We start from the raw sequence: 114,982 nt of genomic DNA on the forward strand, positions 1-114,982 counted from the left end.
CTGATCGTGAGAGGTCGCAAAAGGGGCTGGTCTGGCCCATCTGGGGGGGATACGACTCCCGCGGGATTTGAATGAAGGGAGCCTGCGATCATGGCGAAAATCACCTATATCGAGCATAACGGTACCGAGCATGTGGTCGATGTGGCCAACGGGCTGACCGTCATGGAAGGTGCGCGGGACAATAACATTCCGGGTATCGAGGCGGATTGTGGCGGTGCCTGCGCCTGCTCGACATGTCATGTCTACGTTGTGCCCGACTGGGTGGAGAAACTGCCCGCCAAGGACGACATGGAAGAGGACATGCTCGACTTTGCTTTTGAGCCGGATCCAGAGCGGTCGCGCCTGACCTGCCAGTTGAAGGTGACGGATGCGCTGGACGGTCTGATCGTGCAGATGCCTGAAAAGCAAATCTGAGATGCGGCTGGGGCGATATATCATCGCCCTTTTGCTGTTGTGCGTCCCCCCGATGGCCGCTCAGGAATTCGGTGTCGGCCAAGAGGTGCTCTGGGCCGACTACGCCGATCCTACGACGCGCTATCAGCATGGGGTCCTTGGGGATGCCGAGGAATGGGGTGCGCTTGTCATTCGGGTCAATACTTGTGTCGGCTGCGCTGGTCTGAGGATCGAAAAGCGCAAGATCACGCTGCCAGATACCCGCGTGTTCGAGGATGTGACCCCGCGCGTGATCGTGTTAGGGGCGAACCAACAACGCGCCGTCATGGTCGTCGAATCAGATGTGAGCCGGGGCGCGCGACTATCGCTATATGACGGCGCTGGCCTGATTGATGCCACGCCCTATATCGGTCAGGCGTTTCGCTGGCTGGCACCAATCGGCGCTGCTGATCTGGATGGGGACGGGCAGGTGGAGATCGCCTATATTGACCGCCCGCATTTGACCAAGCGGCTGCGTCTATGGCGGTTCAGCGATGGTAAGCTGCACCATCTGGCCGATCTGGACGGGCTGACCAATCACCGTATCGGGTGGCCCGATATACCGGGCGGCGTTCGGTCCTGCGGCGGAGCGCACGAAATGATCACTGCCAATGCGGACTGGTCACAGGTGATGGCGACCACTTATACCGACAAAGGGCTGACGACGCGGGCGGTGGCACCTTACACTGGTAAAGAGAGCCTGACACGGGCGATGGTCTGCGGAGACTAAGCCGAGGGCACGGGCGGCGATGCTGCATCAGCGGCCATCATCACGGCAAATGCCTGAATCGATAGCGTGACCGCTTCGCGCCACGGGGCGTACTTGTGCGCAAAGAAACCACCCAACACGACCATGAGCCCGATGGGCACCGCCACACCGACAGCCCGGTCCATCGATACGTTGGTGACGAACATGGCAATGCACATGCCGATCCCAAAGAGTAGGGTCATCACGCCAACGACAAACATCGCAATGCGCGCGGCCCCTTGTTCGCCCAACGCGACCTGAATATCGGGACGCGCGGCATAAACTGCATCGGCAACGGCACTGTGCACCTGACGGATTGCGACGCGATCAGGATCGTCGCGCCCGACGCGAATACCAAGGTTAAGCGCGATGGATTTACGCCCCTCATTGGTCACTAGATCCAGACGCCGCATCCGGTTGCCGCCGATGGTATGCAGCACAAAGTTAAGCGATGTCAGATCACCGAAGTCTGTGCGCCAATTTTCGGTTCCGTCTTTGGCGTATTGTGCCACGTAGGTCGGAGCGATTTCGTAACTGACGCGCCGGGCCAGAAGCGCAGGTTTCAGGCTGATGCGGTCCACGGCTCTCTCTCCTTAACTCAGGTAGAATCGGTCGGCTTGCATTGGTTTTGGGACGGGTGTGCCCAGATGGGGCGCGAGGCTGATTTCGATGGTCCGGCACATTGCATCTAGGGGCAAGCCGTTGACTGTTTCGCCAAACGGATGGGCCAGTTCTTCGGTCACTTCGGCCAGCCCGAAGAAGATATAGGCCATAATCGCGACAAAGAGTGGTGTCAGCCATCCGGCGGTTTCGATCAGGCCGAAGGGAATGAGAAAGCAATAGAGATAGGTCGTGCGGAAAATCAGCAGTGAATAGACATAAGGCAGCGGCGTGGTGGCCAGCCTTTCGCATCCGGCCTGCGCGCGCGCCAGCGATCCCAGCCGTTCGGTCAGGGCGCGACGGGCGAATCCGTCGGGTGCGGCATCCGCGATCACGTCGGTGATGTGATCCAGCATGGTGCAGGGCGGGTGTGGTGTGGCGGTGTCCTCTGCCGGTAGCCATTGTGCCGGGGCCGCGCGGGCCGGTAGCTGACGCAGATTTAGTCGATGCGCATGTGCGAATCCGATGGCCAACCGCAGGATGTTGTGTCGATCTTCGGGCTTTGGCAGGAACACGCGCAGCTCACGCGCCAGTGTCCGCAGGTCTGCGATCAGCTGGCCCCACAATCGCCGTCCCTCCCACCAGCGGTCATGGGCGGCGTTGTTGCGAAACCCCAAGAACAGCGACAGGGCGATGCCGAATACTGCGAATGGCGCGGCGTTGGTGTGTGGCAGAACGATGTAATTTCTGTCCACCACGACCAGCATTGCGGCAAAGAGCGTGACACCGGTGATGCGCGGCAATATCCGGGGCAGGACTGAGCCGCGCACTGCAAAGAGCAGTTGCAGCAAACCGGGCTTGTCGCGGATGATCACAGGGCGCGCCAGCCGATATCGCGCCGGCAGAATCCCTGTGGCCAGTCGATGGTATCAACCATTGCATAAGCGCGGTCCGCCGCCTCGCGGAGCGTGGTGCCGCGCGCGGTGACATTCAGCACACGCCCGCCTGTGGCCGTTATATGCCCGTCCTTGCGCGTGGTGCCGGCGTGAAAAACCATGTTGAAGCTGTCCTCGGGACAGGTGTTCAGCCCGCGAATAACGCTGCCCTTCTTATAGTCGCCGGGATAGCCATCTGCGGCCAGAACGACCGTCAGGGCATGATCGTCGGCCCATTGCACCTGACACTCTGCCAGCCGTCCATCAGCGGTGGCGTGCAGCAGGTCCATCACTTGCGCGCCAAGGCGCATCATCAGGACCTGACATTCGGGATCCCCAAAGCGCACGTTGTATTCCACCAGACGGGGCACTCCGTTCTCGATCATCAGACCGGCGTAGAGCACACCCTGAAAGGGCATGCCGCGTTTGGCCATTTCGGCCATTGTCGGACGGATGATTTCATCCATTGCGCGGGCTTCGATTTCGGGGCTGAGCACGGGGGCAGGCGAGTAGGCGCCCATACCGCCGGTATTGGGGCCGGTATCGCCCTCGCCCACGCGTTTGTGATCCTGTGCGGTGCCGATCGACAGGATGTCGGTGCCGTCGCACAGGACAAACAGTGATGCTTCTTCGCCCTGCATGAATTCCTCGATCACCACTTCGGCACCAGCACTGCCAAAGGTTCCGCCAAACATATCGTCAATCGCGGCGTGTGCCTCGTCCACGGTTTCGGCGATGATCACCCCCTTGCCAGCGGCAAGGCCGTCGGCCTTGATCACGATGGGTGCGCCTGTGGCGTCGACATGGGCGTGGGCTGCGGCGGCGTCGGTAAAGTGACCATAGGCCGCTGTGGGCGCGTTCGCGGCATCACAGATTTCCTTGGTAAAGCTTTTGGAGGCCTCTAGCTGAGCGGCGGCCGCTGACGGTCCGAAGGTGAGAATACCCGCCTCGCGCAGCCGATCGGCCACACCTGCGGCCAGTGGTGCCTCTGGTCCGACAATCACAAGGTCGATCGATTCCTCTTCGGCGAAGCTGACGACAGCGCCGGGGGCCATGATGTCGATTGCGGCGCATTCCGCGATCTGGCTAATCCCGGCATTGCCGGGGGCGACGATCAGCCGGTCGCATTTTGGGTTTTGCAGGACAGCCCACGCGAGGCTGTGTTCACGCCCGCCGCTGCCGAGGATCAGGATGTTCATGTGCTGTGTGCCTTGCCGCATTTTCATTGTCCGGCACTGAATAGGGTGCGCGCGCTTGCGAGGCAAGGATTGCGAAGATCAGTGGAACATGCCGCGCGGCCATGCGTTGCCCCCACAGATGAAAACGAGCCCGAAAGGAGCATACCATGACTGATATTTCCAATAGTAAGGTCGCAATCCTTGCCACAAACGGCTTTGAGCAATCTGAGCTTGAGCACCCACGCGACGCGCTGCGCAACGCAGGTGCCGAGGTGCATGTGATCGCACCCGACGGTGCCGAGATACGCGGCTGGAGTGGTGATGATTGGGGCGACATGGTCAAGGTCGACCACAAGCTGGATGCAGTGGATCCTGCCGACTACGACGCGCTTGTGCTGCCCGGTGGGCAGATCAACCCCGACCTACTGCGTGTGAACAAGGACGCTGTGCGCTTTGTCCGGTCGTTCTGGGATGCGAAAAAACCGATTGGCGCAATTTGTCACGCACCGTGGCTGCTGATTGAGGCAGAGATCGTCAAAGGACAGGATGTCACCTCGTACCATTCGATCCGCAAGGACGTCGAAAATGCAGGCGGAAAATGGCATGACGAGGCCGTTGTTGTGGATCAGGGGCTGGTGAGCAGCCGCAACCCGGGTGATCTGGAGGCGTTCAGCGCCAAGTTGATCGAGGAGATCGCGGAAGGCAAACACCGCCAACGCGCGGCCTGACCTCTTTGCAATCGGTTCGGGATCGGGCATTGATGGGGCATGTCTGACCTCATTGATGACCCGGCACCGGGCCAAAATATACCGGAATATTCCGTCTCGGAGATTTCCGGCGAAGTGAAGCGCACGCTCGAAGGGACCTTTGGGCGTGTGCGTGTGCGTGGCGAAGTGGGCCGGGTGTTCAAGGCGCGTTCGGGCCACCTCTATTATGACGTCAAGGATGACCGGAACGTTCTGGCCTGCACCACATGGAAAGGCCAGGTGGCCAAGTTGTCGGTGGTCCCCGAGGAAGGCATGGAGGTCGTCGTGACGGGTCGGCTGACGGCCTTTGGTCAGCAATCCAAGTACAACATGAATGTCGAGGAAGTCGCCGTTGCGGGTGCTGGTGCGCTGATGGCGATGCTGGAAAAGCGCAAGGCGGCGTTGGGGGCTGAAGGGCTGTTCGCGCCAGAGCGCAAGCAGCGATTGCCCTACCTGCCAGAGATCATTGGCGTTGTTACATCGCCGTCGGGTGCGGTTATCCGTGATATTCTGCACCGGTTGCGCGACCGGTTCCCGCGCAAGGTTCTGATCTGGCCCGTCGCGGTTCAGGGGGCAAACTGTGCGCCGGAGGTGGCGAACGCGATTACAGGTTTCAATGCATTGACGCCCGGCGGAGCATTGCCCCGGCCCGATTTGATCATCGTCGCGCGTGGCGGTGGGTCGATCGAGGATCTGTGGGGCTTCAACGAAGAGATCGTGGTGCGGGCCGCAGCGGCGTCCGAGATTCCATTGATTTCGGCGGTGGGGCACGAAACCGACACGACATTGATCGACTATGCGTCTGATCAGCGCGCGCCGACACCGACGGCGGCGGCGGAACTGGCCGTGCCTGTGCGGCTGGAATTGATGGCGTGGCTTGATGGGATGGATGCCCGGCTTACCCGTGCGTTGACGGGGGGGTGGGGCAGCGTGGGCAACGCCTGCGTGATTTGTCGCGGGCGCTGCCGCGTGCTGACAGCCTGCTGGATGGCCCGCGACAGCGGCTGGATATCTGGGGCGAGCGCCTGCCTGCGGCATTGATGCGTGGTGTGCAGGTGCGACGGGTAAAGCTGTACGAGGCCGCAGGAAGCCTGCGCCCGGCTGTGTTGCGCCGTGCGATTCAAGCCGATATGCGTCGGTTGGATGGGCTGAGTGCGCGGCTGGGTCCGGCGCTGGGCCGGGCGGCCCAGGACGACAGGCGGCGTCTGGAAGTCGTGGCGGCGCGGCTGGAGAGAGTGCAGCCGGGCGCCGAAGTCATCCGACATAAGGAAGTGTTGGCCCGGATGTCGATCAGGCTGCGTGATGTCGGCGTGCGACAAATCAGAGGCTGGCGCGATACGCTGACAGGTCTGGACCGCCTGAGAGAGACTCTGGGATACAAGGCGACGCTGGAACGCGGGTATGCGGTGGTGCGGGGCGATGGTGCCTTGGTCACAACGTGCAAGGCGGCAGGTGACGCCAAGGCGCTGGAGATCGAGTTCGCGGATGGGCGACTGCATGTCAGTGCCGGGGAAACCGGTCCGAAGACGGCAAAGAAGACCACACCGAAGAAGCCAAAGCCGGAGCAGGGCAGCCTGTTCTGAGACGGACACAAAAGCCCGCTAAGGAAACCTCTGTTTCTGTGTTTCCAACATCTGAACGATCCGTGATGAAACCTCGATATTGTCTATAGGTCGCCTAAGTTGCGCCTAATTCTGCGGCCATATCTGCTGTCAACGAGAACGAGCAGAGGTATGTGTTAATGGATCGCCTGACTGAAATGGAAGCCTTCGCCACTGTGGTGGATCAAGGGGGGTTTACCGATGCTGCGCGCAAGATGGGGATTTCCAAATCCGCCGTGTCCAAGCATGTGTCTTCGCTGGAGGCGCGCTTGGGGGCCCGCCTGCTGAACAGGACGACACGGCGCGTCAGCCCGACCGAGATCGGTCTGGCCTATTACGACCGGGCGTTGCGTGTTCTGAATGATGCTGGCGAGGCGGATGCGCTGGTCAGCTCGATGCAGAGCGATCCTTCGGGGCTATTGCGCATCTCTGTGGCGACGGATTTCGGGGTTAATCACCTCAGCCCGGTTCTGGGCAGTTTCCTAGATGAGTTTCCGGATATCACGGTCAACATGGTGCTGAACAACCGCTATGTAGAACTGATTTCCGAAGGGTTCGACATGGCGATCCGCATTGGCGAGCTGGAAGACAGCACACTGCGGGCACGCAAACTGACCGAAACGACGAAGCGGATGATCGCATCACCGGGGTATATCCAGAAATATGGACGTCCCCAGAAGATTGATGACCTGAATGAGCATAAACTGCTGCATTATTCCAGCCAATCGGGTGGATCGGTGTGGAAGCTGACTGCGCCCTCTGGCGAGAAACGCCAAGTGCGCACAGCGGGTGGGCTATCGGTCAATGACGGTCAATCGCTGCTGAATGCGGCCATCTCGGGCCTCGGCATCGCCTATCTGCCCAGTTTCCTATACGCCGACGCGATGGAAAAGGGCCTGATCGAGGACGTGATCCCTGATCTGCCAGTCGAGACCCAAGGCATCTATGCGGTTTACCCGCCGGGACGGTTTACCCAACCCAAGGTGCGCGCGTTCATTGATTTTCTGGTTCATGCCTTTGCGGACAAGGGTCCGACAGACTGGTGATACGACACAACGACTTTCCTCCCCGCCCATAGCAGGGCCACCTGAACCCCGGTTAGCATTGCCTGCAGCCGGGGTTTTCTTTTGTGCGTATGTCCGGGTGTCAGACCTTAGCGCGTGCCGCGGACAGCCCACGCACGTGCGGCCAGCAGAATGCGACCGTCCGGGTCAGTTGGCAGCGCTTCTTCGAGGCGGATCTTCAACCGTTTGCGCGCCTCATCGTCTAGCGATGCGCAATAGCCGGGTGCGGGGGCAATCCCAGAAAGAAATGGGGTCCAATAGTCATCGAAATTCTCGAACGGTGTCGGAACGTCAATTGGTGCCGTGGAAACATCGCGTAGCCCAGAGGCGCGGAACAGATCAGCCAGCGCATCGGGTTTGCAAATCGGAAACCGAACGCCTTCGTCCTTATCGCGGGCTGAGGGGTCGAGCGCGATGGCGGCATCCCAGAAATAGCGCATGAACTGAACATGGCCGGCATAATCCCAGACATAGGCGGCGACCGTTCCGTTCGGGGTGGTAACACGCGTCAGTTCGTTCATGGCCTTTTGCACATCCGGGATGAAGTTCAGCACCAACCCGGAAACAGCACAATCCACTGCGGCGTCCGCGGCAGGGACGCTATCGCCAGCACCCTGTCGAAACTCTGCACGCGGATCAGTGACCGAATTGCGTGCCAAGGTCAGAAAGCCCTCGGACGGTTCGACGCCGATGATGGATACAGGGTCGCACGCGTCCAATATACGAGAGGTCAGTGCGCCTGTCCCGCACCCGAGATCAAGCCAGCGTTTCTGGTTTGGCACATCCAGCCAAGCGAGGAATTTTTGACCCGTCAGGCGGCTCCATCTGCCGACATACATCTCGTAGGCGTCGCCATTTGTCCATTTGTCGTGCATGGTGCTTCTCCCGCTGATGCATGGGTGATCTTAGCACATTTTCATCGGCAGCGCAGAATGCCGGGACGATAGATGCTGTCGCGTGCACAGGTTCTGTGCGCTGCTTCGACTTGTCAGCGGCGCGGATCATGCCAGATTACACAGCAACAGAAACAATTGATCTCAGAGGTATCTCAATGACCAAACCGACCCTTCTGCTGATGTCCGGCTCGCTCCGCGAGGCGTCCTATAACAAGATGCTGCTGCGAGAGGCTGCTGCGGCCTATGGCGACGCGAACGTCATCGAGGCTGATCTCGACCTGCCGCTTTATGATGGGGATGTCGAAGATAGGGGTATCCCCGAAAAGGTCACGACACTGATCAAGCAGGTTCGTGGCGCGGATGCGCTTGTCATCGGAGCACCGGAATACAACAAGGGAATTTCCGGCGTGTTGAAAAACGCGCTTGATTGGCTGAGCCGGGTCAAGCCGTGGCCGACACAGGATAAGCCCGCTGTAGTGATGTCCGCCGCCGGTGGACGCTCGGGCGGAGAGACGGCGCATTTTATGACGCTAAGCATTCTGACGCAATTGCAGGTCAATGTCGTGCATGGGCCGTTGATACTGATAGCCGCCGCACAGAACGAATTTGACGAGAATGGTGCGTTGACGAATGATTTCCTCAAGGGTCAGGTCGCCGACCGGATGGCGCGGCTGCGCGGGATGATCGGTTAGCCAAAACGGTTAGTGTCGAACGCGGACAGATCAGCGTTCATGCGTCGCCCATTGATCAGGTCGGCCACCCAACGTCCGGTTTTTGGTCCTCCGGTCAGGCCGACATGCTGGTGGCCAAAGGCGGCAAAGACGCCGCTGCCACCGATTTCGCCGATCAAAGGCAGGCTGTCGGGGGTGGAGGGACGAAAGCCCATCCACTCTTCGACACTATCGTAGGTCAGACCGGGAAACATCTTGGTCACATTGCGGCGGAGCAGGTCAAAGGGCGCGCGTGAGGGTGGCGCGGTGATGCCGCCCAATTCGACCATACCGGCGCAGCGCAGACCATGCTCCATTGGATTTACCGCGAATTTGCCGGATTGGATCATCAGAGGTGTGTGGACCTTGGCATTGGGGCCGGTAAAGTGCAGGTGATAGCCGCGCTCGGCCTCCAGCGGGGTTTTGACCCCCAGTTTGGCCATCAGGGGTTTTGACCAGATGCCCGCCGACAGAACAGCGGCATCGCAGGCCAGAGTACCGTGGTCAGTGATGATCTCGGTAACATGGCCATCGCTGAGAGTGACGTCACGCATTTCGGCCTGAAGGTAGGTTCCGCCCTCGTCCTGAAACACCTGTGCAAGATCGGCCATATAGGCGCCGGGATTAAGAATATGCCCATGTCCACGCAGCATCGCCAGACACCGCTGTGACGGGGCGAGCATCGGCTCTGCCTCTTGTACTGCGCCGCCTTCGATCAAGTCGGGCACGTAGCCTGCTTCGCGTTTCAGCGCCCAGCCATAGGCGTCTGCGTCAAATGCGGCGCGGTCACGGTAGACGTAGCCGAAATCACTGGAACTGATCCATTTCTCCGCCCGTGTGCCCTTGGTCAGCGCACGGTGCTGATCGACGCTGTCATGCAGCAAATGCACCAGACTTGCAGAGGTCGCGCGGGTGCGTGCATCGGTCGAGTTCGCGACGAATTTGGCGAGCCAAGGGATGAGGCGCGGCAGGTAGGACCATTGCAGGAATAGCGGACCGTCGCGGGACATCAGGTATTTCGCCCCGTCTCGGGTGATGCCGGGGGTATTCATCGGCACGATGGCCCATTCCGCCAGCAGCCCGGCATTGCCATAGGACGCACCAGCACCGGGATAGTCACGGTCGATCAGCGTTACGGTATGGCCTGCGCGACGCAGCCAGATGGCAGAGGATAACCCGCAGATACCTGCTCCGATGACGATGATGTTTCGGGGTGTCATGGGGCGGGTTCCTTTGACCATGGGGTTGCGCGCACCCTAGGCAGAGGTTGCGGTATACGGCAAGTGGGTCGACCGCGTTGAAGGAAAGGATGAAACACCCTAGGATCCGGCATGTCAGGGAGAAGCATGCATGACTGATAAGCCAGACCTTGCCACGATACTGGGAGAGGTGGACAGCTCGACCTTTCTGGGATTGTCGGCGCGTTCTGATCTGAATGTCAGCGACGCGTCGTCGGCCTATCTGGGGGTGCCGGGGGCAACGCCTTATGGCCAGATGGGAGCATTCGCGCGCAATGCACCGCAAGCCCTGCGCGTGGCGATGGCACCAGAGGCGAGCCTGATCGACCGGTACAATTTTGACCTCGGCGGGCCGCTATTCCCGGCCGGGTGCAAAGCTGCAGTCGACTGCGGTGATCTGCCGTTCAATACAGAGGATTTTGCCGCAAATCGGGCGGTGATCCGCGCGGCTGTGGCGGAGATTATGGCGGCGGGCGTCGTGCCGATAGTCGTGGGCGGTGACGATTCGGTGCCGATTCCGATGCTGGATGCGCTGTCTGACACTGGCGATAGCTACACTTTGTTGCAGATCGATGCGCATATCGACTGGCGCGATGTGCATATGGGCGAACGGTTCGGCCTGTCCTCCAACATGCGCCGCGCGTCAGAGATGGCACATATCAGGCAAATCATTCAGGTCGGCGCGCGTGGCACCGGGTCGGCACATTCCGACGATGTCCAAGACGCGCTGGATTGGGGGGCCGAAATCGTGCCCGCCGAAGAAGTGCATGCGCATGGCATTGCTCCGATTCTGGCGCGGATAGAGACAGGCGCCCGAATCGTTATCTGCTTTGACGTGGATGGGTTGGACCCATCCGTGGTGCCGGGGTGCCTTGCGCGCAGCCCGGGCGGGCTGAGCTATGGCCAAGGGTTGGGTCTGTTGCGCGGCGCGGCAGAGCGCGGCACGATCGCAGCCGTCGACTTTGCCGAGTTTGTGCCCGAAATGGATGTGGACGGGATCGGTGCGGTCGCCGTTTCGCGGCTGGTTACTACGGTCATGGGGCTGGCAGCGCGGCAGTAGGCGCGCGGCGCGGTGGCGATCACCAATAAAAAAACCCCGCCTCGGATCTGAGACGGGGTTCTAAATGTCCTGCCACACGCGGGGTGCGGCTGGCGCGGCTCAGCCCTGACGGGCTTTGAAGCGGCGCTGGGTCTTGTTGATCACGTAGACGCGGCCTTTGCGGCGCACGACGCGGCAATCACGGTGCCGGTTCTTGAGCGAGCGAAGCGAGTTGCGTACTTTCATCGTCGTCTCCTTTGTTGTCGCGGCGCGGGCCAGCGCCTTGCGGGTTGCGGGCGTCCCGGCACAGCCGGAACAGTGAATTCATGGTGGGCACTACAAGGTTCGAACTTGTGACCCCTTCGATGTCAACGAAGTGCTCTACCGCTGAGCTAAGCGCCCATGAATGCCGACCCTTATTCCGTGCCCCAACAAATAGGGGCGCGGAAATCCGCGCCGGTCCGCTGGTCTATAAAAGAAGCGTGAACAGGGATCAAGGGCTTTTGGTTCGCGAAAAATTCGGTCTATCATGTGACCAGAAGTCAAAGAGATTGTTTCGAGCGCGTATGTCAAAGGTCGCCTATCACCTGATCCATCCTGACAGGCGGAACACAAGCGTCGTGTTCGCTTCGCCGCATAGTGGGCGGGATTATCCTGCGTGGTTCTTGCAACGGTCGATTCTGGATGCGCAAGCGGTGCGCAGTTCGGAAGATGCGTTTGTTGATCTGCTCTTTGCTGCGGCCCCGCGCGAAGGTGCGCCGTTCTTGCAGGCGGGCGCGCCGCGGGCGCTGATTGATCTCAACCGGGCAGCAGACGAGCTTGACCCCGCGCTGATCGAGGGGGTGCGTAAGGTCGGACATAATCCACGCGTCTCCTCGGGTCTGGGCGTGGTGCCGCGCGTGGTGGCCAATGGGCAGGCGATTTATGAAGGTAAACTGAGCCGCGCAGAGGTCGATACCCGGATCGAATCCTATTGGCACCCCTATCATGCGGCATTGCGCAGTCAGATGGATCAGGCGCATGCGATGTTTGGTCAGGCGATTCTGATTGATTGTCATTCAATGCCGCATGAGGCGATGGATCAGGTCGCGCGGAAGGGCCTGCGACGACCCGAGGTGGTTCTGGGTGACCGCTTCGGCGCTTCGGCCAATGCGGGGATCGTCGAGGAAATCGAGCAGGCGTTCCGTGCGGCTGGTCTGTGCGTGGCGCGCAATACGCCCTTTGCCGGTGCCTATGTGACGCAGCATTATGGCCGCCCCTCGCGCGGACGACACGCGGTGCAGGTCGAGATTGATCGCGCGCTCTATATGGATGAGCAACGCATCGAGCCGAATGCGAATTTCGATGCGTTCCGAATGGTGCTGAACGGTGTGATCGCACAGATCGCCGATATTGGGCGTCCGGCAGACAGGGCGTTGGCGGCAGAGTAATCGCCGCAGTCAGCGCAGCGCCCGGCCCTTGCGAATCGCTTCCTTGCCGAACTTGCGCCTAATTTCATCGGTGGCCCGCTCCGCACTGCTGCGACGGCGGGCGTCAGGGTCGAGCAAATCGCCCGACAGGTCGGCACCATCTTCGTTCAGCAGGTCGGACAGTCCGATACCGATTAGGCGGAATGGGGCCCTGTCGGCCATCGGGTCCATCAGGGCGCGGGCGGTGCGGTAGATCACATCGGCCAGTTGCGTGGAATCGCGCAGCGCCAGACGGCGGGTCAGGATCGCGTGATCCGCGCGCTTCAGCTTCAGTGTGACGATCCGGCCAGCAAGCGCGCGCGCCTTGGCCCGGTCCGAGACCTGTTCAGAGAGCCGCCAGAGATGCCCGTCGAGAATGTCGAGGTCACCGGTATCTTCGAAAAAGGTGGTCTCTTTGGAGATGGACTTTATCGGTGCCCGCGCATTGACGCGGCGATGGTCCTGCCCGCGCGCCAGATGCCATAACCGTTCGCCCATGGCGCCGAACCGCGTGGCGAGGTCAGTGCGCTCCCACCTGAGCAGGTCTGAAAATGTGCGAATCCCCGCTCTTTCAAGGGATGTCTGTGCCGCCTGACCGACACCCCAGATCAGGCGAACTGATTTGTTGTGCAGAAAATCAGCGGTTTCGGTTTGTCCGATCACCGAAAAACCGCGCGGCTTATCGAGGTCGGAGGCGACCTTGGCGAGGAACTTGTTGTGGCTCAGTCCGATTGAGCCGGTAACGCCCAGTTCCGTGGACATTCGCTTAATCAGGCGGGCCAGCATGATCGCGGGCGGGGCACCATGCAGCCGCTGGGTGCCTCCGAGATCAAGAAATGCCTCGTCGAGCGAGAGCGGTTCGATGTCTGGCGTTAGTTCTTGCATTATGGTGCGGATCTGCTTGGAAACTTCGACATATACGTTCATTCGAGGCTTCACGATCACCGCATCAGGGCAAAGCTTTAGCGCCTGAAACATTGGCATGGCGGACCGCACGCCGCGAATGCGCGCGACATAGCAGGCGGTTGAAACCACGCCGCGCCGTCCACCACCGATAATCACTGGCTTTCCCTGCAGGCTGGGGTCGTCGCGCTTTTCGACACTCGCGTAGAAGGCGTCGCAATCCATATGGGCGATGCTCAGGTCAAACAGCTCGGGATGGGACAGAACGCGCGGACGCCCGCAGGCTGTACAGCGTTGCTGCGCCGGGTCTGTTTCGGTCAGGCAATCGCGACAAAAGGCGGGCATGGCGTGGGACCGGGATAAATGTGTTTTCACCTTAGATGAAACTGGGGTTGGTATTAAGAGGCTTTGCCCCTCGATCTTTCGACCTTACCTCAGGATACCTGCGGCCAGACGATGCAACATGTCGCATGGTTTTTTCCGGCGCGGAATGTTCTCGGAGAAGCCGAGGATACGCTTGGGTGTGACCTAGGCTTGGGCCAGTTCTGCGAGGATTGCGGCAGCGGCTGTGGCAGGATCATCGGCGGCCCAGACGGGGCGGCCAACCACGATGTGATCCGCGCCATTGGCGATGGCTTGGGCCGGGGTTGCAACGCGCTTTTGATCGCCAAGTGCGGCACCGGAGGGGCGTACACCCGGCGTCACAATCAGCTTACCCGCGGCCTCAGGCAGGGCGCGAATTTGTGCGGCTTCGCGCGGTGAGGCGATGACGCCATCGGCACCGGCGTCGAGTGCGCGGGTGGCTCGGTTGGTGGTGATTTCGGCCGGATCGCCCGGTTGGATCATGCCGTCGTCCAGATCGGCGCGGTCGAGGGACGTCAGGATCGTGACGGCGAGGATTTTCAAACCCGAACCTGCCGCGCCTTCGCGGGCGGCGCGGACGACGTGTGGATCGCCGTGGACAGTGAGGAAATCAAGGTCGAACTGGGCAAGCCCGCGCACGGCGCTTTCGATCGTGGCGCCAATGTCGAACAGCTTTAGATCCAGGAAAATGCGCTTGCCATGTTCTTGTTTCAGCTCTTGGGCCAGCGCCAGACCGCCGCCGGTCAGCATACCGAGGCCGATTTTGTAGAAACCGACCTGCGGCCCGATGCGCTGGGCCATCTCCAGCCCTGCGAGTGCGTTCGGCACGTCAAGCGCCACGATCAGACGGTTATCGGCTGTGGGCATATCGCGCTCCGCTTTGTCAGGGTTGCGCTCTTTTTGCGAGTTGGCGGTGCCTCGTCAAGTGATTTGAACCGTGAGTGCCGGGTAATGTGGCGGCGGGGGCGTGCCACGTTGGGGAATACCTGTCAGGCCCGCAATGTCCGCACCTCGGGTTGATGCGTTGGAGTGGGAATGGGGTTGCGAAATTCCTGTGTCATATGCTTGCACATCTCGATCTGTCGTTTTCCGCCTCGAAATTCCGGCATTTGACGGATCTGGCGCAAAGAGTCGGATATGAGTGCGCGGGATAAGCTGTCACGATTTGCCTGTTCTGGTTTCTCGGCTGTGCCGAGTAGGGACATCGTGCATATATCAGTGGTCAGGATGACGATCGCCTGATGCAGCCCCCGCGCGGGCAGGAACTGCAGATTGTCAAACTGGATTCTCTTGATCAGCATTGGGTTCACCATGAATTACGGTTGTTCCAGATAATCCTTTCAAACCGATGAATTCATGGTGAAGTGACGGGAATACTTCCCCCGTCATGCGGGTTTCAGGCAGCGCGTGCGCCAAACAGCCGGTCAAGGAGCGAATTGCTTGCTTGTACCGTGGTATCGGTCTGTGGCGTCGGCGCAGCATGCGCGAGGCGCAGCATTGGATTACCACGACGGTGCGCGCGACGCGCGGCTTCGGACAATCCGCGGGCAATGAGGCCATATTCGGCGTGCAGCGGGGCGGCTACGCGCACTGGATATGAATACCCCTGCCCGCCATCATGGACGCGGACCAGCGTTTCGAAAGCTCCGATTTCGGGGTTGTAACGGATGTCGTCGAATTGAATTTTCTCGATCTGCATAGCAACGCTCCTTCAGAATATGAGTTATCTGGCCCATCCGAGGCCTGTGGATAACTGGGCTTCTCCTGTGGATAACATGGAGATGGCCAAGAAAGTTTCATCGGGGAACTTAAAAAGTTTTTTGTCATAGGCGGAATTTGGCCCGTTTGTCTTGAACCGGAGCAGGGCGCTGCCCATTTTCTGGTCAAGGGTTCCGACAGTGCATGCCTAATACTGGGTGCGCGAGTGGAGCAACGCTTATATAAAGGAGAATAGCGATGGACTTGTCGAAGTTCACCGAGCGGTCACGCGGATTCATTCAGGCCGCGCAGACGATCGCGATGCGGGAAAGCCACCAGAAACTGGCGCCCGAACACTTGCTCAAGGCATTGATGGACGATGGCGAAGGGTTGGCGAGCAACCTGATCAAACGGGCTGGCGGTGCGCCGGAGCGGGTTGTGCAGGCGCTGGATTTGGCCATGGGAAAAATCCCGCAAGTCCGCGGCGATGCCGGGCAGACCTATATGGATCAGCAAACCGGCAAAGTTCTGGATGAAGCCGAGAAGCTGGCGAAGAAAGCCAAGGATAGTTTTGTCCCCGTGGAACGGATGCTGACCGCGTTGGCGATGGTAAAATCGCCTGCCAAGGCGGCGCTGGAGGCCGGTGGCATCAGTGCGCAGTCCCTGAATGAGGCGATCAATGATATCCGCAAAGGGCGCACGGCCGATACAGCCAGTGCCGAGGATACCTACGAGGCGCTGGAGAAATACGCGCGCGACCTGACTGCGGCCGCTGCCGAGGGCAAGATTGACCCCATTATTGGGCGCGATGACGAAATTCGCCGCTCGATGCAGATTCTCAGCCGCCGGACCAAGAACAACCCTGTGCTGATCGGTGAGCCGGGCGTGGGTAAGACCGCGATTGCCGAAGGGCTGGCGCTGCGGATTGTGAATGGTGATGTGCCCGAAAGCCTGACCAACAAGAAGCTGTTGAGCCTCGATATGGGGGCGTTGATTGCTGGCGCGAAGTATCGTGGTGAGTTCGAGGAGCGGCTGAAGGCCGTGCTGAACGAAGTCACGGCGGCGGCGGGCGAGATCATCCTGTTTATCGACGAAATGCACACGCTTGTCGGCGCTGGCAAGGGCGACGGCGCGATGGATGCGGCCAACCTGATCAAGCCTGCGCTGGCGCGGGGCGAATTGCACTGTATTGGCGCCACGACGTTGGACGAGTACCGAAAGCATGTGGAAAAGGACGCCGCCTTGGCGCGCCGATTCCAGCCACTGGTGATCGAGGAGCCGACGGTCGAGGACACCATCAGCATCCTGCGCGGGATCAAAGAAAAGTATGAACTGCATCATGGGGTGCGGATCAGTGATAGCGCGCTGGTGACGGCGGCCACGCTGTCGCACCGTTACATCACGGACCGCTTTCTGCCGGACAAGGCCATCGACCTGATGGACGAGGCCGCCAGTCGTCTGCGCATGGAAGTCGACAGCAAGCCCGAAGAGTTGGATGCGCTGGACCGCGAAATACTGCAAAAGCAGATTGAGGCGGAAGCGTTGAAGAAAGAAGATGACACTGCATCCAAGGATCGACTGGCGACGCTGGAAAAGGATCTGGCCGAGATGCAGGAACGTTCTTCCGAGATGACTGCGCAATGGCAAGCCGAGCGTGACAAGCTGGCGTCGGCGCGTGATCTGAAGGAGCAACTGGACCGGGCGCGGATCGATCTGGATCACGCGAAGCGTGCTGGTGATCTGGGACGTGCCGGCGAGTTGAGCTATGGCGTCATTCCGGGGCTGGAAAAACAGCTGGCTGAGGCTGAAAAGGCCGAGGAAGACGGTGTCATGGTCGAAGAGGCCGTGCGTCCCGAGCAGATCGCGCAGGTGGTTGAGCGCTGGACCGGTATTCCGGTGGCCAAGATGCTGGAAGGCGAACGCGAGAAACTGCTGGGCATGGAAGACGGGCTGCACAAGCGCGTCATAGGGCAGGCACAAGCGGTGAAGGCCGTGGCAAGTGCGGTCCGCCGGGCGCGCGCGGGTCTGAATGACGAAAACCGGCCGTTGGGGTCGTTCCTCTTCCTCGGGCCGACCGGCGTGGGCAAGACCGAGCTGACCAAGGCGGTGGCCGAGTTCCTGTTTGACGATGACAACGCAATGGTGCGCATCGACATGTCCGAGTTCATGGAGAAACATGCGGTCAGTCGTCTGATCGGCGCGCCTCCGGGCTATGTGGGCTATGACGAGGGTGGCGTGTTGACCGAGGCCGTGCGGCGGCGTCCCTATCAGGTGATTCTGTTCGATGAGGTCGAAAAGGCGCATCCGGATGTGTTTAACGTGCTGTTGCAGGTGCTGGATGATGGGGTGCTGACGGATGGTCAGGGCCGGACAGTGGATTTCAAGCAGACGCTGATCATCCTGACATCGAATCTAGGCGCGCAGGCGCTGAGCCAGCTGCCCGAGGGTGGCGACATGGCGCAGGCGCGGCGTGACGTGATGGATGCAGTCCGCGCGCATTTCCGGCCCGAGTTCCTGAACCGTCTGGATGAAACGGTCATCTTTGACCGGCTCAGCCGCGATGACATGGACGGGATCGTGGATATTCAGCTGGCTCGGCTGACAAAACGGTTGGCGGCGCGCAAAATCACGTTGGATCTGGACGAAAGTGCCAAGAAGTGGCTGGCCGACGAAGGCTACGACCCGGTTTTTGGCGCGCGTCCGCTGAAACGGGTGATCCAGCGCGCAGTGCAGGATCCGCTGGCTGAAATGCTGCTGGCCGGTGACGTCATGGACGGGGCAACAGTGCCGGTGACTGCCGGGGTTGATGGCCTGATTGTCGGCGAGCGTATCGGCAGCACGAACAGCCCGAAACCGGGCGATGCCGTGGTTCACTGACGGTACAGGACGCCGACTAAGTGAGAAAGACAGAGCGCGCGGACATGGGTCGCGCGCTCTTTTTCTTTTTGTATCAACCGAGACTTGAGCCGGGCGGTGGCACTATTCGTTGAAAGACCCGCAGCAAACCAGGACGGGACGGACGAATTGCTACGCACGAAATTTGTCACCGGGTCCCACAATATTCGGACGTAGCGAAAACCGCGCGCGCAGGTTGTAGGACCTCAAACGCCTCTTTAACCGCTATGCCGAAGGCACAAAAATGTCCCCATTCTGGAAACAATAACCACAATTCCATTGATATCTTGCGAGGATTCGCTGCACCGTTCTATACTGTAAAGAAAACGGGCGGGCAGGCAGAGCAGTGCCAACAAGCGCGCCCAGATGAGGCAAAGCATAGTGACCGGCATGGCAGAACAGGCTCCCGAAACCCCTCTTTGGCTGGACGATCTTCGTCCCGGCGCGGAAGGCGAGGGGTTTTTCGAGAAGAACCTCAGACATTCGCTGATGTTCATCAAACGGCCCAGCGACCGGCTGCTGGTGACGTTCGACAATCTGAGCAACGTCAATGACGAGAGTGTCACACGCGAACCTTGGGCGTATAAATTCGCGATGGACAGCGGGCTGTCGCATCTGGGGATCATGGCGCATGTCAGCGACTGGTATCGTGATGTGGACCTGATCAAGCGGTTCGAAGGGCTCGTCGCACAAGGGTTCTTTGACGGCTACAAACGGGTGGTTTTCGCCGGCGTATCGATGGGTGGCTATGCGGCGCTGGCGTTCTCATCATTGGTGCCGGGCGCGCATGTAGTGGCGGTCAATCCGCAGACGACACTCGATCCTGATCTGATCCCGTGGGAAACCCGCTATGAAAACGGGCGGCGTCAGGACTGGACCCTGCCGTTGGCTGACGGGGCGGCACTCACGTCGGGCGCGGGACGGGTGAACGTGTTCTACGATCCCTATCACGAGCTGGATCAGAAACATGTGGATCGTTTCAGCGGTGACAACATCCGCATTTTCAAATGCTGGTTTTCGGCGCACAAGACGGCGGTGTTCCTGCGCAAGATCGGCGTATTGAAGGATGTGATGCGTCATGCGATCTTTGACGAGCTGAGCGAGGCAGAGTTTTACCGGCTTTACCGCGCGCGGCGAAACCTGCCGTGGTATCGCGGGTCTGTGTCCGGGTATTTCCGCGACAAAGGTCGCGAGGAGTTTGCCACGCATTTCGACCAGATGTTCCGCCGCCGCCTGCGCAAGCAAAAGCGCCGACTGGCGGAAGAGGCCGAAGCAGCTGGCCAAGCCGCCCCCGAGAGCGGTGCAAGCAAGGCCAGCCCAGAGGCAATGGCCGACATCAAGGCGCAACCCAAGATCAAGTCGGCCAAACCACCCACAGACGGACCGATGGCAAAGGTTGTCGCGCCTGCCAATGCTGGGCGTAAGGCGCCGGTCAAGCAGGGCAAGGGCAGCCGGGTCATTGTGACGACGATGAAGAACGAAGGCCCCTTCATGCTGGAATGGGTGGCCTATAACCGGTCCATCGGGTTCACCGATTTCATGATCTATACCAACGATTGCGATGACGGCACTGACCTGATCGCCAAGCGGTTAGAGGCGATGGGGCTGGCACAGCATCGGCAGAACCCGTTCAAGGAAGGTGGCAGTCCGCAGCGCGCGGCACTCAAAGATGCGGGCAAGCAGGAAATGGTGCAAAAGGCCGACTGGCTGATCTGTGCTGACTGTGACGAGTTTCTGAATGTCCGGGTGGGCAAGGGGCGGCTCGACGATCTCTTTGCTGCGGTGGGCGACGCCGATGCGATTTCGGTTTGCTGGAAGCTCTTCGGCAATAGCGGGCAGGTCGATTATCAGGACAAGCCAGTGATCGAGCAATTCGACCGCGCCTGCGGCGAACATGAATATCCCAACTATCGCGCGCTGGGGATGAAAACACTGGTGCGCAACAATGACCGGTTGATCAAGCTGCGCATTCACCGGCCTGCATTCCATCTGGATCGCGGCGATGTGGCTTGGGTCGATGCGGGCGGTAACGCGATGCCGGATCTGTATTTACAGCAGGGTTGGAAGGCGTTTCAGGGCTTTAGTCATCAGTATGCGCGGCTGCATCACTATGCCGTTCGATCTGTCGACAGCTTTCTGGTGAAACGTGATCGGGGTCGGACCAACCATGTCGGCGACGATCAGGGCATCACCTATTGGTCAAACATGAACTACAATTCCGAGCAAGACACCACGATTCGCGCGCGCCTGCCGGGCCTGCGCAAAGAAATGGCGAAGCTGTTGAAAGACCCTGAGCTAGCGAGACTTCACCGGGGTGCAATCGATTGGCACCGGGGCAAGATCGACGCGCTGCGCAAGCGCGACGGCTGGGACATGTTCCGCGATCAGATCATGGCAATCAACGCCGCGCCTGAGTTGCAGACTGCTAAGTAAATGGCCAAGGGTCTGCCCAATGTTGTGGTGCATGGTGGTGTGCACAAGACAGCCACCAGCCATATTCAGTCGATCCTGCAGCGCAACGCCGGGCGGCTGAAAAAGCGTGGTGTCTATTACGTGCACCACCGTGACACGCGCAAGGAATACACCTTTCCCACGCAGCTGAACGGTTACGAGAAGCTGGGGTTGAACTACAAAACCAAGGTGCCGGATGATGTGCTGGCACGAAAGGCCAAGAATTTCTTTAAAAAGATCGGCGCTGGCGAAGGCCAGCGTATCGTGATCTCGGATGAGAATATGCCCGGTCATAGCGGGCATTGTGTGCGGTCTGGCCTGCTCTATAATCGGCGCGAGACGTTGCTGCCGATCTTTGCCAGCAACATTCCCTATCCGGTGACAGAGGTGCATATTGCGATCCGTCACTATGCGGATTTCTTTGCCTCGACCTTTGTCGAGTTTCTGAGGTCGGCCAAGGGCGACAACGTGATCCCCGAGGCGGCGATGAAACGCGCAGTATTGTCGAACCTGCCCAGTTGGACCGGGTTCATTGATCTGGTGCTCAGTTGTTTTCCGGATGCGACGATGACGATCTGGCGGCACGAGGATTTTCGCGATTTGTCGGATCGGGTGATTGGCAACCTGATTGGCGGTGCCGTGCCGGTAGAGGAATTGGTCACACCCAAGCGCAATCGCGGACGCCCCTCTGCCAGCCATCGTGCGGTGCAGGAATTGCTGATGGAGATCGAACGTGAGGGCGGTGATGCGGCACTGGCGCGGCGGGTGGAAATTCAGGATGCCTATCCGCGTGGGCCAGACTATCCGGGGTACGATCCTTGGACCGAGGCCGAGCGAGAGCATTTGGGACGCATATATGATAAGGACATTGCAGAGATCGCGATGCGCAAACGCGTGACATTGCTAGAGGTGTGATCCATGTCGGCTGCGTCAACGCGATGCCGACAGTGCGGCGCGAAACCCCCGCAAACGCGAAGTGCGACGGGCCGCAGTGAAGTGATGCAGTCCCAAACCAAGATCATTGCTCGGTCATAAAAAACAGGGTAATGTGCGGGCCATAACAACAACACAGGCGGCTGCCAATGCGGACTGACCTGAGAGGCACATAGGCGGAGCGCGCGTGAGCGGATTATATCATATTGCCATGCTGTGGGTCGAAGGCCCACTGAGTTATGTTGAACAACTGTGCGTACAGTCGTTTCTGGACGCCGGACATGAGGTGACATTGTATCACTACGGTCCGGTATCGAATGTACCTGAAGGTGCGAAGCTGGTGCATGGTGACGCGATCCTGAAGCGTGACAATTTCATCCAGCATGGTCGGACAGGCAGCCTTGCGCTGTTTTCGGACGTATTCCGCTATCATATGCTGACCCAATCCGAGCGGACCATTTGGGCCGATACCGATGCCTATTGCATGAAGCCGTTTGAGACCGAAACCGGCCATTACTTTGGCTGGGAGAGCGCGCACCATATCAACGGCGGCGTTCTGGGTTTGCCGCAGGATAGTGACGCTCTTGCCGGGTTGCTGAAAATGAGTGACGATGAATACGGTATTCCGTTCTGGTATAGTGACGCTGCCAAGGCCAAGCTTGCCGCGCAGGCAGAAGCCGGCAATCCGGTCCACGTAAGTGAACTGCCTTGGGGGATCTGGGGACCGCATGCGGTGACTGCCTGGCTGCAACGGACCGGCGAAGATAAATACGCCTTCGCGCAAGAGGTTCTCTATCCTGTCCCGTTCGACCTGCGTCGCAAGATGGCAAAGGAAGGTGGGCGCAAGGCGGCGGATCGGCGGTTGACCGACAAAACCACCTCAATCCACCTTTATGGTCGTCGCATCCGCGAATTTCTGGCCAGTCGTCCGGACGGATTGCCGGACGACGGCAGTCTGATTGATGCGCTGCTGAAGAAGCATGGGATTGATCCCACGGCCGCGCCGGTGATCAGCAAAAGAGACAAAGCGGACGCAGCAGAATAAAAAAGGCAGAGCCATGTTAGATGCAGGATCGAACACAATGAAGGCCAAGAACGAGAACCTGACCGATCTGGCGGATCGCTATGGATCGGACAAAGGATCGACCAAGCATCGGTATACAGAACTCTACCACATGCTGTTTCACCCCTACCGGCAGCGCAAGATCAACTTTCTGGAGATGGGCCTGCTGATCGGCGGGCCCGAGCACGGCATCGACAAGGACCGCAAGACGACAGATGTCCCGTCGATCCGCATGTGGCTGGAGTATTTTCCCAAGGCGAATATTCACGGGTTGGATGTGTCGGACTTTTCATGGTTCGAACATGAGCGGTTTACCTTTCACCGCTGCGATATGGATGATCGGGCAGAGATCGCGCGCACGATGGACGCCATGGACGCCCCGGACATCGTGATCGACGATGCCAGCCATGCCAGCCACCATCAGCAGAATGCGTTCCTAGAGATATTTCCCAAGCTGAAATCAGGGGGCCTATATATAATAGAGGACCTGCGCTGGCAGCCGGACCCATATGAAGTGCCGGGCATCACCAAGACGGCGGCACTGTTGCGTTCCTTTATAGATGAACGGACGTTCAGCCATAGCGACCCGGCGATTGCCGAGGGGTTCAATGCGTTGATCCCAGAGATGTCCGCCTGCATCGTGCATCCGGTGCGCTATCAGAAAAAACGCAAGGATCAGGTGGCGGTGATTCACAAGCGTTAAGGCACGAAAGGACCGGCGACATGATCTGGCTAGAGGCGCTGAGCTATGTCGTAACGATCCTCGGGTTCCCTGCCGCAATTCTGGTGATCGTCCGCGAAGAGCGTCTGCGCCGCGAGAACGAGGAAAACGAACTGCATCGCGAGCTGTCGGCGGAGTACGATAATTTCCTGCGGTTGGTAATGGACAATGCCGATCTGCTGTTGATGAGCAAATACAGCCTGCCGGAGCCATTGACCGATGAGCAGCGCGAGCGCACCGATATTATCTTTCGCATTCTGATCTCGCTCTTCGAGAAGGCCTATATCATTCTGTATGAGGACGGAATGGAGGGGCGCGCGCGTCGTCGCTGGTTGTCTTGGGAGGATGACATGGTGGAATGGTGCGCGCGGGATGATTTTCGCGCAGCCCTGCCGCACCTGCTGGAAGGCGAGGACGATGCATTCAGCAAGCATATCCTGCGATTGGCAGAGCGGCACACGTAATCCGGTTAGATTGAAGGTTTGGTAAGCCGCCCGGCGGTTTACGCAAACCACGGTGCGCCATTGACGATCTTGCGTTAGGAATGACAGGCGCAAACACAACCACCAATCTGGGATCGCATATAATGGACTTTGCACTGCACGTTTTGGAAATACTCGCACTCGTGTTCGTGATGGCGCTGGGCCTGATCATTCTGATGATGATGATCATGTTTATCCTCGACCGCGCCCAGACCGGCGATGCGATCCGCCGCAACTATCCTGTAATCGGGCGGTTCCGGCATCTGTTCTCTACGCTTGGTGAATTCTTTCGGCAGTATTTCTTTGCAATGGACCGTGAGGAAATGCCGTTTAACCGTGCGCAGCGTGATTGGGTCGGCAACGCGACAAAGGGTGGCGGAAACACGGTTGCCTTTGGGTCGACGCGCAGTCTGACGCTTCCCGGCACGGCGATCTTTGTCCCCGCGGCATTTCCGCCGCTCGACGATCAGATCGCGGCAACCGAGCCGATGAAGATCGGCCCCTATGCTGCTATTCCTTATATGGCCAAATCGATCTTTAACATTTCGGGCATGAGCTATGGCGCGATTTCGCGTCCAGCGGTCGAAGCCCTAAGTCGGGGTGCTGCCAAGGCAGGTATCTGGCTGAACACCGGCGAAGGCGGCCTGTCGCCCTATCATCTGAAGGGTGGTTGCGATGTCGTCTTTCAGATCGGGACGGCAAAATACGGTGTACGCGACCAGATCGGAAGCCTGAGTAACGAGAGGCTGCGCGCGGTCGCGGAAAACCCACATATCAAGATGATCGAGCTGAAATTGGCGCAGGGAGCCAAGCCGGGTAAGGGGGGTATCCTGCCGGGGGCCAAAGTCACGCCAGAGATTGCCGAGATTCGCGGCATTCCGGCAGGGGAGGATAGCATATCGCCGAACCGCCATCTGGAGGTCGAAGATTTCGGTGATCTGCTGGATCTGATCGGGCACATCCGGCAGGTGACGGGCCGCCCCGTCGGAATCAAGACGGTGTTGGGGTCGTCGATCGCATGGCAGGAGTTTTTTGAGCTGATTGTTCAGCGCGGCGAAAAATGCGCGCCGGACTTTATCACTGTGGATGGCGGCGAGGGCGGCACGGGTGCGGCGCCGATGCCATTGATTGATCTGGTCGGCATGTCGATCCGGGATGCGCTGCCACGGATGGTCGATCTGCGCGACCGACATGGGCTAAAGGACCGCATACGCGTCATCGCCAGTGGCAAGCTGGTCAATCCCAGCGATGTCGCGTGGGCGATCTGCGCAGGGGCCGATATCGTTACCTCCGCGCGTGGGTTCATGTTCAGTCTGGGCTGCATTCAGGCGCTGAAGTGTAATCGCAACACCTGCCCAACGGGCATCACCACGCATGACCCGCGATTGCAGCACGGGCTGGTGGTCGAGGACAAATACCTGAAGGTCGCGCATTACGCCAAATCGGTGATCAAGGAGGTCGAGACGATTGCGCATTCGGTCGGGGTGGCCGAGCCGCGCCAGATGCGGCGTCGGCATGTGCGGATCGTTCAGGCCGATGGCAGTTCGGTGCCGATGAACCAGATCAGGCCAAGTGTGCAGACGGATGTGACTTCCTAAGCGCGCGGGGCAACGGGCCGACGAGGCGATCTGAGATTGTTACAGGATCCGACCGGAATGTGAGCGCGCTTGTTTTGCGTGTGTAACGAACCGGCTGCTAGGTTTTTCAAAACGAAACCCGGCAACGCGGAGAGATGACATGGCAATGCGCTGGAAAAACACCCTCAAGGAAAGTGAAGCCACGCCCGAGAGTGCCTATCTGAATCGGCGGCAGTTAATGGCGGGTGCTGCGGGCATGGGACTGATCGGGTTGCCCGGCATCGCGCGGGCCGAAACGCTGGACCCGCACCCGTGGGAAGATATCACCGAGTACAATAACTATTACGAGTTCGGCACCCGTAAAGAAGACCCGGCCAAGAATGCACATATGCTGACCACTGCGCAGTGGAGTGTGAAGATCGACGGGTTAGTTGAGCGACCGGGCAACTATGCGTTTGAGGATATCATGGCCAAAATGACGGTCGAGGACCGTCTCTATCGGTTCCGTTGTGTCGAAGCGTGGTCGATGGTCATACCATGGAACGGGTTTGAGTTGCGTGATCTGCTGGAATTGGCGGGTGTACAGAGTGCGGCAAAGTATGTGGCGTTCGAAACGGCATTGCGCTCGGATGAAATGCCGGGTGTCGCCTATCCGGTTCTTGACTGGCCATATGTCGAGGGTTTGCGTCTGGACGAGGCAGTTCATCCGCTGACGATCATGGCGACTGGTATATATGGCAAGGATATCCCGAACCAGAACGGCGCGCCTTTGCGGTTGGTGATTCCGTGGAAGTATGGATTTAAATCTATCAAGTCTGTGGTTCGGATCAGTCTGACCGATAGAGAACCGCCGACGAGCTGGAACAAGGCGAACGCGCACGAGTATGGCTTCTATAGTAATGTGAACCCCGAAGTGGACCATCGCCGATGGAGTCAGGCCAGCGAACGGGTGATTGGTGGCGGGTTGTTCTCTGCCAAACAACCAACGCAGATGTTCAACGGTTATGGCGAAGAGGTCGCATCGCTCTATAAGGGGATGGACTTGGCGGTACATTACTGAACGTGGTGACGGAGCTGATTAATCGTGCCACCCGGCGCATCCCGACTTGGTCGGTTTATGTGATCGGTCTGCTACCGATCCCCTGGCTCATATATATGGCACAGACCGGGGGGCTGGGGCGTGAACCGATCAAAGGGTTGGAGCACGAGCTGGGCGAACTGGCCCTACAGTTGCTGATCGCCGGATTGTGCATTACGCCGCTGCGCCGCTACGCGGGTTTGAACCTGATCCGGTTTCGTCGAACCTTGGGCGTTTTGGCCTACTCTTATGTATCGCTGCATCTGTTGGTTTGGCTGGTTCTGGATATCGGCGTTCTGAGCCAAATCGGGACGGACATTCTAAAGCGTCCTTACATAACGATCGGCATGGCGGGATTCGTTGTCTTGACGCCGCTGGCGTTCACATCGAACAATTGGTCGGTGCGCCATCTGGGGCCGAAGTGGCGCAAACTGCACAAGCTGACATATCTGGCGACTCTATTAGGTGGTTTGCATTACGTGATGCTCGCGAAAGGGCTTCAACTGGAGCCCCTTCTATATATGAGCGCGATTCTCATGCTGCTGGCGCTGCGAATCCGACGGTCACCGAGGAATCAGGCTGCTTGAGCGCCGCTTAGGGTGCCGAGTCGGCGAGATTCGAGGGAATCGTATGCCCGAATCCAGAAAAACGACTCGTTGAGCGGAAAAATTTCGGGGTGATTTGCCGAGTCGGAGGTGATTCAGGCCGACTCGAACGCGGAGTCGGGGTCGATTCACGAACGAGTCTGGGGATAACTGGGCTGTCGGCCCCAAGATGTAGCATTTGACCTACGGTAAACGTCGCAAGATAGTTGCGCTAAAACGGGATCGGCGGAAATAATCAGGCGTAACCCCCTCTTTTTTCTATAAAATCCCGGTTTTTGAAAAAAAGATGACGTTTCTCGAAAAAAGGGGTTGCGGGTCTGAGGTCCAAACCGTAAATACCACCTCACCGGCGGCGCAGAGATGCACACCGGGACGCCAGACGGCACCACGGAGCGACGCTCCAGACGGTCAGACGGTAAGAAAATTTGAGGCAGATGAGGCGGGTCGCGCTAGTAAGTTGTAGCGCAGCCGGTTGATTTTGTCTCGGGACTTTCGGGTCCCACGCTCTTTGAAATTGATGATATCTGAAGAGATATGTGGGCGGTTTGGTTCATTCGATGAACAAACAACTGCACATATATCGCGCTGGTAGGGGCAACCCGATGACCAGTGTCAGCTTCACTGTTTGGACGGCTTTCGGTTTCTTATGAAACCAGAAGCACAACAAACAGATCGTTCCGGCCTTTGCCGGTCGGAACAAATATGTGCAGAGGTTCGAACGTCAAGGATAAGCTGGTAACAGCTTTTCAACTTGAGAGTTTGATCCTGGCTCAGAACGAACGCTGGCGGCAGGCTTAACACATGCAAGTCGAGCGCTCACTTCGGTGGGAGCGGCGGACGGGTTAGTAACGCGTGGGAACGTACCCTTTAGTAAGGAATAGCCACTGGAAACGGTGAGTAATACCTTATACGCCCTTCGGGGGAAAGATTTATCGCTAAAGGATCGGCCCGCGTTAGATTAGATAGTTGGTGGGGTAATGGCCTACCAAGTCTACGATCTATAGCTGGTTTTAGAGGATGATCAGCAACACTGGGACTGAGACACGGCCCAGACTCCTACGGGAGGCAGCAGTGGGGAATCTTAGACAATGGGCGAAAGCCTGATCTAGCCATGCCGCGTGAGTGATGAAGGTCTTAGGATCGTAAAGCTCTTTCGCCAGGGATGATAATGACAGTACCTGGTAAAGAAACCCCGGCTAACTCCGTGCCAGCAGCCGCGGTAATACGGAGGGGGTTAGCGTTGTTCGGAATTACTGGGCGTAAAGCGTACGTAGGCGGATTAGAAAGTATGGGGTGAAATCCCAGGGCTCAACCCTGGAACTGCCTCATAAACTACTAGTCTAGAGTTCGAGAGAGGTGAGTGGAACTCCGAGTGTAGAGGTGAAATTCGTAGATATTCGGAAGAACACCAGTGGCGAAGGCGGCTCACTGGCTCGATACTGACGCTGAGGTACGAAAGTGTGGGGAGCAAACAGGATTAGATACCCTGGTAGTCCACACCGTAAACGATGAATGCCAGTCGTCAGCAAGCATGCTTGTTGGTGACACACCTAACGGATTAAGCATTCCGCCTGGGGAGTACGGTCGCAAGATTAAAACTCAAAGGAATTGACGGGGGCCCGCACAAGCGGTGGAGCATGTGGTTTAATTCGAAGCAACGCGCAGAACCTTACCAACCCTTGACATGTGTATCGAGATTTCTGGAGACAGATTTCGTCAGTTCGGCTGGATACAACACAGGTGCTGCATGGCTGTCGTCAGCTCGTGTCGTGAGATGTTCGGTTAAGTCCGGCAACGAGCGCAACCCACATCCCTAGTTGCCAGCAGGTTAAGCTGGGCACTCTATGGAAACTGCCCGTGATAAGCGGGAGGAAGGTGTGGATGACGTCAAGTCCTCATGGCCCTTACGGGTTGGGCTACACACGTGCTACAATGGCAGTGACAATGGGTTAATCCCCAAAAGCTGTCTCAGTTCGGATTGGGGTCTGCAACTCGACCCCATGAAGTCGGAATCGCTAGTAATCGCGTAACAGCATGACGCGGTGAATACGTTCCCGGGCCTTGTACACACCGCCCGTCACACCATGGGAGTTGGGTTTACCCGAAGGCCGTGCGCCAACCTCTTAGGAGGGGGCAGCGGACCACGGTGAGCTCAGCGACTGGGGTGAAGTCGTAACAAGGTAGCCGTAGGGGAACCTGCGGCTGGATCACCTCCTTTCTAAGGATGTTTCTAGTATCTTGAGCTTGCTCTTGATCATGAAACACTTAGCAGATCGGCAATCAAAGCCGATCACATCAGTTGGATATGTTTGCATATTCAATTTGGGCCGAGCCGTCCTCATATCTCTTCAGTCAATTTTCAGGCCTACCGGCCTGTCTGGGTCGGTAGCTCAGGTGGTTAGAGCGCACGCCTGATAAGCGTGAGGTCGGAGGTTCAAGTCCTCCTCGACCCACCAACGTCATTTCTCGCACAGCGAAAATGGCGAGGCGGCAGTTGATTGCGCAGCAATCGACGAGAGCCACGACTGCCAACAGGCGCGACGCAAATTGCTTCGCAATTCGCTTTCCGCGCTTCGTGCGTTTCGCCTTCGGCGAAGCCACACTTAGGGGCCTTAGCTCAGCTGGGAGAGCGCCTGATTTGCATTCAGGAGGTCAGGAGTTCGATCCTCCTAGGCTCCACCATTACTTGATTAGATCGCTAAGCACTGTTCAGTGTTTAGCCGTCCAATCGGACGACTTTTACATCGTAAAGAGAGATACATAATAACGATACTGTTCGTTTGTCATAAGTACGTGACAAACTCAGTTTGGTTCCACTTCGGTGGAAGGCATCATGCGAGGCTGCTTCCTCAACCTCCCTGATGTATCCCTGCTGAAAAGAACGGTGTCGTCCAAGTCAAGTACATACACTAACCCGGTTCAAATCTGCACGGATTTGAGCCGTGTGTGATCCGCAAGGGTCGCACATCAGTCTGGTCGCGCAAGTGGCCAGGCGGGAAACAAAGTATGACTTTTGGTTCAGGATAAAGAACCCCTTTAGTTACCAGCTGGGGGTTCGCGATAGACGTCAGTCTGTCTTTTTCTGGATCAAATCAAGCGCGAAAAGGGCGTTTGGTGAATGCCTTGGCAGTAAGAGGCGATGAAGGACGTGATACTCTGCGATAAGTCATGGGGAGCTGAGAATAAGCTTTGATCCATGAATTTCCGAATGGGGCAACCCACCTGATACTGTGTTATTACTACTCTTCGGAGTGGCTAATAATGCGGTAAAACAGGTACTTATAGACTGAATACATAGGTTTATAAGAGCAAACCCGGAGAACTGAAACATCTAAGTACCCGGAGGAAAGGACATCAATTGATACTCCCCTAGTAGCGGCGAGCGAACGGGGACCAGCCGAGCCATGAATGTGAATAGAACGTGTTGGGAAGCACGGCCATAGTGGGTGATAGCCCCGTATATGAAGCATGATTGGACGTATTAAGTAGGGCGGAACACGTGAAATTCTGTCTGAAGATCGGAGGACCACCTTCGAAGGCTAAGTACTCCTTACTGACCGATAGTGAACCAGTACCGTGAGGGAAAGGTGAAAAGCACCCCGACGAGGGGAGTGAAACAGTACCTGAAACCGAACGCCTACAATCAGTCGGAGCTTGACTGGACTCTAATGACAATCTGTTCCATCTAGTTGTTAACAAGCAATTAGAGGAAGATGAGTATGTCGGATTTAGCATTCATTACGGACGGAGCAGTCGGTGTACTGTTCCTGGTCGCTGGCCTCATCGATGCCGGCGTTAACCATTGTCCGAATGAAGGTTGTCTCGCAAAAAATGAAGTTCAAGCCTACAACAGTCTATCTGTTGGTCAGACAACGTTTCAAAAGAACGTTGTCGGCGAAGAGCTTTACTTTCGGCGGGACACAGGGGTAGCAAACGGTCCATTTCAATGGATTTGGGGTGCCTCTGCAACAAGCGATGGAGAGCTATGGGCTGGCGTTGGTCAGGCCGTGACATTCTCTACGCGAAACGATCGGTTCTATACGCAGCTGCACTCAATGCTCGGCCTTTACGAAAAGGGCGATGGGGTGGATCTGGGTGGACCTGTCGAATTCCGATCCGGCATAGAATTCGGATATCAGAATAAAATGGGTACTCGCATGGCGATCAGCTTTGATCACCGATCGAACGCGGGCATCTATTCGCTGAACCCCGGACTTGAAACTGTACAGTTTCGGGTCTCTATCCCAACCAAGTGATTGTTATCAGTGTCCAGTCTTGTGACGGCGTACCTTTTGTATAATGGGTCATCGACTTGGTCTATCTAGCAAGCTTAAGCCGTTAGGTGTAGGCGCAGCGAAAGCGAGTCTTAATAGGGCGAATGAGTTAGATGGATCAGACCCGAAACCGAGTGATCTAGGCATGACCAGGATGAAGGTAAGGTAACACTTACTGGAGGTCCGAACCCACACCTGTTGAAAAAGGTCGGGATGAGTTGTGCCTAGGGGTGAAAGGCCAATCAAACTCGGAGATAGCTGGTTCTCTGCGAAAACTATTTAGGTAGTGCGTCATCCGAATACCCTCGGGGGTAGAGCACTGGATGGGTAATGGGGCCCCACAGGCTTACTGATCCTAACCAAACTCCGAATACCGAGAAGTACTAGATGGCAGACAGACTGCGGATGCTAACGTCCGTAGTCGAGAGGGAAACAACCCTGACCTACAGCTAAGGCCCCTAATTCATGGCTAAGTGGGAAAGCAGGTGGGACGACCAAAACAACCAGGAGGTTGGCTTAGAAGCAGCCATCCTTTAAAGATAGCGTAACAGCTCACTGGTCTAAATAAGTTGTCCTGCGGCGAAGATGTAACGGGGCTCAAGCCATGAGCCGAAGCTTAGGATGCCGTAAGGCATGGTAGCAGAGCGTAGTGTGACATAGTTCCATTCCTCCTTAGCTGGTTTCGACCAGCATTGGAGGAGAGGAGCTTTCGATGAAGCGGGCGCGTGAGCGATCCCGTGGAGAGATCACTAGTGAGAATGATGACATGAGTAGCGATAAACAGTGTGAGAGACACTGTCGCCGAAAGTCCAAGGGTTCCTGCTTAAAGCTAATCTGAGCAGGGTGAGCCGACCCCTAAGGCGAGGCCGAAAGGCGTAGTCGATGGGAACCAGGTTAATATTCCTGGGCCAGATGGAAGTGACGGATCGTGAAGGTTGTTCACCCTTATTGGATTGGGTGGGCCGCTAATCGGTTCCTGGAAATAGCTCCATCGCTAGATCGTACCCTAAACCAACACAGGTGGACCGGTAGAGAATACCAAGGCGCTTGAGAGAACCACATTTAAGGAACTCGGCAAAATACCTCCGTAAGTTCGCGAGAAGGAGGCCCGATTGGGACGCAAGTCTTGGTCGGGGGCACAAACCAGGGGGTGGCGACTGTTTACTAAAAACACAGGGCTCTGCGAAGTCGCAAGACGACGTATAGGGTCTGACGCCTGCCCGGTGCCTGAAGGTTAAAAGGAGGGGTGAGAGCTCTGAATTGAAGCCCAGGTAAACGGCGGCCGTAACTATAACGGTCCTAAGGTAGCGAAATTCCTTGTCGGGTAAGTTCCGACCTGCACGAATGGCGTAACGACTTCCCCGCTGTCTCAAATGTGGACTCAGCGAAATTGAATTGCCTGTCAAGATGCAGGCTTCCCGCGGTTAGACGGAAAGACCCCGTGCACCTTTACTACAGCTTCGCACTGGCATCAGAATTGAGATGTGCAGGATAGGTGGTAGGCTTTGAAGCATGAACGCTAGTTTGTGTGGAGCCACCCTTGAGATACCACTCTTCGCACTTTTGATGTCTAACCGCGGTCCGTTATCCGGATCCGGGACCCTGCGTGGCGGGTAGTTTGACTGGGGCGGTCGCCTCCTAAAGCGTAACGGAGGCGCGCGAAGGTTGGCTCAGAGCGGTCGGAAATCGCTCGTTGAGTGCAATGGCAGAAGCCAGCCTGACTGCGAGACTGACAAGTCGAGCAGAGTCGAAAGACGGCCATAGTGATCCGGTGGTCCCGAGTGGAAGGGCCATCGCTCAACGGATAAAAGGTACGCCGGGGATAACAGGCTGATACTGCCCAAGAGTCCATATCGACGGCAGTGTTTGGCACCTCGATGTCGGCTCATCTCATCCTGGGGCTGGAGCAGGTCCCAAGGGTACGGCTGTTCGCCGTTTAAAGAGGTACGTGAGCTGGGTTTAGAACGTCGTGAGACAGTTCGGTCCCTATCTGCCGTGGGTGTAGGATACTTGAGAGGAGTTGCCCCTAGTACGAGAGGACCGGGGTGAACGTTCCACTGGTGGACCAGTTGTCGTGCCAACGGCAGTGCTGGGTAGCTATGAACGGACAGGATAACCGCTGAAGGCATCTAAGCGGGAAGCCCCCCTCAAAACAAGGTATCCCTGAGAGCCGTGGTAGACCACCACGTCGATAGGCTGGAGATGTAAGTGCAGCAATGCATTCAGTTGACCAGTACTAATTGCTCGATAGGCTTGATTTGATCCAGTAGAAGTCAGACTTCATACCGGACCAAAGTCATACACACCAACTACATGACTTGACTTGGAACCCGAGGATCTTTCTCGGTTTGGTGGTCATAGCACAAGCGAAACACCCGGTCCCATCCCGAACCCGGCCGTTAAGCGCTGTCGCGCCAATGGTACTGCGTCTTAAGGCGTGGGAGAGTAGGTCGCTGCCAAACCTAGTAAGATCCTCGAGATATGTATCTCTCTTCGATGTTAGACTAACAATCCATTGGCGCGGGATGGAGCAGCCCGGTAGCTCGTCAGGCTCATAACCTGAAGGTCGTAGGTTCAAATCCTACTCCCGCAACCAAATTTACAAATATATACAATACGTTAACAGCCACCCTCGGGTGGCTTTTTGCGTTGGCGTTTTGGCTGGTGCTACGCTGGTGCTACGTTTTGAAGGCGTAGCGATGGTCGGGAGGTAGGAAGGCTGAGTCGGGCGGAAAGCAGAAGTTCGCTGCACCTAGAATGAATGACTGCTAACGGTGAGATTTCTAAAATGGGGCGTAAGTCACGTCATTGATGCTCTAGCGAATACGAATGAATGAGCAAAAACCCAATGCCATCTTCAAAACACTGCATATGGAGTAATATTGAAGAGCGTCTCTTGAAAACATGCCACATCTAGCTCTTGAAAACCGCGCACCGGCCTCACAATTGTTAACAAACATTTGAAAAACAGTGAGGCCCAATATGTCGGCTCAAAAACTTACATTCTTTTCGTGCGACAACGGAGACGCCTCACTCATTGAGGCTCACGGCTGGGTCATCATGACGGACGTAAATTATCGTGCCGACGCGAGTAACGACGACAGCGACACGCTGGATTTTGCGCCTAAAATCAGAAGTGCGTGCAATGACGACAAGCTGGACATTTTTGTTCTGACGCATCCTGACGAGGATCACCTCAGTGGCTTTGGCGACATCTTCCATTTGGGCAAACCTGTTGATTGTCACTGAGAACTGACCCGGTAGCCCCATAAATTGTCACTGAGAACTGACCCATGTGAACACACTTCCCCGACGGTTTTGGTTGGGGGGATTTGGAGTGATCGACATGGGATTTTTGAGTGTCATTCGACGCTGGGCATTGCGTGACAAAATGCCAATCAGGGAGATTGCCCGGCGGACGGGTTTGTCTCGGAACACGATCAAGAAGTATCTGCGTGAAGGTGCGGTGGAGCCGAGGTTCAAGACGCCCAAGCGTCCAAGCAAGCTGGACCCCTACGCGGATCGGCTGTCAGCCTGGCTTTTAATCCAGACGCGGAAGTCACGCAAAGAGCGGCGGACAGTGAAGCAAATGCATGCTGATCTGGTGAAGCTGGGATATAATGGTTCCTATGAACGCGTGGCAGCTTTCGCCCGGGCATGGCGTGAAGATCGGCATCGAGCGGAACAGACGACGGGGCGCGGCACCTATGTGCCTTTGGTGTTCGCGCCCGGCGAAGCCTTCCAATTCGATTGGAGCGAGGACAGGGCCAACATCGGTGGTGAGCGCGTCAAACTTCAGGTCGCGCATATCAAACTGTCACACAGCCGGGCTTTCTTGGTGCGGGCCTACCCGCTGCAAACGCACGAGATGCTGTTTGACGCCCACTGGCATGCATTCCGCGTCTTCGGCGGCGTGCCTGGTCGCGGGATCTATGACAATATGAAGACCGCCGTTGATCGTGTGGGCAAAGGCAAGCAGCGGGACGTCAATGCACGCTTCAAGGCTATGGCCAGCCACTACGTGTTTGAGCCCGAGTTCTGCAATCCAGCCGCAGGTTGGGAGAAAGGCCAGGTTGAGAAGAACGTGCAGGATGCGCGCAACCGCATGTGGCAGGTCATGCCAGTCTTTGCCGATCAGGCAGAGCTGAACCAATGGCTTGAAGATCGCTGTATCGCCCTTTGGGCAGAGACACCGCACAAGGCTTTGCCGGGGTCCATCGCTGACGTGTGGGAGGCCGAGAAGCCCACGCTGATGGCACTGCCGCCGGCATTCGATGGCTTTATCGAACATAGTAAGCGTGTGTCACCCACATGCCTGATCACGTTCGAACGCAATCGCTACAGCGTTCCCGCCAGCTTTGCGAACCGACGTGTCAGTTTGCATGTCTATCCCGAACGGCTGGTCATGGTCGCTGAAGGGCAAACGGTTTGCGAGCATGCGCGGATCATCGAGCGGTCTCATCGCAAGCCCGGCAAGGTCATCTATGACTGGCGTCACTATCTCGCTGTCATCCAACGCAAACCAGGTGCCTTACGCAATGGTGCGCCGTTCACGGAGATGCCGGATGCCTTCCGGCAACTTCAGGATCACATGCTGCGTAAAGAAGGCGGTGACCGAGAGATGGTCGACATTCTGTCTCTGGTCCTTCAGCACAACGAAGATGACGTTTTGTGCGCAGTGGAGCTGGCACTTGAAGCGGGCGTCCCCACCAAGACGCACATCCTGAACCTGTTGCATCGATTGATCGACCGCAGACCGACAGATCACCCCGAGGTCGATCCGCCGGACGCACTGGCATTGCAGTCAACGCCAGAGGCCAACGTCGATCGCTATGACGGGTTGCGACAGACTAAGGAGAAGCGCCATGCGTCATGACCCAGCAGGAGCTTCTATCGTGATCATGCTACGCAGTCTCAAGCTGTACGGCATGGCAAATGCGATTGAAGACTTGGTCGCCCAGGGCGCGCCAGCGTTCGAAGCTGCCACACCAATGCTGTCACAGCTGCTCAAGGCCGAGATCGCCGAGCGCGAGGTACGGTCTATCGCCTACCACACGAAGGTCGCCCGCTTCCCCGCATATAAAGACCTCACCGGCTTTGACTTTGCGTCCAGTGAGATCAACGAGGCAACAGTCCGACAGTTGCATCGGTGCGAGTTCATTGAAGCGACTGAAAATGTCGTGCTGATCGGCGGCCCCGGAACCGGCAAAAGCCATACTGCTACAGCAATTGGTGTGCAGGCGATTGAGCATCACAGGCGAAAGGTCCGCTTCTTCTCGACCGTGGAATTGGTTAATGCACTGGAGCAAGAGAAAGCGCTTGGAAAGGCTGGGAAACTGGCTGAGATGCTGACCAAGGTCGATTTGGTTATCTTAGACGAGCTTGGCTACCTGCCGTTCAGTTCATCTGGTGGGGCATTGCTCTTCCACCTACTCAGTAAGCTCTATGAGCGCACCAGTGTGATCATCACCACCAACCTTAGCTTCTCAGAATGGGCGCAGGTCTTCGGGGATGCAAAGATGACCACCGCTCTCTTGGATCGGCTTACCCACCGCTGCCACATCCTCGAAACCGGAAACGACAGCTACCGCTTCAAGGTCAGTTCTGAGGCAGCAAAGAAAACTGCAAAGGAGGCCAAAACATTGACCGCATCATAGACCACGACGCATAACTGAGGGTGGGTCAAATCTCGGTGAAAATACCGGGTCAGTTCTCAGTGACAATCAACAATGCCGCATCTGATTGTTAGCGCCGCCGACCACCGCCGGCGACATGAAGAACCCTTTGGTTTCACGCTCGATGCATTCGCCGCCACACATGATCTCGGCACCTTCCTTGCGCGCTATATCAAGATAGCTTTTGTTTACCCGAAGCTGCTTTTCGTCCACGACCGGGCCGAGATCGCTTTTCTCATCCAGTGCGTGGCCAGCACGTAGGGCGCGTGTGCGTTCGACCATCGCTGCGAGAAGCTGATCGTGGATGCCGGGGGTTGCAATGATGCGTGTGTTTGAGGTGCAGCGCTGGCCGGTAGAGATAACCGACCCGTTAATGGCGCAATCCGTGGCATTTGCGAGGTCGGCGTCATCCAGTACTATCAGGGGACTTTTGCCGCCCATTTCCTGCTGCAGCTTGCCGCCGCGTGCGGTCACCGCCTCTCGCACTGACTGGCCGGTGGCGACGGATCCGGTGAAAGAAAGCGCATCCACCTGGTCGGAGGCGCACATCGCCGTTCCCGCCTCGCTGCCCCTGCCCATTACGAGGTTGAATACGCCATCGGGCAGACCGGACCGAGACAGGATTTCAGTTAATTCCCAAGCCATGGCCGGGGTCAGTTCAGCAGGTTTCATCACAACCGTATTGCCATAAGCAAGCGCGGGTGCCGCCTTCCACGCGGGAATGGCCACTGGAAAATTCCAAGGCGTGACAAGCCCAACGACACCCACCGGCTCGTAACGGACATCGGCGATGACGCCCGGCCTGACGGAGGTCACCAGATCGCCAGCCACGCGCAGAGATTCCTGTGCATAGAACTTGAAGACTTGGCCAGCGCGGGTCACTTCTCCGATGGCTTCTGACAGGATTTTGCCTTGCTCGCGTGCGAGAAGGCGGCCCAGATCTTCGCGTCTGGCCAGCAGTTCGCTGCCCACGAAATCCAGCGCATCCGCCCGGGTCTGCGGCGTGGTGGCGCGCCATTCCGGCAGTGCCGCTCGGGCCGCGGCGATGGCGTCTTGCGTCTGTGCCGCATCCGCGCGGGCATAGACACCGACAATATCGGACAGATCCGAAGGGTTAATGTTTTCAACTTCCGCGACGCCCGGAACCCAAGCGCCGTCGATGTAGTTCAGTCTGGTCATTGTTTTGCTTTCCCGGCTTCAAAGTTCAGCTGCAAGCTGGTCAAGGCTGGCGGTCAGGATGTCGACCATTTCGTCCACTTCAGCGGGGGTGATGATCAGCGGCGGGCAGAAGGCCAGCGCGTCGATCATGTTGCGCGAAATCAGTCCCTTTTCGGTCATAATGACATTCATCCGACCACCGAGCGTTCCCGCGCCAAACTCTGCCTCGCGACCTTGCGGCGCGACCATTTCCACGGCGGCAAGCAGGCCCTTGCCACGGACCTCGCCGACGAGAGCGTGGCCTTTGAGCGTGTTCAGTTTGTCCATCATGTAGGCCCCGGTTTCTGCGGCGTTCGCGACCAGATCGCGTTCCTCAATGATCTTGATGGTCTCGAGCGCCACCGCCGCGCCAACAGGGTGTGCCCCGCCGGTAAAGCCATGGCCCAGAACGCCGATCCTGTTGCTTTCGTCGGCAACCGGTTCATAGACGCGATCGTTGATCATAAAGGCGGAGAAGGGAATATAGGACGAGGTGATTTGCTTGGACATTGTGATGATGTCGGGCTGGATGTCATAGGTTTGCGACCCGAACATCTGGCCGGTCCGGCCAAAGCCGCAGATCACTTCGTCGGCGATCAGGAGGATGTCGTATCTCGACAGTACCGCTTGGATCTTTTCCCAGTAGGTTGCTGGGGGCACGACGACGCCACCAGCGCCCATGATCGGTTCCGCAATGAAGGCCGCGACTGTATCGGGGCCTTCCTGTTGGATCATCGTGTCCAGATCCTCGGCGCAGCGTGTGGCGAACTGTTCTTCGGTTTCGCCGTCCGTTCCGTTCCTCCAAAAGTGCGGGCAGGTCGTGTGTTTGATGCCTTCGAAAGGCAGGTCGAAGGAGCGGTGGTTGTTGGGTAGGCCGGTCAGAGATGCCGAAAGCGCCGTGACTCCGTGATATCCGCGCAGGCGCGAGATGATCTTCTTTTTTTCCGGTTTGCCCATCGCATTGGAGCGATACCAAACCATCTTGATGATGGTGTCATTGGCCTCGGAACCGGAGTTGGTAAAGAACACTTTGCTCATCGGTGCGGGGGCCAGCGAGATCAGCTTCTCTGCCAGATCGATGACCGGGCCGTGCGACTTGTGCGAAAAGCTGTGGTAAAATGGCAGCTTGCGCATCTGCGCATAGGCCGCATCCGCCAGCCGGACCTCGTCAAAGCCCAAGGCAACGCTCCACAGGCCAGCCATGGCCTCGATATAGGATTTGCCTGTATTGTCAAAGACGCGGATACCCTTTCCGCAGTCCATAATCATCGGGCCGTTTTGTTCATGTTCGCGGGCGTTGGTGTAGCCGTGAAAGTGGAAGGCTGTGTCGCGAGCTTCGGGCGAGTTCAGGAGAATATCGGTCATCGTCTGTCCTATGGTCTAGGCGGGTTTCGTTGCGTCGGTGTGAAGGGTGTCCAAGTAGCGGATGTTGGCCCGAGGAATGTATTTCATTCAGGGAACTGGACTTTGGCAGCCTTCGCCAAGTTTCGGGGTTTGATCGCTACGAGGAGCAATCGCGTTATAGCTATTGATGTATGATGCGTCAAGTATGATGCATCATACATCAATAGTGACATGCCCGAACCACGATGATACGGTCCCAATTCTGACCGGTGTGGAGACTGACGTGGACGACAAAAATGAGCTGTTTGCCATTAACCAAGCCTCGCTTGGGGAAATTGCCTATGAAAAGATTTCCGGCGCCATCATATCCGGGGCCTTCAAATCCGGCGAAAAACTTACAATTCGTGGTCTGGCAGACCTTCTCGAGATAAGCTCCACCCCGGTGCGCGACGCGGTGAAACGGCTGCTGCTGGAGGGTGCGCTCGAACAGCGCGCGCCACGGGATGTACGCGTTCCGGTCATCACCGCGGAGCACTACCGTCAGATTGTCGATATTCGGCTGGAACTAGAAGGGCTGGCCGCAGCGCGTGCAGCCGAGCGGCGCTCGGCAGACGATCTCGAATTTTTGCACCGGAATATCGAAGAGAACGAAGTGGCGCTGCGCAAGCGGGATTGGAAGCGGGGCATGGAGCTGAACAAGCAGTTCCATTTCGCTCTTGGCGAGGCCGCACGCATGCCAGTGCTTCTGAAACATCTCGGCAGCCTTTGGCTGCAGATCGGCCCACCGGTATCCGCATTCTATGCCCATGGTGGGCGCAAAATGATCGAATGTCATTACGATGTGGTCAAAGCGATCGAGAAGCGCGACTCGAAAGAGGCGCGCAGGCAGATAGTTCTCGATATTTCTGGCTCGGTCGAGGCGATCATTGCCAATCTGGCATCGACCCATCGCTGAGTTGGCTCATCCGGCCAAATACAGGTCAGGTTCCCCTTGGGACTGCGGCTCGATAGGCAGGCATTAGCCTTTTCAGTGCCACGCTAGGGATTGTCAATTTGCGCGGAAACGCACCTGACAGCGGATATCCTCATGACCAACCCTAGCAATCCTGCGCGATGTCGAGGACCTTCCTGGACGTGTCGCGGTTTGATCCCGCTCCTTTGGTTGCATGTGTTGCAGCGAAGTAGACGAGCTATGGGCACGCAACGGGCGGACGAATTCGGCGCTGATTTGCCAGAGCGCAGGTCGCGGATGTAGTCAGATGTTGGGCTTGGCGTGGCGCAACAGAGCCTCTCCGCCGTATCTGATGTCATGGCATATGGCGGTGCGCACCATGACGGGATCACGGGCGCGCAAGCCATCGATGACGGTAAGGTGCGGATGAACATCACGAAATGGATTGCCGCGGTCATAAAGGTGCGACAATAGCGGTCCGCAGCGTACCCATAGGTTTTCGACGATCTCTAACACAATCGGCATCTTCCCGGCACGGCACAGCGTCAGATGAAATTGCGTGTTTAGATTGATAGCTTCGGCGTGATCGCCTCCCTCGAAGGCGCTCGAAAGACGCGTGTGGATATCCTCCAGCGTGTCAACTTCCGAGTCAGAAGCGGAGGTGGCGGCGTTCGCGGCCGCGCGCCCTTCTAAATCCAGACGAATATCGCGTATCTCGATCAGTTCGTCCAGCGTTAGCTCTGGAACCATGACTGTGCCGCGCGCGTCGAGTGCCAGTGCGTCCAGCGATACCAGCCGCAAAAACGCCTCACGCATCGGCGTCGCGCTGATTCCGAATCGCTTCGACATCGGGCGCAGATGTAGCTTTTCACCCGGTTTCAACTGCCCACCCATCAATGCAGTACGCAACGCGAAATAGGCCCTATCCCCCAGATTTTCCTTGGCTATCGGGTGAACCCAGGAATGGGTGTCGGTGCTTTTCATAGATCGAACCTCATTGTGTGCGTTGACAAATGCCAGCCTCCTCGCTCTATATACTGTTATAACAAATAACACATTACAGCTTGAAACGTGAAAAGCTTATATGTGTAACCGCCCGCCATTGCGAGATTGGAGAGAAGTAAAACGAAGGCCGCTTACCTGTTTCAGGGAGGAAACCGGAAAGCAAAACCCAGACGGAATTTTGAGTGGAGGACACTGGATGAACGATACTATGCAGGCCGTAACGGCCCGCGCCGCAGGCGGCCCCGAGGTACTGGACGTTGTTCAGCTTTCGCGCCCGCTCCCGGGCGACGGCGAGATCCTTGTGCGCGTTCACGCTGCAGGGGTAAATCGCCCGGACGTTATGCAGCGAGAGGGCAATTATCCGCCGCCTCCCGGCGCGACTGACATTCTCGGCCTGGAGTTGGCCGGAGTAGTCGAGGCGGTGGGCACGGGCATCACCCGTTTTGTCAAAGGCGCGCGCGTCATGGCGCTGGTGCCCAGCGGTGCCTATGCAGAATGGGCCGTCGTGCACGAGACCAACGCGTTGCCGGTTCCCGATGGCGTTAGCATGGTTGAGGCGGGAGCGATTCCAGAGACTTTCTTCACCGTCTGGTCCAACGTGTTTCAACGCGCCGGCCTGACGCCGGGCGAGACGATCTTGATCCACGGCGGCACCTCAGGCATCGGTACGACGGCTATCCAGCTGGCAAAGGCGCTGGGGTCCAGAGTTCTGGTCACTGCCGGCAGCGATGAGAAATGCGCTGCGGCCAAACAGATGGGCGCGGACATCGCGATCAATTACAAGACCTCCGACTTTGTTGAGGAGGCAAAGAAAGCGACCGCTGGTATCGGCCCCGAAGTCATCCTTGACATGGTTGGTGGTGACTACATGCAGCGCAACATCGAGGCGGTGGCCATCGACGGACGCATCGCGCAGATCGCTTTTCAAAAGCCCAGCCACGCCGATCTGAATATGTTGCAACTGCTGACGAAGCGCCTGACATGGACCGGCTCGACATTGCGCGCCCGGCCCGTCGCAATGAAGGCAAAGCTGGCCGACGCGCTTGAAGCGAATGTTCTGCCTTTGCTGGCCAGCGGCCAAGTACGCCCGGTGATCGATTCCACCTATCCACTTAGCGACGTGCGGAAAGCGCACGCGCGAATGGATGGCGGCCAGCATGTCGGCAAGATCGTTTTAACTATGGCCGAAGAAGGCGAGTGACTAAGGCGCATTAGCGCTCGGTCGATGATGAAAATCACAGGAGGAGAGAGACTATGAGACTTGATGTAATGTTACGGACGACGGTTGCGGCTTGTGCGATTTTGGGCGCGCCTGGAGCGTTTGCGGATGTGACTTTTGGCGCGCTTTATCCGTTCAGCGGTCAGTTGGCACTGCTTGGTGAGGAGAGTGCGCGGGGGCTTGAGCTTGCGGTTGACGAGATGAACGCGGCGGGCGGTGTCCAGGGCGAGCAGATCGTGCTGGAGCGTGGCGATGCTGTGGACAACAACCAGGCGATTGGCGAGGCGCGGCGGTTGATCTCGCGCGAAGAGGTCAAGGCGATTTTCGGCAGCTATTCGTCGTCGCGGTCGATCGCGGCGAGCCAGGTGGCCGAACTGAACGGGATCCCCTATTTTGAGCTTGGCGCGGTTGCCGACGAGGTGACGGGGCGCGGCCTTGAGTATCTGTTCCGTGTCAATCCGACGGCCGAGAACATGGGCGAGACGATTATCAACATGGTCGTCGACAAGGTGGCTCCGGGGGCGGGCGTCGCGGCTGGTGACCTGAAGATCGCGATCATCCACGAGGACAGCAGCTATGGCACGTCGGTGGCCGGTCACCAGAAGCGTTTTGCCGAGGAGAAGGGCCTGAACATCGTCGTCGAGCAGTCCTATCCGGCGTCGACGGTCGATATGTCGTCGATCGTTCTGGACCTCAAGCAGCGCGGCGTGGACGTGGTTCTGCAATGTTCGTATCAGAACGATTCGGTGCTGTTTTTGCAGCAGGCGCACGAGGCGGATTTCAAGCCACTGGCGATCATCGGGGGCGGGGGCGGCTATTCGATGCAGCCGACGGCCGAGGCGGTTGGCCATGACGTGATCGACGGTGTTCTGAACACCGACTTCACTCAGTATATCGTGAACAAGGAGTTCACGCCGGGGATCGACGATTTTCTGGCGGCATATCAGGAGAAATACGGCACCGCCCCGCGTTCGGGTCACTCGCTGACGAACTATGTGGGTGCGATGGCGGTGCTTCAGGCGCTGAACGAGGCGGACGGGTTCGAGGCCGATACGATTCTTGAGACGGTTCGCGGGATTGACATTGCGGAGGGGTCGACCGCTGCGGGTTATGGTGTGAAGTTCGGTGAGAACAACCAGAACGTGCGTGCGCGGATGATGGGCCTGCAATGGCAGGACGGCAAGCTGGTGACGGTCTATCCGGATGATGCTGCGGCAGCAGAGTTTCGGATGAACAAGTAATCCCTTTCGGGATCAATCGGGGCGGCCCTGAACGGGCCGCCCCCTGCATCTTACTGGACAGGATGGGACGCGGGGATGGACGTATTTCTTCAAGTTGTGGTGAACGGTCTGATGCTGGGGGGGCTTTTTGCCATCACCAGCGTGGGGCTGACGCTGATCTTTGGCATCGTCAAAGTTGTGAACTTTGCGCATGGCGAGTTTTTGATGATCGGGATGTACGCTGCGTTTCTGGTCACAACGCAGCTGGGGGTGCACCCTTATGCGGCGGTGGTCGCGGTGACGCCGCTGCTGTTTGTGCTGGGGATGATGACGCAGAAATTCCTGATCGAGCCTTTGATGTCGGCGCGTAATCACGACATTCAGATTTTTGCCACGGTCGGATTGTCGACGGCGCTGATCAATCTGGCGTTGCTGCTGTTTGGCGCCGATATCGCCTCGACGCCGTCCTACGGGCTGCGCAACTCGATCGAGATCGGGTCGATCCGGCTGCTGACGGGACAGGTCGTGATGTTCATCGTTGCGGTGGTTCTGGTGATCGGTCTGCACTTCTTTTTGCAGCACACGCAGGCCGGGCGTGGCATTCGCGCAGTGGCCCAGAACCGGGCCGCCGCGCAGTTGATGGGGATCAATGTCAGCCGGGTCTACATGATCACCTTCGGGCTCGGCGCGGCCTGTGTCGGGGTTGCGGCGACACTGGTCGCCCCGCTTTATCCGACGTCGCCGGGGATCGGCACCTACTTTGTGCTGACGGCCTTTGTGGTTGTGGTTCTGGGGGGTCTCGGTTCGATCGGGGGGGCGTTTCTGGGGGCGATGATCATCGGTCTGATCGATAGTCTTTCGGGTTTTTACATCGGGTCCGACATGCGCGAAGTCGCGGTGTTCGGAGTCTTTCTTCTCATTTTGATCCTGCGTCCGCAGGGCCTGTTCGGAGGGCGGCAGACCTTGTCGCATGTATCATGAGCGACAGCACGAACATCTCACCTGACACTGCGTCCCGGACCGCCGGTCACACCCGATTGGCGGGGCTGGCGTTGCTGGCGCTGCTGGCGGCGATCTTCATCACGCCGGTCGTGGTGGACGACCAGTTCGTCTATCACATCTTCATCACGATCTGCATCTTTGCGGGTCTGTCGACGGCCTGGAACATTGTCGGCGGTTTTGCCGGGCAACTCTCGCTGGGTCACGCGATTTTTTACGGGATCGGCGCCTATGTGGGCGTGATGCTGACGAATATGGGCATCTCTCCGTGGCTGGGCATGTTTGCGGGGGCGGGGATCGCCGCTGCGGTGGCGGTGGTCATCAGCTATCCTTGCTTCCGCCTGCACGGGCCTTTCTTTGCGTTGTCGACGATTGCGCTGCTGGAGGTGTTCCGGGTTCTGGCGCTGCACTTCCGCGACTTTACCGGTGGGGCGACGGGGATGATGATCCCGCTGAACATCGGCTGGGAATGGATGGTGTTCCGAGAACGCCTGCCAGCGCTGATCATCGCGTTCGGAATGATGTGCTTTATCCTGGCGGTTGCCTGGTGGATCCGCTCGCATCGGCTGGGCTTCCAGCTTGTGGCGACGCGCGAGCGCGAGAGCGCGGCGCGCGGGGCAGGGGTCTCGACGGTCAAGGTACGTCTGATCGCGGTTGCCATCTCGGCGGCGCTGACGGCGATGATGGGCACGTTCCACGGGATGTATCTGACCTTTATAGAGCCTGAATCGGCCTTCTCGCTGGCGTTTTCGATCCAGATCGCGATGTTTGCGCTGATCGGCGGCATCGGCACGGTGTTCGGGCCGCTGCTGGGGGCGGTCCTGCTGGTGCCGATCACCGAATTTGCGCGCGGCGCGCTGGGGGCCGAGGCGATCGGGCTGCACGGTTTTGTCTATGGTGTGGTGCTGGTGCTGGTGGTGATCTTCATTCCGAACGGCCTGATGGGGCTTGTCGGGCGGTTCTTCGTCGCGCGCCGGGACGCTGGCGGGCAGGCGGCGGCGGTGGCCGAGCCTGCACAGGCGCGTGCGTTTACCCCGCCCGAGCCGGGCGAAGAGATCGTGCGGGTTCGCAACCTCAACAAGCATTTTGGCGGCCTGCATGTAACCAACGATGTGTCCTTTACCCTGCGCGAGGGTGAAATCCTGGGCCTGATCGGGCCGAACGGTGCGGGCAAGACGACGCTGTTCAACATGATCTCGGGCTTCATGGATGCCGACAGCGGCACGGTCGAAGTGCGCGGTCCGGACGGCACCTGGCACAGCCCGACCAATCCGGCGGACTTTGCCACGCTGGGCGTGGGGCGGACCTTCCAGATCGTGCAGCCCTTTGCGGCGATGACGGTCGAGGAAAACATCATGGTCGGCGCGTTCCATCGCTATCCGCATGTGAACGACGCGCGCGCGGCGGCGCGCCGCACGGCCGAGAAGATGGGGCTGGCGCCCTTTCTGGATGCCGAGGCGTCATCGCTGACCATCGGCGGGCTGAAGCGGCTTGAGGTGGCGCGTGTGATGGCGATGGAACCGCGTGTTCTGCTGCTGGACGAGGTGATGGCAGGCATCAATCAGGCGGACGTGCGCCGGGCGATCGATCTGATGCTGTCGATCCGCGACACGGGTGTGTCGATTATCGCGATCGAGCATGTGATGCAGGCGGTGATGTCGCTGTCGGATCATGTGATCGTGCTGAGCTCGGGCAAGGTGATCGCCGAGGGCAAGCCGCAGGCGGTGGTCGAGGATCCACAGGTGATCGAGGCATATCTTGGCAAGGAGTTCACCCATGCTTGAACTGACAGGCATCAACGCGGGCTACGGCGCGACGACCATCCTGCATGACGTGTCACTGAACGTGACCGAGGGCGAGGTCGTCACCATCGTCGGCGCCAATGGCGCGGGCAAGACGACGACGCTGCGCACAATCTCGGGGCTGATCAAGCCGACGGCAGGCACGATCCGGTTCGACGGACAGGACATCACCCGGCTCAGTTCGCACGAGGTGGTCGAACTCGGGATCACCATGATCCCCGAGGGACGCCAGTTGTTCCCGGACATGACGGTTGGTGAAAACCTCAAGATGGGCGCCTATCGCAAGGGCGCGCGCGCCAGCCAGTCACAGCTGATGGACGAGGTTCTGGACCTGTTCCCGCGCGTTCGCGAACGGCTGGAGCAAAAGGCCAACTCGCTCTCGGGGGGCGAACAGCAGATGGTCGCCATCGCGCGCGGCCTGATGGCCAAACCACGCCTGCTGATGTTCGACGAGCCGTCCCTGGGCCTCGCTCCGATCATCGTAAGCCAGGTCTTCGACGTGATCGATAGCATCGTGAAAACCGGCGCGACCGTGCTCATCGTCGAGCAAAACGTCTTCCACACCCTAAAGGCCGCAGACCGCGGATACGTCCTGGAAAACGGAGAAATCGTCCTCACCGACAACGCCGACGCTCTCCTGCAAAACCCACACGTCAGAAAAGCATACCTGGGAATTTAATGATGACCCGTGATGAAATCACTCCGCCAGACATCGACACGCGCCCCAGCCATGCGGGGCGTCACGTGCTGGTCACCGGTGCCGGTAACGGCATCGGTCGCGCCATCGCGCAGGGATTTGCGCGGCGCGGCGCGGTTGTCGGCGTCGCCGACATGAACGCAGATGCGATTGCCGAAACCGAGGCGCTCATCGCTAGGGCAGGCTTTGGTCGCGCGGTCCCGCTGGTGCTCGACGTGGCCGATTGGGATGCGGTCGAAACGACGATGAGCAAGACGGCTCGGGACATGGGCGCGCCCTTCGATACGGTGATCAACAATGCGGGCATCTCCCCCAAGCATGGCGGCAAACCGCATGGCGTCTGGGAAATGGACCCTGTGGAATGGCGACGCGTGGTCGACGTGAACCTGACCGGCAGTTTCAACACGATCCGCGCGCTGACGCCGACCATGCGCGAGGCTGGACGGGGCTGGATCGTCAACATGTCGTCGGTCGCGGGCAAGACCCATTCGCCAATCGTCGCCTGTCATTATGCGGCGACCAAGTCCGCCATCATCGGTTTCACCACTCATCTCGCGGCAGAGCTGGGGCCGCATGGGATACGCGTCAACGCGCTTGCCCCCGGCCGGATTGAAACACCGATGGTCGCGGGGGCAGGCGAGGCGGCCAACGCCGAACAGATCCGCCTGACACCGATGGCCCGTCTTGGTGAGCCGGCAGAGGTCGCCGATACCGCCCTTTGGCTGACATCCAGCGAGGCCAGCTTCGTCACCGGTCAGACAATTGATGTGGCGGGTGGTCTGTACATGACGTGAAGCGCGCGCGCCGCGTTAGAATAAAGAAAGTAGAAACATGAGCTACAATATCCACGAAATTACCGGGCGCTCCCGTGTCTACGGGATCCTCGCCGATCCGATCCATCATGTGAAAACGCCACAGGTGATGAACCGCCTTTTTGCCGAGATCGAGCATGACGGTATTCTGGTGCCGCTGCATGTGGGTGCCGAAAATCTAGCAGAGGTGGTCAAGGGACTGCGCCATGTCCAGAGCCTCGCCGGGCTGATCGTGACCGTGCCGCACAAGACCGTCATTCCTGATCTTTGTGATGATCTGACAGACCAGGCCCGCATGGTCGGCGCAGTCAACTGCATCCGGCGCAACGCCGACGGCACGCTGACGGGGGCGATCCTCGATGGAATCGGCTTTGTTGAAGGGCTGCGCGCGGGCGGTATTGAGCCGCGCGGGATGAAGGTCATTCTTGCCGGCGCAGGCGGTGCGGCTAGTGCTATTGCGTTTGCTCTGGCGGACGCAGGTGTCGCCGCGATGACCATAGCCAACCGGACCGAGGCGCGCGCGCGCGATCTGGCTGATCGCGTTGCCGCTGCATATCCCGATGTTACGCTGTCTACCGATGGCAGTGCTGTCGCCGCCGCGGAATTGGTCGTGAACGCAACGTCTTTGGGGATGCGAGAAGACGATCCGCTCCCGTTGGACGGGGCATTTTTGCACAATGGCCAGATCGTCGCGGAGGCGATCATGGAGCCGGCTATCACGCCGCTGCTGGCTGCTGCCACACGGGCGGGCGCGCGCACCCATCCCGGACTGCCGATGCTCAAAAGTCAGGCGCGGCTGATGGCCGAGCATATGGGCGCCGCCTGATGCAGGATCGGGGCGAAATCCTGCTGCACAGATTGCGCGGCATTGTCGGCGACGCCGGAGTGTTGAGCGATACAGCGGAAATGGCCGCTTATGGGACTGATTGGCGTGATATGTTTCATGGCCGCCCTCTGTGCGTGGTGTGTCCCGCCACGACCGGCGAGGTGGCACAGGCCGTTGCAGCATGCGCTACCTTGGGCGAAGGTATTGTGCCGCAAGGTGGCAATACCGGTCTTGCCGGTGGAGCGACGCCAGATGACAGTGGAACGCAGGTGATCATTTCACTGGACCGGATGAACGCCATCCGGCGGATTGACCCCATCGGTATGACGGTCGAAGTCGAAGCGGGCGCCATCCTGCAAACGGTCAAAGACGCCGTTGCCGACAAAAACCGCCTTTTGCCGATCAGCCTCGCCGCTGAAGGGTCTGCGCAGATCGGCGGGCTGATCGCCACCAACGCGGGCGGCGTCGATGTCTTGCGCTATGGAATGACCCGCGCATTGGTACTGGGGCTGGAAGTGGTTTTGCCGGACGGACAGATCCTCAGGCACCTGCGCCACCTGCGCAAGGACAACGCGGGTTACGATTTGAAACAGCTTTTCATCGGCAGCGAAGGCAGCCTTGGCATCGTGACCGCTGCGGTGCTGCGTCTGGTTCCGCAAGTGCGTCACCGCGCCACCGCGATGATCGCTGTGCCGAACATCTCGGCCGCCATACGTCTTTATGAGCGCGCGCAGACTGAAATGGGCGAAGCGCTGTCGGCATTTGAGCTGATATCGGGCGCGGGCCTTGATCTGGTGGCTGAACACATGGGGCGAAGCGCGCCGATCCAGGGCGCGGACTGGTGCCTGCTGATCGAGGCGGGGTCGTCGCTGTCCGGTTTGCGCGAAGCGTGCGAGACTCTGCTGGAAACCGCATTCAACGAGGGCTGGGCCACAGATGGCGTGCTGGCCGAGTCCGAAGCGCAGGCCGATGCGTTATGGGCCCTGCGCGAAAGCCTGACGGAGGCCGAAGCCAAGGCGGGTGGCGCGATCAAACATGACATTTCCGTGCCGATCACAGCGATTGATGGGTTTCTTCGGGACGCGGGTGACATGCTGGCCGATATCGCGCCACAGGCGCGGCTGAACGTCTTTGGCCATCTTGGTGACGGCAATCTGCATTACAATGTGATGAACGTGACCGAGGGCGACGCAGGGCGTGTCAACGCCGGGGTGCATGATGTGATCACTCGCCATTCAGGCTCGATTTCGGCGGAACACGGGCTGGGCCAATACCGCGTTTCCGAGTGGGCGCGGCTGACCGACCCGGTCGAGCGGGCGCTGTCGCGACAGTTGAAGGACACGCTGGATGTCCATGGCGTGATGAACCCGGGCAAAGTGGTGCCGATAATGAGGGAAGCGCATGACTGACACCTATGATTACATCATCGTCGGTGGTGGCAATGCGGGCTGCGTTCTGGCCAACCGTTTGACCGTTTCCGGCAAACATACCGTCGCGCTGATCGAGGCGGGAGAGGAAGGGCAGAGCCATTGGGTCGATGTTCCGGCGGGATTTTCCAAATTGCTTACCAATCCGCGCCACAACTGGCGTCTTGTCAGTGAGCCAGAGAAAAATACGATGAATCGCCAAATCGCCATCCCGAAAGGCAGAGGGCTGGGCGGGTCGACCCTGATCAACGGGATGATCTATGTGCGCGGACAGCCCCAGGATTTTGACGGCTGGGCGCAGCGCGGTTGTCGGGGCTGGTCATTTGACGATGTGCTCCCCTATTTCAAGAAAATCGAGGATTACGACGCGGCGGATGGCCCTTTGCGCGCGCGTGGCGGCCCACTGCCGCTGACCACCGTGAAAGAGCGCCCCGAGATCGGGCAGGCATTTATTGACGCGGCCAAGGCGGCTGGACACCCGGAGAATGACGACTACAACGGAGAGTCTCAGGACGGCTTTGGCTACTATCAGGTTAACCAACACAGTGGCCGCCGCGTCAGTGCCGCTGCTGCCTATCTGGATCCGGTGCGCAAACGCGGCAATCTGGCGATCATCACTGGCGCGCAGGTGTCGCGTATCCTTCTGGAGGGCCGCCGTGCCGCTGGGATCGAACTGCGACAGCATGGCCAGACCCGCCAACTGCACGCGAGGGCCGAAGTGATACTGGCCGCTGGCGCATTCCACTCGCCACAATTACTCGAGCTTTCGGGTATAGGCGACGGCGGTGTGCTTCGCGCGGCGGGTATAGAAGTGGCACATGAGGCCGTCGGTGTCGGCGCAAACTATATCGACCATTACTGCACCCGCATGAATTGGCGGGTGACGCAACCTGTCACGCTGAACGAACTGACGCGCGGTCTGTCGCTGGTGAAATCAGTCCTGCAATATGCGCTGACCCACAAAGGCATCCTGACCTATGGCACTGGCCTCGTGCATGGATTCATGCGCACGCGCCCGGATATCGCGGGACCTGACGTCCAGTTGTTCTTTATGCACGCCAGTTACGCCAACGCTGCGGAGCGCAAGTTAGACAAGCTGCCCGGCATGACAATCGGGGTTACGCAGCTGCGCCCCGAGTCCCGCGGCACGATCCATATCTCCAAACCGGACGTGGCGACAGCGCCGACAATACGCCCCAACTTTCTAAGCGCCGCAGAGGATCGCCGGGCAATGGTCGAGGGCATGAAGATGACGCGCGAGGTCGTTGCGCAAGCGCCGATGAACCGATTTCGCGGGGCCGAACTCAGCCCCGGCGCGGACTGCCAGAGCGACGACGACTGGCTGCAATTCGCCCGCCAGAACGGACAAACGATATACCACGCCAGCGGCACCTGCCGGATGGGCACGGACGATGGCGCTGTTGTCGATCCCGCGCTGAAGGTGCGCGGAATAGACGGGCTGCGCGTGGTCGACGCGTCGATCATGCCAACGATCGTATCGGGCAACACGCAGGCCGCTGTTTTCATGATCGCGGAAAAGGGCGCGGATCTGATCTTGCAGGACGCACGGTAAAAAGGACTCGACCATGACACGCAGTTTTGCCCCCGCCACCTATCCCGGCCTAGAGGGTCGCGCCGTTCTGAACACTGGCGGTGCCAAAGGCATCGGCTATGCTATGGCCAACGCCTTCGCGCGTCATGGCGCGGATCTGCTGCTGATGGACATGGACGCCGACGCGCTGGCAACGGCTGCCAAAACACTGCGTCGTGACTTTCCGCATGTTCGGATCGAAACCTACGCTGGCTCTGTCACCGATGAGGCCGCTGTCGAGGCGGCCTGTGCCGCGTGTGAGGAGGCCTTTGGCCGGGTAGACATTCTGCTGACCAATGCCGGTATTTCGATGAACAGGCCCAGCACGGAATTGACGCTGAACGAATGGCGCCGTGCCGTAGACGTCAACCTGACCGGTACATTCATTTGCGCACAGGCCGCCGCACGGCGCATGATTGCGCAAAAGGATGGCGTGATCCTGAACACAGCGTCTATGTGGGGTCTTGCGTCGTCGCCGGGGCGTGCGGCCTATTGCGCGTCAAAGGCGGGTGTTATTTCCCTGACTGAAGTATTGGCGGATGAATGGGCCGAGCACGGCATCCGCGTCAACGCCATCTGTCCCGGCTATATCCGTACCGCCCTGACCGACGAGTTGATCGGCAAAGGAACGCTTGATCTGGCGCGCATCGAAACACGCACGCCACAAGGCCGGATGGGCACCCCCGAGGAGGTCGCCGAAATGGCGGTCTATCTGGCGTCCGATGCTGCCGTATTCGTCACAGGCCACGCGCACCTGTCCGATGGCGGGTTCCTCGTGCGCACATTCTAAGATCAGGAGCAATCCATGAACGCAAGTTTCGACTTTAAGGACCAGACACTGGTTCTGACCGGTGCAACGGGTGGCATCGGGCGCACCATCGCGCAGCTGTTTCATCTTTCGGGTGCCAATCTGGTGCTGAGCGATCACGATGCAGATGCGCTATCGGCCTTTGCTGATAGCTTTGGTGAAACAAAGCGTATCGCCACTAGGGCGGGCGACGCGGCAGATCCGGCCACCGCGGACGCGCTGGTCGATATGGCTGCGAAACGGTTCGGTGGTATTGATTTTCTGATTCCCGGTGCCGGTATCTATCCGTCAGAGCCTTTTGCAGAGATGAGCGATGATCAATGGCGTCGTACCCTTTCGATCAACCTCGACGGGGTGTTCTATATCTGTCGCCGCGCCGTGCCGCATCTGCGCGACAGGTCGGCCATCGTACATCTTACATCGCTCGCGGCGCATCGCGGTGCGCAGACCAACGCGCACTACGCCGCCACAAAGGGCGCGATTGGCGCGTTCAGTCGCAGCCTCGCGCGTGAGCTGGCTCCGAAAACCCGTAGCAACGCCATTGCACCGGGCATTATCGAGACGCCGATGATTGGTGATTTCATGAAGGTGCGAGCCGATGAAACGCTAAAATCAACGCCTTTGCGCCGCCTTGGCCAGCCCGAAGAGGTGGCCAGCGTCGCCGCGTTCCTGTGTTCGGACGCCGCCGGGTTTGTTACCGGCGAAACGATACAGGTCAACGGCGGCCTCTACATGGTCGCTTAAGCCGCCGAAAGATCAAAGGACTGAACCCATGCCCGAATTTCACGATCTGACGCCCAAGTCGTTCTGGCGCAACGTCACCGTCACCGACAACGACCGCAATGCGATCGACCCTGAAACCGGTAGCACCATACTTGCGCAGTTGCACCTGATCCGCGCGTTCGAGGAAAAGGTGCTGGATCTGGCCGGCCAGCTTCTGGTGCATGGTCCCGCGCATTCTGCCGTGGGTCAGGAAGGCGGTGCTGTAGGTTCCGCTATGGCACTCAAGGACGGTGATCAGGTAAACGGATCACATCGCGCGCATCACCAGTTTCTGGCGAAATCCCTGCGCCATGTTGCGCCGGACGGGATTTCTGCGACTGATGATTTTTCCGGTGATATCCGCGATCTGTCCAAGCGCACGATGGCCGAGATCATGGGCCTCGCCCAAGGGTTTTGTCGCGGGCGCGGCGGGTCGATGCACTTGCGCTGGGAAGAGGCCGGCAACCTTGGCACCAACGCGATTGTGGGCGGCGGCGTGCCTATGGCCGCAGGCGCGGCATGGGCGCATCGCAATGCCGGGACGGACCGTGTCGTTTATAGCTATTTCGGCGATGGGGCGGCCAATATCGGCTCGGTCCTCGAAACGATGAACATCGCCGCCGCGTGGAAACTGCCGATCTGTTTTTTCATCGAGAACAACGGCTATGCCGTGTCCACCACGGTGGAGGAATCCACAGCCGAGCCGCGGCTGTCGTCGCGCGGGCTGGCCTTTGGAATACCGGCGTTCAAGGTCGACGGGATGGATCCGGTCGCCGTCTTTCACGCATCACTGGCCGCGAACGAGATCATGCGCGCGGGTGACGGCCCGATCGTGATTGAAGCGGATGTCTATCGGTTTTTCCATCAGAACGGCCCGCTGCCGGGTAGCGCCTTTGGGTACCGCGACAAGGCCGAAGAGGCTGAATGGCGCGCGCGCGATCCGTTAGATGCGATGGCCCGCAACCTGATGGAACGGCAGATTTTGGGTGAGGGCGATATCGCCTCTTTACGTGAACGCTCGGTCGCGCTGATGGAAGAGGTGGCAAGCGAGCTGACCGAAATGGCGGAGGGCGCACGCCGCATCATTCCGGCGCTCTGGCCCAAGGAGGACTTCCGCGACGCCGGCCTGCGAGGTGATCTGTCAGAGTTTGACGGCGCGCGCACAACCGAAGAGGCGGTGTTCGATGGCGCTCTGGGCGAGGCGCGCTTTGTCGACACTGTTGCGAACGTCATGCACCGCCGCATGGACAGGGACAAACGCATCGTCGTGTTGGGTGAGGACGTTCACCGCCTCAAAGGAGGCACGAACGGCGCGACGCGTGGCTTGTCGGACGCTTTTCCGGATCGCGTTCTGGGGACGCCGATCAGCGAAAACGCCTTTACCGGCCTTGCGGCGGGAATGGCGGCGGACGGGCGCGTGCGCCCGGTGATCGAATTCATGTATCCCGATTTCATGTGGGTTGCCGCTGATCAGGTATTCAACCAGATTGGCAAGTTCCGCCATATGTTCGGCGGCGATGCCGATATGCCGCTGGTCTTGCGTACCAAAGTCGCGATCGGAACCGGCTATGGCTCGCAGCATTCAATGGACCCGGCGGGCATTTTCGCCACCGCGCCCGGCTGGCGCATCGTCGCGCCATCGACGCCGTTTGATTATGTCGGCCTGATGAACTCTGCGTTGCTCTGCCGTGACCCGGTTCTGGTGTTGGAACATGTCGAACTTTATCAATCCAAAGGCACTGCGCCGGTCGATGACATGGATTATTTCATTCCGTTCGGCAAAGCGCGAATGGTGCGGCGGGGTGAAAAGCTGACGGTTCTGACCTATCTGGCGATGGTTGAAAAAACCCGCGCTGTGGTTGACGATCTGGGCATCGATGCCGAGATCATCGATCTGCGCAGCCTTGATCGCGCCGGTCTGGATTGGGACATGATCGAGACGTCCATTCGCAAGACGAATAACGTATTGATCGTCGAACAGGGGGCGCAGGGCACCTCCTATGGCGGGTGGCTGGCGGACGAGTTGCAGCGTCGTGTGTTCGACTGGCTGGATCAGCCCATCGCCCGCGTCACCGGGGCCGAGGCATCGCCGAGCATCTCGAAGGTGCTGGAGGCGGCTGCCAGTGCCGGCGTGCGCGAAATCGAAGAAGGATTGCGTCGCGTCATGGCCGATCAGGGTCGACCGTTGCCGCTTGATGATTGATCCGAAACAACCGCCGCTGGTGAACGGTTGTTTAATCTTGGGCGTTACGCTCTGCAAGTTCGGAGACAGCATCCAGAACGGCGCTCGCGGCTGCGGAGGGGGGCGATCACGGCGGCGCAATACGCCGATGGTTCTGCGAATGTCGATCTCGGCAAGCGGCACCTTGGCTAGGGCATGATGATTCGGCGCGGGACCGGCTGTTTCCGGTAGCAACGCTACCCCCAGATTTTCCTCGACCTGTCCAAGGACTGTTGAGAGCTGAAAAACCCGAAAAGCGTAGTTCAGGGGTGTTGTGCGGCTTGCACTGATATTCTCGATCAGACGGCCAATTCCGGTCTCTTCAGTCATGCCGATAATATCCGCCTCGCAGAGTTCCTCCCATGTGACCGATTCATAGCTGGCAAAGCGATGCTGGCGATTGCAGATCACAGCAAAACGTTCCTCGAAAAGAGGGGTGAAAATGATCTCGCGAGTCGGCTCGTCGTTCGTGCTGATCCCAAAGTCGGCGGCACCGGTCAGCACCCGCTTAAACACTGTGCTGCTTGTTCCGTCCCGAACAGAGATGTTTACTCCGGGATGTCGTTTCCTACATGTCGTGATGACGTTTGGCAGCAAGCGGATTGCGATCGTCGACAGCGACGCGATGCTCACGTTGCCCTTTCTGACCCGGACTGTTTCGCCCAATGACGCGAACACTCTGTCGAAATCAGCCATGATCACCTTGAGGTCAGCCTCCAGCGCCTCGCCCACCGGCGTGAGATAGATCGTCCGGGTGGATCGTGAAAAGACTTTGACTCCGATCTCTTCTTCAAACTGCCGGATCATCAGGCTGACCGCGGGCTGTGTCACGCCAAGTTCGTCGGACGCGAGCGTGAAGCTCTTGTGCTTGGCGATCAGGAGGAAGGCGCGAATCTGACGTATATTCATTAGAAAATCTTACTAAGTCAGTTAATAGTCCAATTTGCTTATGCTTTGGGCCGATGTTAATCAAGGCCCATGTTCTGGGGATCGCGCCGCACGCGCATGGCAAGCGTCGCGATTACTGCAGAAAACAGTATGCCCAAGGTGCGCATGCGACTTGTCTGATGCTTTTCGAACTGAGGGTTCCAAATGATAACCATTATCCGTAATGCCGACGTCTATGCGCCGGACAGCCTTGGGGAAAAGGACATTCTTGTATGTTCGGATCGCGTCGCGAAGATCGCCGAATGTGGCACGCTGGATTTTAGCGGTGCCGACGTCTCCGAGATTGATGCCGAAGGCCGAGATCGTCTGCCCCGGTTTCGTGGACAACCATGTTCACGTTCTGGGCGGCGGCGGCGGCCTCGGCTTTGCCAGCCGCGCGCCCGAGCTTCAGACCAGCCAACTTGTTCGGGGGGGTATCACGTCCGTCATCGGAATGCTCGGCTTTGATGCGACAACCAAAGACATGGCTTCTTTGGTCGCTAAAACCAAGGCATTTGTGCAGGATGGTATCAGTGCCTATTGCATCACCGGCGCTACGCTTGAGCACCCCATTCCCACACTGACCGGGCGCATCCGTACGGACATCGCCTTTGTCGACGAGATCATCGGCGTTGGCGAAATCTCAATCTCAGAGCTTGGATATGGCTATGACAGCTTTGGCGAGGGCGCACAGTATATCGCCAAGGCGGCCGTCGAAGGGTTGTTGGCTGGGCGTCTTGCGGGCAAGTCGGGCTACCTTTGCCTACAGGTGCCACCCTATCTCTCGGAGGTCCTAAAGCCCATTTTCGAGGTGCTGGACAAAACTGGGATTCCGATCACCCAGTTCCTGCCGTCGCACGTCAACCAGACCGATGAATACATGAGCGATGCGATCAACTGGGGCAACCGTAACGGGTATGTCGATATTGGCGCGAACTATTCACCCGAAAACAATTTTTCCCGCTCTACGCTGCCGTCCAAGGCATACGGCATCCTGCGCGAAGGCGGAGTGCCGGCCAACCGGATCACGATGAGTTCGGACGGGAACGGCGCACCGCCCAAGGAAGAGGCCGGTGAAAAAAGCCCCGTGGTTGCCAACTACATGCCGGTGCGCTCGCTGCACCGCGTATGGAAGCGCTGGGTGCGCGACGAAGGTGTGAGCATTGAAGATGCGCTCGCACCTGTGACAAGCAACCCCGCCGCAATTGCCGGGCTGTCGCGCAAGGGACGCATTGCAGTCGGTGGCGACGCGGATTTGCTTATCCTGAATGAAGATCTGGAAATTGACACGGTCATTGCCCGTGGTCAGCCTCATTTCCGATCCGGAGCAATGGTGCGCACCGGAATGTTCGATGCGACGATCCGCGATGAGATGGGCACGGCCCAACATGTCGTCGGAGGCTGAGATGGCTGCAATGCAATCATCAGCTACATCGACAATCGAATGCGACTACCTCGTTATCGGAGGCGGGTCCGCTGGCAGTGTTTTGGCCAACCGGCTCTCGAAAGATCCGAAGAATCGTGTTGTTCTTGTCGAGGCAGGGCGCGATCAGCCGCCCGACAGGGTCGAGCCGGAGTTGCTAAGCAGCTATCCGCGCGCGGCCTATTTTGATCCCAAGAATACATGGCCCGACCTCAAAGTGACTTGGGTCAGTTCGCCGCAGAACAAGCCCGATTTCATCAAGAAACAAACCCGCTACGAGCAAGCCCGCGTTATGGGCGGCGGCTCAAGCATCAACGATATGCAGGCGAACCGTGGCTTACCGCTCGACTATGATGAATGGGCCGATCTCGGTGCCAAGGGCTGGGCGTGGGATGATGTACTTCCCTACTTCAGGAAGCTCGAAAGGGACATGGATTACGATGGTCCCTTGCATGGCAAAGAAGGTCGCATCCCGGTGCGCCGCATCTCGCAGGATGCGTGGCCCGAATTTTCGAATGCAGTAGCAGCGTCTTTCGACGCGGCCGGTTTCGAGGCGCTCAAGGATCAGAACGCACAATTTGGCGACGGCTACTTTCCTATTTCGATCTCAAATGCCTACGATAGGCGGGTATCGGCTGCGACGGCCTATTTGGACACTTCGGCGCGTCGCCGTCCGAACTTAACCATCCTGCCAAACACCACGGTTCTCGGGCTGTTACGCAACGGAACACAGTTTCGCGGCGCGCAGGCTTTAACACCCGATGGCACCTTGCGCATAAACGCGACCGAAACCGTTATTTCTGCGGGGGCACTGCATTCGCCCGCAATGCTGATGCGCGCGGGGGTCGGTCCCGCAGATGTGTTGAAGAGTGCAGGCGTCGACGTTGTCGCGGATCGCAACGGTGTGGGGCGAAATCTACAGGAACACCCGGCGCTTTCGGTGTCGGCATTTATCAATCCCCCTGCGCGCCTGCCTGAGACACTGGCGCGCCATATCCATGTCGCATTGCGCTACAGTTCCGGTGTCCGCGATTGCGGACCAAGCGACATGTACATGTTCGGCCTGAGCAAATCCGGCTGGCACCCGGTCGGCAAACAACTGGGGTCGTTGGTCGGATTCATCAATAAGCCCCACTCCAGCGGTCAGGTCACGATTACAGATCCGTCCCCGGAAGTGACGCCCGATGCAGATTTCAACATGCTGTCGGACTACCGTGACACCGAACGACTAAAGCAGATGGTCAAAATGTCGGCCCGTCTGTTCGAGCATCCTGCGATGCAGGAGGTCAGCCAACATACGTTCCCCTCCAGCTACAGCGAACGGGTTCGGGACCTAAACCGCGTCACGGTAAAGAACAAGGTTCTGACTCAAATTCTGGCGACCTGCCTCGACGGGCCGTCATGGCTGCGCAAGAACCTGTTGCGCCATCTCGTTCTCGAAGGGCCGCCGCTCGAGCGGTTGCTCGGGGATGAAGAATTGCTCGACGGGTTCGTGCATCAGTCCGTGCATGGTGTGTGGCATGCCTCATGCACCTGCCGGATGGGGTCCGAAACAGACCCGGATGCGGTCGTGGATCCGACGGGCCGTGTCTATGGTGTGACTGGGCTGCGGGTAGCGGATGCATCGATCATGCCAGCTGTGCCGCGGGCCAATACCAATATCCCAACCATCATGATCGGCGAAAAGATGAGCGATCATATCCTCGCCGACACAAAACCATAAATCGGGCAGGCATATTCCAGCCCCTCGTCGCAATTGCACGGACAGATATGATGACACAAAACATGAACTACATCGGCGGCCAATGGGTCGAAGCGTCCGAGACAAATTCCAACATTAATCCATCCGATACGTCGGATTGTGTCGGTCGTTACGCTCACGGTGATGCGCAGAACATGGCCGATGCCATAGACGCGGCCTTTGTCGCCAAAGACAAATGGCGCTGGTCCAGTATCCAGAGTCGTGCTGACGCGCTGGACAAGGTCGGGACCGAAATTCTGGCGCGCAAGGACGAACTGGGTGAGCTTCTGGCCCGCGAAGAGGGCAAAGTGCGCAGCGAGGCCACCGGCGAAGTCGTCCGCGCTGGCCAAGTTTTTAAATTCTTCGCCGGAGAGGCTTTGCGCCTTGCCGGGGAGCGGATTGCGTCGGTCCGCGAGAACATAGATGTGGAAATACTGCGCGAACCAACCGGTGTGGTCGGGGTGATCACGCCATGGAATTTTCCGATCGCGATCCCGGCTTGGAAAATCGCCGCGGCGCTGGCCTATGGCAATACGGTCGTGTTCAAACCGGCCGATCTGGTGCCTGCCTCGGCTTGGGCACTAAGCGAAATGCTCAGCCGTGCAGGTCTGCCCGATGGTGTTTTCAATCTGGTGATGGGACGCGGTTCCGTTGTCGGTGACACGCTCTTGAATTCACCGTTCGTCCACGGTGTTACGTTCACCGGCTCTGTTTCCACGGGCAGCCATGTGATCTCTACCTGCGCCAGTCGAGGCGCCAAGGTGCAGGCGGAAATGGGGGGCAAAAACCCTCTGGTCGTTCTCGACGATGCTGATCTCGATGTGGCTGTGTCGGCGGCCCTCAACGGCGCGTTCTATGGCACCGGACAGCGCTGTACGGCCTCCAGCCGCCTGATCGTCACCAAGGGGATTCACGATGAATTTGTCGCGGCACTGACCAAAGCGCTGAAGGAAACGAAAGTCGGTCACGCACTGGATGACACGAGCAAGATCGGGCCAGTGGTGTCGAAATCACAATTGCAGCAGAATCTCGACTATGTCGAAATCGGCAAATCGGAAGGCGCGGAACTGGCTTTTGGCGGCGATCTTCTGCACCGCGAAACGCCAGGCTTTTACATGCAGCCGGCATTGTTCTGCGAAACCGAAAACACCATGCGGATTAATCAGGAAGAGATATTCGGTCCTGTCGCATCGGTCATTCGCGCTGACGATTATGACGAAGCGGTGGCCATAGCGAACGACGTCTCGTTCGGCCTGTCATCGGGGATCTGCACGACATCACTGCGCTGTGCATCGGACTTCAAACACCGCTCTGCAGCGGGCCTCGTCATGGTCAACCTGCCGACGGCAGGTATCGATTACCATGTGCCATTCGGAGGGCGCAAGGCGTCATCATATGGCGCGCGCGAGCAGGGGAGCTACGCGCGCGAATTCTACACCACCGTGAAAACTGCCTACGTCAACTACTGAAGGATGACGGGGCGGATTTACGAATAATCCGATTTTTAAACTGAGGAGGAGAGAGACTATGAGACTTGATGTAATGTTACGGACGACGGTTGCGGCTTGTGCGATTTTGGGCGCGCCTGGAGCGTTTGCGGATGTGACTTTTGGCGCGCTTTATCCGTTCAGCGGTCAGTTGGCACTGCTTGGTGAGGAGAGTGCGCGGGGGCTTGAGCTTGCGGTTGACGAGATGAACGCGGCGGGCGGTGTCCAGGGCGAGCAGATCGTGCTGGAGCGTGGCGATGCTGTGGACAACAACCAGGCGATTGGCGAGGCGCGGCGGTTGATCTCGCGCGAAGAGGTCAAGGCGATTTTCGGCAGCTATTCGTCGTCGCGGTCGATCGCGGCGAGCCAGGTGGCCGAACTGAACGGGATCCCCTATTTTGAGCTTGGCGCGGTTGCCGACGAGGTGACGGGGCGCGGCCTTGAGTATCTGTTCCGTGTCAATCCGACGGCCGAGAACATGGGCGAGACGATTATCAACATGGTCGTCGACAAGGTGGCTCCGGGGGCGGGCGTCGCGGCTGGTGACCTGAAGATCGCGATCATCCACGAGGACAGCAGCTATGGCACGTCGGTGGCCGGTCACCAGAAGCGTTTTGCCGAGGAGAAGGGCCTGAACATCGTCGTCGAGCAGTCCTATCCGGCGTCGACGGTCGATATGTCGTCGATCGTTCTGGACCTCAAGCAGCGCGGCGTGGACGTGGTTCTGCAATGTTCGTATCAGAACGATTCGGTGCTGTTTTTGCAGCAGGCGCACGAGGCGGATTTCAAGCCACTGGCGATCATCGGGGGCGGGGGCGGCTATTCGATGCAGCCGACGGCCGAGGCGGTTGGCCATGACGTGATCGACGGTGTTCTGAACACCGACTTCACTCAGTATATCGTGAACAAGGAGTTCACGCCGGGGATCGACGATTTTCTGGCGGCATATCAGGAGAAATACGGCACCGCCCCGCGTTCGGGTCACTCGCTGACGAACTATGTGGGTGCGATGGCGGTGCTTCAGGCGCTGAACGAGGCGGACGGGTTCGAGGCCGATACGATTCTTGAGACGGTTCGCGGGATTGACATTGCGGAGGGGTCGACCGCTGCGGGTTATGGTGTGAAGTTCGGTGAGAACAACCAGAACGTGCGTGCGCGGATGATGGGCCTGCAATGGCAGGACGGCAAGCTGGTGACGGTCTATCCGGATGATGCTGCGGCAGCAGAGTTTCGGATGAACAAGTAATCCCTTTCGGGATCAATCGGGGCGGCCCTGAACGGGCCGCCCCCTGCATCTTACTGGACAGGATGGGACGCGGGGATGGACGTATTTCTTCAAGTTGTGGTGAACGGTCTGATGCTGGGGGGGCTTTTTGCCATCACCAGCGTGGGGCTGACGCTGATCTTTGGCATCGTCAAAGTTGTGAACTTTGCGCATGGCGAGTTTTTGATGATCGGGATGTACGCTGCGTTTCTGGTCACAACGCAGCTGGGGGTGCACCCTTATGCGGCGGTGGTCGCGGTGACGCCGCTGCTGTTTGTGCTGGGGATGATGACGCAGAAATTCCTGATCGAGCCTTTGATGTCGGCGCGTAATCACGACATTCAGATTTTTGCCACGGTCGGATTGTCGACGGCGCTGATCAATCTGGCGTTGCTGCTGTTTGGCGCCGATATCGCCTCGACGCCGTCCTACGGGCTGCGCAACTCGATCGAGATCGGGTCGATCCGGCTGCTGACGGGACAGGTCGTGATGTTCATCGTTGCGGTGGTTCTGGTGATCGGTCTGCACTTCTTTTTGCAGCACACGCAGGCCGGGCGTGGCATTCGCGCAGTGGCCCAGAACCGGGCCGCCGCGCAGTTGATGGGGATCAATGTCAGCCGGGTCTACATGATCACCTTCGGGCTCGGCGCGGCCTGTGTCGGGGTTGCGGCGACACTGGTCGCCCCGCTTTATCCGACGTCGCCGGGGATCGGCACCTACTTTGTGCTGACGGCCTTTGTGGTTGTGGTTCTGGGGGGTCTCGGTTCGATCGGGGGGGCGTTTCTGGGGGCGATGATCATCGGTCTGATCGATAGTCTTTCGGGTTTTTACATCGGGTCCGACATGCGCGAAGTCGCGGTGTTCGGAGTCTTTCTTCTCATTTTGATCCTGCGTCCGCAGGGCCTGTTCGGAGGGCGGCAGACCTTGTCGCATGTATCATGAGCGACAGCACGAACATCTCACCTGACACTGCGTCCCGGACCGCCGGTCACACCCGATTGGCGGGGCTGGCGTTGCTGGCGCTGCTGGCGGCGATCTTCATCACGCCGGTCGTGGTGGACGACCAGTTCGTCTATCACATCTTCATCACGATCTGCATCTTTGCGGGTCTGTCGACGGCCTGGAACATTGTCGGCGGTTTTGCCGGGCAACTCTCGCTGGGTCACGCGATTTTTTACGGGATCGGCGCCTATGTGGGCGTGATGCTGACGAATATGGGCATCTCTCCGTGGCTGGGCATGTTTGCGGGGGCGGGGATCGCCGCTGCGGTGGCGGTGGTCATCAGCTATCCTTGCTTCCGCCTGCACGGGCCTTTCTTTGCGTTGTCGACGATTGCGCTGCTGGAGGTGTTCCGGGTTCTGGCGCTGCACTTCCGCGACTTTACCGGTGGGGCGACGGGGATGATGATCCCGCTGAACATCGGCTGGGAATGGATGGTGTTCCGAGAACGCCTGCCAGCGCTGATCATCGCGTTCGGAATGATGTGCTTTATCCTGGCGGTTGCCTGGTGGATCCGCTCGCATCGGCTGGGCTTCCAGCTTGTGGCGACGCGCGAGCGCGAGAGCGCGGCGCGCGGGGCAGGGGTCTCGACGGTCAAGGTACGTCTGATCGCGGTTGCCATCTCGGCGGCGCTGACGGCGATGATGGGCACGTTCCACGGGATGTATCTGACCTTTATAGAGCCTGAATCGGCCTTCTCGCTGGCGTTTTCGATCCAGATCGCGATGTTTGCGCTGATCGGCGGCATCGGCACGGTGTTCGGGCCGCTGCTGGGGGCGGTCCTGCTGGTGCCGATCACCGAATTTGCGCGCGGCGCGCTGGGGGCCGAGGCGATCGGGCTGCACGGTTTTGTCTATGGTGTGGTGCTGGTGCTGGTGGTGATCTTCATTCCGAACGGCCTGATGGGGCTTGTCGGGCGGTTCTTCGTCGCGCGCCGGGACGCTGGCGGGCAGGCGGCGGCGGTGGCCGAGCCTGCACAGGCGCGTGCGTTTACCCCGCCCGAGCCGGGCGAAGAGATCGTGCGGGTTCGCAACCTCAACAAGCATTTTGGCGGCCTGCATGTAACCAACGATGTGTCCTTTACCCTGCGCGAGGGTGAAATCCTGGGCCTGATCGGGCCGAACGGTGCGGGCAAGACGACGCTGTTCAACATGATCTCGGGCTTCATGGATGCCGACAGCGGCACGGTCGAAGTGCGCGGTCCGGACGGCACCTGGCACAGCCCGACCAATCCGGCGGACTTTGCCACGCTGGGCGTGGGGCGGACCTTCCAGATCGTGCAGCCCTTTGCGGCGATGACGGTCGAGGAAAACATCATGGTCGGCGCGTTCCATCGCTATCCGCATGTGAACGACGCGCGCGCGGCGGCGCGCCGCACGGCCGAGAAGATGGGGCTGGCGCCCTTTCTGGATGCCGAGGCGTCATCGCTGACCATCGGCGGGCTGAAGCGGCTTGAGGTGGCGCGTGTGATGGCGATGGAACCGCGTGTTCTGCTGCTGGACGAGGTGATGGCAGGCATCAATCAGGCGGACGTGCGCCGGGCGATCGATCTGATGCTGTCGATCCGCGACACGGGTGTGTCGATTATCGCGATCGAGCATGTGATGCAGGCGGTGATGTCGCTGTCGGATCATGTGATCGTGCTGAGCTCGGGCAAGGTGATCGCCGAGGGCAAGCCGCAGGCGGTGGTCGAGGATCCACAGGTGATCGAGGCATATCTTGGCAAGGAGTTCACCCATGCTTGAACTGACAGGCATCAACGCGGGCTACGGCGCGACGACCATCCTGCATGACGTGTCACTGAACGTGACCGAGGGCGAGGTCGTCACCATCGTCGGCGCCAATGGCGCGGGCAAGACGACGACGCTGCGCACAATCTCGGGGCTGATCAAGCCGACGGCAGGCACGATCCGGTTCGACGGACAGGACATCACCCGGCTCAGTTCGCACGAGGTGGTCGAACTCGGGATCACCATGATCCCCGAGGGACGCCAGTTGTTCCCGGACATGACGGTTGGTGAAAACCTCAAGATGGGCGCCTATCGCAAGGGCGCGCGCGCCAGCCAGTCACAGCTGATGGACGAGGTTCTGGACCTGTTCCCGCGCGTTCGCGAACGGCTGGAGCAAAAGGCCAACTCGCTCTCGGGGGGCGAACAGCAGATGGTCGCCATCGCGCGCGGCCTGATGGCCAAACCACGCCTGCTGATGTTCGACGAGCCGTCCCTGGGCCTCGCTCCGATCATCGTAAGCCAGGTCTTCGACGTGATCGATAGCATCGTGAAAACCGGCGCGACCGTGCTCATCGTCGAGCAAAACGTCTTCCACACCCTAAAGGCCGCAGACCGCGGATACGTCCTGGAAAACGGAGAAATCGTCCTCACCGACAACGCCGACGCTCTCCTGCAAAACCCACACGTCAGAAAAGCATACCTGGGAATTTAATGATGACTGTTGTTTCGCAAAAGGATCATGACGCCGGGTCGGGACAATTTCTGAATGGTTTGAGGATCCTTGACTTCAGCTCGGTTGTTATGGGCCCGTTCGCCACCCAGCTTCTGGCGGACATGGGCGCGGATGTTATCAAGGTCGAGCCGCCCGGCGGAGATCTGGTCCGGTATTATCGTCCGCAACGGTCACGTGAACAAAGTGGCCTGTTCATGTCGTTGCACCGCAACAAACGTAGTGTGGTTCTTGACCTCAAGAAGGACGGCGCAGGCGAGGCGCTTAACCACTTGGTCGGTGCGACCGATGTGGTTTTGCATAACTTCCGGCCTGCCGTCGCGCGGCGTCTTGGGCTGGAATATGCGGATCTGCGCAAAGCCAACGACAAGATCATTCTGTGCAAGACGTATGGTTTCGGAGAGGGCGGACCCCGTCAGGAAGACCCAGCCTATGACGATGTAATTCAGGCGTCTTCCGGACTGTCTGATATGTTTCAGCGCACGACCGGCAAACCGGCCTATGTGCCCTCGATGATCTCTGACAAGATCGTCGGCCAGATGGCGGCACTGGCGATCGCCTCGGCGGCATTCCGGGTCGCGACCCATGGTGTCGGCTGTGAGGTCGAAGTGCCGATGTATGAAACGATGGTCGCGTTCAATCTGGCGGAAAATTTTTCCGCCGCCGCGTTCGAGCCGCCTCTGTCGGATTTTGGATGGGCGCGCAGCATCAGCCCCATGCGCAAACCTTTTCCCACCAGCGACGGTTATGTGTGCATCTTGCCCTATACAGATCAGAACTGGCGCGACTTTCTGACGGTTGGCGGCCAGGCAAGCGTTCTGAAAGACGACAGGTTCCGCACGCTGGCCGACCGGGCGTTGAACATTGATGCCCTCTACAAGGTGGCCGAGACGATCACGCCGTTACAAAGCAGCGACGAATGGGTCCGTTTCGCCCGTGATCACAATATCCCGGCGTCCCCAATCACGGCGATGTCCGATCTGATAGACGAACCGCATCTGGTCGCTGTCAACATGTTCGAAACGGCGCAACATCCGACAGAGGGAGCTTATCGCGTGTGCCGGGGCCCGGTTCGCGATAGCGAGACAGATTGGCAGCTGCGCCGCCACGCTCCGGGACTGGGTGAACATACTCGCGAAATCCTTGAAGAAAGCGGATGCCCCGAAGAACGTATCAACCACCTAATCGAAACTGCGGTGATCATTGGCTAGATCAGGATTGCCTGCACAGGGCCAGACGCCGCGGCCCGCATTTCGCGAAAGGACATGACATGAGAAACGACCTGAGCGTTCGTACGCATGCAGGGGTGACGATCCTGAAATTCTCGCGTCCCGAGAGCATGAACGCGATGACGCCGGATATGGAAGGCGCACTGCGTGACGCAATAGAGGCGGCGTCGGTTGACCCGGACGTAAAGGTGATCCTGTTGACCGGAGAGGGCAGGGCGTTTTGTGCCGGAGCCGACCTCAAGGCGGTGAAGGCCGGTGATTACTATGAAAAGCAAGGGAAGCTGCTGGCGCGCGCCGATGCGACAGAAGCGCCCTATATCGGGCGGTTCAGCTACTTTGCGCTATGTCCTAAGCCGATCATCGCGTTCCTTAACGGCGCGGCGATCGGGGTGGGGATGACGATCGCGCTGCATTGTGACATCCGCCTTGTGAACTCCGACGCAAAACTGTCCTTTGCTTTTCCGCGTCTCGGGTTGGCGGCGGAAGAGGGGGTTGCCTTTCTGTTGCCCCGTCTTATCGGTGCATCAGCCGCGATGGAGTTGTTGTTAAGCGGCAAGAGGTTCACCGGGCGCGATGCTGCGAGCTATGGTTTGGCCACGCTGCTAGATGACCCGGAGCCGGATGAGGCGGCCGCACTCGCGCGGGTCGGGGATATGTTCGATCTGTGTTCGCCGGATGCGATGCGCCGGATCAAAGCCCAGATATGGGAGAGCTGGCTGGCGGAGTATGAAACTGCGATCCGGACAGCCCGTAAAGAAGTAATGGAGAGCCGCAACAGCGCCGATTTTGCCGAAGCGGTGGCAGGGTTCGCAGAAAAGCGGCCGCCGCGGTTTCAGGGTCTGGAATCGTGATTGTTATTCATCGACATCAGTCGCCTGATACGCTTTGCCACCGCCTGACCCGGCCTTGAAAAATGACCGTCCTTGCGCCGGATAAGCGCAATCGTACGCTTGAGAGATGGCTGTTCAATGGGGAGGGCAATCGTCCCCTCTGAGGGAATGGCCGAGATCACCGATAGCGGCAGTATCGCAGCGCCCAGACCGACCTCGGCCATTGCGACGAGCGTATGGGCATTCACGCACTGATACTTTGTAGTGTAACTCAGCCCGGCCGCTGCAATATCCTTCAGCACGAGTTGGCCCATACCGGTCGAACGGTCGAACAATAGTAACGGAACATCGCAGAGCTCTGTCAGTGTCAGATGCGTTTCGGCGCCTTGCGCCGGGATCAGATCTTTGCGCAGAAGCGCAAAGAGAGGTTCGTCCTTCAACGGGTCGAATTGCAGGTGATCGACGTGATCCATTGTCTGTCCGACAGCCAGCGCGATCTGGTTGGACGAGATCATTTCCAGCAGTTTCTCCGAGCTGGCCTCGTAGATATCGACTGAAAGATCGGGCAATCGCGCGGCCAGATCGGTCAGCAGATTCGGAACATACATGGCGGCCAGCGAGGGCAGAAACCCGATGGAGATCCTGTTATCGCTCAGGCCGCGTTCTCGCCGCACGTTGCGCAGGGTGGTCTCGACCCCGATAAGCGCCAGCCGCGTTGCATCCGCGAGCTTGCGACCGTCCTCGGTCAACCGGACATGACGGGTTGATCTTTCAAAAAGCGAAAAGCCCAGAACGCTCTCGAGACTCTTGATCTGCATCGAAATCGCCGAGGGTGTGCGCGACATTGCCGCCGCTGCCTGACTGAAACTTCCGAACTGTGCAACCACGACGAACGAGTGCAGATGCTTTAGCGCGAGGGGCGGTAGGTCGGGGAAAGGGTCATTGTTCATAGGTCCCGTCTATCAGTTTTTTTGAAAAGTTGTAAGAAAAGCGCGTTTGTCTCGACACTGTCGAAAACGCATGATGATCCTGTCACAGTTTGAACAAAACGCGTTGAGGATCAGATGCTGACTACCGAATTTGCACCGCTGAATATTGACGATGAGGCCCGTAAGGAGCAGGCGCGGCTGCGCGCCTTTTTGCGTCGGGAGGTCGCGGCTGGCAGCTTCGATCCGATGATGAGTTCGTGGACCGATTTCGACGCAGATTTCTCGCGCAAACTCGGGCGCGAAGGCTTTATCGGTGTCAGCCTTTCCAAGGAGCATGGCGGAGGCGGAAAGTCATTTGCAACGCGCCATCTGGTCATGGAAGAATTGCTGGCTTCCGGCGCGCCATGTGGGGCGCACTGGATGGCGGAACGTCAGAGCGCGATGCAGATCATCCGCTTCGGCAGTGACAAGGTGCAGCGCGAAATTCTGCCAAGGATCGTTGCCGGAACCTGCTTTTTCGGGATCGGTGTCAGTGAGCCGAATGCGGGATCGGACCTCGCATCCGCGAAAACCTCGGCGCGCAAGGTCGATGGTGGCTGGCTGATAAACGGTGCCAAGATCTGGACCACCAATGGACATAAAACCGACTACCTGCTGGTGCTGGCACGAACCTCGCCGCAGGGAGATAAACGTCACGAAGGCTTCACCCAGTTCATCGTCGATATGAAGTCGAGCGGAATCGAGGTACGCCCCATCCGCGATATCAACAACGATGCCGAGTTTGCCGAAGAAGTATTTAGCGATTGTTTCGTCCCTGATGACTATGTGCTGGGTGAGGTCGGCAAAGGCTGGGATGTCGTTCTTTCAGAACTGGTATTTGAACGTGCCGGTCCGGATCGTCTCTTGACAAGTTTTCAGACGCTACAGGCACTTGAGACTAAGTTGGCCAAAAAGGGTGCGAATGAAGGCACCCGCGAAATCGGCCGGTTGGTCGCGCATCTGAGTACGTTGCGGCAAATGTCGCTCAGCGTATCCAGTCTGATCGAAAACGGGCGGCCCGCCAACCTTCAGGCGTCCCTCGTCAAGGATCTGGGCGCCAAATTTGAACGTGAAATCCCTGAACGCGCCCGCGAACTGGTGGATTTTATCCCACGACGAGGCGCCGGTGCCGACGCATTTACACAGTCCCTGACGCAAAGCGTGATGCGCGCGCCGTCATGGTCGATCAGGGGCGGTGCCCGTGAAATTCTACGCAGCGTTATTGCGAGGGAGCTTGGTCTGAGATGAGCGATATGCAGCAAATGATGAAGGATACGTGCCAGAGGTTTCTGGCTGATGTCTCTATACGGGAAAACTGGGAAAACCAGCCACATGACGACCTGCCAACAGGGGATTGGGCAAATCTGAGCGAGCTGGGCCTGCCCCGGGTTGCGATGCCCGAGGAACTGGGCGGTGTCGGCGGCGATTTTCAAGATATGTGCGAAATGGCATATGTCGCCGGATACAGCGCATCCCATTTGCCGTTGGTCGAGGCCATGCTGGGAAACTGGTTATGTGGCATGGCAGGGTTTGAAATAGCCGAGGATGCCGTGCCGATGCTGGCGATGGATTCCCTGATATCGGACGAGCCGGCGCAACCCGCCACCGGCACGGTCCATAATCTGCGCTCTGCACGTTTTGCGACCCATTTCCTGTTGCCCGAAACCCGGGACGGCGCGCTCTGGGTATCGCTGGTGGATCGCGAGGGTGTCACAGTAGAGAATTCTGCAAATGCCGCGGATGAGCCGAGCGATATGGTTGCGAACCTTGCATCGGCAGAGGTGATCGCGACTGCGCAACTGTCTTGCAATCCCGTTGATCTGGCGCATGTCAGTGCCTTGCTGCATGCCAGTCAGATGTCAGGAGCGATGGAACATGCGCTTGAGACGACAGTGCAGTATACGCAGGATCGCAGTCAGTTCGGTCGCCCGCTGGTCAAATTTCAGGCGGTGCAACACATGATCGCCGAAGCCACGGCCTATATCGGGGCAAGCCGCCGGATTTCGGCAGCGGCCGCCGACGCATGGGGTACTGACAATTTTGGCTTCCTCGCTGCCGTCGCCAAAGGCTATACCAGCGAATCCGTCGGCCCTGTTACCGACGCGTGTCATCAATGTTTCGGAGCGATGGGGTTCACACGCGAATGCCTGCTGCACGTCTTTACCCGTCGGCTCTGGTGCTGGCGCGAAGAGTTCGGAAGCGAACGTTATTGGTACGGTAAGGTAGGTGAGAAAATCCGAAAAGAAGCGAGCGACGATATATGGTCGTTCGTGGCGGACATGTAGAGAACGAAAACTCTGAACAAAGGTCCAAGCCTCGGCGATGTAAATCGCCGAGGCTTTCTTTTATGCATAACGACGTTATCTGCATAAAACATGTTGCCAACTCATCTCGTCGTGACAGTCTCGCTCTGACGCGAAGCTATTTCAAAGCTCTCGTTTCATTTCGCCCGCATCACAGTGCAGGGCTGCTATTTGCGAGATTTTTGTCCGCTCAGCGCGTCGATATCAGCGGCATCGTAGCCCAGACCGCCGAGTACTTCGTGGGTATTTGCTCCCAGCTTCGGAGCGTCGCGGCGTATGCTTGTGGTCATTCCGCTATAACGTACTGGATGGCGCACGCTTTTGTAGTGACCCTCGGAGGGATGATCGCGCACGGAGAACATGTTGACCTTGTTCAGATGCTCATCCTGCCAGAGATCCTCTAAGCTGATAACCGGCATCGCCGGGATACTGGACTCGTTGCAAAACTCCATCCACTCTGCATTGGTAAACCGTGCCGCAGAGTTTTCGACGATGAGGTACAATTCATCGACGTTTTGAACTCTTTCAGGCATGGTTTTGAATTTAGGATCGTCTATCAATTCTGGCCGCCCAATAAAGCTAAGGAAATCACGCCAGTTCCGGTCGGAATAAGGTAATAGGCAGGCATAGCCATCTTTCGTCTTGAAGGGTTTACGTGCCGGGCTCAGCACACGCTTCCAGCCCGGTTTGTCGAGTGCGGGTTCAAAGGCATAGGGGCCGATATGCTCGACCAGATTGAACGATACCAGCGCTTCGAACATCGGTATTTCTACGGATTGTCCTTTTCCCGTCCGCTCGCGATGCAACAATGCTGCCAAAACCGAATTTGCAACCATTTGCCCCGCTACCTTGTCACATACAACACTGGGGACGAACGACGGCACACCGCTTTGACGGCCCATCACAGACGCCAGTCCCGACGCCGCCTGAATGGTGTCGTCATAGGCCGCGCGTGTGGCATAGGGGCCATCGGAGCCGAAGCCGACGGCGGCACAATAGATGAGATCGGGCTTGACCGAGACCAGCTTGTCAAAACCCAGCCCCAGTTTAGCGACGGCCTGTGGACGCATATTATGAACGACGACATCCGCGCGCGCGACGAGCTTCATCAGCGCCTCATGGGCATCGTTGCGTTTCAAATCGAGAACGACGCTTCGCTTGTTCCGATTGAGGTCCAGAAAGAAGCCGGCCATGTCGGTGCCACGTTGCGGTGTGTGGTAGCGAACTGAATCGCCATCTGGGCTTTCGATCTTGATTACGTCAGCCCCCAGATCGCCCAGGAGTTGGGTTGCGTATGGTCCCATAATCACTGTTGTCAGGTCGAGAACGGTCATTCCTGACAAAGCGCCTTGTTGCTGAGGTGTCATGACGTCAGGCCCCTTCTTAGTTGGTGTGGCAGAGTACTAGCTCGCCACGTTTTAGCGTCGGCCAAATCACTCTTCTAGGTCGATTTCTGTTCGAATTTGAAAGGGTTTCCACAGCCGAATGACGAGTGACGGTCCCGTCTGTTGTAGAAGCCGCTCAATCAAAACTAAATGGTCATTCTGACCCGCCCTAGGGCTTCCTAGGGCTACTGCCAAATCCGATTAATCTTGATGGTTTTGGCTGCAGCTCAGTAGCGGTGGTTTCTTGTCGCCCATAAACACGTTGAACTCGTGCGGGCGCAATATCTATTGATAATCGCGCAAGAGATATTCGGTGGCTCCCCCGCGATCGCCGTGACCTCTTTTGCTAGGTTTTTGCACTCGCGGTTTGATGGTGCGATCCATTCTCTGGAATGAAAGTAAGCGTTTGATTACATCCCGCACCTGAGAACAGGTAAGTTACGGCGGTTGCGTCCACCAGAAATCAAAATATGCTGCTAAAAAAGCCTAAAACCCGACCCAACCAGTCGGGTCGCGGGTAGATCAATCATAATCTGGTATCATCATTAATTTGTTAATCGTTTACACTACTGCGTGCGCTGGTGTGTTGATCAACGTAAGCTTTAATGATGCTACGCTGCAGCGTAAATTGGTGCGACGAATGGCTGCGAAGGAGCGCAGCGCGGAGCGGCAAAGCTTCCAGCCGCGCCGCCCCCAGTAGTTTTCGAGGCTGGGCACATCTATTTCGCGCTCTTCGACCCCTGCCCGGTGCGTCACCGGGTCAGAGCAAATGGTTTCAACGCCAAGAAACCTCGCCTTGGACCGTTTCGCGGAAGCAGCGAATATCTCGCGTGTTATCTCCCAGGATTTACGCAGTCGACAATTGTCGCATGCCCCAATTCAAGATTCGAGACCGCAAGTGCCGCTGCGATATGGTAACTTTCCGGGGCAATATCCCGGCGAGGGTTTATCGCCCAGATCGCGGCGCGATCTCATCAATCCGCAAATATACTGCACCCGCCTTCATCGCGAGTGCGCGTGAGATTGTGCTCTTACCAGTCCCCGGCAAGCCTGCAAATGAAATGAGAGCAACCAAAGATTTGCCTGATATGTCTAATCATGACGCGTACTTAGTCCATGGCGAAAAGACAGCATAGTCCCGAACTGCGAACCATGGCATGTTGAACCACGCTGCGCGATGCTATCGAAGGCCTGTTCGCGGACGCTGCGCCGCAACGTTGACCGGGAGGTCGATAGTCCGCTCAGGGCCGAAAGCTGACCGCAATCGGAGCTAAGCTGCAAGCGAACTTCTAACAAAGATCAACTAGCAAAGTCTGGGCAGAAGGGTGGACGATCCGCACCGGTCCAGAGCAAGCATACAAGATATAACGATAATATCTGAAATTTTGGTGCCCCCACACGGACTCGAACCGCGGACCTACTGATTACAAATCACAAACTCATATTTATACAGTTGGCGCACGTTGGTGCGCTTCACCAGCAATTACATGCGGTTATCCTAATTTTGCAACGATAATCAGTCGGTTGACACTGCGCCAGAATGCGCCTTAGTGAAATGGTCTGTTGCAAAAAACGTTGCAAAAAACGGAGATGGATAGATGACCGCTGCAATCGACTTCACCAAGAACGCGAAACTCCTGAAAGCCCCACCGGGCATGTATCGTCACGATGGCGACCGCTTTCCGGGCTTGTATCTGAACGTTGGGAAGCGGCGTTCGACGTGGTATCTCAAGAAGCGCGTCGGCGGCAAAGTGAAGTCGATCAAGGTCGGCGCGTTCCCCGACATGGACGCCTCGCAGGCGAGCAAACAGGGCGAGACCAAGACGACACAGGTGCGAACCAGCCCGGACATTACGACCGTGCGTGACGGCTGGGAGAAGCACTGCGAAACTTCGCAGGCAATGGGGTCAATGTCTGACAAGCACCGCGCCGACATGACGGCCAAGCTGGAACGCCACGCCCCGGACATCCTGAAACTGCATGTTGCCGACGTGACCTCCGCCCGCGTGCAGGACGTTGTGAACGGTCTCGCAAAGGACGGCATGAAGGCAACGGCCCGCCATGTGCGCACGGCCCTCGGCTCAGCCTTCAACTACGCGAACGTTCCGAACCCTGTATCCGGCAAGAAGGTGCGCGCGCCGAGTTCGGGCGAGACGGAAACCAAGTGGACCCTCGCCTGCAACGCGCACGGCCTCGACGAGGACGACTGGTCGCCCATGTGGGAGGCGATCATGGGCATGGACAACGCCCTGCGTTGCACGGCTTGGGTCTTGATGCTGTTCACTGGCATTCGCGCGGGCAACGTCCGTTCACTGCGCTGGGATCAGATTGATCTCCAGATGCGCACGATCCACCTGCCGAAGATGAAGAACAAGCTGGCCCGCACGCTGCCCGTCTGTGACACGGTGGCTCGCGCTCTGACGGCGATCCGCGCGGGCGACTCCGACTTTGTGTTTCCGGCACATTCCAAGACGGGGCATATCGACCAGCTCGACGTGCTGTCCACGACCATCGACGGGAAGCAGGTTCCGGTCTTGAGCCAGCACGACACCCGGCGGCACTTCATGCAGGCGGGCGCGGAGGCGTTCCTGCCCGACTACGTGATCCACTACCTACGCGGCGACGTGTCGGGCGGCAAAGGTAACGACATGCTGATGAAATACATGAAACGGATGGGTAATCACCGTGCGCCTGCGGAAATCGAAAAGGTCGTCTTGCAGCGGATTAAGGTAGAACCTTCTTTCGACATTGTTTCTTAACCCTGCCTGCACTAAGTTGAAGGTGCACCAATGCAACGTCGTGAGACGCCGCGCGCCACAGTGGCGGGTGTCAGCATATTGCTCAGGGGATCGGCGCCTGAGCATGAGGGCTTAGCCGAAATATCAACGGGCGCGAAGAGCGCAACATGGCCCACCTGTTCACGACCGGACAGCAGGAACCGTTGATATGTCTCAGGACCAACTGTGCGCAATCGAGTCGCGCCTTGAAGAACTCGAAACCCGACTAACCCATCCCCGCATGATGACCCCCTTGCAGGTTTGCGACTTCCTGCAAATCTCGGAACGCGCGCTCTATGACATGAAGGAGCGCGGCGACGCGCCGCCAGCCATCTACTTCAGCCAAAGGACAGTGCGCTACGACCTGCACGAGGTGATGGCGTGGGCGAAGCAGAAAGAAGTGGGGCACGGGTGATGGCGAAAGAGGAAAGAGTCACCGCAAAATTCGGCAAGGGCTATGCCGCCCAGCTGATGGCGTTCAATATCAAGAAGCAGCGCATCGTCGATCTGTGCAACGTCGACTTTGAAGAAGACCTGTTCGACGAGGCCAAGGATTACAGTTCTTGGAATCGCGCGCTGAATGGCAAGGAGGTCTGGGAGGGTATCGTCGATGCACTGCATAGCCTTTGGGGTGCTCAGGTATCCCATCCGAGAAAATACCTTCCTGACGACGGCCCGCCAGACGATGGGCTACAGGACTGGATGAAGCAGATCGCAACGGCACCTTGGTGGCTCGACGTGTTGCAGGTGTCTGCGTCGCAGAGCGCCTTCAACGCGTGGTTCTCGGGCCGACCGATGGGCAAGGCGAAGGTGGCCGAGGTCAAGGCTGCTGTCGATGATTGGTGGGCGCGGCTGATGGCGGCGGTAGAGAGGGCTGAGTATGCGTCACTCGCGGCTGAATTGATGGATTCCAAGGGCCAGAAAACGGCGCGCAGCATCGACTCTCACATCTACACCAAGGTCGTCGAGCAGGGCATGGAGGTCGAGGATGCGCGCGATCTGTTCGTGGACATGAGCATGAAGGCGTATCGTTATCACGCGCGCCCGATTGATCTTGCGGACCCTCAAGACCCGCTGCGAAAGATGGACGACACGCACGACGAGATGTACCGCAGTGACTTCGTGAAAGCCTTCGACGACATGCATGAGGCGGGCTATCCGAACGCATTGCCAAGCATCGCTCCCGACTTCGATGCAGCGCCGTGGTTCGAGGTAAAGCGGTGGGGTGGCCCAGAGAACGAGGAATGCCCGAAGAACATCAATGAGGAGCTTTACGGCCTCTGGTATCGGGTCAAGTATCAACGCTACTGGAATGCCGACTTTCGGACGGTAGCGCTCAGCCATGAGATCGTCGAGGTGTCAGAGGACGGCGAGGAATGGCGTTCGCCGAACAAGCGCGAAACGCGCGGCTGGGATCCAGGAACGGTGCTGTTCATGCGCGGGCTGATCGAAGACGGCGACGGGCGAAGCCAGTATGAGCGCGAGGTCGATGAACTGCGTTCCAAGATCAAGCGACTGCGGTTCGACACTCAGAGTGCGTTCAAGGCTGAGGACCGTGCCACAGCGCAGATCGAACTGACAGCGGCGGAGAAGCGGCTCGGCGAATTGCGCTAGGCTGCGCAGTCAACGCGACGCGGGAGTGCGGCGAGAATATCGTCGCACTCTTTGCGGGTCGTCTTGGGCATGAGCCAGCGGCGGATGGTGTCGAGGTCGATGCCTTCGGCGTAGAGGCGGTGGGCGTGTTCTTTAGCCATTGGTCGGGTCCTTTTGGCAGATGAGGTTTCGGCGTATCAGTTCTTTGACAACTTCGCGGGCTGCGAAGGAGGTACATCGCAGCACATTGTCAGCGACGCCGAGATTGCTCAGTGCGCTGTCCGTCTGTTGAAGCATATCGACGACGCGCTGAGCGTGGGTCACTTCGGGTTTCTTGGGCTTGGGCATCGCTCGCCGTCTCCGTTGTTCGTGTGCGCTGAATATACAGGGGCGGCTGGTGATGCTGCCACCAACGATCAAGGTTGGAATAACTCAGTTGTAGGTCTTTGGTCAGGAAGGCCTGCGATTATCGTGCGCGTGTATGTGTGCATAAAAAAATGATGATGAGATTTTGCGAAACAGGTCTTGGAAATCTCATCATCATTTTTTCATGCACGCGCATGCGTGTGCGTTGTGAAGGGCGCAGGGTGCTCATTCTTGAACCTGCCTATCTCCCCTCGAAATCTCCGACCGCTTGTTGCGAGCCGTTCGCAACTGAACAGTGCAAATCAGCCCTTGTGATAAATAATCAGTGGTTCTGCCGTTATTGCTCAAGCGGTTAGTCGGTTTTTGCAACGCGCTTTGCAACATAGGCGAAAGACCTACCAAATAGGTCACTTGAATATCCGCAGATCGACCGCGCCAACGCACATTCAGCCAACGCTATCGCCCGACAACGTGCCAGAGCCGCGATCTGCTGAGGCACACGCGGTCGTCTTGGTCAATTCCGACACCAGTTATGCCCGACGACCGATAACGCGCGTCTCTGGGGCGCTGCTGCGGTGTGATCGTCGAATGCCTTCCAGCATCTAACATTCCCCCGGCAACACCTCGTTCTGTCCGCATCCGCCCCGAAGCGAGGTGATACGCATCATTTGTCGGACCCTGTGATGAAACCGCGCGCCCAAGGGAGGTCCGACGCATCCTGCTCCCCTTGGGCGCGCACATCGCAGAAGGACCACACCTTGACCTACCAAGCAGCGATCAGCGGCTCGACCGCGAAGATCACCGTCACCACGACGGCCAATTCGACAACCCTGCGCGTCGCCAACGCGGCCAGCTTGGGCGACCAACTGACAGCCCTTGCGACAGACCCCAGCACGGCCCCTGTCGATCAGACGCCCGACTACATGGTTTATCCCACGGACAGCGGCGTGCGCGTCACGTCCGGGCCGGGCCACGTCGATATTCCGTGGCGCTGGGTCATGCCCATCGCAAGCCAGCTTAACGCCTGACGCCCCAGCGATGCTGCCCGACCTCCCCCGCACGCCCGAAGCGGCCTTGGTCACGGCGATCCTCATGCAGGCCTACCGCGACCTGTTCGTGACCGTCCGCACGGAGAGCAACGCCTCCTTCACGACGCAGTCGGATCAAGATCAAGCCATCACCTTCCTTACCGACACGGCGGGCGCATACGCGCAGCACCGCAACGCCCTCTGCGCCCTGATCGGCTGGGACGGCGATGTGCTGGCCGCGCGCGTTCGTGCGATGATGGACGGCGACGACTTCGCCCCTCCCACGCCCGACGCGACCCCTGCCACCCTCGAACGGCACGCGGCAGCCGTCGAACGCCTGCGGGAGCGTTGGCACGCCCTCAAGCAACCTCGGCAGGCCGCTTAGCGAGACCTGAAATACACGATCAGCACCTCGTTCTGGATATCTACAAGCCCTGTCGGCCCCAATAAATTGACCTCACGAGCGCAACGGTGCGTCGCTCCTTCTGTCCAAACCGGATTGAGCGCGGCGTCCCGATGCCGCGCTCAATTTCGGATGGACATAGGAGCATCAGATGCCTGACGACACGACCGCCGCCCTGCAAGCCCTCATGCAGCAGGTTCAGACCCTCACCGAAACTGTCACCGACCAAGCCAAACGCCTCGACGATCTGCACGCCTTCAATAGCCGCGTGCTGGACGAGAAGAAGGACGTGCAGCGCCAACTCGAAGCGGCCAAGAATGAGCCGCCCAAGAAGACCCTGATCGACGTGGTGAACGAGGAAACCCGCGAGCGGAAGATGCGCGCGGCCAATCTCGAAAAGGACGCCGATGGCAACTGGTATCCCAAAGGCGTGCGCCCCGCGCACAGCCTGACCCGCGAGGACGCCCGCGACCCGCGCAAGTATGCAGTGGCGAAGGAGGCAGCGCAGAAGGCTGGCGCGACGCTGACCGTGATCGACGACGGCGACGATCCGACCATCCGTAACACAGGCCAGGGCGATGTTGTTCAGTCGAAGACGTTCACCTTCGACGACACCCACGAGCGCGTCCGCTACATCCGTGCCGACATGGAAACGGGCAAGGGTATCGTCGGTCGCCGGATGCGAGCCGAGCAAGACGGTTACACGATCAAGACCTTCCGCACCGCGGACGACCTGCCGCCCCACGCCCGGACCAAGTTCGAGTTGATGGAGAAAGCCGCGAACGCGGAGTCCTGATCATGGCACAAGGCGGAAACAAGTTCTCCGGGCGTCGAGCCATCATCGACATGCGCTCGGACAAGAACGAGATCATCAAGGACATTGTTCTGGAGCGTCGTCCACTGGCCGAGATCGCGCGCCGCCTTGGCGTCGATTACTCGACGGTGCAGCGGTATCGGGACGACAAGATCACGGAAGAAATGCGCCGCTCGATCCTCGCGGAATCGCGGATCGACACCATCAAGGCCGACACGGAGGTGATCAATCAGGACCGCATGGACGTTGCCATGACCTACGAGTCCTTGGCGAAGCGGGTCGAACGGCTGATCACGAAGGCAGAGCAGAACGAAGACGATGCCTTCGCGCTGACGGCGATGGAGGGCCTGCGCAAGGTGTTGCGCGACATTGCGACCATGCAGGGCAAGCTCGCCACCAACTTGACGGTCAACGTGTCCCTCGCGGAATCGAAAGAATGGGTCACGCTGCGCCGCATCCTGAATGAGGTCGTGGAAGAAGTCCCAGAAGCCCGCGAACCGCTGCTGCGCCGAATGCGTCACGAAGTCCTGTCCGTGACGCGCGAAGAAGGGGGCGCGCTATGACCCATCGCACATTCGAAGGCTGGCACTCCTACTGGCGTCGTGTCGCTGCTGCGACGAAAGCGGGCAATCGCGACTGGGTGCGCCTGCCGCATTGTCGGAGCGTCATGCTGGCCGAGGGTGGCAAGCTGTTCTTCACGGGCAAGGCGTGTAAACGCGGACACGTCTCGCCGCGCAACGAGCACGGTGATTGCACCCAATGCCATCTGATGCGCCTTGCCGAGCGTCGCGATGCCGTTTGACGCCCTACAGGACTGGTGCAGCCTCGTCGAACGCGACTTGGACCCTGCCGCTGAAATGCTGCACTTCCTGCGGCAGGAAATCCCGGATGCCGAAAGCGTCGATCCTTGGCAGGTCGAGGCAATCACATCGAACGCGCAGACGGTCGCGCTTCTCGTGTGCCGGCAGGCGGGCAAATCCTGCGTTCTTGCGACACGCGGTATCCGCGAATTGAAGAATGGCGGCACTACCATCTGCGTCGCTCCCGCTGAACGTCAAACCCGCGAGATCACCCGTAAGGTGCAAGCATATCTCCGTGCGACTGACTTGATCGTCGAACGCGCCACCCAGACCGAGATCGAAACCTCGAACGGTGGCCGCTTCATCGCCGTGCCTGCATCGGGCGCGACGATCAGGGGCTATACCGCCGACCTGCTTCTGGTGGACGAGATGGCATATCTTTCCGGCGAGAACGGCGGCGAGGATGTCGTCGTCTCGATCCTGCCGATGCTTAAGGACAACGGAAAGATATTCTACGCATCGACACCCGCAGGGAAGCACAACCTTTTCGCCGAATTGTTCCTCGAACCGAAGGCAAACGTCCACCGCATCAAGGTGCCCGGCACGTCGATCCCGCGCCTTGCATCCCGCGTTGAACGCTTGCGCGAGCAATTGTCGGCAACGCGCTTCCGACAGGAAGTGCTGTGCGAGTTCCTGTCAGACGGGCTTTCATACTTTGATCTTTCGGCCATCGAGAACGCCACATCACAGGAGGCCGCGATATGTCCGAGGTTCTGAATCTGGTTCACATGCCCGATGGGCGCGTGATCAACGAGACCAACATGGACCCGGCCATCGAGAGAGTGACCGGATTTGTCAGATACTTCGTCGGCGCAGACCTTGGGCAAGCCAACGACTTCTCGTCGGCGGTGGTCCTGAAAGACCAGCAGTTGCCGATCTATAACGGCACCCGCGTCGTCCTTGGACCACGCGAACGCACCGTCGTCTTTGCCGACAAGTTCCGGGGCGTGTCTTATGTCGATGTGGTCGATTACCTGATCCGCCTGCGCAACGCGCCGCCTTTCGGCGGCAAGTCGGAATTGATCATCGACGGAACATCCATCGGGCGGGTCGTCTCGGACATGATGTTCGAGCAATCCGTCGATCACACGGCGGTGCAGATGACGGGCGGTCAGGAGTGGCGGCGCTCCGGGCGCTACGTCAACGCGTCCAAGACCCTGATGATCGAAAACCTCGCCGTGCTGTTCGCGTCGGGCGACCTCAAGTTCGCGCATGACTTGCCCCTGCGGTCGGAGATCGAAGAAGACCTGGCCTCCTTCACGACGCAGACCACAGCCGCTGGAAATCAGATCATCACGCAGTCCCGCAACGCATCAGGACATAGCGACACCGGGATTGCTCTGATCGTCGCGGCCTTCGCATCGCAGTATCTCGTGCCGCAGAATATCCGCGTCTCGACCCTGAAAGGCTGGTTCTAACCCGCGCTGTCGTCGCGCTCGTGCCCGTTGCGCCTGCCGTCGCCCGACGAAGCGCACGAGACGCGGACAAACACCCCCGGAAAATCGCCCGCTGACGGGCGTCCCGATATTTTGGGCATCGTTGCGCCTGCCAGCCCGCAACGCGCCTTAGACCCGCGCTGCTCGGCGGCGGATCGAGCCGCATAAGTCAGTAATCAAAAGCGTCAAATAGTATAGAGACATCAAATGAAGAATCGTAACCTGGAGCTTGCACTCCCTCTAGGCCAAACGTGAAGAAGTGCTTTCTGGCGGCACGCCAACCGCGCATCAAACTGGGGAAAGCGACTTCAACCTCATCCGTCCCATCATCACCAGAACGCCAAGCCGACGACGCAATCCAATTTCCCAAAATCAATTCCTCGTTAGAAGGAGTCGGGCAGTTGCGGCGGTATTGGGTCCTCAAAATGTGTCGCCGCTGCACGCTAGCACGCCGAACCATATTTACTGTCCAGCCGTCGAGAGCTTTGAGAACGGTTGGGTCTTCAATAAGGCAATAAAATCCCATTAATCCCCTCATTTTTGAAAGGCGCCTACCATTGTAGAGAAAGTCTTGGATCTCTTGCTCTGTCAGACCTCCGTAGAATCCTCTGCGAAGCTCGTACACCAAGCCCAACAAGTCCCAGTCATAGCCATACCTTCGATTGGCTCTCCTGCGATTGAACCCGTACTTGAGAGAATTAATCAAATATATGTTGATTAAGCGCGATACTTTTTGCTGGAGTTTCTTCTCAGTTTTTCGAGGAAGCGTAAGCCCCTTGTCGCTGAACCCGTACCCTAAATAGGTGAAGTCACTTATTGTGCGAATTTCATGTTGATGATCCGAGATCACAGCAATACCCGGAGATTTCTTGCGATTTACGATCAGACCACTTTCAGAACAATGTCGGTCAAAGCATCGTTCAAGGCGCTGCGCCTCCTCATAGCTACCACAGATCGCTACTACGTCGTCAGCAAATCTAACAAACTTGCCTGACTCCGCCGACAATTTCCGGTCGAGATCATGATTTGCTAGATTTGCCAAAAAGAGCGATGAGGAAGAACCCTGAGGGGTTCCTTTGATCTTCCGGCGAAAAGTAAGAGTTCTATGCGCCTCGGCATCGCCTAAGCGATGGTGAAGAAAGGACTCGAAAATGTGACGCTCATGCGGTGTCAAACTGACCGCAGATCGGTCGGAAATTTTCCTTTTCAAGTAATTGGCTGGAATATTATCGAAATACTTTTCGAAATCAATCTGAACTGCAAACAGCTTCCCATCTTTATCAAAATCCCTGAGTGCAAGGATCGCGTCGAACACGTTCTTGTCTGGATGATAAGCGTAAGAATGAGGAGAAAGTCGCTTCTTATTTCGTTCAAGGGTCCGTCGCAGCAACACATTAGCAAGTGCGGCGTCAGGAATACCGAAAGCTGTAACGTCCCGACTAGTCCCGTCCGGCTTGGGTATTTGGAAAACTAATGCAGGCTCAGGATCATATTCGTACCGAAGAACTTTGTGCCAAATAGCGGTCGCAAGAACATTTGCATTGCGTTTGCAATGTCGGGGGTCAAAGTGTCGATGCAACGGCCTAGCTGAACGCACAGAGGGCAGAGTAGCATCGACATTGGTGCGACGCGTGAACTTTTCTCTGTACTTCTCTTGTTTTTCGAGATGCGCTCGCTCTTTGTCGAAAGCTTTTTTGCTTAATCGCTTTATTTCCGACCTGAGTTCGTTGCGCATTTTAACCCACTGTAGCTATTCGGTGGGGCGCATAGAGTAAGGGGAAACGACAACCTAGATCGCCGCACCATCCGATAGAACTTTCGAACCATCGTCGCCAATTCAGTTTCCCGAAAAGGACGTCTTCGACCCCATAAGAGCCGGGTAGATCACGCCCCACCTAGGCTTCGCGCCATAATTGTAAAAGAGCAAACCCGCCGGGCAGTGTCAATCTGAGACTGAGTTTGACACGCCCAGATACTGAACGGTCAACTCAGGATCACGCATCGCATAACCGACCTTTTGCAAGCGGGCTTGATCGACGCACACCCGTCGGACGCACTATTTGCAAGCAGCCACGAGAGCGGCGGCGCGGTTCGTGGCGGCGTCGTGCGCCGGGATGCGCTTCACGCCCTTGGGCATCAGCAGATAGTATTTGCCCGCCTTGCGCTCGACGCCGAGGCCGAGCGCGCCCATGTCGGTGCGCAAGGCCGACGACACGGTGTCCTTGTTCCAGCCGAGCGTTTCCATCAGTTCCTCGATGGTAGCACCCTTCGCCAGCGCCTCGGCCATCAGGTGCCGCTTGCTGCCCGCCTTCGTGGCTTTCACGTCTTCCGCCTTGCCCGGTTCGATCATCACGCGGTCAGCGAGAATGCGGGGTTTAGACGCGGCTTTGGCCTTCGGTGCCGCCTTGGGCGCGAGCGCCCGTGACTCGGCCTGCGTCGCGTCGCGGCGTTCGAGCATGTCGATCAACTCGGCCTTGGAAGTCTTCTTGATTTGGTTCGGGGTCATGTCGTCGATCAGGGCGGCGAGTTGGACTTTGGTCATGTCGGTGTAGGTCATGTCTGTCACTCCGTTGATGTGGGCGCGCATAGCGCCCGGTGACACGTTCATAAGTTCCGCTTTTGTTCTTGCTCAACCGATCTTTTTGCGTAGCCTTCAGCGCTCACCGGATGTTAACCTTGGACAACCGATAGTGGCTTGAGATAATCAACATTTAGGGACGGAGGGACTATGCCGCACACATACTACGATTTCTTTGCAGGGGGCGGCATGGCCGGGTTTGGTCTGGGGTCGAACTGGAATTGCCTGTTCGCGAACGACATAGACGCGAAGAAGGCCGCGAGTTACCGTGCGAACCATCATGGCGGCAAGGAACTGTTGTTGAAAGACGTTGCTCAGGTCACGCTGGATGAACTACCCGGAGCGCCTGACCTCGTGTGGGCCTCATTTCCTTGCCAAGACCTTTCACTCGCAGGCAACGGTGCAGGCCTAGCGGGCAAGCGTAGTGGGATGTTCAAGCCGTTTTGGCAATTGATGCGCTCGCTTCACGCCGACGGTCGCGGACCCAAAATCATCGCACTAGAGAACGTCTATGGGGCGATCACGAGTAACGGCGGTCGCGACTTCGCAACACTTGCCGCTGCGTTTTCGGGCCTCGGGTATAAATTCGGTGCTGTCGTCGTCGATGCGGTTCACTTCCTGCCGCAATCACGCCCGCGCTTTTTCATGGTCGGTGTTCGGGGCGACTTGACGATCCCGGAAGGTCAAACAACAGACGGTCCCTGCGCGATGTGGCACCCGCCCGCGCTAATTGAAGGCTGCAACCTGCTTTCTCAAACAGCAGCATCGCGTTGGCAGTGGTGGAACCTGCCAACACCACCAGCCCGAAACACAAACCTAGCCGCGTTGATCGAAGACAAGCCGACGGGTGTGAAGTGGCACACGAAAGCAGAAACCAAATACCTGCTCGACATGATGACCGACCACAACCGCAAGAAGGTCGAAGCGGCCAAGCAGTGTGAGGAGCGGGTAGTGGGCACAATCTACAGGCGCACACGCGCGGACGCCGACGGTATTAAGCGGCAGCGGGCAGAGGTGCGCTTTGACCAGATAGCAGGGTGCCTACGCACGCCTGCTGGCGGCTCCAGCCGTCAAACGATCATGTTGGTTGAGGGAAAAAAGGTGCGCTCCCGCTTGCTGTCAACACGCGAGGCGGCGTCCCTCATGGGCCTTCCCGACACCTATATCCTGCCCGACCGCTACAACGACGCTTACAAGCTCGCTGGTGACGGCGTTGCCACTCCGGTCGTTCGTCACCTTGCCGAGGCGATCTTCGAACCGATCATGAAGCGGAATCGACTCGCTTTGGTCGCCTGAATTCTAGTAAGTATCGGTCATGGTTGACCGAAATCCCGACGATACGAATTTTCCGCCTTTCGAGACCGAAGATCTTCGGTCCAATTTGGCCGAGTTTCTAACCCAGAAATTCGATGATCCCATCACAGGGAAACCGCGGGTAATTGGCGGATTCAAGTGGGGTGTATATGCTTTCTTCGATTATGACGGAGAACCTATTTACGTCGGCCAGACAAAAGAAAAAGTAAGCACGCGAATTAGGCGACACCTGACAAATCAGAGGACAGATGCCGTTGCTATGTCGGTTCTTGATCCGTTCGAGGTTTACGAGGTCGAAGTTTGGCCGCTGCCGCAGTTTCAGAAAACGGGCGCAACTGATGCGGATGCCAAGGCGCATTTAGATGCTCTTGAAGACCTTGTGTATCAAGAGGCGATTGCAGGCAGCACGTTCAAAGCGGTTCTGAATGAAAAAGACCCACCTGCACCGACCGTAGTAGTGACGAAGCCGCCCTCTCTTCGCTATCGACTTGTCTCTAACGAGGTTCACAAGATCAGGTCGCACCCTGATTTCCGTATCGCTCGCCGTGCCTTGATCATCTCGCGGCTTGCACAGGTCATATCTGAGCGGAAGGTGCAAGGCGGGCTGCGTCGGGTATTGCTGACCCAAGCTAAACGGCTTCAATGGCTCGCAGAGCGGCGCTACGTGGCTCTAGGCGGTGAGGCGTCAGTTGAGGTCGAAGATGGTGAAGACGAATAGCGCCTGCAATACGGTATATCTTGTGGGCCTAGTTTAGAACGGCACGTCGTCGTCAGACCACTTCGCTGTATGTTCCCCTACTGTCTCAGGTTCCTCACCGCGAGCGGCCATGTCTTTTGCTACCAGCCGTTCAAGAGCTTTGCCATAGGCAGGCATCCGCCACGACTTCTCCCCCGCCTGTTGATTGTCACTGAGAACTGACCCGGTATTTTCACCGAGATTTGACCCACCCTCAGTTATGCGTCGTGGTCTATGATGCGGTCAATGTTTTGGCCTCCTTTGCAGTTTTCTTTGCTGCCTCAGAACTGACCTTGAAGCGGTAGCTGTCGTTTCCGGTTTCGAGGATGTGGCAGCGGTGGGTAAGCCGATCCAAGAGAGCGGTGGTCATCTTTGCATCCCCGAAGACCTGCGCCCATTCTGAGAAGCTAAGGTTGGTGGTGATGATCACACTGGTGCGCTCATAGAGCTTACTGAGTAGGTGGAAGAGCAATGCCTGTGAACCGGCATGCAAAATTGACCCCCGTATTGGGGTAATCGGCGTCCAAAAGTGACCCCCCTGATATTTCTGTTCAGAAGCTTCCTCGACGGATTTGAGGGAGCGAGTTGGGGATGTTGGTTGTGGAGACGATTGCGAAGATCAGACGGGCGTATTTCATTCAGAGGAAACCGATCAAGCAGATCTGCCGGGAGCTGCGGGTATCACGGAACACGGTGCGCAAGGTGGTGCGGTCAGGCGCGACGGAGTTCAGCTATGATCGAACCAGCCAACCCCGCCCCAAGATCGACCCGTGGCGGTCCGATCTGGATGAGATGCTGGCCGAGAATGACCGGCAACCCAAACGCCAGCGGCTGACACTGGTTCGGATTTACGAAGAGCTGCGCAACCGGGGCTATGACGGCAGCTATGATGCGGTGCGGCGCTATGCGGCCAGTTGGTCGAAGGCGACCCGGGAAGCTTCCGCCGCTGCCTATGTGCCGCTGAGCTTCGATCCGGGCGAAGCCTATCAGTTCGACTGGAGCCACGAGGTTGTCCTGATCGATGGCGTCACCACGACGGTGAAGGTTGCGCATGTGCGCCTGGGCCACAGCCGGATGCCGTTTGTGCAGGCCTATCCGCGCGAGACGCAAGAGATGGTATTCGACGCCCACGACAAGGCGTTCGCGTTCTTCGGCGGAGCTTGCGCCCGGGGGATATACGACAACATGAAGACGGCGGTCGATGCGATCTTCGTCGGCAAGGATCGCGCCTATAACCGGCGGTTCCAGCAGATGTGCGGCCATTACCTGGTCGACCCTGTTGCCTGCACGCCAGCTTCGGGCTGGGAGAAGGGGCAGGTCGAGAACCAGGTGGGCGTGATCCGGCGGCGCTTCTTCGTGCCGCGCCCGAAGTTCAAATCCTATGCCGAGCTGAACGCCTGGCTGGAAGACCGATGCCTGGCCTATGCCAAGGCGAACAAACATCCGGAGCTGCGGGACAAGACCATCTGGGAGGTGTTCGAAGAAGAGCGTCCGAGCCTGGTGCCATACGTCGGCCCGTTCGATGGATTCCACGCGGTTCCGGCCTCGGTGTCCAAGACTTGCCTCGTGCGGTTCGACAAGAACCGATACTCGGTCGATGCTCGTGCCGTGGGGCGGCCGGTGGAGATCAGGGCCTATGCCGCCCGGCTGGAATGCTGGCAGGATGGGCAAATCGTTGGCCAGCATGAGCGGGCTTTCGGGCGGGACAAAACCATCTTCGACCCCCTGCATTACATCCCCGTCCTAGCCCGCAAACCCGGCGCCCTTCGCAACGGCGCGCCCTTCAAGGAATGGGACTTGCCGCTCCCGATCCGTCGCGTGTGGCGCAAACTGGAACGCCAGCCGGGCGGCGACCGGCAGATGGTCGATATCCTCGCCGCCGTGCTGACCGATGGTCTGGATGCTGTTGATGCCGCCTGCGCCGAGGCTCTGTCGCACAACGTCCATTCCGCGGGTGTCGTGCTGAACATCCTGGCCCGGCACCGCGAGCCGCCACCGCCCCTGACCATCACCACACCGGATGCGCTGAAGCTGGCCTGTGAGCCCATTGCCGACTGCAACCGATATGACAGCCTGAGGAGACAAACAGATGGAACGATCCGACGTAATCGATGCGATGGGGAAGCTGCGGCTCTACGGAATGAGGGCTGCCTATGACGAGGTCCTGACCACCGCCGTCAAACGCCAGCACGAGCCTCAGAAGATCATCGGGGATTTGCTGACAGCCGAGATCAGGGAAAAGCAAGCCCGGTCGGTCAAATACCAGATGACCATTGCCAAGCTGCCGCTCGCCAAGGAACTGGAGGAGTTCGACTTCGAGGCCGCCGAGGTTAACGAGACCCTGATCCGGGACTTGGCCACGGGCGACTTCCTGGATCATCAACGCAACCTCGTGCTGATCGGCGGAACCGGTACCGGCAAGACCCATCTTGCCGTCAGTATCGCCAGGACGTGCATCCGGGCCGGACGACGGGGACGGTTCTTCAATGTGGTCGATCTGGTCAACAAACTGGACGCTGAAGCCCGCGCAGAACGGCAAGGACGCACCGCAGACCTGATCTCCCGGCTCGACTTCCTGATCCTGGATGAGTTGGGCTATCTGCCCTTCGCCCAGACCGGCGGCCAATTGCTGTTCCATCTGATCAGCAAACTCTACGAGCGCACCTCGATCATCGTCACCACCAACCTGGCCTTCGGAGAGTGGCCCAGCGTCTTCGGGGATGCCAAGATGACAACGGCCCTGCTCGACCGGCTCACCCACCACTGCGAGATCGTCGAGACCGGCAACGAAAGCTGGCGCTTCAAGAACCGCGCATAGCGCCAACCCGAAACCCCGCAGGCCCGCCGCCGCTGCGCTATGTGAGGGCTACGCAGCGCCGGGCCTGCTCACCACCAAGGGGGTCAATATTGGACGCCGATAGGGGGTCAAACTTCAATGCCGATTGACATCATGCCAGAAACGCCGCCGTTCAGCCCCAAGAATTTCGCCCCGCATAACACACCCCGTTTAAGAGACGTCATTAGTGACGTCATTAAACACGTCTCTTAGATCAAAGCCCTAAGCTCAGGCAGGCGGTGCCAATGGCACGGTTACACTCAAATCAGAGCTTCAACAGCTAAAGAACCTTGCAATTAAGGCGGGCATTATCTTGGCCTTTATTTCAACTGTTTTGCTTGCTGTTTTCAGGGAGGCGCTAGTTCAGGTGTTCGTTCCAAGCGATCCCTCTGCCCACCACCAGCAGGAACTGGAAGACTAGCGTCGAGCATTCAAGTGCAGCAGTCTCGGTCAATGTCACTTTCCCGCGCTTAAACTGCATAACGGTCATCCGCTGCGCCTGTAGTGAACGGCAGCTGTGGGCCGTCACCGGCACCCAAATTCCTTCTTGTAGCTCTTTACGCGCTCAAGGCTTGATCGGGAGCTTTGGCCGCAGTGTTTTTCGCAAGGCACGCCGTCATTATCACCATCGGCTCTAGTGTATCCACATACACACCACTGGTAGACTGCTTCTTTACAACTTCGCACCTTTCCGCAAGTTCGCCCACAGGTGTAGCTCTGCGCCAATTGGAACTCATTCAGAACTAACAATGACGCATCCTGAGCACCCACAGAAATGGGTAAGGCAAGGAGAAAAAGAAAGAGTGCATATTTAGCCAAGCTCACAAGGTGTACCTCAAAAAGTATCTGTAATTGCCAGTACCAATAGGGTCCTGTCGATTGCAAGTAGCCGGTTTAGAAAAATGCACGGCAGACCCAAGATGGCCTACCAAAGGCTCATTGCCGACGTTCGCTGCCAGCGTCACAAAAGACAGCTCAGGGCCGAAGAAGCACATCGACATCCTTTGACCTTTTGTGGCCGACATCAGCTGGTATTGAGCTTAAGTCATCTGCTTGCGCGATACGCGGAACGCGGTCGGCTCCATGAGCCATTCATCAATATCCCACCCGATAAGCGCCTCCAGCGTTCCACCAGAGGCTGCCGGGTGTTTCTCATCTTTCTGCAAACGAATGCCAGTAACGATCATCATGGCCGTTCGGCCCTTCTCTTGGCGATGAAGCGCCACTTCGCCATGAGTCATAGCGATGGCGTTGGCGATATCGCTCGTCGTGCCTTTCACCTCGACATATAGCGTTTCGTCCCCTTTTCTTGCCAGAAAGTCATAGGGTTTCGTAGCTGACGTGTTGCTAGGATTGTAGCCTTGGGATCGAAGCCAATTCTCAACGATATCCATCGCTCGGAGCTCCACCGCCCGTCTTTCCTTGGCGTTTAGACCAAAACCCTGACCCTTTCGAACGTTGGCGGTCGGGCGGGTGATGTCGAGGATATCAAGCTCGATCTGGTCTGCGGGGGAAAGCTCTCTGCCCTGTCGTTGCGCCGCATAGATCACGCGCAACATTTTAGCGGCTTCTATCAAGTGCCTCTCCACGAGGTCATCCTGGATGTCGTCATATGAAATCTTTTTCACAAGCGCGCATGCGCGCTCAAAGGATTTTGGAAGTTTCGCCCTTGCACCAAAATCATTTGCATCGGTAAAGGGCTCTAGGCTGTGGCGATCCTCCATGACGATCCCACGCGCCCATTCGCAGCGTTTGTCCAGTTCCTCTAACGGCAAGACGATTGAATATCCGTTGTGGAATTTGGACGAACTGCATCCGACAGCAATGTTGACGCCCGAACCATCGGTCGAAAAGTGTATAACAACATAGAAGCCGTCTGTAGGTCGCGGTGACATCTCTTTCGAGCAAAAGCGCGTCCATGCTAACTCTGTCTTGCGCCCGATGCCGTCTGAACCTTCAACAAAGAAATCATGCCCGAATGGCCCTAGCGCCCGTGCCAAAGGTTCTTGGAGAGCACGCACTTCCTCAGGCAGCTTTTGGCGGATAAGCTGGCCACGCTTTTGCATCTCTGGAGTATTCTCGGAGGAGTATGCCGGCTGCAGTTCGCAGATTCGGCGGAGTGTTTCGCGCATAGCCTTCCCATTCTTGGTTGCCACCATTTTGCATGGGGCTTTCAGTGTGATGACAAGCTCAATCTAATATGTTCGCGGATCAAGTTTCTATAGGATCTGGCCTCCATTGGCGCGACCTAGCTTTGCAAAAGAGCATTGTGATTACAAATGAAGGGCAGCTTCGCCCCGCTTTTGCCGACCTCCATCCTCCGAAAATGCTCTGCCATGGACAAATGGCCGGTCTGGTGAAGCTGCTGCGCGGCATCGGTGGGGGGGCGTGGAAGGCGGCTTTGGGTCGGCAACTGCGGAGGGCAGTCAACCACGACGTTGCAAATAGTCCAAACCGTGATTCTACAGCAACGGTCACTCTATCGGCAAAATCGGCTTCCGATAAGCTTCCGGAAATTTTAGGCAAATTTTTCCGCAGCGCAAAACTTCTTAACTTATTGATTTTTATAAATAAATGGTGCCCCCACACGGACTCGAACCGCGGACCTACTGATTACAAATCAGTTGCTCTACCAGCTGAGCTATAGGGGCAACGGGGACCGATTAGCAGCCATGCGCGCGCTTGGCAAGATGTGGGTTGCGCGATTACGGAGCAATCAGGCTGATGCCGGGAATGCGCGCGATTGTATAGATGTCCTCGTCGTAGAGATCGGTCAGTTGGTCGATCACTTCTTCGGTCCATCCGGGCAGGTCCAGTTCTTCTTCGATGGCGTCTTCTTCGGCGAATTTATCCAGAAATGCTACGATCACGCGGCGTTTTTGGATTTCGGTCATGCCGGGATGCTCTTGCAGATAGCTTTCGAACCGCATGATCCCGGCCTTGGTCATAATTTCGCGCAGCAGGGCATGTTCGCCGATCACCGGGGCCATGGGGTCCAGACCGGCCATCTCTCGGAGGAGTTGCCCCCAAATCAGCGGCGTGTCCTCGTTGCACCATACTGTGAGCGGTATGTCTGGTGCTGACTCGCGGATTCGGTGAACCATGTCGGACCACCGCATCTCCGTCGGGGCTGTCCCGCCAAGATAGGCGTCAACCGAATCAAAGTTGGTTTGCGCCAGAATTGCGGGCAGGAAGGTCGCCGGATTGCACAGCCCCATGAACAGTTCGACCTGATCACCCTGAAAAATGTCGCGCAGGACCGCGATGCGCGCCGCCGCTGCTGAATAGAAGCTGCCGCCGGACGCCGCCATTTTCGGCGTGCCAAAAAAACCGGGGTTGGACAGGATCAGCCGTTCTGGGGTGCCCTCTAGGGCAAGCGCATCCAGTACGACGCTACGGGTTTCTTGCGAGATGCCGCCATCAAGGCCAGCATGCAGAACGTCGCGCAAAAGTCGGCGATAGCTGGTCGGGTGGGGCACTTGTGTACCGCGTTCCGCCAGCATTTCCTGATTGCTGGACAGGCATTTGATCAGCTTGTCTTCGTCCGTGATATGGGCGCCTGCGTGAATGATAACCTGCATGTTGCTCCTGTCAGTACCATTGCGCGGCCAATCTAGCCGACACCACGCCACAATAGGCTGTCTTGAAAGAAATCTGAATCACTGATTTTCGTGATTTTTCCAGCGGGGAAATTTACAAGGATGGCTACGGCATGCTGACAATTCCTGTCAATATGCGGTTTGTCGGCACGCCTTGCGGCGTCTGCATCTTGAACCACAGGTGAAAAACATCAAATGTGGAGCAGCCCCCCGCATTACATGTCCGGCCCAGGAGGCCTGCCCGATGTCCTATGTCCATTCCGACAGTCAGCCCGTTCGTCAGGACGCCGCATTGGCCAACCCCGCGCCAGATGTGCGTGACCGGCTGAAGCTGGAAGGCGGCAAGCGGTTTGAATTGGTCACCGAATTTTCCCCCGCGGGCGATCAGCCCACTGCTATCGCAGAGCTAAGCGAAGGTGTGCGGAGCGGCGAGCGCGATCAGGTTCTGTTGGGCGCGACGGGCACGGGCAAGACCTATACGATGGCTCAGGTGATCGAGCAAACTCAGCGGCCCGCGATCATTTTGGCCCCGAACAAGACACTGGCGGCGCAGCTTTACGGGGAATTTAAGGGATTTTTCCCCAATAACGCCGTGGAGTATTTCGTCAGCTACTACGACTACTACCAGCCAGAGGCCTACGTGGCCCGCTCGGATACCTATATCGAGAAGGAATCCCAGATAAACGAACAGATCGACCGTATGCGCCACTCGGCCACGCGGGCGCTGTTGGAGCGCGACGATGTGATCATCGTAGCATCTGTCAGCTGTATCTACGGTATCGGCTCGGTCGAGACTTACGGCGCGATGACGCAAGATCTGAAGGTAGGCAGCGACTATGATCAGAGACAGGTGATGGCCGATCTGGTGGCGCAGCAATACAAGCGCAACGATCAGGCGTTTCAGCGCGGCAGTTTCAGGGTGCGGGGCGATTCACTTGAGATATTTCCGGCGCACCTTGAGGATCGGGCGTGGCGGCTGTCGTTTTTTGGCGAAGAGTTGGAGAGCATTACGGAGTTCGACCCGCTGACCGGGGAGAAGACCGATAGCTTTGATCAGATTCGCGTGTATGCAAACAGCCACTACGTGACACCAAAGCCGACGATGCAGCAGGCCATCATCGGCATCAAGAAAGAGCTGCGAGCGCGGCTGGATCAGCTGGTAGGCGAAGGCAAGTTGCTGGAGGCGCAGCGGCTGGAGCAACGCTGTAACTTTGATCTGGAGATGCTGGAGGCCACGGGCGTCTGCAACGGGATCGAAAACTACTCGCGCTACCTGACCGGGCGTGCCCCCGGTGAGCCGCCCCCGACACTGTTCGAGTTTATCCCCGATCATGCCATCGTCTTTGCCGACGAAAGCCATGTTTCCGTCCCGCAGATTGGCGGCATGTACAAGGGCGACTATCGGCGCAAGTTTACGTTGGCAGAACATGGATTCCGCCTGCCCAGCTGCATGGACAACCGCCCGCTGAAATTCGAGGAATGGGATGCGATGCGGCCCCAGTCTGTCTTTGTCAGTGCGACGCCCGCCAAGTGGGAGATCGAGCAGACCGGCGGCGTGTTTACCGAACAGGTTATCCGCCCGACCGGACTGCTGGACCCGGTGGTCGAGATCAGGCCGGTCGAGACACAGGTAGATGACCTGCTGGACGAGGTGCGCAAAGTTGCCGCCGATGGCTACCGCACATTGGTCACAACATTGACCAAGCGGATGGCCGAAGACCTGACAGAATATATGCACGAGCAGGGCATCCGGGTGCGTTATATGCACAGTGATATTGACACGATCGAGCGGATTGAGATCTTGCGCGATCTGCGGCTGGGTGCGTTTGACGTCCTGATCGGCATCAACCTGCTGCGCGAGGGGCTGGATATCCCCGAATGCGGATTGGTGGCGATTCTCGACGCGGACAAAGAGGGATTCTTGCGCTCGGAAACATCGCTGATCCAGACCATTGGGCGCGCGGCACGGAATGCAGAGGGCCGAGTGATCATGTATGCCGACCGCATCACAGGAAGCATGGAGCGCGCGCTGGGCGAAACCGACCGCCGCCGTGCCAAGCAGATCGCCTATAACGAAGAGCACGGCATCACCCCCGCGACGATCAAGAAGAATGTCGAGGATATCCTGCAAGGGCTCTACAAGGGTGACGTGGATATGAACCGGGTCACGGCCAAGGTAGAAAAGCCGATGCATGGCGGCAATCTGGCCGCGCATCTGGAAGGGCTACGCGCCGAAATGCGCAAGGCCGCTGAGAATCTGGAGTTCGAAGAGGCCGCGCGACTGCGCGATGAGGTCAAGCGACTGGAGGCGGTCGATCTGGCGATCTCTGATGATCCGCTGGCGCGACAATCGGTGGTCGAGGACGCGGTGGCGACGGCGACCAAGGGGCGCGGGCGGTCAACAGCCGGGCGTCCGGGGCAACGCGGAGGCAATGTGAAGCGGCGTGGGCGGTGATGGGCAGTATTAAATGTACTAAATGCGGTAAGGAAGTCAGCGAACAAGAGGCATTCAATGGTCGCTGCGGAAAATGTCATGCCATTAGCTTGGCAGCAAGCGCCAGAGGCGTTTCTGTAGAGCAACTGAAAGCCGACCGGGAAAAATTCTATAAAAAGCAGAGTGCTGGATCAACAAAAATACAGAAGCCGGTGGTATTTAAATCCGATGTCATCACGACCACAGAGGTTTGTCACGATCTGCCCGTTAAGAGGCGGTTGGCCGTAATTTCGGCGGAAATCGCCATTGGTATGAATGTGTTTAAGGATATCTTTATCGGTGTGCGCAACTTTGTGGGCGGTAGAAGTGCTACGATGCAGAACGCGATTAAGGATATGCGAAAGGACGCCTATTCAGATTTGAAACAGCAAGCCGCTCAAATGGGGGCAAATGCTGTTGTCGGGATTTCAGAGAGTTATCTTGAGATAGGCAACACCGGGAGTACGATGTTGCTGTTAGTCGTCAACGGCACAGCGGTCGAGCTGAGAAAAGAAGAAGCTGGCGACGACCGGGCGGGTGAAACGTGAAGCGCCGGACCGTCCCGACCTGCTGGCGCTTTTTCCATCCATGTATGCCTCACAAAACGCGTAAGTACTTGGCCAGCATATAGCGTATCTAATCAGCGTTGCAGCGCCACCCCACGGCGCGGCGCTGATCCCATCAGGCCGTAGGAGATTCTTAACTGAGGGTGACGCAGTTCAACCAGCCCCCCTGACACGAACCGCCAGATACGGAACCATTCGCACGCTCCAATCGTTCATATCACAGAACATTCTCAACGAACGGAGATGAAAAGATGGAATATGGACTTTTCGGACTGCTGATCCTGATCGCTGACCTCTATGCGATCTATCAGGTGCTCACTTCGGGCACATCGACCGCCGCCAAGGTCGTGTGGACGCTCGCAATTCTGATACTACCGATTCTTGGCTTTATCGTCTGGTTGATTGCAGGACCACGCGGCAGCGCCGTGCGTGCCTGAGACACTCGCGATTTACCCCAAATGAAAGGGCGCGGATACCGCGCCCTTTTTCCGTGTTCACCCCTTCAGAAATCAAACAATTCCTCTAGGAACCCACCGCGCTTTTTCTTGTGCGACTTGCCGTGGTGGCCATCATTCGACGCCTCATAGACCCGCGCCTGCGGTAGCTCGGGCGGTGTCTGGATCGAGCGTTCAATGATCTTGTCCAACTCACCACGATCCAGCCAGACGCCGCGACAACTCGGGCAGTAGTCGATCTCGACCCCGGCGCGGTCGGTCATCATTAGTTGCGTGCCGTCAACTGGACATTTCATCAAGGCTCTCCTTTGGTTGGTTGGCTTTGACAAGATGTGGGAATGCTGCGGCGGCGCTGCAACTGTATCGGCGCTGAGCCGCCTGTGGCAGTCCGCTTCGTGATTGGTCGGGCGCATGTTTTTCCCGATTGCCAGTGCCCGTACCGGCCCTATGATCCACAGGCGATGAGCCGGAAACCCGATACCCCTTTGCGCCGTGGCTGGACCACGGGTGCCTGTGCTACCGCCGCGACCCGAGCGGCGCTGATGATGCTCTGGGGCGAAGGTGCGCCGAAATCGGTGCGCATCACCCTGCCCAAAGGCGAACGACCAAGCTTTGACGTATCCCATACGGCACAGGGCGATGGCTGGGCTGAAGTTGGCGTGATCAAGGACGCCGGTGACGACCCGGACGTGACCCACGGCGCGATGATTATCACCCGCGTTGCCGCGTCGCAGGGCGGCGTTGTTTTTCGCGCGGGCGAAGGTGTGGGCACGGTAACGATGCCCGGCCTGCCGATCCCGCCCGGCGAGCCTGCGATCAACCCGATCCCACGCCAGATGCTGCACGAAACAGTCGAGGAGATGGCCGGGCGTTTGGGCCGCACGCCGGATATCGAAATCACCGTGTCCGTACCGGGCGGCGAGGCTTTGGCACAACAAACCTGGAATCCGCGTCTGGGGATCAAGGGCGGTCTGTCCATCCTTGGAACCACGGGCATCGTGCGTCCGTTTTCCTGTGCTGCGTGGATCGCGTCGATCCATCGCGGGATCGACGTGGCGCGCGCTGATGGCTTGACCCATGTCGCTGGTTGCACCGGCGCAACCAGCGAGCGTGTCGTGCAAACGCTTTATGGACTGCCCGACCATGCGATGCTCGATATGGGGGACTTTGCGGGCGGGTTGTTAAAGTATCTGGCGCGCCATCCGCTGCCGCATATCACCATCGGCGGTGGAATCGGTAAAATGACCAAGCTGGCACAGGGCGCCCGTGATCTGCATTCCGGGCGTAGTCAGGTGGATTTTGATGCGTTGGCGCGGGACATCGGCATGCCCGAACTGGCGCAGGCCAATACCGCGCTAGAGGCCTACGAACTGGCCGGAGAGACAATGGCAGATTGGGTCGCGAAACAGGCCTTGGTTGCCGTGCGGGCCATGCTGCCAGAGGACGTAGGGGCCGATACCGTAGTAATCGACAGGGCGGGCGGTCTGCTGGCGCGGGCGGTCGCATGACTCTGTTGTTGCTCGCAGGGACGTCAGAGGCGCAGAAACTGGCACAGGCCTTGGCCACGCGCGGCGTGCGAGCCGTGGCGTCATTGGCCGGGGCGACGCGTGCACCCCGCGATCTGCCCCTGCCTGTGCGGCATGGCGGGTTTGGTGGTGCGGACGGGTTCGCCACCTATCTGGCAGCTGAAGGTATCACCGCCGTCCTCGATGCCACCCATCCGTTTGCGGCGAACATCACGGCGCGCACGGCGCGGGTATGCGCCGCGCAAGGCGTGCCCTACTGCCTGCTTCTGCGCCCCGGATGGCAGGCAGAACCCGGTGATCGGTGGACGTTCATTGATCGCGAGGAGGAGGCCGCGGCCCATATTGCCCCGGATGAGACCGTGTTTCTGGCGACTGGACGGCAGACGCTGAGCTGCTTTGCCAACTTGGCGCCGCGCAAGGTCTGGTGCCGTCAGATCGATCCACCCGAGGAACCATTCCCATTCGAGGGTGGGCAATTCTTGGTCGGGCGGCCGCCCTTTTCCGTAGTAGATGAAACTGAGTTGTTTACACAGCTGGGGATCGACTGGCTGGTGGTTAAGAACGCGGGCGGCACGCCATCCCGAACCAAGTTGACGGCGGCGCGCGATCTGGGCATTCCGGTCCTGATGTTGACCCGCCCCTCCCCGCCAGATGCGCCAAAGGTCAGCACCGTTGAGGCGGCGCTGGATTGGGTGCTGGCGTTATGATCGGACGGATCATCGAAACCGATGCCGATGTGCATGAAGGGGCCGAGGCGCTGGGTGAAATCTGCCCGCGGCTCAAGACAGCTTATGCGCTGACAGGGGCGCTGCCGTTGCGTCGCAGGCCGGATGGGTTCGATCAACTCCTGAGCGCAATCATCAGCCAGCAGGTCAGTACAGCCTCGGCTGCTGCGATCTGGGCGCGAATGGAGCAGATGCAACTGACAACCCAGGATCAGGTCCGTATCGCGACTGAGGATGATCTGCGCGCCGCTGGGTTGAGTCGTCAGAAGATCCGTTATGCGCTGGCGTTGGCGACCGCTGGGATTGACTTTGAGGCTTTGCGAGGGACGCCGACAGACGCGGTGATCAAGACATTGACAGCAGTGCCGGGCATCGGCCCGTGGACGGCTGAAGTCTATGCGATGTTCAGCCTTGGGCGAGCAGACGTCTTTGCACCCGGAGATTTGGCGCTGCAAGAGGCGGCGCGCGTCCTCTACGATCTGCCCGAACGCCCGCGCGAGCGCGATTTTCGCCAGATGGCCGAGGTTTGGGCACCGTGGAGATCGGTTGCTGCACGGTTGCTTTGGGCCTACTACCGTGTGGATAAGAACAGGGAAGGGATCAGATGACGCGGGTATTGCAGGCAGGCCGCAAAGGGCCGCATTCAGGGACAACACGATCGATTGTCGTATTCTTGCATGGCTATGGCGCGAATGGTCCGGATCTGTTGGGCCTTGCCGATCCGTTGGGAGAGCATCTGCCCGACACGTTGTTTGTCGCACCCGACGCACCCGAAAACGTGCCCGGCATGCCGAACGGTTACCAGTGGTTCCCGATTCCGTGGATTGACGGATCGAGCGAGGAAGAGAGCGAGCGCGGTATGATGGCCGCTGTTGAGGACCTGAACGCGTTCCTTGACGCGCTGATGGTGGATGAAGATGTCTTGCCCGAGCAAGTTGTGCTGTTCGGGTTCAGCCAAGGCACAATGATGGCGCTGCACGTGGTGCCGCGGCGCGAGGACGAAGTGGCTGGGATTGTTGCATTCTCTGGTCGCCTTCTGCGCCCCGAGTTGCTGGTGGACGAGGCGATCAGCCGCCCGCCGATCCTGTTGGTGCATGGTGACGCGGATGACGTGGTACCGCCCCAATCGTTGCCAGAGGCCGCCGAGGCACTGCAAGAGGCCGGATGGAGCGACGTCTATGCCCATGTGATGAAGGGCACTGGTCACGGTATCGCGCCGGACGGATTACAAGTGGCGCTGGCATTCATGGCGGACAAGCTGGGGCTAGGGTAACGGGCCAGTAGGCCGGGCTTTAGCCCGGCACCCGATCCAATGGGTAGTGACAGGGAGTGCCGGGCTAAAGCCCGGCCTACGCAATGTCGCGGGGTCGCATCATCAGCCAGATCAGTGCACCACCGGCCAGTGCCAGAAATGGCGCCATGGCAAGGTTTACGGCGGTCCAGCCGGTTTGTGCATCGCCGCCTGAGCAGTTCATCAACCCGCCCGAAGACAATGACGCAAGCGTGACACCGCCGAACACCAGCAGATCGTTCAAGCCTTGCATGCGGCCGCGTTCATGCGGCTCATGTGCGCCGGCCAGCATTGAGGTGGCACCGATGAAGCCGAAGTTCCAGCCAAGGCCCAGCAGAATGAGCGCCACAAAGAAGTTCTCGATCTCGACGCCGTTCAGCGCCACAACCCCTGCCGCTGCAAGTATCAGCACCCCCGCCGCCACGATTTTCTCAACCCCGAACCGTGCAATCAGATGCCCGGTAAAGAACGATGGCGCAAACATCGCCAGAACGTGGCCGGTGACCACATCTGCGGCCGTGTTGGCACTGAACCCGCATCCGACCACGGCCAGAGGCGTCGACGTCATCACAAGGTTCATCAGCGCGTAGGAGACCATCGCGCAGATCACGGCGACCGCGATACGCGGCGTTTTCAGCAGCTCCAGGCGCGTGCGCCCTTTGGGGCTGTCGGCGCTGGGCGGTACGGGTTTGGGGATGTCGATGAGCAAGAACAAGGCCGAGCCGACGATGTTCAGAACAATCACCGCCAAATACGTCCCAAGGAACGTCACGACCATCGCATCGGCGGTCAACTTGACCAGTTGCGGGCCGATCACCGCACTGACCAACCCGCCGGCCATGACGTAGGAGATCGCCTTGGGCCGGAATGCATCGCTGGCCGTGTCAGCGGCTGCAAAGCGATAGAACCCTTGGGCGGACATATAGATGCCGGACAGGAAGCTACCCAGCAGAAAGACCGGAAAAGACCCAAGGTAGAGGCCGTAAGCCCCAACAAGCGCCCCAGTCGCACCGCCGGCGGCCCCGACAAAAAATCCCGCGCGGCGGCCGTATTTCTGCATCAATGCAGAGACCGGTGTGGCCGACAACATGGAGCCGATGACCAGCAGCGAGATTGGCAATGTCGCAAAGCAGACATTGGAAGCCAGCGATTGGCCCGCCAGCCCGGCGACAACAAAAATCATCGGCATCTGCGCGCCCAGAAACGCCTGCGCCATGACCAGCACCGTTACATTGCGTCGGGCACGGGCATCGTCATGCTGGGGGAGGGCGGCATCGGTCATGGGCAACCTGCTAGACCTCTGCGCCTGCCTCCGCAAGCCCTTGTTATATCGCGTCGATCACATGCGCGAATGATCCGCTGACATATCCTTGGCGCAGCCCCATATCCGACAGCGCGTTGCCTTCGGCATCGCGCGCGGCAAACAGGGGATCGCCCTGTGCGCTGATGGTTGTGGCATAGTGGAACTCATGGCCGGCAAGCGGCGTCGTGAACGGGCCGCCAAGTGGCGAAAGCTGGCGATAACCGAGGTGCAGCTTGCGCTGGGCAAAGGACGTCACCAGCCTCAACAATCCCGCCATCGCATGTGACGTACCATCGGCATCGGTCAATGCTTTGCCCAGCACCATGTAGCCGCCGCATTCACCATAGATCGGTGTTGCTTCGGCGGCATGGCGGAGGCTATTCAGAAATTGTGCGTTCGCCGCCAGTCTGCCTGCATGCAGTTCAGGATACCCGCCGGGGAGATATATAAAATCGGCCTCTGGCACGGCTTCATCCGCAAGCGGTGAAAATGGACGTATCTCAGCCCCGGCAGCGCGCCAGTCGGTCAGAAGATGCGGATAGGCAAAGGCAAAGGCCAGATCACGCGCAACTGCAATGCGCTGTCCGGGTGGTGCCATGTGGTTGGCTGGGCCGGGCGCGGGCATTGGTGCGGCAAGATCGAGCAAGCTGGGCAGGTCCAGCGTTGCTTCCAGCGCATCGGCGGCCGCTTCTAGAAACGGCTCTAACGCAGGATGCTCACTTGCTTGCACCAGCCCCAGATGCCGCGAAGGTTGTGCCAGCGACCCATCACGATGCAACGCGGCCAGAACGGGCAGGCCGAGGGGGGCCAGCGCGCGGCGCAGCATGACCTCGTGCCGGTCCGAGCCGACATTGTTCAGGATTACCGCCGCGATGCGTACATCCGCTGCGAACCCGGAAAATCCTGCCACCAGTGGCGCGACCGATCCCGCCATCCGGCCTGCATCCACCACCAGAACCACGGGCAGGCGCAGGATGCGCGCCAGATCTGCCACCGCACCGCGCCCGTCTGGTGGCGCGCCGTCAAAGAGCCCCATCGCACCTTCGATCAAGAGCGTGCCATCGCCTGCCGCCAGTGCCTTGATACGTTCCGGCGACATCGCCCAAGCATCTAGGTTGACGCAGGGCTGGCCGCTGGCGGCGGCGTGAAACATGGGGTCGATGTAATCCGGCCCGGATTTGGCTCCACGCACCGCGATGCCCTGTCGCCGTAGCAGCCGCAATAACCCCAAGGTTACGGTGGTTTTGCCCGCCCCCGATGTGGGCGCGGCGAGGATGAGCCCGCTCAAGATGCCTCGGCGGGGTGCCCCCGGCCCAGCGGGTCGGTGTTGCGCGGCGGATCGCCCGCCATCATGCCTTGCCAATCCAGTACCTGTCGCATCAACACTGAGCGCCCGACGCACAGTATCGCGGGCGGCTCCAGCCCGCTGGCGGCTATGTCGGCGGGCATTCGCGCCAGCGTCGTTTCCAGTACCTGCTGACTGTCGGTGGTCGCAGAGCAGACGACAGCACAAGGCTCACTCTCGGGACGGCCCGCATCCAGCAGGGCGCGGCTGATCTGCTCGACATGCTTCATGCCCATGTAGATCACCAGAACCTGACTGCCTTCTGCGATGGCCTTCCAGTTCAGTGATGATGGCGTGTTCCCCGACTGGTCGTGGCCGGTCACAAAGGTCACAGACTGGTTCACGTCGCGGTGGGTGACAGGGATGCCAGCATAGGCCAGCCCGCCGATGCCAGCACTGATGCCGGGAATGATCCGCACCGACACGCCGTGTTGCACCAGCGTTTGCGCCTCTTCACCGCCGCGACCGAACACAAAGGGATCGCCCCCCTTAAGGCGCAGCACACGTTTGCCTTCGCGGCTGAGTTCGACAAGGCGCAACGAGATGTCGCGCTGCACTGCCGATGGCTTGCCGCCGCGTTTGCCCGCATAGATATGTTCGGCCTGCGGTGCCCAATCAAGGATCGCCTCCTGAACCAATGCGTCGTAGATCACCACATCCGCCTGACGTAGCGCATTTAGCGCGTGCAGCGTCAGCAGGCCGGGATCACCGGGGCCGGCACCACATAACCAGACCCAGCCGGGTTCTAACGTTGGCCAGTGGCCTTGGGGAAAGGGGATCGAGTCGGTCATGCCCTCTATATGGCGATGTTTGTACGGCGCGAAAAGCCTACATGCGACCGCAGGGTGCCATGTCTGCGACATGGACGTTCGCGACACGCGGTGACACCAAGAGTATTTTCAGAGCGACAGGCTATCACAGATGTGAATGTTCTGCCAAAAATCGGCGTTTCGGAAAACCATCCTGTTTTTTGGTCAGTATCAGCCGGACCGCCAGTCACCATTTCCCGCTGAGACTGCGAATCATAAGAGATACCCGATCCCTGATCGGCGCTGGTGGCAATGTGCCATGAGCCACGCGTTCCGGTGCCATGGCTGCACGGCGCAAGACTGCTCCGGCCTGCCACGCGGCCAGCAATGCAGGCGCGGCCGCCCGGCTGACGTTGCCGCGCGCTGCGCGAGCACGTTGTAGTCGCGCCAATCCATCGCGCGCCAGTTCGGTGATGGCGGCGGGGCGTCCGTCGACCAGCGGCACACGTTTGGCGGCCTCCAGCTGCGGGATTGCGCGCAGGAACCCGGCCAATCCGGCCGCATAGCCCGCATCCAGTACCGGCGATGCCTCGGCAGGGCCGAGTGCGCGGGCCGCGACCAGCATCAGGTGAGCGGATGTTTCGGTCAGGTAGCGGTCAAAATGCGCTGCGTCCTCAAAGGCATCCTTGTAAATGTCCCAACGTCGTGCCGCGATCAACGTATCCAGCAATGCCGCGCCGTTTGCGTCCAGAATACGGGCCAGAGGCGTGACAACTTCGTGCCGTCGCACCGGGCCGCCCGCTTTGATTTCCTCCAGTGCATCGCGCCACCATTGCAGACGCATTTCGGCGATCATGGGTTCCTCTGTCAGCCACGGGGCGCGGGCGACCTCGACATTGAACGCATAAATGGGAAACAGGACGCGACGCGCTACCACGGGGGCGGCCATCGCGGTCATGAACCGGCTAGGGTCCCCGCGCTGCACGATCCCGGCGCAGGCGATTTCGTCATCGTCGAGCGGGCGCGCATTCATTCGACCGAACCGACCTGCGTGTTCGTGCTTTCGCTTTCGCGGATAAGCTTCCAGTTGATCGCGTCGATCAGGGCATCGAATGATGCGTCGACGATGTTTGGACTGACGCCCACGGTGGACCAACGACGCCCCTGACCATCCTCGCTGTCAATGATGACGCGGGTCACGGCCTCTGTTCCGCCTTGGGTGATGCGGACCTTGAAGTCGACCAGATGCATGTCCTCGATCGCGGCCTGATAGCGTCCCAGATCCTTGGCCAGCGCCTTGGCCAGCGCGTTGACAGGGCCACGGTCGCTGCCTGCACTGTCCATGGATTCACTGACTGACAGCTTTTTCTCGCCATCGACTTTGACCACAACGACCGCCTCGGACAGGGACACCATCCGGTTACGCTTGTTTTTGCGCCGCTCCACTGTGACTTTGTAGCGTTTGACTTCAAAGAATTCCGGCAAAAGCCCCAGCTCAGCCCGGGCGAGTAGTTCGAAAGACGCCTGCGCGCTGTCGTAGGTATATCCGCGATCCTCGCGCACCTTGATCTCGTCCAGAATACGGGCCAGCGCGGGATTGTCATCCGCCACATCCAGCCCGGCCTCTGCCAAGCGGCGGCGCAGGTTCGACTGACCCGCCTGATTGGACATCGGGATGATCCGCGCGTTGCCCACCAGTGCGGGGTCAATATGTTCGTAGGTGGTCGGGTCCTTGAGGATCGCGCTGGCGTGCAGCCCGGCCTTGTGCGCAAAGGCCGACGCACCGACATAGGCCGCCTGTCGCATCGGAACGCGGTTCAGGATATCGTCCAATTGGCGGCTGATCTGCGTCAGACCCAGCAGCGCGTCGGGTGTAACTCCAGTCTCATAGGTGCTGGCATAGGGTTCTTTTAGCAGCAGCGTCGGGATCAGTGTCGTGAGGTTGGCATTGCCGCATCGCTCGCCCAGCCCGTTCAGCGTGCCCTGCACCTGACGCGCGCCTGCGTCGATGGCGGCCAGCGAGCCGGCAACGGCGTTTTCGGTGTCGTTATGGGTGTGGATACCCAGATGATCACCGGGGATGCCTGCCGCGATAACCTGCGCTGTGATGCGCCCGATGTCCTGTGGCAGGGTGCCGCCGTTGGTGTCGCAGAGTACGACCCAGCGCGCACCGGCACCATAGGCGGCCTTTGCCGCCCGCAGCGCATAGTCGGGATTGGCGCGATAGCCGTCAAAGAAATGCTCGGCGTCGAACAGCGCCTCGCGCCCCTGCGCGGTGATATAGGCAATTGAGCGCGCGATATTTTCGATATTCTCGTCCAGCGTGATCCCCAGCGCAGTGGTCACGTGAAAATCGTGGGTTTTGCCGACAATGCAGACGGCGGGTGTTCCCGCGTTCAGCACGGCGGCCAGCACATCGTCGTTTTCAGCAGAGCGGCCAGCGCGTTTGGTCATGCCGAAGGCAGTCATGGCGGCGCGGGTTTTTGGCGCGGCACCGAAAAAGGCGCTGTCGGTCGGGTTCGCACCGGGCCAGCCGCCTTCGATATAGTCGATGCCAAGCTGGTCAAGCGCCTCGGCGATGCGGATCTTCTCGGGCGTGGAGAATTGCACGCCCTGCGTCTGCTGCCCGTCCCGCAGGGTGGTGTCGTAGAGGGTGATGCGGGTTCTTGTCATGGCATCCGCCCTTGCGATTTATCGCGGTCGTGGCGCTTGCGGCACGGCCAGCCCCCGACCGCCCCCCCGGGCGGGGGCTTCACCCCCACCCGCGGCCGGGGGCTGGCCTTTAATGGGGTCGGAGGGGTCAAACCAGATTCTCCAACTTCGCGGGGTCGAAGTGAGGCAATCGAGTGGTTTCTATGCCTTCGCGTGTAATTTTCACCTCAACACCAGCGGCGATGAGCGCGTCTCGCAATCGGTCGGCTTCAGCGAAATCTTTGTTTTTTCGCGCTTCGATGATCCTTGCGGATAGATCATCAAGTGCAAAAACTTCGTTAACCGCTCGAATAACAACGCCGCGGAATTCATCCTTCTCACGTGCAGCATCGATTGCGGTAGGAGAATCTTTCAGATCAAACCCTAGAAGCCTTTGGCTTGAATAGAGTGCTAATAGGTGCTCCTTAAGTGCATCTTGATCGTGGGGTCGATTTTTCCCAGCTTCACGAATAGCATTGATTGCAGAAACGCTATCTAGCTCGTCCGAAAGAAAATCCACCACGTCTGGCAGTGGTTTTGTGGCGTGGAGTTTGTTTCGCATTTCCTCGCCTCCTCGTCCCAACATCCGAGCAAAATCCGTCACGGCAACTGCTGCCTCATGTCGCCGTTTTACACTTAGGTCCATCAGTGAGCGGTAGTGGGACAATAAGAACGACATTCTGATTTCATCCCCTGTCATTGCTCTACTCAAAAGGGGGGCTGTGCCGTCTAGGATTTGTCGCACGGTAAAGAAGTTGCCCAAGCTCTTGGACATCTTCTTGCCCTCGACCTGCAGCATCTCGTTATGCATCCAGACCTGCGCGAAACCGCCCTCGGGATGGGCGCAGCAGCTCTGCGCGATCTCGTTCTCGTGGTGCGGGAACATCAGGTCGTTGCCGCCGCCGTGAATGTCAAAGCTTTCGCCCAGTAATTCATAGGCCATGGCCGAGCATTCTATATGCCAGCCGGGCCGCCCGCGCCCCCATGGGCTGTCCCAGCCGGGCAGGTCATCCGAGGACGGTTTCCACAGCACGAAATCCATCGGGTTGCGCTTGTAGGGCGCGACTTCGACTCGTGCGCCGGCAATCATATCATCGACCGTCCGACCGGATAGCGCGCCATATTCTGTATAGCTCTCAACAGCGAACAGGACGTGGCCCTCGGCCTCGTACGCGTGGCTCTTGGCAATCAGATCCTCTATCATCGCTACCATCTGCGGGATGAACTGGGTCGCGCGCGGCATCGCGTCGGGCTCCAATGCGCCGAGTGCGCCCATGTCGTCCAGAAACCACTGGATCGTCTCTTCGGTGATGTCCCCGATCTTGCGATTGTCGGCGGCCGCGCGTGCGTTGATCTTGTCATCGACGTCGGTAAAGTTGCGCACGTAAGTCACGTGATCGTCGCCATAAACATGGCGTAGCAGCCGGTTCAGCACATCGAATACCACCACGGGCCGGGCGTTGCCCAGATGGGCGCGGTCATAGACGGTGGGGCCACAGACATACATCCGCACATTGTCCGGATCTAGAGGTGTGAACGCCTCCTTGCGGCGGGTCTTGGTGTTGTGCAGCTTGATCGTCGTCATGGCGTATCCTCGCGCGCAGGGTTGCGGCGGGCTTAGCAACTAACTCTCAAATTTGGAATAGTAGACCGACCCGCCCGAGATGTCTCAGCAGGGAATGCAGCAGATAATGGTGCAGGTCTTGGTCATGGCGGCAACTTTATGGGCGGCGCGGCGGCGGGTCAAGCGGTGTTGGAATCCCGACGTCGGTATCACGTCGGTATTCTGTCGGTATCGCGTCAGCGCCCGGTGGGTGGACTAACGACCAAAGCTCTGATGGCTGCGCAGCGCACAACGGTTGCCGTCTGGATCATGGAACTCTGCCGTTTCGCCCCATTTGTGATGCTGATGGCTCACGGTAACACCATGCTGTCGCAGATGCAGGATATCCTCGGCGATATGACATGTGTTGAACCGCAGCTTGACCGGCCCGTTCTCGGATGTTCTGCCCTGCGTCACAGCCTGCCCGCCGGGCTCTACCATCAAATACGTGCCGCCAAGATCAAAGGCTGTCAGCCTCTCGGTCTCGGTGTCTTTCTCTAACATCACTGGCAGACCGAGGATGTCGCGATAAAACCCGACGCAACTGATGTAATGTTCGGTGTTCAGTATGAGACCGCATTGCTCAAAACGCATAGACAGTTCCTATTTCTTCTTGCGAAAAATATCCCCGCCGGAGGCACCGGCCAGTGCCCCCGGCGATGCCGTCAGTTGTAGTGGACCACTTCGAATTCGATCCCGTCCGGTCCGTCGAAATAGAACCGCGTGCCGGGTTCGTAATCGGCGTGATTGTGTGGTTCATATCCGGCGGCTGTCACGCGGGCCTCAATCATGGTGATATCGTCCACCACCACGCCGACATGGTTGAGGCCAGACACCTGTGCATAGTTGTCGCCCGCCGGGACAAGCGTCTTGTTCGGGTTATAGAGTGCCAGATAGCTGTCGTCGTTGCCCACATGCACAGTGTAGCCATCATTCAGCGCGGCCCCCTCCCAGCGGATATGCCAGTCAAACAGATCGCACAGGATCTTGGCGCTGGCCTTGGGGTCGGGGACGGTGATGTTCACATGTTCCAAATGCATCGTTTCCTCTTTCTCTTTGAGTTGCATCGGAATCTAGTGTAATTATTAAAGTATACTTTAATGCAATAGGAAAAATACCAATGCAGTCCAGTCGTTTATCGAATCGCGGTTTGTCGATTGGTCAGGTTGCGACGCGCACGGGGCTCGCCCCTTCGGCGATACGGTATTACGAAACCGAAGGATTGGTGGCGCCTGACCGGACCGACACAGGGCAGCGCCGCTATGCGCGATCCGACATTCGGCGGCTGTCCTTCGTGATGATCAGTCAGGGTCTCGGCTTTACCATCGCGGAAATCCGCGAGGCGCTGGGCGGTCTGCCGGGTGATCGCACCCCGGACAAGCGTGACTGGGCGCGGATCTCAGCCCGGTTCGGCGCGGTGCTGGATGCTCGGATCGCACAAATGCAGGCGCTGCGAGAAAAGCTGGACGGCTGCATCGGCTGTGGCTGTCTGTCGTTGCGGACCTGTGCGTTATACAATCCGCGTGATGATGCGCGCAGGCACGGGGCCGGACCGCGCTATTTGATGGGCGACCGCAGCGATAGCGATTGACATCCCCGTGTCGCGCTGGCTGTGTCCGTTGACCAAAGAGGGAGGTGCGGCATGCAGGTATCGAAACGGTTGAAAAATGTCACGGTCGGCGGCTCGGATGGGTGGGGGGTTTTCTATCGGTCGCGCCAGATGAAGGCACAAGGAATTCCCGTAGTCGAGCTGACAGTGGGAGAGCATGACATCGCCACCGATCCCGAGATATTGAAGGCGATGCATCAGGCCGGGCTGGATGGCTATGTCGGATACCAGGACTTTCAGGGATTGCTGCAATTGCGCGAGCGCGTTGCGGACCGCGTGCAGCGCACCACCGGCGTGCTGACCAACCCGGATCAGGTGCTGATCGTGCCGGGCGGTCAGGCGGGTCTCTTTGCGACACATAACCTGACCTGTGACGAGGGTGATACCGCCCTCTATATCGAGCCATATTATACGACATATCCCGGCACCATTCGTTCTGTCGGCGGGGTTCCTTGCGCCATTCAGGCCCATGCTGCCAACGGATTTCAGCCCGACCCGGCGGACATCGCCAAGGTTGCGTCGAACGCGCGCTCATTGCTGATCAACTCTCCGAACAATCCGACCGGCGTGATCTATTCACAGGAAACGATGGAAGGGATCGCGCAGGTATGCCGCGATGAGGATTTGTGGCTGATTTCGGACGAGGTATATGACACGCAGGTGTGGAACGGTACACATCTCAGCCCGAGGGCTTTGCCCGATATGGCGGAACGTACTCTGGTCATCGGGTCGATGTCGAAGAGTCATGCGATGACCGGTAGCCGTATCGGCTGGGTCGTTGGCCCAGAGGAGGCCGTCGGGTACATGGGCGACCTTGCGACGCATACCACCTACGGCGTGCCGGGGTTCATCCAGATGGCGGCGGTTCATGCGCTGGATATGGGGTCCGAGTTCGAAGCTAGAATCGCCGCACCGTTCCGGCGGCGGCGCGATCTGGTGATGGGAGTTCTCAAGGGGCAGAATGTGGTTCGCGCTATTCCGGCAGAGGGTGCGATGTACGCGATGCTGGATATCCGGTTGACGGGGATGACGGGTGAAGAATTTGCCATGGAGTTTCTGGAAGCGCACCACGTGGCGGTCATGCCGGGCGAAAGTTTTGGCGCGGCGGCGGGGGGGCATTTACGCGTGGCGCTGACGGTCGCGGATGACCGGCTGGAAGTTGCGCTGCGGCAGTTGCTGGCGTTCGCGACCGAACGCGCCGCGCGGGCGGCAGAGTAATGCGTCGCGGAGTGTTCTAAAAACGACATCGGTCGCAATTGGGACAGACAGTCTCTCTGACGGTGCCTTTAGCTGGGGCACCTTGAGGAGAAAATGGCTATGTCGCCATGCTGCAAGATTGCACTTGTGATCTATACGATTGGGGCCGAACGGGGACGCGCTGCGCGCGGGGGGCCGGTGTGGCGTTTCTGACGCTTCACCCCTGACCTTCACCCGCAGACACGGGAACCCCATAGATGACAGACACCCTTTCGCGCCGCTCTGGTGGCCGCGCCGCCCGCCGCGCCAGTCGTGCCGCCCCCTTAATTGACAGCCTGCGCCCAATTCGGCCCGGCATGTCCGGTGGACAATACAAACCATTGAGTGATGCGGACGTGATGCGCATTCACCAGACGGCGCTTGATGCACTGGAACAGATCGGTCTGGCGGATGCGCCGCCCAGCGGGGTGGAATATCTGACCAGAGCGGGTGCCATTCTAGGCGATGACGGGCGGCTGCGATTCCCACGGGCCCTGATCGAGGACACGGTGGCGCGGGCGACCAAAGAGATCACCCTGTTCGGGCGCGACCCGCGCCATGACATGCATCTGACCGGGGCCAAGGTGCATTTTGGTACGGCCGGCGCTGCCGTTCACATGGTTGACGTGGATGGGCGCAACTACCGCGAATGCACGGTGCAGGATCTGCATGACGCCGCGCGCATTGCTGATGTGCTGGACAACATCCATTTCGTGCAGCGGCCCATGGTGTGCCGGGACATCTACGACAATTTCGAAATGGACATGAACACCGTCTATGCCTGCTGCGGGGGCACCACGAAACACGTCGGCACATCCTTTACTGACCCGAGCTATGTCAAGGGTGCGCTGGAAATGCTGCACCTGATAGCGGGCGGCGAGGACAAGTGGCGCGCGCGGCCTTTTGTCAGTAATTCCAACTGCTTCGTCGTGCCGCCAATGAAGTTCGCGACAGAGGCTTGTCAGGTGATGGAAGCCTGTATCGAAGGCGGGATGCCGGTATTGCTGCTGAGTGCGGGCATGGCGGGGGCCACTGCGCCATCGACCATTGCGGGGGCGATTGTGCAGGCCACGGCGGAATGTCTGGCGGGGCTGGTCTATGTGAATGCGGTGAAGCCGGGGCATCCCGCCATCTTTGGCACGTGGCCCTTTGGGCTGGATCTGCGGACGGGCGCGATGACTGGCGGATCGGGTGAGCAGGCACTGCTGAGTGCGGGCTGCGCGCAGATGCACAAATTCTACGGTGTGCCCGGTGGGGCCGTGGGCGGCATCACCGATGCCAAGCTGCCGGACATGCAGGCCGGTTGGGAGGCAATGTGTTCGAACGTGATGTCGGGCCTGAGCGGGCTGAACATGGTCTACGAGGCGGCTGGCATGCATGCGTCGCTGCTGGGGTTCTGCCACGAATCTCTGATCCTCAGCGATGATTTGATCGGCCATGCGCTGCGTTGCGTGCGCGGGATCGAGGTGGATGACGAGACATTGGGGTTAGAGCAGATACGCGAGGTCTGCCTCGGCGGGCCGGGGCATTATCTGGGGACCGGGCAGACGCTGTCGCGGATGCAGTCGGACTACCAATATCCCAGTCTTGGCAACCGGATGAGCCCCAAGGAGTGGGACGAAAACGGCAAGCCGGATCTGTTGACAGAGACCATCGCGCGCAAGCAAGAGATACTGTCAGAGCGCGCTGCTGCCCGGTTTGATCCGGCCACCGACGCGGCGATTCGCAAGGCGTTTAACATCCATCTGCCTGCGTAGGGTGGGATGAGTCCGTGCGGGGCAATCCCGGCCCCGCACCATCTATCTGGCCAACATCCATTGCCCATCCGGCCAGAACGCGTGATAGGCAAAGGCGAACATCACGTCATGGGGCAGGTCGCGCCCGTCAGCGTCGCGGACCCGCACCGTGCCCACGTCCTTGCCATGAGCGATGACACCGGCATCAAGGGCCGATGATTGCCCGGCTTCCCAGCTTAGGGTGACATTGGCCTCGTTGATCGTGCCTTCGTCCCGGATGCGGGCCAACGTCCAAGCCCGGTCTTTGACGCGCACGACGCGCACCAGCGGCGGGATGCCATGTGGTGGATTCTCACCGTTATAGAGGAACGGTCGTTTCAGGCTGTCATAGCCCAGATATGGATTGCGCCCGTATTGACGGCCGCTGCCCGGCTCTGACATCACCAGCCCGTCGGGATTGCGAGCCTTGTATTGTGCCCAGCTTTCCATCCAACTGGGCAAGGCCTTTAGCTTGGTGCCCATCAGGTCACCGACGAGGGCCGTGCCGATGGCCTGTTGCCACCAGCTTTGGGTTTCGCGGTCGTACATTATCATATCCGAATTGCGCAGCTTGCCCGAAACCCCAAAGCTGAGCGTGCCTTTATCGATGCGGCGGTCAAAGGTGATGCCGGAATTGCACAACGGGCAAAAAGTGACGGCGACCGGCACCCCGCCCACCGTATCGTTAACGATTTCGTGCCACATCAAGTAGCGGACCGGGTAGGCGCGTGGCGAGGAGCCGGCGATTTCGAGCGTGATGACAGGCTCTGTTGGTTTGATCCGTGTTTCATCCGCGACGTTATGAAATTCTGGATCATGGATGGCGGGAATGCCGTCCTTTGGCGGGCCTCCGTCCATGATTTCGGTCCAACTGGCGATGGCGGATTTGTCAAAGTTGGTATCCGGCCATTCGTGTTTCCAGAAGTCCGGGCTGGCGTGGCTGGTGCCTGCGCTGACGATCAATGCGGTCAGAAAGATGAGCAATCGGGACATGCGCGCTCCTGTAGCTGGAATTGATTCAGCATGGCGCGCGCGCGTGCTTCTGACCAGCCCCCGCACGCGAAAGTGACAGGCGGTGGCGTCAGTCCTGTTCGTTTTGCTGTTCGTACTTTTCCATCACAGCGCCCCAGCGGCGATGGCGCATCAGCTTGCGAAAGGCGCGCTCCAGTTCATCGACTGCGTTGTTCTCGTACCAGCGGCCATGGGCGAGGATCATGCGCCGGGGTCGCCACGCAACCATCTGGTCGACGGCATCGGCCAGCTTTTCCTTGTCACGAAAGCTGAACTTCATATCGGGGGGCATTTTGCCGTCACTGTCGTCGATCCCGGCCAGCCAGATCAGTGGGCGCATCCAGAACGGCAGTTTGGCAGTCTCGAAATTCTCGATCAGGTCGGTGATGATCAGCGTTTCCGACAGGCGGTGAAAGAAGACAGCCTCGCGGTGGATCTTGCTGCCTTCTACGATGATCTGGTCGATCTGTCCGGCCCAAGGTGCCTCGGCCACAGGCCCGAGATCGTGGTCGAAATGCAGAGTCAGCCCCTTCTTTGCGGCGCGCTGCGCGACGCCGGGGGCGGCCCATGCGTGTGCGTCGGGCCATGCCGCCTGCCAGTCCGCGATATGAGCGTAGTGAATCCAGTTGGGCGCGATGAGGTGGCGCACCGGGCCAATCGCGTCCAGTTCGGCGCGCAGGCTGTCAGTCAGGTGAGTGGGGGAATGCACCCAGAGATCGCCATTTTCTAACCGTAACACGGTGGCGCGGGTGGAAAAGGGCAGACCCATGAACCGGATATGTGGCCCGTCGATCAACCAGATCGACGGGGCCACGGGTTTGGCAGTGTTCAGAGGCTCGTAGCCGGTTGGGCGCGCCGCTGCCGTCATGGGATCAGTCGATCACCTTGACCGATGTCATCACGTCGGGCTGGCCGATTACCGCGCCATTCCCGCCGAGGCCCAGCTTGATCGCATCGACTACGTCCATTCCGTCCGTCACCTTGCCGACGACGGTGTATGCGCCGTCTAGGTGGGGTTTGGGCGCCAGCATGA

102 protein-coding genes, 5 tRNA genes, 3 rRNA genes and 3 pseudogenes (1 of these 113 cut by a window edge) are annotated in these 114,982 nt (G+C 58.7%); 74 read left to right on the top strand and 39 right to left on the bottom strand.

The genetic code is table 11. From position 1 onward, the window contains the following. Positions 1-90: 90 nt before the first annotated feature. Both N7U68_RS12885 and N7U68_RS12890 read left to right on the top strand, forming a co-directional pair. The gene (locus N7U68_RS12885) at positions 91-414 is read left to right on the top strand and encodes a 2Fe-2S iron-sulfur cluster-binding protein (protein WP_165194917.1); all 324 of its coding nucleotides are present in this window, start codon (positions 91-93) and stop codon (positions 412-414) included. A gap of 1 nt (position 415) precedes the next feature. Next, positions 416-1,162: a VCBS repeat-containing protein gene (locus N7U68_RS12890; RefSeq protein ID WP_263047058.1), complete on the top strand. Its 747-nt coding sequence runs from the start codon at positions 416-418 to the stop codon at positions 1,160-1,162. Here the strand turns inward: N7U68_RS12890 and N7U68_RS12895 are convergent. From N7U68_RS12895 to purD, 3 genes are read right to left on the bottom strand one after another with little or no spacing between them, the layout of a single operon-like run. Next, positions 1,159-1,761: a hypothetical protein gene (locus N7U68_RS12895; RefSeq protein ID WP_165194915.1), complete on the bottom strand. Its 603-nt coding sequence runs from the start codon at positions 1,759-1,761 to the stop codon at positions 1,159-1,161. The genes N7U68_RS12890 and N7U68_RS12895 overlap by 4 nt on opposite strands. 12 nt (positions 1,762-1,773) lie before the next feature. After that, the gene (locus N7U68_RS12900) at positions 1,774-2,655 is read right to left on the bottom strand and encodes a bestrophin family protein (protein WP_165194914.1); all 882 of its coding nucleotides are present in this window, start codon (positions 2,653-2,655) and stop codon (positions 1,774-1,776) included. Further along, on the bottom strand, positions 2,652-3,914 hold the full coding sequence (gene purD, locus N7U68_RS12905; protein ID WP_263049158.1) for a phosphoribosylamine--glycine ligase: 1,263 nt from the start codon (positions 3,912-3,914) through the stop codon (positions 2,652-2,654). Before purD ends, N7U68_RS12900 begins: the two co-directional genes overlap by 4 nt. Positions 3,915-4,060: 146 nt before the next feature. Here purD and N7U68_RS12910 point away from each other — a divergent pair, with 146 nt between their 5' ends. From N7U68_RS12910 to N7U68_RS12920, 3 genes and pseudogenes are all read left to right on the top strand, one after another. After that, the gene (locus N7U68_RS12910; protein ID WP_263047059.1) at positions 4,061-4,621 is read left to right on the top strand and encodes a type 1 glutamine amidotransferase domain-containing protein; all 561 of its coding nucleotides are present in this window, start codon (positions 4,061-4,063) and stop codon (positions 4,619-4,621) included. Between the two features lie 39 nt (positions 4,622-4,660). Further along, positions 4,661-6,222 (top strand): annotated as a pseudogene (gene xseA, locus N7U68_RS12915) (exodeoxyribonuclease VII large subunit). Positions 6,223-6,380: 158 nt separating this feature from the next. Continuing rightward, on the top strand, positions 6,381-7,286 hold the full coding sequence (locus tag N7U68_RS12920; protein WP_165194908.1) for a LysR family transcriptional regulator: 906 nt from the start codon (positions 6,381-6,383) through the stop codon (positions 7,284-7,286). A 107-nt stretch (positions 7,287-7,393) separates the two neighbouring features. Here N7U68_RS12920 and N7U68_RS12925 read toward each other — a convergent pair whose 3' ends face one another. Next, positions 7,394-8,179 (bottom strand): class I SAM-dependent methyltransferase, encoded by a 786-nt coding sequence (locus tag N7U68_RS12925; protein WP_263047060.1) that lies wholly within the window; start codon positions 8,177-8,179, stop codon positions 7,394-7,396. 176 nt (positions 8,180-8,355) lie between these two features. On the opposite strand from N7U68_RS12925, the gene N7U68_RS12930 reads away from it, so the two are divergent. Beyond that, a complete protein-coding gene (locus N7U68_RS12930) occupies positions 8,356-8,892 on the top strand; it encodes an NADPH-dependent FMN reductase (RefSeq protein WP_263047061.1) in 537 nt (178 codons plus the stop codon). Here the strand turns inward: N7U68_RS12930 and N7U68_RS12935 are convergent. Then, positions 8,889-10,130, bottom strand: coding sequence for an NAD(P)/FAD-dependent oxidoreductase (locus N7U68_RS12935; RefSeq protein WP_165194902.1), 1,242 nt, complete (start codon positions 10,128-10,130; stop codon positions 8,889-8,891). The two genes, N7U68_RS12930 and N7U68_RS12935, sit on opposite strands and share 4 nt — an antisense overlap. A gap of 130 nt (positions 10,131-10,260) precedes the next feature. Here N7U68_RS12935 and N7U68_RS12940 point away from each other — a divergent pair, with 130 nt between their 5' ends. After that, positions 10,261-11,208 (top strand): arginase family protein, encoded by a 948-nt coding sequence (locus tag N7U68_RS12940; protein ID WP_263047062.1) that lies wholly within the window; start codon positions 10,261-10,263, stop codon positions 11,206-11,208. A 99-nt stretch (positions 11,209-11,307) separates the two neighbouring features. On the opposite strand, the gene ykgO is transcribed toward N7U68_RS12940, so the two are convergent. Both ykgO and N7U68_RS12950 read right to left on the bottom strand, forming a co-directional pair. Further along, a complete protein-coding gene (gene ykgO / locus N7U68_RS12945; RefSeq protein ID WP_005850168.1) occupies positions 11,308-11,433 on the bottom strand; it encodes a type B 50S ribosomal protein L36 in 126 nt (41 codons plus the stop codon). Between the two features lie 81 nt (positions 11,434-11,514). After that, positions 11,515-11,589, bottom strand: a tRNA-Val gene (locus N7U68_RS12950). Between the two features lie 164 nt (positions 11,590-11,753). Between N7U68_RS12950 and N7U68_RS12955 the strand changes: the two genes are divergently transcribed. Next, a complete protein-coding gene (locus N7U68_RS12955; RefSeq protein WP_263047063.1) occupies positions 11,754-12,617 on the top strand; it encodes an N-formylglutamate amidohydrolase in 864 nt (287 codons plus the stop codon). Between the two features lie 9 nt (positions 12,618-12,626). Here N7U68_RS12955 and N7U68_RS12960 read toward each other — a convergent pair whose 3' ends face one another. From N7U68_RS12960 to N7U68_RS12975, 4 genes are all read right to left on the bottom strand, one after another. Beyond that, positions 12,627-13,883, bottom strand: a complete 1,257-nt coding sequence (locus N7U68_RS12960; protein ID WP_263047064.1) for a DNA polymerase IV — start codon at positions 13,881-13,883, stop codon at positions 12,627-12,629. Between the two features lie 183 nt (positions 13,884-14,066). Continuing rightward, the gene (gene pyrF / locus N7U68_RS12965) at positions 14,067-14,768 is read right to left on the bottom strand and encodes an orotidine-5'-phosphate decarboxylase (RefSeq protein ID WP_263047065.1); all 702 of its coding nucleotides are present in this window, start codon (positions 14,766-14,768) and stop codon (positions 14,067-14,069) included. Positions 14,769-14,890: 122 nt separating this feature from the next. Continuing rightward, the gene (locus N7U68_RS12970) at positions 14,891-15,202 is read right to left on the bottom strand and encodes a hypothetical protein (RefSeq protein WP_263047066.1); all 312 of its coding nucleotides are present in this window, start codon (positions 15,200-15,202) and stop codon (positions 14,891-14,893) included. 95 nt (positions 15,203-15,297) lie between these two features. Continuing rightward, positions 15,298-15,600, bottom strand: coding sequence for a hypothetical protein (locus tag N7U68_RS12975; protein ID WP_263047067.1), 303 nt, complete (start codon positions 15,598-15,600; stop codon positions 15,298-15,300). Positions 15,601-15,857: 257 nt separating this feature from the next. Between N7U68_RS12975 and clpB the strand changes: the two genes are divergently transcribed. The 18 genes from clpB (at position 15,858) to istB (N7U68_RS13065) (ending at position 37,335) form a co-directional block, all read left to right on the top strand. Next, positions 15,858-18,476, top strand: coding sequence for an ATP-dependent chaperone ClpB (gene clpB / locus N7U68_RS12980; protein ID WP_263047068.1), 2,619 nt, complete (start codon positions 15,858-15,860; stop codon positions 18,474-18,476). A 384-nt stretch (positions 18,477-18,860) separates the two neighbouring features. Continuing rightward, positions 18,861-20,927, top strand: a complete 2,067-nt coding sequence (locus N7U68_RS12985; protein WP_263047069.1) for a glycosyltransferase family 2 protein — start codon at positions 18,861-18,863, stop codon at positions 20,925-20,927. After that, on the top strand, positions 20,928-21,860 hold the full coding sequence (locus N7U68_RS12990) for a hypothetical protein (protein WP_165194886.1): 933 nt from the start codon (positions 20,928-20,930) through the stop codon (positions 21,858-21,860). A 205-nt stretch (positions 21,861-22,065) separates the two neighbouring features. Beyond that, positions 22,066-22,923 carry a hypothetical protein gene (locus N7U68_RS12995; RefSeq protein WP_241188078.1) on the top strand — a complete coding sequence of 286 codons (858 nt, stop codon included), beginning with the start codon at positions 22,066-22,068 and terminating at the stop codon, positions 22,921-22,923. 37 nt (positions 22,924-22,960) lie between these two features. Continuing rightward, a complete protein-coding gene (locus N7U68_RS13000) occupies positions 22,961-23,644 on the top strand; it encodes an O-methyltransferase (protein ID WP_263047070.1) in 684 nt (227 codons plus the stop codon). A gap of 20 nt (positions 23,645-23,664) precedes the next feature. Continuing rightward, positions 23,665-24,126 (top strand): hypothetical protein, encoded by a 462-nt coding sequence (locus N7U68_RS13005; RefSeq protein ID WP_165194867.1) that lies wholly within the window; start codon positions 23,665-23,667, stop codon positions 24,124-24,126. 122 nt (positions 24,127-24,248) lie between these two features. Beyond that, positions 24,249-25,742, top strand: coding sequence for an FMN-binding glutamate synthase family protein (locus N7U68_RS13010; RefSeq protein WP_263047071.1), 1,494 nt, complete (start codon positions 24,249-24,251; stop codon positions 25,740-25,742). 139 nt (positions 25,743-25,881) lie between these two features. Then, positions 25,882-26,781 carry a protein-methionine-sulfoxide reductase catalytic subunit MsrP gene (gene msrP / locus N7U68_RS13015; protein ID WP_263047072.1) on the top strand — a complete coding sequence of 300 codons (900 nt, stop codon included), beginning with the start codon at positions 25,882-25,884 and terminating at the stop codon, positions 26,779-26,781. Between the two features lie 2 nt (positions 26,782-26,783). Beyond that, entirely contained in the window at positions 26,784-27,386 is a 603-nt protein-coding gene (msrQ, locus tag N7U68_RS13020; RefSeq protein WP_263047073.1) for a protein-methionine-sulfoxide reductase heme-binding subunit MsrQ, read from the top strand. A gap of 765 nt (positions 27,387-28,151) precedes the next feature. Further along, positions 28,152-29,622: ribosomal RNA gene (locus N7U68_RS13025) — 16S ribosomal RNA — on the top strand. A gap of 161 nt (positions 29,623-29,783) precedes the next feature. Continuing rightward, positions 29,784-29,860: transfer RNA gene (locus N7U68_RS13030), tRNA-Ile, on the top strand. A 150-nt stretch (positions 29,861-30,010) separates the two neighbouring features. Next, positions 30,011-30,086 (top strand) — tRNA-Ala (locus N7U68_RS13035). A gap of 408 nt (positions 30,087-30,494) precedes the next feature. Beyond that, positions 30,495-33,939: ribosomal RNA gene (locus N7U68_RS13040) — 23S ribosomal RNA — on the top strand. Between the two features lie 86 nt (positions 33,940-34,025). Then, positions 34,026-34,140, top strand: a 5S ribosomal RNA gene (rrf, locus tag N7U68_RS13045). Together the 16S, 23S and 5S rRNA genes with 3 tRNA genes alongside form the textbook arrangement of a ribosomal RNA operon. 57 nt (positions 34,141-34,197) lie before the next feature. Next, positions 34,198-34,274, top strand: a tRNA-Met gene (locus N7U68_RS13050). 464 nt (positions 34,275-34,738) lie between these two features. Next, positions 34,739-34,927 (top strand): hypothetical protein, encoded by a 189-nt coding sequence (locus tag N7U68_RS13055; RefSeq protein WP_263047074.1) that lies wholly within the window; start codon positions 34,739-34,741, stop codon positions 34,925-34,927. A gap of 97 nt (positions 34,928-35,024) precedes the next feature. Further along, positions 35,025-36,554, top strand: coding sequence for an IS21 family transposase (istA, locus tag N7U68_RS13060; protein ID WP_263046779.1), 1,530 nt, complete (start codon positions 35,025-35,027; stop codon positions 36,552-36,554). Beyond that, positions 36,544-37,335, top strand: a complete 792-nt coding sequence (istB, locus tag N7U68_RS13065) for an IS21-like element helper ATPase IstB (RefSeq protein ID WP_263046774.1) — start codon at positions 36,544-36,546, stop codon at positions 37,333-37,335. The genes istA (N7U68_RS13060) and istB (N7U68_RS13065) overlap by 11 nt, the downstream gene beginning before the upstream one ends. Before the next feature lie 66 nt (positions 37,336-37,401). Here istB (N7U68_RS13065) and N7U68_RS13070 read toward each other — a convergent pair whose 3' ends face one another. Both N7U68_RS13070 and N7U68_RS13075 read right to left on the bottom strand, forming a co-directional pair. After that, positions 37,402-38,532, bottom strand: a complete 1,131-nt coding sequence (locus tag N7U68_RS13070) for an aldehyde dehydrogenase family protein (RefSeq protein WP_263047075.1) — start codon at positions 38,530-38,532, stop codon at positions 37,402-37,404. Positions 38,533-38,550: 18 nt separating this feature from the next. Then, positions 38,551-39,915: an aspartate aminotransferase family protein gene (locus N7U68_RS13075; RefSeq protein WP_263047076.1), complete on the bottom strand. Its 1,365-nt coding sequence runs from the start codon at positions 39,913-39,915 to the stop codon at positions 38,551-38,553. Between the two features lie 262 nt (positions 39,916-40,177). Between N7U68_RS13075 and N7U68_RS13080 the strand changes: the two genes are divergently transcribed. Next, on the top strand, positions 40,178-40,849 hold the full coding sequence (locus N7U68_RS13080; RefSeq protein WP_165194821.1) for a GntR family transcriptional regulator: 672 nt from the start codon (positions 40,178-40,180) through the stop codon (positions 40,847-40,849). Between the two features lie 300 nt (positions 40,850-41,149). Here N7U68_RS13080 and N7U68_RS13085 read toward each other — a convergent pair whose 3' ends face one another. Beyond that, positions 41,150-41,830: a GntR family transcriptional regulator gene (locus N7U68_RS13085; RefSeq protein WP_263047077.1), complete on the bottom strand. Its 681-nt coding sequence runs from the start codon at positions 41,828-41,830 to the stop codon at positions 41,150-41,152. A 217-nt stretch (positions 41,831-42,047) separates the two neighbouring features. Between N7U68_RS13085 and N7U68_RS13090 the strand changes: the two genes are divergently transcribed. From N7U68_RS13090 to N7U68_RS13145, 12 genes are all read left to right on the top strand, one after another. Beyond that, the gene (locus N7U68_RS13090; protein WP_263047078.1) at positions 42,048-43,052 is read left to right on the top strand and encodes an NAD(P)H-quinone oxidoreductase; all 1,005 of its coding nucleotides are present in this window, start codon (positions 42,048-42,050) and stop codon (positions 43,050-43,052) included. Between the two features lie 53 nt (positions 43,053-43,105). Next, entirely contained in the window at positions 43,106-44,311 is a 1,206-nt protein-coding gene (locus tag N7U68_RS13095; RefSeq protein WP_165194800.1) for an ABC transporter substrate-binding protein, read from the top strand. A gap of 75 nt (positions 44,312-44,386) precedes the next feature. Beyond that, positions 44,387-45,271, top strand: a complete 885-nt coding sequence (locus tag N7U68_RS13100; protein WP_165194799.1) for a branched-chain amino acid ABC transporter permease — start codon at positions 44,387-44,389, stop codon at positions 45,269-45,271. Further along, entirely contained in the window at positions 45,268-47,073 is a 1,806-nt protein-coding gene (locus tag N7U68_RS13105) for a branched-chain amino acid ABC transporter ATP-binding protein/permease (RefSeq protein WP_263047079.1), read from the top strand. The genes N7U68_RS13100 and N7U68_RS13105 overlap by 4 nt, the downstream gene beginning before the upstream one ends. Beyond that, the gene (locus N7U68_RS13110; protein ID WP_165194795.1) at positions 47,066-47,770 is read left to right on the top strand and encodes an ABC transporter ATP-binding protein; all 705 of its coding nucleotides are present in this window, start codon (positions 47,066-47,068) and stop codon (positions 47,768-47,770) included. Before N7U68_RS13105 ends, N7U68_RS13110 begins: the two co-directional genes overlap by 8 nt. 2 nt (positions 47,771-47,772) lie before the next feature. Beyond that, positions 47,773-48,582 carry a 3-oxoacyl-ACP reductase FabG gene (gene fabG, locus N7U68_RS13115; RefSeq protein WP_263047080.1) on the top strand — a complete coding sequence of 270 codons (810 nt, stop codon included), beginning with the start codon at positions 47,773-47,775 and terminating at the stop codon, positions 48,580-48,582. A gap of 37 nt (positions 48,583-48,619) precedes the next feature. Continuing rightward, on the top strand, positions 48,620-49,426 hold the full coding sequence (locus tag N7U68_RS13120) for a shikimate dehydrogenase family protein (RefSeq protein WP_263047081.1): 807 nt from the start codon (positions 48,620-48,622) through the stop codon (positions 49,424-49,426). After that, positions 49,426-50,835 (top strand): FAD-binding oxidoreductase, encoded by a 1,410-nt coding sequence (locus N7U68_RS13125; RefSeq protein WP_263047082.1) that lies wholly within the window; start codon positions 49,426-49,428, stop codon positions 50,833-50,835. The genes N7U68_RS13120 and N7U68_RS13125 overlap by 1 nt, the downstream gene beginning before the upstream one ends. Then, positions 50,828-52,426: a GMC family oxidoreductase gene (locus N7U68_RS13130; RefSeq protein ID WP_263047083.1), complete on the top strand. Its 1,599-nt coding sequence runs from the start codon at positions 50,828-50,830 to the stop codon at positions 52,424-52,426. The genes N7U68_RS13125 and N7U68_RS13130 overlap by 8 nt, the downstream gene beginning before the upstream one ends. Before the next feature lie 13 nt (positions 52,427-52,439). Beyond that, positions 52,440-53,234: an SDR family NAD(P)-dependent oxidoreductase gene (locus N7U68_RS13135; protein ID WP_263047084.1), complete on the top strand. Its 795-nt coding sequence runs from the start codon at positions 52,440-52,442 to the stop codon at positions 53,232-53,234. 15 nt (positions 53,235-53,249) lie between these two features. Further along, the gene (locus N7U68_RS13140) at positions 53,250-53,996 is read left to right on the top strand and encodes an SDR family NAD(P)-dependent oxidoreductase (RefSeq protein ID WP_263047085.1); all 747 of its coding nucleotides are present in this window, start codon (positions 53,250-53,252) and stop codon (positions 53,994-53,996) included. A gap of 28 nt (positions 53,997-54,024) precedes the next feature. Continuing rightward, complete coding sequence (locus tag N7U68_RS13145; RefSeq protein WP_263047086.1) at positions 54,025-56,217, top strand: alpha-ketoacid dehydrogenase subunit alpha/beta; 2,193 nt, start codon at positions 54,025-54,027, stop codon at positions 56,215-56,217. A gap of 150 nt (positions 56,218-56,367) precedes the next feature. Here N7U68_RS13145 and N7U68_RS21065 read toward each other — a convergent pair. Continuing rightward, positions 56,368-57,144, bottom strand: a pseudogene (locus N7U68_RS21065) (LysR family transcriptional regulator); the annotation flags it as partial. Positions 57,145-57,427: 283 nt separating this feature from the next. Here N7U68_RS21065 and N7U68_RS13155 point away from each other — a divergent pair. The 9 genes from N7U68_RS13155 (at position 57,428) to N7U68_RS13195 (ending at position 68,616) form a co-directional block, all read left to right on the top strand. Continuing rightward, a complete protein-coding gene (locus N7U68_RS13155) occupies positions 57,428-58,567 on the top strand; it encodes an amidohydrolase family protein (protein ID WP_263047088.1) in 1,140 nt (379 codons plus the stop codon). Between the two features lies 1 nt (position 58,568). After that, entirely contained in the window at positions 58,569-60,308 is a 1,740-nt protein-coding gene (locus tag N7U68_RS13160) for a GMC family oxidoreductase (protein ID WP_263047089.1), read from the top strand. A 50-nt stretch (positions 60,309-60,358) separates the two neighbouring features. Further along, positions 60,359-61,795, top strand: a complete 1,437-nt coding sequence (locus tag N7U68_RS13165) for an aldehyde dehydrogenase family protein (protein ID WP_263047090.1) — start codon at positions 60,359-60,361, stop codon at positions 61,793-61,795. Positions 61,796-61,853: 58 nt separating this feature from the next. Further along, entirely contained in the window at positions 61,854-63,059 is a 1,206-nt protein-coding gene (locus N7U68_RS13170; protein ID WP_165194800.1) for an ABC transporter substrate-binding protein, read from the top strand. A 75-nt stretch (positions 63,060-63,134) separates the two neighbouring features. Next, positions 63,135-64,019, top strand: coding sequence for a branched-chain amino acid ABC transporter permease (locus tag N7U68_RS13175; protein ID WP_165194799.1), 885 nt, complete (start codon positions 63,135-63,137; stop codon positions 64,017-64,019). Then, positions 64,016-65,821, top strand: coding sequence for a branched-chain amino acid ABC transporter ATP-binding protein/permease (locus N7U68_RS13180; RefSeq protein ID WP_263047079.1), 1,806 nt, complete (start codon positions 64,016-64,018; stop codon positions 65,819-65,821). The genes N7U68_RS13175 and N7U68_RS13180 overlap by 4 nt, the downstream gene beginning before the upstream one ends. Further along, entirely contained in the window at positions 65,814-66,518 is a 705-nt protein-coding gene (locus tag N7U68_RS13185) for an ABC transporter ATP-binding protein (protein WP_165194795.1), read from the top strand. Before N7U68_RS13180 ends, N7U68_RS13185 begins: the two co-directional genes overlap by 8 nt. A 2-nt stretch (positions 66,519-66,520) precedes the next feature. Beyond that, the gene (locus N7U68_RS13190; RefSeq protein WP_263047091.1) at positions 66,521-67,747 is read left to right on the top strand and encodes a CaiB/BaiF CoA transferase family protein; all 1,227 of its coding nucleotides are present in this window, start codon (positions 66,521-66,523) and stop codon (positions 67,745-67,747) included. A gap of 59 nt (positions 67,748-67,806) precedes the next feature. Continuing rightward, positions 67,807-68,616 (top strand): enoyl-CoA hydratase-related protein, encoded by an 810-nt coding sequence (locus N7U68_RS13195; RefSeq protein ID WP_263047092.1) that lies wholly within the window; start codon positions 67,807-67,809, stop codon positions 68,614-68,616. Here N7U68_RS13195 and N7U68_RS13200 read toward each other — a convergent pair. Beyond that, positions 68,598-69,545, bottom strand: a complete 948-nt coding sequence (locus N7U68_RS13200) for a LysR family transcriptional regulator (RefSeq protein WP_263047093.1) — start codon at positions 69,543-69,545, stop codon at positions 68,598-68,600. The two genes, N7U68_RS13195 and N7U68_RS13200, sit on opposite strands and share 19 nt — an antisense overlap. 114 nt (positions 69,546-69,659) lie before the next feature. On the opposite strand from N7U68_RS13200, the gene N7U68_RS13205 reads away from it, so the two are divergent. Beyond that, positions 69,660-70,811: an acyl-CoA dehydrogenase family protein gene (locus tag N7U68_RS13205; RefSeq protein WP_263047094.1), complete on the top strand. Its 1,152-nt coding sequence runs from the start codon at positions 69,660-69,662 to the stop codon at positions 70,809-70,811. After that, positions 70,808-71,848, top strand: coding sequence for an acyl-CoA dehydrogenase family protein (locus N7U68_RS13210; protein WP_263047095.1), 1,041 nt, complete (start codon positions 70,808-70,810; stop codon positions 71,846-71,848). The genes N7U68_RS13205 and N7U68_RS13210 overlap by 4 nt, the downstream gene beginning before the upstream one ends. A gap of 185 nt (positions 71,849-72,033) precedes the next feature. Here N7U68_RS13210 and N7U68_RS13215 read toward each other — a convergent pair whose 3' ends face one another. Then, on the bottom strand, positions 72,034-73,233 hold the full coding sequence (locus N7U68_RS13215; RefSeq protein WP_308446140.1) for a CaiB/BaiF CoA transferase family protein: 1,200 nt from the start codon (positions 73,231-73,233) through the stop codon (positions 72,034-72,036). 1,616 nt (positions 73,234-74,849) lie between these two features. Between N7U68_RS13215 and N7U68_RS13220 the strand changes: the two genes are divergently transcribed. From N7U68_RS13220 to N7U68_RS13230, 3 genes are all read left to right on the top strand, one after another. After that, complete coding sequence (locus N7U68_RS13220) at positions 74,850-76,010, top strand: tyrosine-type recombinase/integrase (protein ID WP_263047096.1); 1,161 nt, start codon at positions 74,850-74,852, stop codon at positions 76,008-76,010. A 187-nt stretch (positions 76,011-76,197) separates the two neighbouring features. Beyond that, positions 76,198-76,443: a helix-turn-helix transcriptional regulator gene (locus tag N7U68_RS13225; RefSeq protein ID WP_101461326.1), complete on the top strand. Its 246-nt coding sequence runs from the start codon at positions 76,198-76,200 to the stop codon at positions 76,441-76,443. Beyond that, complete coding sequence (locus N7U68_RS13230) at positions 76,443-77,642, top strand: hypothetical protein (RefSeq protein WP_263047097.1); 1,200 nt, start codon at positions 76,443-76,445, stop codon at positions 77,640-77,642. The genes N7U68_RS13225 and N7U68_RS13230 overlap by 1 nt, the downstream gene beginning before the upstream one ends. Here N7U68_RS13230 and N7U68_RS13235 read toward each other — a convergent pair. Both N7U68_RS13235 and N7U68_RS13240 read right to left on the bottom strand, forming a co-directional pair. Beyond that, positions 77,639-77,782, bottom strand: a complete 144-nt coding sequence (locus tag N7U68_RS13235) for a hypothetical protein (protein WP_263047098.1) — start codon at positions 77,780-77,782, stop codon at positions 77,639-77,641. The genes N7U68_RS13230 and N7U68_RS13235 overlap by 4 nt on opposite strands. After that, on the bottom strand, positions 77,775-77,969 hold the full coding sequence (locus N7U68_RS13240) for a hypothetical protein (RefSeq protein WP_263047099.1): 195 nt from the start codon (positions 77,967-77,969) through the stop codon (positions 77,775-77,777). Before N7U68_RS13240 ends, N7U68_RS13235 begins: the two co-directional genes overlap by 8 nt. Before the next feature lie 776 nt (positions 77,970-78,745). Between N7U68_RS13240 and N7U68_RS13245 the strand changes: the two genes are divergently transcribed. From N7U68_RS13245 to N7U68_RS13275, 7 genes are all read left to right on the top strand, one after another. Further along, complete coding sequence (locus N7U68_RS13245) at positions 78,746-79,015, top strand: hypothetical protein (RefSeq protein ID WP_263047100.1); 270 nt, start codon at positions 78,746-78,748, stop codon at positions 79,013-79,015. Positions 79,016-79,025: 10 nt separating this feature from the next. Beyond that, positions 79,026-79,400 carry a hypothetical protein gene (locus N7U68_RS13250; protein WP_263047101.1) on the top strand — a complete coding sequence of 125 codons (375 nt, stop codon included), beginning with the start codon at positions 79,026-79,028 and terminating at the stop codon, positions 79,398-79,400. A gap of 169 nt (positions 79,401-79,569) precedes the next feature. Next, positions 79,570-80,214 (top strand): hypothetical protein, encoded by a 645-nt coding sequence (locus tag N7U68_RS13255; protein ID WP_263047102.1) that lies wholly within the window; start codon positions 79,570-79,572, stop codon positions 80,212-80,214. 2 nt (positions 80,215-80,216) lie between these two features. Beyond that, the gene (locus tag N7U68_RS13260; RefSeq protein WP_263047103.1) at positions 80,217-80,795 is read left to right on the top strand and encodes a hypothetical protein; all 579 of its coding nucleotides are present in this window, start codon (positions 80,217-80,219) and stop codon (positions 80,793-80,795) included. Continuing rightward, a complete protein-coding gene (locus N7U68_RS13265; protein WP_263047104.1) occupies positions 80,792-81,034 on the top strand; it encodes a hypothetical protein in 243 nt (80 codons plus the stop codon). The genes N7U68_RS13260 and N7U68_RS13265 overlap by 4 nt, the downstream gene beginning before the upstream one ends. Next, a complete protein-coding gene (locus N7U68_RS13270; protein WP_263047105.1) occupies positions 81,024-81,809 on the top strand; it encodes a terminase large subunit domain-containing protein in 786 nt (261 codons plus the stop codon). The genes N7U68_RS13265 and N7U68_RS13270 overlap by 11 nt, the downstream gene beginning before the upstream one ends. Beyond that, a complete protein-coding gene (locus tag N7U68_RS13275) occupies positions 81,794-82,510 on the top strand; it encodes a hypothetical protein (RefSeq protein ID WP_263047106.1) in 717 nt (238 codons plus the stop codon). The genes N7U68_RS13270 and N7U68_RS13275 overlap by 16 nt, the downstream gene beginning before the upstream one ends. A gap of 187 nt (positions 82,511-82,697) precedes the next feature. On the opposite strand, the gene N7U68_RS13280 is transcribed toward N7U68_RS13275, so the two are convergent. Then, complete coding sequence (locus N7U68_RS13280) at positions 82,698-84,263, bottom strand: reverse transcriptase domain-containing protein (RefSeq protein WP_263047107.1); 1,566 nt, start codon at positions 84,261-84,263, stop codon at positions 82,698-82,700. A 321-nt stretch (positions 84,264-84,584) separates the two neighbouring features. Further along, positions 84,585-85,085, bottom strand: coding sequence for a DUF3489 domain-containing protein (locus tag N7U68_RS13285; protein ID WP_263047108.1), 501 nt, complete (start codon positions 85,083-85,085; stop codon positions 84,585-84,587). Between the two features lie 171 nt (positions 85,086-85,256). On the opposite strand from N7U68_RS13285, the gene N7U68_RS13290 reads away from it, so the two are divergent. Together N7U68_RS13290 and N7U68_RS13295 are read left to right on the top strand one after the other, a co-directional pair. Further along, a complete protein-coding gene (locus tag N7U68_RS13290) occupies positions 85,257-86,402 on the top strand; it encodes a DNA cytosine methyltransferase (protein WP_263047109.1) in 1,146 nt (381 codons plus the stop codon). A gap of 19 nt (positions 86,403-86,421) precedes the next feature. Continuing rightward, positions 86,422-87,138 (top strand): GIY-YIG nuclease family protein, encoded by a 717-nt coding sequence (locus N7U68_RS13295; protein ID WP_263047110.1) that lies wholly within the window; start codon positions 86,422-86,424, stop codon positions 87,136-87,138. Between the two features lie 250 nt (positions 87,139-87,388). Here the strand turns inward: N7U68_RS13295 and N7U68_RS13300 are convergent. Next, positions 87,389-87,631, bottom strand: a pseudogene (locus tag N7U68_RS13300) (ATP-binding protein); the annotation flags it as partial. Positions 87,632-87,747: 116 nt separating this feature from the next. On the opposite strand from N7U68_RS13300, the gene istA (N7U68_RS13305) reads away from it, so the two are divergent. Together istA (N7U68_RS13305) and istB (N7U68_RS13310) are read left to right on the top strand one after the other, a co-directional pair. Further along, positions 87,748-89,313, top strand: coding sequence for an IS21 family transposase (gene istA, locus N7U68_RS13305; protein WP_263047111.1), 1,566 nt, complete (start codon positions 87,748-87,750; stop codon positions 89,311-89,313). Further along, complete coding sequence (istB, locus tag N7U68_RS13310) at positions 89,246-89,974, top strand: IS21-like element helper ATPase IstB (RefSeq protein WP_263047112.1); 729 nt, start codon at positions 89,246-89,248, stop codon at positions 89,972-89,974. The genes istA (N7U68_RS13305) and istB (N7U68_RS13310) overlap by 68 nt, the downstream gene beginning before the upstream one ends. A gap of 376 nt (positions 89,975-90,350) precedes the next feature. On the opposite strand, the gene N7U68_RS13315 is transcribed toward istB (N7U68_RS13310), so the two are convergent. From N7U68_RS13315 to N7U68_RS13335, 5 genes are all read right to left on the bottom strand, one after another. Continuing rightward, on the bottom strand, positions 90,351-90,473 hold the full coding sequence (locus tag N7U68_RS13315; RefSeq protein WP_263047113.1) for a hypothetical protein: 123 nt from the start codon (positions 90,471-90,473) through the stop codon (positions 90,351-90,353). Positions 90,474-90,517: 44 nt separating this feature from the next. Next, complete coding sequence (locus tag N7U68_RS21070) at positions 90,518-90,817, bottom strand: excalibur calcium-binding domain-containing protein (protein ID WP_373322921.1); 300 nt, start codon at positions 90,815-90,817, stop codon at positions 90,518-90,520. A 215-nt stretch (positions 90,818-91,032) separates the two neighbouring features. Continuing rightward, a complete protein-coding gene (locus N7U68_RS13325; RefSeq protein WP_263047114.1) occupies positions 91,033-92,124 on the bottom strand; it encodes an MrcB family domain-containing protein in 1,092 nt (363 codons plus the stop codon). Positions 92,125-92,567: 443 nt separating this feature from the next. Beyond that, positions 92,568-92,643 (bottom strand) — tRNA-Thr (locus N7U68_RS13330). 54 nt (positions 92,644-92,697) lie between these two features. Further along, positions 92,698-93,573: a hypothetical protein gene (locus N7U68_RS13335; protein WP_263047115.1), complete on the bottom strand. Its 876-nt coding sequence runs from the start codon at positions 93,571-93,573 to the stop codon at positions 92,698-92,700. A gap of 262 nt (positions 93,574-93,835) precedes the next feature. Between N7U68_RS13335 and uvrB the strand changes: the two genes are divergently transcribed. The 3 genes from uvrB (at position 93,836) to N7U68_RS13350 (ending at position 97,067) form a co-directional block, all read left to right on the top strand. Next, a complete protein-coding gene (gene uvrB / locus N7U68_RS13340) occupies positions 93,836-96,046 on the top strand; it encodes an excinuclease ABC subunit UvrB (protein ID WP_165194777.1) in 2,211 nt (736 codons plus the stop codon). After that, positions 96,046-96,612 (top strand): YbjQ family protein, encoded by a 567-nt coding sequence (locus N7U68_RS13345; protein ID WP_263047116.1) that lies wholly within the window; start codon positions 96,046-96,048, stop codon positions 96,610-96,612. The genes uvrB and N7U68_RS13345 overlap by 1 nt, the downstream gene beginning before the upstream one ends. A 269-nt stretch (positions 96,613-96,881) precedes the next feature. Then, positions 96,882-97,067, top strand: a complete 186-nt coding sequence (locus tag N7U68_RS13350; RefSeq protein ID WP_263047117.1) for a PLD nuclease N-terminal domain-containing protein — start codon at positions 96,882-96,884, stop codon at positions 97,065-97,067. A gap of 65 nt (positions 97,068-97,132) precedes the next feature. Here the strand turns inward: N7U68_RS13350 and N7U68_RS13355 are convergent, their stop codons facing one another. Next, on the bottom strand, positions 97,133-97,381 hold the full coding sequence (locus N7U68_RS13355) for a TFIIB-type zinc ribbon-containing protein (protein WP_263047118.1): 249 nt from the start codon (positions 97,379-97,381) through the stop codon (positions 97,133-97,135). A gap of 165 nt (positions 97,382-97,546) precedes the next feature. Between N7U68_RS13355 and N7U68_RS13360 the strand changes: the two genes are divergently transcribed. From N7U68_RS13360 to N7U68_RS13375, 4 genes are read left to right on the top strand one after another with little or no spacing between them, the layout of a single operon-like run. Then, positions 97,547-98,593: a cobalt-precorrin-5B (C(1))-methyltransferase gene (locus N7U68_RS13360; RefSeq protein WP_263049161.1), complete on the top strand. Its 1,047-nt coding sequence runs from the start codon at positions 97,547-97,549 to the stop codon at positions 98,591-98,593. Further along, on the top strand, positions 98,590-99,318 hold the full coding sequence (locus tag N7U68_RS13365) for a cobalt-precorrin-6A reductase (RefSeq protein WP_263047119.1): 729 nt from the start codon (positions 98,590-98,592) through the stop codon (positions 99,316-99,318). Before N7U68_RS13360 ends, N7U68_RS13365 begins: the two co-directional genes overlap by 4 nt. After that, a complete protein-coding gene (locus tag N7U68_RS13370; RefSeq protein WP_263047120.1) occupies positions 99,315-99,944 on the top strand; it encodes a DNA-3-methyladenine glycosylase family protein in 630 nt (209 codons plus the stop codon). Before N7U68_RS13365 ends, N7U68_RS13370 begins: the two co-directional genes overlap by 4 nt. Continuing rightward, complete coding sequence (locus N7U68_RS13375) at positions 99,941-100,609, top strand: alpha/beta hydrolase (RefSeq protein WP_263047121.1); 669 nt, start codon at positions 99,941-99,943, stop codon at positions 100,607-100,609. The genes N7U68_RS13370 and N7U68_RS13375 overlap by 4 nt, the downstream gene beginning before the upstream one ends. Positions 100,610-100,685: 76 nt before the next feature. On the opposite strand, the gene N7U68_RS13380 is transcribed toward N7U68_RS13375, so the two are convergent. The 8 genes from N7U68_RS13380 to N7U68_RS13415 all read right to left on the bottom strand — a co-directional run bounded on the left by N7U68_RS13380 (position 100,686) and on the right by N7U68_RS13415 (position 109,358). Next, positions 100,686-101,909, bottom strand: a complete 1,224-nt coding sequence (locus N7U68_RS13380; RefSeq protein WP_263047122.1) for an MFS transporter — start codon at positions 101,907-101,909, stop codon at positions 100,686-100,688. 43 nt (positions 101,910-101,952) lie between these two features. After that, positions 101,953-103,218: a cobyrinic acid a,c-diamide synthase CobB gene (locus N7U68_RS13385; protein WP_263047123.1), complete on the bottom strand. Its 1,266-nt coding sequence runs from the start codon at positions 103,216-103,218 to the stop codon at positions 101,953-101,955. Next, positions 103,215-104,066, bottom strand: coding sequence for a uroporphyrinogen-III C-methyltransferase (cobA, locus tag N7U68_RS13390; protein WP_165194759.1), 852 nt, complete (start codon positions 104,064-104,066; stop codon positions 103,215-103,217). The genes N7U68_RS13385 and cobA overlap by 4 nt, the downstream gene beginning before the upstream one ends. Positions 104,067-104,271: 205 nt before the next feature. Beyond that, positions 104,272-105,057, bottom strand: coding sequence for a squalene/phytoene synthase family protein (locus tag N7U68_RS13395; protein WP_263047124.1), 786 nt, complete (start codon positions 105,055-105,057; stop codon positions 104,272-104,274). Next, positions 105,054-106,697, bottom strand: a complete 1,644-nt coding sequence (cimA, locus tag N7U68_RS13400; protein WP_263047125.1) for a citramalate synthase — start codon at positions 106,695-106,697, stop codon at positions 105,054-105,056. Before cimA ends, N7U68_RS13395 begins: the two co-directional genes overlap by 4 nt. A gap of 127 nt (positions 106,698-106,824) precedes the next feature. Next, positions 106,825-108,300 carry a cysteine--tRNA ligase gene (gene cysS, locus N7U68_RS13405; RefSeq protein ID WP_263047126.1) on the bottom strand — a complete coding sequence of 492 codons (1,476 nt, stop codon included), beginning with the start codon at positions 108,298-108,300 and terminating at the stop codon, positions 106,825-106,827. Positions 108,301-108,534: 234 nt separating this feature from the next. After that, positions 108,535-108,912 carry a VOC family protein gene (locus N7U68_RS13410; protein ID WP_263047127.1) on the bottom strand — a complete coding sequence of 126 codons (378 nt, stop codon included), beginning with the start codon at positions 108,910-108,912 and terminating at the stop codon, positions 108,535-108,537. Between the two features lie 71 nt (positions 108,913-108,983). After that, a complete protein-coding gene (locus N7U68_RS13415; RefSeq protein WP_263047128.1) occupies positions 108,984-109,358 on the bottom strand; it encodes a VOC family protein in 375 nt (124 codons plus the stop codon). An 80-nt stretch (positions 109,359-109,438) separates the two neighbouring features. Between N7U68_RS13415 and soxR the strand changes: the two genes are divergently transcribed. From soxR to N7U68_RS13430, 3 genes are all read left to right on the top strand, one after another. After that, complete coding sequence (gene soxR, locus N7U68_RS13420) at positions 109,439-109,909, top strand: redox-sensitive transcriptional activator SoxR (protein WP_165194748.1); 471 nt, start codon at positions 109,439-109,441, stop codon at positions 109,907-109,909. Positions 109,910-109,960: 51 nt separating this feature from the next. After that, the gene (locus N7U68_RS13425) at positions 109,961-111,145 is read left to right on the top strand and encodes a pyridoxal phosphate-dependent aminotransferase (RefSeq protein WP_263047129.1); all 1,185 of its coding nucleotides are present in this window, start codon (positions 109,961-109,963) and stop codon (positions 111,143-111,145) included. Positions 111,146-111,381: 236 nt separating this feature from the next. Continuing rightward, positions 111,382-112,920 carry a trimethylamine methyltransferase family protein gene (locus tag N7U68_RS13430; RefSeq protein WP_165194744.1) on the top strand — a complete coding sequence of 513 codons (1,539 nt, stop codon included), beginning with the start codon at positions 111,382-111,384 and terminating at the stop codon, positions 112,918-112,920. A gap of 42 nt (positions 112,921-112,962) precedes the next feature. Here the strand turns inward: N7U68_RS13430 and N7U68_RS13435 are convergent, their stop codons facing one another. From N7U68_RS13435 to N7U68_RS13445, 3 genes are all read right to left on the bottom strand, one after another. Beyond that, on the bottom strand, positions 112,963-113,931 hold the full coding sequence (locus tag N7U68_RS13435) for a DUF3179 domain-containing protein (protein WP_263047130.1): 969 nt from the start codon (positions 113,929-113,931) through the stop codon (positions 112,963-112,965). 88 nt (positions 113,932-114,019) lie between these two features. Next, positions 114,020-114,817 (bottom strand): DUF4336 domain-containing protein, encoded by a 798-nt coding sequence (locus N7U68_RS13440; protein WP_263047131.1) that lies wholly within the window; start codon positions 114,815-114,817, stop codon positions 114,020-114,022. A gap of 4 nt (positions 114,818-114,821) precedes the next feature. Next, positions 114,822-114,982 carry the 3' portion of a peptidylprolyl isomerase gene (locus N7U68_RS13445; protein WP_373323008.1) on the bottom strand. It continues 391 nt past the right edge of the window, so 161 of the gene's 552 nt are visible here — the last part of the coding sequence; its start codon lies beyond the right edge, outside the window — the gene reads right to left on this strand; the stop codon is at positions 114,822-114,824.

The organism is Roseovarius pelagicus, from assembly GCF_025639885.1.
Taxonomy (GTDB): domain Bacteria; phylum Pseudomonadota; class Alphaproteobacteria; order Rhodobacterales; family Rhodobacteraceae; genus Roseovarius; species Roseovarius pelagicus.

Excerpts from the sequence above, each read along its gene's own strand:
- N7U68_RS13205 (WP_263047094.1), top strand. The coding sequence starts at position 69,660 with ATGCTGACTACCGAATTTGCACCGCTGAATATTGACGATGAGGCCCGT.
- msrP (WP_263047072.1), top strand. The coding sequence starts at position 25,882 with ATGGCAATGCGCTGGAAAAACACCCTCAAGGAAAGTGAAGCCACGCCC.
- N7U68_RS13195 (WP_263047092.1), top strand. The coding sequence starts at position 67,807 with ATGAGAAACGACCTGAGCGTTCGTACGCATGCAGGGGTGACGATCCTG.
- N7U68_RS13145 (WP_263047086.1), top strand. The coding sequence starts at position 54,025 with ATGCCCGAATTTCACGATCTGACGCCCAAGTCGTTCTGGCGCAACGTC.
- N7U68_RS12935 (WP_165194902.1), bottom strand. The coding sequence starts at position 10,130 with ATGACACCCCGAAACATCATCGTCATCGGAGCAGGTATCTGCGGGTTA.
- N7U68_RS13190 (WP_263047091.1), top strand. The coding sequence starts at position 66,521 with ATGACTGTTGTTTCGCAAAAGGATCATGACGCCGGGTCGGGACAATTT.
- N7U68_RS13000 (WP_263047070.1), top strand. The coding sequence starts at position 22,961 with ATGAAGGCCAAGAACGAGAACCTGACCGATCTGGCGGATCGCTATGGA.
- N7U68_RS13185 (WP_165194795.1), top strand. The coding sequence starts at position 65,814 with ATGCTTGAACTGACAGGCATCAACGCGGGCTACGGCGCGACGACCATC.
- N7U68_RS13370 (WP_263047120.1), top strand. The coding sequence starts at position 99,315 with ATGATCGGACGGATCATCGAAACCGATGCCGATGTGCATGAAGGGGCC.
- fabG (WP_263047080.1), top strand. The coding sequence starts at position 47,773 with ATGACCCGTGATGAAATCACTCCGCCAGACATCGACACGCGCCCCAGC.
- N7U68_RS13130 (WP_263047083.1), top strand. The coding sequence starts at position 50,828 with ATGACTGACACCTATGATTACATCATCGTCGGTGGTGGCAATGCGGGC.
- N7U68_RS13215 (WP_308446140.1), bottom strand. The coding sequence starts at position 73,233 with ATGACACCTCAGCAACAAGGCGCTTTGTCAGGAATGACCGTTCTCGAC.
- N7U68_RS13135 (WP_263047084.1), top strand. The coding sequence starts at position 52,440 with ATGACACGCAGTTTTGCCCCCGCCACCTATCCCGGCCTAGAGGGTCGC.
- N7U68_RS13230 (WP_263047097.1), top strand. The coding sequence starts at position 76,443 with ATGGCGAAAGAGGAAAGAGTCACCGCAAAATTCGGCAAGGGCTATGCC.
- N7U68_RS13350 (WP_263047117.1), top strand. The coding sequence starts at position 96,882 with ATGGAATATGGACTTTTCGGACTGCTGATCCTGATCGCTGACCTCTAT.
- N7U68_RS12885 (WP_165194917.1), top strand. The coding sequence starts at position 91 with ATGGCGAAAATCACCTATATCGAGCATAACGGTACCGAGCATGTGGTC.
- N7U68_RS13110 (WP_165194795.1), top strand. The coding sequence starts at position 47,066 with ATGCTTGAACTGACAGGCATCAACGCGGGCTACGGCGCGACGACCATC.
- purD (WP_263049158.1), bottom strand. The coding sequence starts at position 3,914 with ATGAACATCCTGATCCTCGGCAGCGGCGGGCGTGAACACAGCCTCGCG.
- N7U68_RS13105 (WP_263047079.1), top strand. The coding sequence starts at position 45,268 with ATGAGCGACAGCACGAACATCTCACCTGACACTGCGTCCCGGACCGCC.
- N7U68_RS13160 (WP_263047089.1), top strand. The coding sequence starts at position 58,569 with ATGGCTGCAATGCAATCATCAGCTACATCGACAATCGAATGCGACTAC.
- N7U68_RS13225 (WP_101461326.1), top strand. The coding sequence starts at position 76,198 with ATGTCTCAGGACCAACTGTGCGCAATCGAGTCGCGCCTTGAAGAACTC.
- N7U68_RS13265 (WP_263047104.1), top strand. The coding sequence starts at position 80,792 with ATGACCCATCGCACATTCGAAGGCTGGCACTCCTACTGGCGTCGTGTC.
- N7U68_RS13365 (WP_263047119.1), top strand. The coding sequence starts at position 98,590 with ATGACTCTGTTGTTGCTCGCAGGGACGTCAGAGGCGCAGAAACTGGCA.
- istA (WP_263046779.1), top strand. The coding sequence starts at position 35,025 with ATGGGATTTTTGAGTGTCATTCGACGCTGGGCATTGCGTGACAAAATG.
- N7U68_RS13180 (WP_263047079.1), top strand. The coding sequence starts at position 64,016 with ATGAGCGACAGCACGAACATCTCACCTGACACTGCGTCCCGGACCGCC.
- N7U68_RS13120 (WP_263047081.1), top strand. The coding sequence starts at position 48,620 with ATGAGCTACAATATCCACGAAATTACCGGGCGCTCCCGTGTCTACGGG.
- ykgO (WP_005850168.1), bottom strand. The coding sequence starts at position 11,433 with ATGAAAGTACGCAACTCGCTTCGCTCGCTCAAGAACCGGCACCGTGAT.
- uvrB (WP_165194777.1), top strand. The coding sequence starts at position 93,836 with ATGTCCTATGTCCATTCCGACAGTCAGCCCGTTCGTCAGGACGCCGCA.
- cimA (WP_263047125.1), bottom strand. The coding sequence starts at position 106,697 with ATGACAAGAACCCGCATCACCCTCTACGACACCACCCTGCGGGACGGG.
- N7U68_RS13345 (WP_263047116.1), top strand. The coding sequence starts at position 96,046 with ATGGGCAGTATTAAATGTACTAAATGCGGTAAGGAAGTCAGCGAACAA.
- N7U68_RS13415 (WP_263047128.1), bottom strand. The coding sequence starts at position 109,358 with ATGCATTTGGAACATGTGAACATCACCGTCCCCGACCCCAAGGCCAGC.
- N7U68_RS12925 (WP_263047060.1), bottom strand. The coding sequence starts at position 8,179 with ATGCACGACAAATGGACAAATGGCGACGCCTACGAGATGTATGTCGGC.
- N7U68_RS13295 (WP_263047110.1), top strand. The coding sequence starts at position 86,422 with ATGGTTGACCGAAATCCCGACGATACGAATTTTCCGCCTTTCGAGACC.
- pyrF (WP_263047065.1), bottom strand. The coding sequence starts at position 14,768 with ATGCCCACAGCCGATAACCGTCTGATCGTGGCGCTTGACGTGCCGAAC.
- N7U68_RS13285 (WP_263047108.1), bottom strand. The coding sequence starts at position 85,085 with ATGACCTACACCGACATGACCAAAGTCCAACTCGCCGCCCTGATCGAC.
- N7U68_RS13220 (WP_263047096.1), top strand. The coding sequence starts at position 74,850 with ATGACCGCTGCAATCGACTTCACCAAGAACGCGAAACTCCTGAAAGCC.
- N7U68_RS13210 (WP_263047095.1), top strand. The coding sequence starts at position 70,808 with ATGAGCGATATGCAGCAAATGATGAAGGATACGTGCCAGAGGTTTCTG.
- clpB (WP_263047068.1), top strand. The coding sequence starts at position 15,858 with ATGGACTTGTCGAAGTTCACCGAGCGGTCACGCGGATTCATTCAGGCC.
- cysS (WP_263047126.1), bottom strand. The coding sequence starts at position 108,300 with ATGACGACGATCAAGCTGCACAACACCAAGACCCGCCGCAAGGAGGCG.
- N7U68_RS13275 (WP_263047106.1), top strand. The coding sequence starts at position 81,794 with ATGTCCGAGGTTCTGAATCTGGTTCACATGCCCGATGGGCGCGTGATC.
- N7U68_RS12960 (WP_263047064.1), bottom strand. The coding sequence starts at position 13,883 with ATGCCCGCCTTTTGTCGCGATTGCCTGACCGAAACAGACCCGGCGCAG.
- istB (WP_263047112.1), top strand. The coding sequence starts at position 89,246 with ATGGAACGATCCGACGTAATCGATGCGATGGGGAAGCTGCGGCTCTAC.
- N7U68_RS12975 (WP_263047067.1), bottom strand. The coding sequence starts at position 15,600 with ATGCAGATCGAGAAAATTCAATTCGACGACATCCGTTACAACCCCGAA.
- N7U68_RS12955 (WP_263047063.1), top strand. The coding sequence starts at position 11,754 with ATGTCAAAGGTCGCCTATCACCTGATCCATCCTGACAGGCGGAACACA.
- soxR (WP_165194748.1), top strand. The coding sequence starts at position 109,439 with ATGCAGTCCAGTCGTTTATCGAATCGCGGTTTGTCGATTGGTCAGGTT.
- N7U68_RS12910 (WP_263047059.1), top strand. The coding sequence starts at position 4,061 with ATGACTGATATTTCCAATAGTAAGGTCGCAATCCTTGCCACAAACGGC.
- N7U68_RS12890 (WP_263047058.1), top strand. The coding sequence starts at position 416 with ATGCGGCTGGGGCGATATATCATCGCCCTTTTGCTGTTGTGCGTCCCC.
- cobA (WP_165194759.1), bottom strand. The coding sequence starts at position 104,066 with ATGACCGACTCGATCCCCTTTCCCCAAGGCCACTGGCCAACGTTAGAA.
- N7U68_RS13260 (WP_263047103.1), top strand. The coding sequence starts at position 80,217 with ATGGCACAAGGCGGAAACAAGTTCTCCGGGCGTCGAGCCATCATCGAC.
- N7U68_RS13125 (WP_263047082.1), top strand. The coding sequence starts at position 49,426 with ATGCAGGATCGGGGCGAAATCCTGCTGCACAGATTGCGCGGCATTGTC.
- N7U68_RS13395 (WP_263047124.1), bottom strand. The coding sequence starts at position 105,057 with ATGAATGCGCGCCCGCTCGACGATGACGAAATCGCCTGCGCCGGGATC.
- N7U68_RS12985 (WP_263047069.1), top strand. The coding sequence starts at position 18,861 with ATGAGGCAAAGCATAGTGACCGGCATGGCAGAACAGGCTCCCGAAACC.
- N7U68_RS13170 (WP_165194800.1), top strand. The coding sequence starts at position 61,854 with ATGAGACTTGATGTAATGTTACGGACGACGGTTGCGGCTTGTGCGATT.
- N7U68_RS13175 (WP_165194799.1), top strand. The coding sequence starts at position 63,135 with ATGGACGTATTTCTTCAAGTTGTGGTGAACGGTCTGATGCTGGGGGGG.
- N7U68_RS13360 (WP_263049161.1), top strand. The coding sequence starts at position 97,547 with ATGAGCCGGAAACCCGATACCCCTTTGCGCCGTGGCTGGACCACGGGT.
- N7U68_RS13425 (WP_263047129.1), top strand. The coding sequence starts at position 109,961 with ATGCAGGTATCGAAACGGTTGAAAAATGTCACGGTCGGCGGCTCGGAT.
- N7U68_RS12940 (WP_263047062.1), top strand. The coding sequence starts at position 10,261 with ATGACTGATAAGCCAGACCTTGCCACGATACTGGGAGAGGTGGACAGC.
- N7U68_RS12990 (WP_165194886.1), top strand. The coding sequence starts at position 20,928 with ATGGCCAAGGGTCTGCCCAATGTTGTGGTGCATGGTGGTGTGCACAAG.
- N7U68_RS13335 (WP_263047115.1), bottom strand. The coding sequence starts at position 93,573 with ATGCAGGTTATCATTCACGCAGGCGCCCATATCACGGACGAAGACAAG.
- N7U68_RS13240 (WP_263047099.1), bottom strand. The coding sequence starts at position 77,969 with ATGCCCAAGCCCAAGAAACCCGAAGTGACCCACGCTCAGCGCGTCGTC.
- N7U68_RS13250 (WP_263047101.1), top strand. The coding sequence starts at position 79,026 with ATGCTGCCCGACCTCCCCCGCACGCCCGAAGCGGCCTTGGTCACGGCG.
- istA (WP_263047111.1), top strand. The coding sequence starts at position 87,748 with ATGTTGGTTGTGGAGACGATTGCGAAGATCAGACGGGCGTATTTCATT.
- N7U68_RS13355 (WP_263047118.1), bottom strand. The coding sequence starts at position 97,381 with ATGAAATGTCCAGTTGACGGCACGCAACTAATGATGACCGACCGCGCC.
- N7U68_RS13280 (WP_263047107.1), bottom strand. The coding sequence starts at position 84,263 with ATGCGCAACGAACTCAGGTCGGAAATAAAGCGATTAAGCAAAAAAGCT.
- N7U68_RS13010 (WP_263047071.1), top strand. The coding sequence starts at position 24,249 with ATGGACTTTGCACTGCACGTTTTGGAAATACTCGCACTCGTGTTCGTG.
- N7U68_RS13005 (WP_165194867.1), top strand. The coding sequence starts at position 23,665 with ATGATCTGGCTAGAGGCGCTGAGCTATGTCGTAACGATCCTCGGGTTC.
- N7U68_RS13055 (WP_263047074.1), top strand. The coding sequence starts at position 34,739 with ATGACGGACGTAAATTATCGTGCCGACGCGAGTAACGACGACAGCGAC.
- N7U68_RS13095 (WP_165194800.1), top strand. The coding sequence starts at position 43,106 with ATGAGACTTGATGTAATGTTACGGACGACGGTTGCGGCTTGTGCGATT.
- N7U68_RS13375 (WP_263047121.1), top strand. The coding sequence starts at position 99,941 with ATGACGCGGGTATTGCAGGCAGGCCGCAAAGGGCCGCATTCAGGGACA.
- N7U68_RS13235 (WP_263047098.1), bottom strand. The coding sequence starts at position 77,782 with ATGGCTAAAGAACACGCCCACCGCCTCTACGCCGAAGGCATCGACCTC.
- N7U68_RS12930 (WP_263047061.1), top strand. The coding sequence starts at position 8,356 with ATGACCAAACCGACCCTTCTGCTGATGTCCGGCTCGCTCCGCGAGGCG.
- N7U68_RS12970 (WP_263047066.1), bottom strand. The coding sequence starts at position 15,202 with ATGCTGATCAAGAGAATCCAGTTTGACAATCTGCAGTTCCTGCCCGCG.
- N7U68_RS13435 (WP_263047130.1), bottom strand. The coding sequence starts at position 113,931 with ATGTCCCGATTGCTCATCTTTCTGACCGCATTGATCGTCAGCGCAGGC.
- N7U68_RS13200 (WP_263047093.1), bottom strand. The coding sequence starts at position 69,545 with ATGAACAATGACCCTTTCCCCGACCTACCGCCCCTCGCGCTAAAGCAT.
- N7U68_RS13430 (WP_165194744.1), top strand. The coding sequence starts at position 111,382 with ATGACAGACACCCTTTCGCGCCGCTCTGGTGGCCGCGCCGCCCGCCGC.
- N7U68_RS13410 (WP_263047127.1), bottom strand. The coding sequence starts at position 108,912 with ATGCGTTTTGAGCAATGCGGTCTCATACTGAACACCGAACATTACATC.
- N7U68_RS13255 (WP_263047102.1), top strand. The coding sequence starts at position 79,570 with ATGCCTGACGACACGACCGCCGCCCTGCAAGCCCTCATGCAGCAGGTT.
- N7U68_RS13085 (WP_263047077.1), bottom strand. The coding sequence starts at position 41,830 with ATGAAAAGCACCGACACCCATTCCTGGGTTCACCCGATAGCCAAGGAA.
- N7U68_RS13075 (WP_263047076.1), bottom strand. The coding sequence starts at position 39,915 with ATGACCGATATTCTCCTGAACTCGCCCGAAGCTCGCGACACAGCCTTC.
- N7U68_RS13090 (WP_263047078.1), top strand. The coding sequence starts at position 42,048 with ATGAACGATACTATGCAGGCCGTAACGGCCCGCGCCGCAGGCGGCCCC.
- N7U68_RS13325 (WP_263047114.1), bottom strand. The coding sequence starts at position 92,124 with ATGCGCGAAACACTCCGCCGAATCTGCGAACTGCAGCCGGCATACTCC.
- N7U68_RS12920 (WP_165194908.1), top strand. The coding sequence starts at position 6,381 with ATGGATCGCCTGACTGAAATGGAAGCCTTCGCCACTGTGGTGGATCAA.
- N7U68_RS13165 (WP_263047090.1), top strand. The coding sequence starts at position 60,359 with ATGACACAAAACATGAACTACATCGGCGGCCAATGGGTCGAAGCGTCC.
- N7U68_RS13270 (WP_263047105.1), top strand. The coding sequence starts at position 81,024 with ATGCCGTTTGACGCCCTACAGGACTGGTGCAGCCTCGTCGAACGCGAC.
- N7U68_RS13070 (WP_263047075.1), bottom strand. The coding sequence starts at position 38,532 with ATGACCAGACTGAACTACATCGACGGCGCTTGGGTTCCGGGCGTCGCG.
- N7U68_RS13100 (WP_165194799.1), top strand. The coding sequence starts at position 44,387 with ATGGACGTATTTCTTCAAGTTGTGGTGAACGGTCTGATGCTGGGGGGG.
- N7U68_RS13440 (WP_263047131.1), bottom strand. The coding sequence starts at position 114,817 with ATGACGGCAGCGGCGCGCCCAACCGGCTACGAGCCTCTGAACACTGCC.
- N7U68_RS13140 (WP_263047085.1), top strand. The coding sequence starts at position 53,250 with ATGAACGCAAGTTTCGACTTTAAGGACCAGACACTGGTTCTGACCGGT.
- N7U68_RS13315 (WP_263047113.1), bottom strand. The coding sequence starts at position 90,473 with ATGCAGTTTAAGCGCGGGAAAGTGACATTGACCGAGACTGCTGCACTT.
- istB (WP_263046774.1), top strand. The coding sequence starts at position 36,544 with ATGCGTCATGACCCAGCAGGAGCTTCTATCGTGATCATGCTACGCAGT.
- N7U68_RS13380 (WP_263047122.1), bottom strand. The coding sequence starts at position 101,909 with ATGACCGATGCCGCCCTCCCCCAGCATGACGATGCCCGTGCCCGACGC.
- N7U68_RS13290 (WP_263047109.1), top strand. The coding sequence starts at position 85,257 with ATGCCGCACACATACTACGATTTCTTTGCAGGGGGCGGCATGGCCGGG.